This window comes from Leucobacter sp. 1207-22, assembly GCF_052850455.1.
Map to the genome: position 1 here is coordinate 285,231 of NZ_VXCR01000004.1, position 115,343 is coordinate 400,573.

The window sequence follows — 115,343 nt, forward strand, 5'->3', positions numbered from 1 at the left end:
GCATGCCGACCGTGACCTCGGTCTTCACACCGACATGTTGAGTCTGCTTCCCCACACGGAACGCGCCGAAAGCCTCATCGGGGCCGGGTACGATCCGCAGACTGGGAGCTAACTCTCAGCTGGCGCTTTTCAGCGGGGCGACATGCGCAAGCGTGTCGCCCCGCTGTCGTTTTGTTGTCTTACGGATCTGAGGTTCTACGCCAAGCTTGCACTAAGTTGCACATTAATGTGCACTTTAGGGGTAAGCTATTCACGTGAAACAGAGCTGGAGCGTCTTTACACGCGATGTTAAACGAATCCTGCGCACAAGAAAAGCGTGGGTCATCGTCGTCGGTGTACTCGTCACGCCTGCCCTCTATGCGTGGTTCAACATCAACGCATTCTGGGATCCGTACGAGAACACCTCAAACATCACCGTCGCAGTGGTCAACCTTGACAAGGGGGCAGAGAACGACCTCACCGGCAAGGTGAACATTGGCGACGAAGTCGTCAAGGAACTGAAGGCCAACCATCAACTTGGCTGGCAGTTCATGGATGAGGCAGACGCACACGACGCGGTTGAAAGCGGCGATGCCTACGCAGCAATCGTCATTCCTGCAGAGTTCAGCTCTGACCTCCTGAGTCTCACGACCGGCAGTTTCACGCAGCCAGCCCTCGAGTACTTCGTCAACGAGAAAAACGGCATGATCGGGCCGAAAATCACTGACGTTGGCGCATCAACACTCGACGCTCAAATCACCAGCTCGTTCAAGGAACAGGTTGCAGACGCCGCGACCCAGGCCATTAAAGACACTGGCGACTCGATCGAACTCAAGCTGTTCAACGCGCAAGACAAGACGGTGAACGCGTTTGATCAGACCACCAAGACCCTCGAGAATGCCAGGACGAGCCTGGCAAACATGCAGTCAGGCATCGAGGACTCGCGCGGCACAATCTCTTCTGCACGCAAAACACTCACCGATGTGCGAAGCACACTCGACGATGTCAAGGAGTCAATGACTGCGGCTCAGTCGGCACTCGTTGAGACGCAGCGCGAACTCGTCGCATTCACCGATGCGGCGTCGAATGCGTACCTCACCGGTGCGACGCTCCTGGCCGATTCTGCTGCCTCAGCGCAGACCTCAATCACGCACCTCACGCAAGAACTTGATCAGGCTGGCGTTCGCCTCGATGCGTCCATTACCGAGATTCAGAAGTCGATTGAGGCAAACAAAGAGTCAATCGAGAATCTTGAGGCATTGATCAATGACGCTTCAGTTCCCGATGATACGAAGGCTGCGCTGCAGTCTGCGCTCGACCAGCTCAAAGCGCAGAACGCGGCGAACGACGAAGTACTCACCAAGCTCAAGAATCTGAGTAGCAGCACAGCTGGGGCCGCGACTTCAGTGAACGAAGCCGTATCCGCACTGTCCGCCGCGATGGACAACACGAAGAATGCCGCTGGCGACATGCGGAAGATTCTGACCGAAACTGTTCCCGCAGTGAATTCCGCTGTCTCACAGCTCTCAGCGAGCGCGTCAGCGTTCACCGCTGCAATCTCCGCGCAGCAGGAAGTTCTCACGCAGGCAGACGGACTCCTCGCGGGCATCGATACACAGCTGGTCGCGACAGGATCCGCGCTCACCAGCTTTGATGAGGACGTTAAGGGTCTCATCACCGGCGTGAAAACCGCACGTGCAGACGTGCTGGCGATGTCTGCAGCGTCTGAGTGGGGCATGCTCACCACGATCACGACGCTCGACCCAGACCAGATCGCGAGCTTTGTGTCGTCACCGGTCACGGTGAACGAGATCCAGGTGTTCCCCATCAAGACCTACGGCTCAGCGATGGCAGCACTCTTCACGAATCTGTCATTGTGGATCGGCGCGTTCGTGCTCATGGTGATCTTCAAGGTCGAGGTCGATACCGAAGGCCTCCGCCGTATTACCGTCCGCCAGGCCTACATGGGGCGGTTCTTCCTATTCGCGCTTCTCGGTATGCTGCAGGCACTCATCGTGAGCGTTGGCAACCTCGTTATCGGCGTGCAAACCACAAGCGCAGTCGCATACGTCGGCACAAGCATGCTCATCTCGATCGTGTACACGAGCATTATTTACGCACTGTCGTCCGCCTTCGGCCACGTCGGTCGCGGCCTCTGCGTGCTGTTTATCATCATGCAGATTCCGGGTGCTTCTGGCCTCTACCCGATTGAGCTCATGCCAGGGTTCTTCCGCACGCTCTACCCGCTCCTGCCCTTCTCATACGGCATCGATGCGCTGCGTGAGACCATCGGCGGCTTCTACGGTGGTCACTACTGGAAGTTCATGGGCGTCCTCGCGCTCATGTCGGTGATCGCATTCATCATCGGCATTACGCTGCGCACGCGCTTCGGCAACTTCAACCGTTTGTTCAACCGACAGATCGCTGAGACCGATCTCATGATTGGCGAGAAGGTCGCCGTTGTCGGCCCTGGCTACCGCCTCATTGATGTCATTCACGCGCTGAAGAACCGCGACGAGTATCGCGAAGACCTCGCGGTGCGCGAACGCGCGTTCACTCACCACTACCCCAAGCTGCTGAAGAGCACGCTCATCATCGGCGCGATCGGCATGGTCGTACTCGGAATCATCGCGTGGGCGTTGCCGGGCGGTAAGGCACTCATGCTCGGCCTCTGGGTGGCATGGTCACTACTTGTCATCGTCTCGCTTATCGTGCTCGAGTACATCAAGCAGAGCTTCATCCAGGCGGCCAAGGTCGCAGACATGCCGGAGGAAGAGCTCCGCGAAGCAGTCATGGCGAGCGCCATCACTGAGCAGGGCGAAGAGGAGTCGCGCGCATGAGAAACATCATTGATCTGATCCGCCGCGATCTGCGTCACGCGACCCGCAATGTCATGGCTGGCATTGTGCTGTTCGGCCTCGTCGTCATTCCATCACTGTTCACCTGGTTCAACGTCATCGCGAGCTGGGACCCGTTCGAGAACGCGAGCAACCTCAAGGTTGCCGTCGCCAGCACCGACGCCGGGTACCAGAGTGACCTCATGCCGGTTCGCATCAACGTGGGTGAACAGGTGTTGTCACAGCTGCGCGCGAACGACGCACTCAACTGGGTGATCACCAGTGAAGAAGACGCGATCGACGGTACACGCTCTGGCGAGTACTATGCAGCGGTCGTGCTTCCTGCATCATTCAGTACCGACATGATGACCTTCTACACCAACGGTTCCGAGCGCACGAGCCTCGACTTCTACACGAACGAGAAGAAGAACGCGCTCGCCCCGAAGCTCACCGAGCAGGGCGCAGAGGGCATCTCGGCACAGATCAGTGAAACGTTTACCGAAACCCTCGGTGATGTCGCGGTCGGGATGATTTCCTCACTCAGTGATTACCTCACTGATGAGAACACTCAAGCGATGCTCACGCGCGTAGAATCCCGCGTCGGTAACATCTCACTGCAGCTTCGCTCAAGCGCCCGCACGACCGAGATGCTCACGTCACTCGTCGACGCAAGTATCCCGCTCGTTGACAGCGCGGAATCCCTCGTGAGCGCGGCAGGTGGCGCCTTCGGCGATACCAAGAACGCGCTCGGCGGCGGTGCCGCTGCTGTCGAGGATTTGAAGGGCACGCTGCAGGGTGCGTCAAGCGCGCTCTCGACAGCACTCGATGCCTCGACTCAGGGATATGACGCGGTCGCAGCAAAGATTGATGCTGTCTATGCGAGCAGTCAAGACCTGAGCGCCGCCCAGGCAGACGAACTCGACGCTCTGGCCGGACGCGTCCAGGCGCAGATCGATGCCACGCAGCAGCTCCGCGATGACATCGCAAACGCCACTGCAAGCCTGCCGCAGCAAGACGAAGCAACCAAGCTGCTCGCGCGTCTCGATGATTCAATCGCTCGCCAGACCGTCGTGCGGGATCGTCTCACCGAATCGGCGCAATCGATCCGCGACGGCAACGCCAAGGCGCAAGAGTCACACGACAAGAACATCGCAGCGATCAACGATGCAAAGGCTGCACTCGAGGCAGCTCGCACCTCGTATGAGTCCGGCCTCAAACCGCAGCTCGACAAGCTCGGAGCTGCGGTCGAGGCTGTGAGTGGCGACGTGAGCGCGATCCGCCAGGATCTTGCAGCGGCATCAGACGGTCTCTCAGGCGCAGGCGGATCAGTGCGCGACGTACTCGATCACTCGCGCGATGCAACGTCGAAGCTTTCGAAGTCGCTCACCGACGCGGCCGACAAGTTCGACAAGATTCAAAAGACCATCAAGGATGCCACCAATACCGGAGATCTCTCGAAGCTTTCAGAGGTCATCGGTTCCGACCCCGGTACGCTCGCCACATCGCTCGCGAACCCCGTGCGCGTGGATCGCACAGCGGTCTTCCCTGTCGCAGGGTTCGGCGTGGGTGTTGCTCCGCTCTACATGGTGCTTGCGCTGTGGGTCGGCGCACTGCTCATGACGGTCACGATCCGCACCGACGTCAACAGCGAGACGCTCCCCGACCGCGATGAACTCAGCCCCACTGAGCAGTATCTTGGTCGCTACGGCATCTTCGCGCTCGTTGGACTCGCGCAGAGCACCCTGCTCTCGCTTGGACTCATCTTGTTCGTGCAGATCGAACCCGCGCACCCGTTCCTGCTCGTGTTCGCGTCATGGATGATCTCGCTGGTCTTCACCCTCATCATCTACACAGCAGTCGTCGCCTTCGGCAACGCTGGTAAGGCACTTGCCGTCTTGCTGCTGGTCATCCAGGTGTCTGGCGCTGGCGGCGCCTATCCGCTGCCACTGTTGCCTGCTTGGTTCCAGAATGTGAGCCCGTTCCTGCCAGCCACCTACGCAGTGGATGCGCTCAGAGCGGCCGTCGCTGGCGTGTACAACGGTGACTTCTGGGTTGCAATCGGCATGCTTCTGCTGTTCACCATTCCCGCGTTGCTGCTCGGCCTTGTGCTGCGTCGCCCGCTCATGTCGTTCAACCGCGGTCTCATCGAGGCCGTCGAGTCAACGAAGCTCATGTAGAGGTGATATCGATGCCAACCCCATCTTCAGTACGCAACGTCGTACGCCGAGGCCCGCGCAGCGATGCCACCGCAAACCGGGAAGCACTTATCCAAGCTGCGCAATCGGTGCTGGCACAGCAGCCCAACGCTTCCCTCGTCACGATTGCACAGGCGGCGGGCCTCTCCCGGCGCGCGTTGTATGGACATTTCCCCGAACGAGAAGCACTCATTCGTGCCGTCGTCGAGAGCGGTGCCCGGAAGTTCAACGACATTGCTGAATCAACGAACCACGCGGATCCACGAGTCGCTCTCGCGCTGCTCGCCGCACGGCTGTGGCGCGAAGCATCAGCTGTGCGTGCCTCTGCAAACATCGCTTTGGATGACGCGCACGTTGCAGACACAGCGCGGGCACTCGCACCGCTGCGTCAGCGTCTGCGTGCGCTGACCGAGACCGGTGTGGCCGATGGGTCCTTCCGACAAGACCTTTCGCCAGCCGTGCTCGCGTACCTTGTCGAGGAGGCCGCTCGCACCACCCTGCGCGGGCGATCATCTGACTCGGCGCTTCCGCCGTCTGAGATCGCGAACGCTGCCGATACCGTCGTACGGGTCGTGCTCAGCATCGTCGGGCTCGGATGGCAGGAACAGGTTGCACTGATTGAGGCGCATCCGGAGGTGCTTGCGTAGGCACTTCGGGTGGGCAGATGAGTGGCAGGTAGTTGATTGAGTAACAAACTCCAGTAGTCTGTACACATGTCATCTTGAGTTTTTCCTTCCTGCGTCCGAGGCATGTGCCCGGCGGGAACCGTTGAAAACTTCGAGGTTGCTCATGTCTTTCTCTTTCGTCTCTCCTACGACAACAGCCTCAGCTCACTTGCGGATCGATGACATATCGATCTCGTTCCGTGATCGTCGCGTACTCACTGATGTCTCTCTCCTGGTTTCTACTGGCCAACGTGTCGGGTTGATCGGAGAGAACGGTTCAGGAAAATCAACGCTTTTGCGTATTGCTGCTGGCATCACACCTCCTGATACCGGTTCGGTCTCAGCGATTGGGACGAGAGGGGTCCCTCCGCGCGTAGGTTTGCTGCACCAAGCACACGCCTTCGAAACCGGTGCCACCGTCACGCGCGTGCTGGACACCTTTGTTGAACCCGTGAGAAGCGCAATCACGAATGTCGACAACAGCGCAACGAAGCTTGCCGCAAGGCCTGAGGATAGAGAAGCCGCAGATGCCTACGCAGAAGCATTGGATCTTGCGGAGCGATTGCGTGCGTGGGATCTTGACGCACGAATATCTGCGATGCTTGCGGGTCTCGGGTTAGGCGATCTTCCACTCGATCGCGCAGTGCAGGACCTGTCAGGAGGGCAACGCGCACGTTTGGCGTTGGCAGGGCTGCTTCTCAGCGAACCTGACGTGCTCTTACTTGATGAGCCCACCAACCATCTTGATGATGCAGCCACCGAATACCTGCACCGCATGCTCGTTGATTGGCGGGGACCGGTACTTATGGCGAGTCATGACCGTGCCTTTCTCGATGAAACGGCGACGGGACTGGTAGATCTTGACCCCGCGCCGCTCCCGCAGGCCATGACTGAATCCTTGGAAGAAGACAGTCCTGGGTCCGGGGTCGGTGCCGTCTATTTCACCGGCGCATACAGTGACTACCTCGCTCGTCGAGCTGCCTCTCGGTCACGTTGGGAGCACCAGTACCGAGCTGAGCAGGATGAGCTGAAGCGTCTTCGCGCCTCCGTACACGGCAACCAGATCGTTGGTCATCACGACTGGAATCCCAGAAGCGAGGTGCGGGCGGCACAGAAGTACTATGCCGACCGAAACGCGAAGGTCGTCTCACGTCGAGTGAACGATGCAAGGTCACGACTGGATGAACTCGAGGCGCGACAGGTTCGTCAACCACCAACTCAGCTTCGGTTTGCTGGCCTTGGCACGCCATCAGAGGCAGCTGCCGCGGAAACGCCAACGGCAGCCGACACGGATGAAACGCAGATCAGGCTCGTTGACGTTGCGCTCACAGGTCGCCTTGCACCGGTATCGATCAGTATTCATGCGGGCGAAAAGCTCCTGATCACCGGAGCGAATGGCGCAGGAAAATCCACTCTTCTCCATCTCATCGCCGGAGGCCTGACACCATCGAGCGGTCATGTTGAAATTGATCGCTCCGCGCGAGTTGGGCTGTTGACACAGGATGTAGTACTCCCCGACCCGTACGACCGTGGCCCCAGTCGCACGGTAGATCAAACGTATGTCGACCTCGTCGGGCGGGAACGCGCCGAACGCATTCCACTGTCGACCTTTGGGCTCGTAGCAAGCCGAGACGAGCGCAGGCAACTTACAGTGCTCAGCCTGGGGCAACAACGACGACTTGCGCTAGCCGTTCTCCTTGCAGACCCACCTGAGGTGCTGCTCCTTGATGAGCCAACGAACCATCTCTCGTTACTTCTTTCGACAGAGTTAGAAAACGCCATCGCGGAGTACCAAGGAACGGTCATCGTTGCCTCACACGATCGGTGGCTGAGGAAGCGTTGGACCGGGCAGCAACTCCAGCTCACTGGCGCCTAACGCTGCCCACACACTTCTAAGCAGCCACCGCCGCAGCCCGCCCAACCGGATCCTGCTTCGCGATCAGCCGCAGGTGCCATGCTCGCAGCACCTCTACGAGCACGACGCCGATGCCAACGACGATAAGCACGAGCACGCCAAGATCGTTTGGCAGCCATGTCACCTGGAAGAAGTCACGCGTGAACGGGATCACCCAGACCAGGCCCAGCCCGGCGTACATCGCGAGCACAATGAGCACGCGGAACGGATGAATCGGGCGTGCCATGACGGCCAGCACCCACAGGGCGACACCGGCAAGCGTGAGCGTTGAGGCAGACTGCAGTTCGATCGTTTGGAATTCACCCATGTTGTATGCGCCGATGCGTACGGCAATCAGCGCGGCCGTGACGATAAGACCGGCGGGTATCGAGAAGGCAAGGGAGCGTTTCAAGAAGCCTGACCGGTAGCGTGCGGCGTTCGGCATGAGCGCGAGGAAGAACGCGGGGATGCCGATTGTGAGGCCATCGGTGATCGAGAGCTGACGCGGCAGGAACGGGAATGCCCAGGCGAACAGACCGAAGATCACACCAATCGCGAATGCATACATCGTCTTCGTCAGGAACAGCATCGATACGCGTTCGATGTTTGCGATGACACGACGTCCCTCGGCGACAACGCCGGGCATGCGGTCGAAGCGGCCGTCAAGCAGCACCAGGCGGGCAACGGCCTTCGTGGCTTGCGCGGCGGTGTCCATGGCGATGCCGAGGTCCGCTTCCTTGATCGCGAGGGCATCGTTCACGCCGTCGCCCGTCATCGCAACGACGTGACCGCGGCGCTGCAGGGCGCGCACCATCTCAAGCTTCTGACGCGGAGTCACCCGGCCAAACACGTGCTCACGTTCGAGCACTTCACCCAGCTCGTCGAGATCTTCTGGCAGTTCACGCGCGTCAAACCCGGCTTCGCAGTTGAGACCAACCGCTCGCGCAACGGCTGCGACGGTGCGCGGATCATCGCCAGAGATGACTCGGACGTCGACGTCTTGTTCCGCAAAGTAGCCGAGCGTCTGGGCCGCGTCCTCGCGCACCTGTTCCTTGAACGTCAAGATCGCGACGGGAAAGAGACCTGCCGGAAGTTCCGGCTGCTCACCGACGGGTGTGAGATCGTCGCTGTACGCGAGCACGAGGGTTCGGGATCCCTGTTCAGCAAGCCGTCCTGCCTCGGCAAGCGCCGCGCGGTTCGCGTCGTTCTCTGCGCGCATCACAAACTCTGGTGCGCCAAGGATCCAGGTGCCTTCTGCGGGTGCGGATCCGCGCCCCACCAACAGCCCACTCCACTTGCGCGCGGAATCAAACGGAATCGGTGTCGGATCGATCGGCTGTTCGGCGTCGGCAAACGGTACAGCGAGGGATGCGGCCGTTCCGTTCGCATCTGGCGCCGAGCCAAGGTAGCTCAGCACGCCTTCCCAGCCCTGCACCGGCTGCAACTCGATCGCCCGGTCAAACGCCATCTCACCGGTCGTGAGTGTGCCCGTCTTATCGAGGCAGAGCGCGTCGACTCGTGCGAGACCTTCGACTGCTGGCAGCTCCTGAATGAGCACCTGCTGCTTCGCGAGCGAGACGCCACTGACCGCGAACGCAATGCTTGTGACGAGCACGAGCCCCAGCGGCACCATCGCGATGACCGCTGCAATCGCACCGACCGCTGCTTCTTGCCAGCCGCCGTTTGCAATTGCGACTGTCCAGCCGCCCTCCGATTGCATCTGTCCGTTGACAACGATGACAATCATGACCGGCAGCAGCCACATGATCCACTTGAGCAAGCGGTCGATGCTGCCACGCAGTTCCGACTTGACGAGCGAGAACTTTCGAGCATCTGACGTGAGCTTTGCCGCGTACGATTCTGCGCCGACGCGAATCACCTCGGCGGTTCCGCTGCCGGTCACGACGTTTGAGCCCGAAAGCACCTCGTCACCGGATCGCTTGCGTACTGCATCCGATTCGCCGGTGAGCAAGGACTCATCGAGTTCGAGTCCTGTCGGGCCCGCATGATCCGTGTCAATGATGCGGGCATCTGCTGTGATCTGATCACCAACGTGCAGCACGAAGACGTCGCCGAGCACGACCTGCTCCTGCGGGATCTCCATGACTTCACCATCACGGATCACACGAGCCGTCGGAGCATTCAGCACTGCAAGTCGGTCAAGCGTGCGCTTTGCGTTGAACTCCTGCACCACTCCAATGACGGTGTTGAAGATCGCTGGCAGGCCGAACAGCGCATCCTGCCAGCGCCCGAGCACAAGCAGAATGCCGAAGCCCGCGAAGACAATGGCATTGAACAGCGTGAATACATTAGCCGCGAGGATCGCCCACAGGGACCGGCTCGATGCGTCTGGGGCTGCGTTCCCTCGTCCGTCGGCGAGCCGTTTGGCTGCCTCCGCGCTGGAGAGACCTGTTGTCGTCACGCTCATGTCGTCCAGCCTATGAGACAGAAGTGGTGTAACTCACCTCCCCTCACGATTTTTATGGATCACCATAAGTGACGTGCTGGATTACCCGCGTTGTGACGGAAAAACTGTCTGCTTGCGACCGAGGAACGGTGCACAGCACACCGCGATGAGCGCCAAGCTGCCTCCCACCACGAACGCGAGATGGATGCCTGCGGTATCGGCGGCGGATCCGCCCCCACGACTCATTTCTGCGCCAAGCGCCATACCGCCGATCATCGCAGCAATGCCAATCGCGCCGCCGAGCTGCTGCAGCGCATTCACGATCGCGCTGCCGTGCCCGTACAGGCGGACGGGCAGGCTGCTCAAGGCGTGCGTGAGCATCGGAGTGAGCACGAATGCCATTCCCGTTGCAAAGACGAGGTGCATGCCGATGAGCTGCGGAACCGTGGTGTTCGCGGTCATGGTAGACATCCACCATTCCGCTCCAGCGAGCACGATGGTGCCAGGAATCACCAGCGGCAGCGCGCCAAACATGTCGTAGAGGCGGCCGACGAATGGCGAGAGCAGGCCTTGCAGCACTCCACCGGGGAGCAGCATGAGTCCGGTGCCGAGCACGGTCAGCCCCATTGCGGTCTGAGCAAACATCGGGAGCACGAGCACTGTGCCGAGCATCGTGCCCATCGCGACCATGACCACCACGACGGAGAGCGCAAAGCGACGCTCACGGAACGGAGTGAGATCGAGCAGTGCACGGCCGGGACCCTGGACGAGAAGCCTGCGTTGGCGGATCACGAAGCTCACCAGCGCGATGAGGCCGATTGGCCCGGCGACGACCGGCACGGGGGAACCAGCAGACAGGTCGGCGATCGTCGAAATCGCGGTCACCACGCCACCAAACCCGAGCAGGCTGAGAATGACGGATGGGATATCGAGTGATGCGGATCCACCGCCACCGATACGGGGCATCAACAAGGCACCGACGACCATCGCAATGACCGCAACGGGAATCATCAGGCCGAACACCCAGCGCCAGTTGAACGCGTCGATCACCAGGCCCGAGAGCGTCGGTCCGATCGCGGGACCGACCGAGATGACGACCGAGTTGAGCCCCATCACCGAGCCACGGAACTGCGGCGGTACAAGGGTCAAGGTCGTTGTCATGAGCAGCGGCATGATGATCGCCGTGCCAGCTGCCTGGAGCACGCGTCCGGTCAACACAATGCTGAACACCGGTGCCACTGACGCAACAATCGTGCCGAAGAGGAAGAGGGAGATCGCGGTGATAAACAGTCGTCGAATCGAATACCTCTGCAGCAGGAATCCGGTCATGGGGATGACAATCGCCATGGTGAGGAGGAAGCCAGTCGTGAGCCACTGCACTGTCGTCGCACTCACATTGAAGTCAGCCATGAGTTGCGGAAGTGCGACGCCCAAGACTGTCTCGTTAAGAATCATCACAAACGCTGAAAGCGCGAGAATCGCGATGGCTGCGGTAATCGTGCGGCGGTCAAGGGGTGGTGTTGTGGTGGGTTCAGGCGTCACGACGCAGGAGCTCTTCTCTCGTGAGGAAATTGTTCGAAGTGTAAATTATGGCACACTGTGCCATCTTCTGAATGCCTGTGCGTGAATCCGATAGATTCAAGGGGCACCGATCTGCCCACCGCAAGGAGCGAAGTGTCTACACCGCAATCAACCGCATCAGAAAGTGCAGTCAACGATGACCGTGCTGGAACTGGTGCTGCCCCAAGCGTCGATGCGCCAGCTTCGGCAACGCCGAACACCGCTGCATCTGGCACCGCAGCACCCGAGGGGCTCCGGCAGCGCAACTACCGAGAAACGCAGGAACGTATCCAGCGCGCAGCCATCGATCTGGCCGAGCGCAAGGGACTCTGCAACGTCACCACCGCACAGATCGCCGAGGCCGCTGGCATCTCGCGGCGCACCTTTTTCCGCTACTTCTCGTGCAAGGAACAGGCGATCATGCCTGGCCCCAGGCGCTACCTCGATGCCATCGACGACTTGCTCCCCGTCGACGAGGCGGTCGCTAGCTCCGGCGGCATTCTTGCGGCCATTGAGGCAATTGGGGACAAGATCCTCATCATTGAAAGCGATCTCGAGCTCGCGGTGCACCGTCGCATCTCCGCGCTCATCGCTGCCGAACCAGAACTACGCGCATACGAAGCGTCGCAAGATGTTGAGATCGCCGAGAAGTTGGCGGATCGTTTCAGCGATGTCTTCCCAGACATGACTACCCCCCAGCTCGCACTGCTCGCCGAAATCGGCATCACCGTGTGGCGTCACGGCTGGATGCGATGGTCTGCTCAAGCAGAGCAGCCAAACCCCGAATCGCCAACGGAAAGCCACCGCGCAGTGCGCGAGACGATGCGGGTCGCGTTCAGAAACCTCACGCAGGCGTAACCGTTACTGCGGTGTCGCTCTCGCTACCGCGTGCCCTCTCCCCGCAGCCCCATAGCCGCGGGCACCACAAAAAGCCCATCACCGGGGCGGTAATGGGCTGATGCGTGAAGACTTGTTAGTCGGCCTTCTGCGTGGGGGCTGCGTCTGAGGCAGTCGTGTCTGTTGCAGACTTCTCGACAGTCTCGGAGGCGGGGCCATCTCCCTGGGTCTCCTTGCGGAGCACACGGATCGACTCCCCCAGGCCCTTCGCCAGCGCCGGAAGCTTCGTCGAGCCAAACAGCAGCAGCGCAATGAAGACAATGATGACGAGATGCCAACCTGACAGCGCGTTTCCAAGCATGGGGTTCCTCTTCTCAGCTGGCTAGAGCGGCACCTGTGGGCGCCAGTTTCAGTAGCCGACAGGAAATCTTACGCCCGGCTGGCAAGATTTACCGCATCGATTTGCCGAAAATTTGCTGAGCAAAATGGTTTGGGCAGCCCTGCCAGCCCCGGCCCTGGCCCTAGCCCGCCCGGCCCCGGCCAACCTTGCCAACCCCGTCAAAACGGCCCTTCTTCTCGAAACAGGGGGTTTCAGACGGTTGAAAGGGTCTGTTTCGGCGGGAACACCCCGTTTCGCGGGCTAGCAGCGGAAACGGCGGGAACGGCGCGGGCCGACGGCAGGCGCGGCGGGAGCGGCGGGAGCGGCGGGAGCGGCGCGGGTCGGGGAACACACACCCGTAAGCCACCCGTGAGGATCCACGAAAACCCCGTATGGATTCCGTTAGGACTTCGTTTACACCGACAAAACGGGTGTTTGATCAGGTCATAGCCCGTTTCGGGCGCCAGTTTCCGCGAGAGCGGCGCTGACTTTCTGCGAAAGGACCTGTTGTGTTTGACCTCATCTACGTGCTCGGCAGTATTGCCGTGTTCGTTGTGATCGGGCTGCTGGCGAAGGCGGTGGAGAAACTGTGATCGTTTTTGAGTTCATTGCCGCCGCGCTCGCGATTGCCGCCGTCGTGTACCTGGTGGTCGCACTGTTGAAGCCGGAGAAGTTCTAATGACCTGGCTATATGCGCTTCTCGCTCTCGCGACCGTTGCCCTCGTCTTGGTCATCGCGTATCGTCCATTCGGCGATTACATGGCGTGGGTCTACACCTCACGCGCCGATTGGAAGATCGAGCGCGTGATCTACCGTGTCATTGGCGCGGATCCACACACCGAACAGACGTGGCAGGCGTACCTGCGCAGCGTGCTGTCATTCTCAGCCGTTGGCCTGCTGTTCGTCTACACGCTACAGCGGCTCCAGCCGGTACTCCCGTACTCGCTTGGTCTTGATGCACCATCACCAGACCTCGCATTCAACACCGCAGCCTCGTTCGTCGGAAACACCAACTGGCAGTCGTACTCACCAGAGCTGACCGTCGGCTACACGGTGCAGTTCGCTGGACTTGCCGTGCAGAACTTCGTTTCTGCTGCAGTCGGTATCGCCGTGGCGATCGCGCTGGTGCGCGGTTTTGCCTACCGCCGTTCAGGGACGATTGGGAATTTCTGGGTAGATCTCACCCGCGGCACCCTCCGTATTCTGCTGCCGATTGCAGTGCTTGCTGCGGTCGTCTTGATGATCGGTGGCGTCATCCAGAACTTCAACGGATTCACGGCCGTTTCGACGGTGACTGGCACGACCCAGACGATTCCGGGTGGCCCGACAGCCTCGCAGGAAGCGATCAAGCTGCTCGGCACCAACGGCGGCGGGTTCTTCAACGCGAATTCTGCGCACCCGTTCGAGAATCCATCAGCCCTGACCAATCTGTTCCAGGTGCTGCTGATGCTCATCATTCCGTTCTCACTTCCACGCACCTTCGGGCGCATGGTGGGAGACAACCGCCAGGGCTACGCAATCGTGTCGGTCATGGCAATCCTCTACATTGCGTCGTTCAAGATCCTCACGCTCCTGGAAACGGCAGGCCCTGGCACAGCGCCAGAGCTCGCTGGCGCTGCGATGGAGGGCAAGGAACAACGGCTCGGCATCATCGGTTCGACCCTGTTCACCACGACGAGCACGGGCACTTCGACGGGTGCCGTCGCAGCGATGCACGATTCGTACACCTCGCTCGGTGGAATGATGCCGATGCTCAACATGATGCTCGGCGAGGTCTCCCCTGGCGGAGTCGGTTCGGGGCTCTACGCGATCCTCGTCCTCGCCGTCATCGCCGTCTTCATCTCGGGTCTGCTCATTGGCCGCACTCCCGAGTACCTCGGTAAGAAGATCGGCCCGCGCGAGATCAAGCTCGCGGCCATGTACATTCTCGTCAGCCCGATGCTTGTGCTCGCAGGAACCGCACTGAGCTTCGCACTTCCTGGTGTCAAAGACGAGGTCGCAAACGTCTCGATTGCGAACCCCGGTGTGCACGGCATGTCTGAAGTGCTCTATGCGTTCACGTCGGCAGCAAACAACAATGGTTCGGCATTCGCCGGTCTCACCGCAGATACCCCGTGGCTGAACACCGCGCTCGGTCTCGCGATCTTGCTCGGCCGTTTTATCCCGATCATGCTCGTGCTCGCGCTCGCGGGTTCACTCGCTGCGCAGGAGAAGGTGCCGCCGACTGTTGGCACGCTTCCCACCCATCGCCCCATGTTTATCGGATTGCTGACCGCGGTCACGATCCTCATGTCGGCACTCACCTACTTCCCAGTGCTCACGCTGGGTCCGCTCGCTGAAGGGCTGAAGTAACTCATGTCTACGCTCATTTCTCCGTCCCAGACGGCTGCATCAGAGCCGCACGATCCAGAACCATCACCCCAACCACGTTCTGGCTTCTCACTGAAACAGGTCAAGGCCGCGCTCCCTGGCGCCTTCCGCAAGCTCAATCCGCGCGAGCAGTGGCGCAACCCGGTCATGTTCTTGGTGTGGATCGGAGCCGCACTCACCACGGTGCTTACGGTTGCCGAACCCTTCCTCGGTGGCCCGGCCAAGTCGGGTGGTTCGCCGGTCCCAGGCTCATTCACCTGGGCAATCGCTGCCTGGCTGTGGCTGACCGTGCTCTTTGCGAATCTCGCCGAGTCCATCGCAGAGGGCCGCGGTAAGGCGCAGGCCGAGACGCTGCGCAATACCCGTACGAGTACGGTCGCGAACCGCATCGACAATTACGACGCCGATGCTGACCCCGCTGCACACGATGCCGAGACCACTGCGCTCGCTTCATCCGAACTCACGATTGATGATGTTGTGGTCGTCACCGCTGGCGAACTCATTCCCGGCGATGGCGACGTCATCTGGGGCATCGCCTCGGTCGACGAGTCTGCGATCACGGGTGAGTCAGCGCCGGTCGTTCGTGAGTCTGGTGGCGATCGTTCCGCTGTCACAGGCGGCACGCGCGTGCTGTCTGACCGCATTGTGGTGCGGATCACCTCACGTCCAGGTGAGACCTTCGTCGACCGTATGATCTCGCTCGTTGAGGGTGCCGCACGGCAGAAAACCCCCAATGAGATTGCGTTGAATATCCTGCTGTCGGCGCTCTCCATTATTTTTGTGACTGTCGCGCTCACTCTCAACCCAATCGCTTCGTACGCGGCCGCTCCCGTGAGCATCCCCGTGCTTGTCGCTTTGCTCGTCTGCCTCATCCCGACCACGATCGGTGCGCTCCTCAGCGCAATTGGCATCGCGGGTATGGATCGTCTGGTGCAGCGCAACGTGCTCGCCATGTCGGGTCGTGCGGTTGAAGCTGCTGGCGATGTGACGACCTTGCTCCTCGACAAGACCGGCACCATCACCTACGGCAACCGGCGCGCGAGCGAGTTCGTGCGGATGACCGCTGTTTCTGAGCAAGAACTTGGCGAGGCCGCAGCGCTTTCGTCGCTCGCAGACCCCACTCCTGAGGGCGTTTCGATTGTCGAACTCGCGGAGAAGCTCGGCATCGCGTTCGAACGCAACACCGCCGGTGAGATCGTTCCGTTCACCGCGCAAACTCGCATGTCTGGGCTTGACCTTCCTGACGGATCCCAGATTCGAAAAGGTGCCGGTTCAGCGGTCAAGGCCTGGCTCGCTGAAGCGAATGCTCCGCTCACCGATGCGGCGAGCGCTGAGCTCGATTCGCACATTGAGCGAGTGTCATCAAGCGGTGGCACGCCACTCGTTGTTGCGACTCGTGATGCAGCAGGTGTTGCCCGTTTGCTCGGTGTTGTCCATCTGAAGGATGTCGTGAAGGAGGGGCTGCCCGAGAAGTTCACCGAGTTGCGAGCTATGGGGATCCGCACCGTGATGATCACGGGTGACAACGCGCTGACGGCTGCCGCGATTGCGCGGGAGGCTGGCGTTGATGACTTCCTCGCGGAGGCGACTCCCGAAGACAAGCTCGCTTACATTCGCAAGGAGCAAGAGGGCGGCAACCTGGTTGCGATGACCGGTGACGGCACGAATGATGCTCCTGCGCTGGCCCAGGCCGACGTTGGCGTCGCCATGAATTCTGGTACCTCGGCTGCGAAGGAAGCCGGCAATATGGTCGATCTCGATTCTGACCCGTCGAAACTCATCGACATTGTGCGGATCGGTAAGCAGCTGCTCATCACCCGTGGTGCGCTGACGACCTTCTCGATCTCGAACGACATCGCTAAGTACTTCGCGATCATCCCTGCGTTCTTCATTGGGGTGTTCCCGCAACTCTCGGCGTTGAACATCATGGGTCTGCATTCACCTGCCTCGGCGGTACTGTCGGCCATCATCTTCAACGCGATCGTGATCGTGTTCCTCATTCCGCTCGCCCTGCGCGGAGTGAAGTTCCGCCCTGGCAACGCTTCGACGGTGCTCGGCAGAAACCTCGGTATCTATGGGCTCGGCGGCATCGTCACCCCGTTCATCGGTATCTGGGTCATCGACCTCCTCGTCCGGCTCATCCCAGGGTTCTAGCCCTCACCGTTCTCTCTGAAAGAAGCACAACATGCAAACCTCACTTCGTAGCGCGGGTCGTTCGACCTGGGCGGCGGTGCGTGCAATGGCACTGTTCACGCTGCTCCTTGGCGTGGGCTACACACTCGTGATCACTGGCATCGGTCAGCTGGCACTCCCCTGGCAAGCGAATGGCTCGCTTCGCACCGATACTCACGGTGCAGCTGTCGGTTCTTCGCTCATCGGTCAGTCGTTTACCGATGCGAAGGGCGATCCGCTTGCCGAGTATTTCCAGCCACGACCCTCTGCCGCTGGCGATGGGTATGACGGAGGCGCATCAGGCGCTTCGAATCTCGGCCCAGAGAACCCAGATTTGATTGCTGCCATTACTGACCGGAAGTCGCAGATCGCAGCCTTCAACGGGGTGCCCGAGAGTGCGGTACCTGCCGATGCAGTCACGGCTTCGGCCTCTGGGCTTGATCCACACATCAGCCCGGCATACGCCGCTATTCAGGTAGCGCGCATTGCAGAGGCGCGTCACCTCGACCCTGCAGTTGTACAGCAGGTGCTTGATGAACATACCCGTGGCCGTGCACTCGGCTATTTGGGAGAATCAACCGTAAACGTGCTCGATGTCAACATCGCGCTCAACCAGCTGAAGGAGTAAGCATGTCGAAGCGAGGGCGGCTCAGTGTGCTGCTCGGCGCCGCCCCAGGCGTCGGCAAGACATTCGCGATGCTTGAAGAGGGGCGCAGGCTGTTTGCCGAGGGAAAAGATGTCATTATCGGCATCGTTGAGACGCACGGTCGGGAGGCAACCGCAGCCATGACCGTTGGCCTCCCTGTGATCCCCCGTGCGCTCGTCGAGCATCGCGGAGTCGCCCTCGAAGAACTCGACCTCGCCGCCGTCCTCGCCCATCACCCTGAGATCGCTCTCATCGATGAACTCGCGCACACGAACGCACCTGGCTCCGCTCACGCGAAGCGATGGGAAGACGTCGAAGCGCTGCTCGCCGCAGGAATTGATGTCATTTCGACCCTGAATATCCAACACATTGAATCGCTCAATGATGTGGTTGAGCAAATTACAGGAATCCCGCAGCGCGAGACCGTGCCAGATAGCTTTCTGCGCGAGGCCGACTCCATTGAGGTTGTCGACCTCGCGCCGCAAGCGCTCCGTGACCGGTTAAGCAGTGGGTTCGTCTACCCCGCAGAGCGCATCGACGCTGCCCTGTCGAACTACTTCCGACTCGGCAATCTGACCGCGCTTCGCGAACTCGCGCTCATCTGGCTCGCAGACGAGGTCGATCAGGCGCTTCGCGGCTACCGCGACGCTCACGGCATCAACCGCACCTGGGAGGCACGCGAGCGCGTGGTCGTCGCGCTCACTGGTGGATCCGAGGGCGAGACCCTGCTGCGACGCGGGGCGCGGATCGCTTCACGTTCTGCCGGCGGCGAGCTGCTCGCAGTGCACGTCACGACGCAAGACGGTCTTCGCGCAAGCAATCCTGCAGCGCTCTCACAACAGCGTCGCCTCGTCGAGAAGCTCAACGGCTCGTACCACCAGGTGATCGGTGACGACGTGCCACACTCACTCGTCGAGTTCGCGCGCTCGGTCAATGCCACGCAGCTCGTGCTTGGTGCGAGTCGCCGCGGACGCCTTGCCGCAATGTTTACTGGTTCGGGCATCGGAGCGACCGTCGTTCGCGAGTCAGGTGACATCGACGTACACATGGTCAACCACGCGGCAGCTGGCAAGCGCTTCTCACTTCCCCCGCGAACCGGCGCGCTCACGATGAAACGCCGCCTTCTCGGCCTCGCCACGGCGCTCATCGGCGGCCCACTGCTCACGCTGCTTCTTTCTTCGACCCGCAATGCTGAGTCGATCACCACCGATGTATTGAGCTTTCAGCTGCTCGTCGTTGTCGTCGCGATTGTTGGCGGGTTCTGGCCAGCAATTCTCGCCGCGGTGTTGTCTGGCCTCACACTCGACTTCCTCTTCATCGAGCCGCTCTATACCGTGCATATCAATCGCACCCACCATCTCCTCGCCTTAGTGCTCTACGTGGTCATCGCGAGCCTCGTCAGTTTTATCGTTGACCGCTCGGCGCGGTTCACTCGCGCGGCCAAGCGTGCCGCTGCAGAATCCGAACTCATTCAGACGATCGCAGGCAGCGTCCTGCGTGGAGAAAGCTCCATTCAGGCGATTCTTGATCGGGCTCGGGAGGCATTCCAGCTCTCGAGCGTGGCACTGCGCCAAGACGAACGGGTGATTGCGAGCGCTGGCGATCCGCCGACCGACGAGACACCGACGTCGATGGCGCTGACGCGCAATGCCACACTTGATCTCTACGGCCCCGACATCAACGCGACCGAGCAGCGTCTGCTCGGCGTTGTAGTCGTGCAGCTCACCACCGCGCTTGAACACGAACAGCTCACCGAAACGGCGAAGCAGATCGAGCCAATTGCGGCATCAGACCGTGTGCGTGGCGCGCTCCTCTCTGCGCTCAGTCACGATTTGCGTCGCCCGCTCGCTGCTGCAACGGCAGCAATTGGCGGGCTGAGGACCGCAACCCCTGAGCTCAGCCTTGCAGACAAGCAAGAACTCCTCGATACCGCAGATGAGAGCCTCACCTCGCTCGCGACCCTCGTCACTGATCTGCTCGACGTCAGTCGGTTGCAGGCCGATGCGATGAATGTCAGAACGTTCCCGATCGATCCGGCAGACGCGATTGCGCCCGCCCTCGAGGAGCTGCGGCTCGGACCAAGTGAGGTCACCCTCGCTCTCGATCACGGTGACGCCTACGTCGATGCTGATCCGGTCCTGCTGCAGCGCGTTGTCGTGAATCTCCTGTCGAACGCGCAGCGGTACAGCCCGGTCGGGGTACCCGTGCTTGTTAGTACGAGCGTCTTCGGTGACCGGCTCGAGATTCGGGTCGCGGATCGCGGTCGCGGCATCCCGCCGGAGAAGTTCGATGACGTGTTCTTGCCATTCCAGCGACTCGGTGACACCGACAACTCGACGGGCCTCGGACTCGGGCTTGCGCTGTCTCGCGGTTTTGTTGAGGCAATGCGCGGTACGCTCACGCCAGAAGATACACCAGGCGGTGGCCTCACCATGGTGGTGTCATTGCCCGTCGAAGCCGCAACCAGCGGACCGACCGGCGCAACCAGCCCGACCAGCGCAGACGACACAGCAGAAACGGAACAGACGCGATGAAGATCTTGATTGCCGACGACGATCCGCAGATCCTCCGTGCACTACGCATCACCCTCACCGCGAAGGGGTACACCGTCATCGTTGCGAATGATGGCGCGCAAGCAATTGCCGCTGCCATCGACCATCATCCCGACTTATACCTGCTCGATCTCGGTATGCCCCAACTCGACGGTATCGAAGTGATTCAGGGGATTCGGGGCTGGACGCAAGCGCCGATTCTTGTTGTTTCGGGGCGTTCTGGCGCAGCTGACAAAGTCGAGGCGCTCGATGCAGGCGCCGATGACTACATCACCAAGCCATTCGCGGTCGAGGAACTGCTCGCGCGTATCCGTGCGCTTTCTCGCAGGGTCGTACAAGATGACACGTCACCTGTCGTACGGTTGGGTGACACCGTGATCGATCTCGCTTCCCACAGCGTGACGCGCACGACTGCGGAGGGCACACGTCAGATCCGCCTCACGCCGACCGAGTGGCAATTCATCGAGATCCTCATTCGCAATGCTGGCAAGCTCGTCACGCGGAAGACCATACTCACGAGTATCTGGGGGTCGGAGCACGTCGAAGACACCGGGTACCTCAGGCTCTACGTTTCGCAACTGCGCCGCAAGCTGGAGAATGATCCAGCCAACCCCGTGCACGTGCTTACTGAGCCAGGGATGGGGTACCGGCTTGCCGGTGTGACGCAGGCCTAGCCTGCGAGTGCCGCAGTACGGAGACGGGAGAGCGCAACCACCTGGCTCACCGCAAACAGCGCAACATCAATTGCAATGGTTATCACTGCAACGGCAGCGATCAGATTTCCCGCGGTGAATACACACAACGCAATGAGTGAAGCAGCCAGGACGTTGACGCCAAGCACGAGGCGGAGCGCGTTCCGGAGGCGGAGTTTCAAGACCATCCACAGCACCAACAGTGCCCAAACGACGACCACGACACCGCTTAACCGCAGCACGAGTGCTGGCAATGCAATCGAAGCGGCCAACTGATCTGCGGCGAGCGCGACTGCCGTTCCGAGCACCGCGCAATAGATAGCGTCAAGCCGTAGGGTCCACTGCCCGAATCGTTGCCCATTCATGCGCTGCATATTCCCAGTATGTCAGCAGGTCTCTACATGACGGTGTGCCCCCGCGTCGCGACTGGCTCTTGGGCCAACGTGACACAGGGGCACACCTGTTGTATCTGCAAAAGCGTGAGATTACTGTCCCTGCAGCTTGCGCTTTCGAGAGCCGACGAGCGCGACACCGGCGGCTGCAAGCGCAACTCCTGCAGCGATCATGACCGCGATCAGGCTTGCTTCCTCGCCAGTGTTTGCCAGGGCGCCGGGTGATCCGCCGCCCGCAGCTCCACCGGCGTTGCCAGCGGTGTTACCGGAACCGCCTGGGGTCGTCGGCTTTACAGGGTCTACCGGATCAACTGGGTCAATTGGTGACTCGGCATTCAGCCAGCCTGCCCGCAGCGCTTCAACGCTGTACCCATCTGCGAACCACCATGCAGGCCGTTTGCCATCAACGATGAGTTCAGCCGGCGCAGTCGCAAACCCTTCATTGTTCAGGTTTGGCAGCCCCGCGGGGCGCAGCACATGATTGACTTTCGGGGTCTCTGTGCCGTTGAGCGAGATCTGTGCACCGGTGCCATCGCAGCCATCGTCACACACCGCCCACAGGACTCCGAGGGTGGTGTCGTAGTCGAGGGCCATAACTCCTGGCAGGCCTGGCTTCACCTCTCCGACGATCTCTGCCTGACCACCGGGCAGCAGTGCAACCGCGAACACTTGGCCTTGATCTTCAACGCCGACGAAGAACAGGCCGTCTCCGTGTCCCGCATAATCGCTGCTCTTGTATGGTGCCTTGGTGTTGCGATCCCACAGCACGCCTTCAAGATCGCTGTCAGAAACCCACTCGATTGCTTCAAGTCCCAGGTTCGCGCTCACCTGCGGCAGCAGGCTCGTGAGGTCCCACTGCTGTGATGCCACAACATCAGGTCCCGGTGCATTGGGATCGATCTGCAGCACGGTGTTGTAATTCACACCTTTCGCGCTGTTGTCCCGCTCAGAAGCCAGGTAGAGGAAGCCATCGCCAGCAACGGTGATGCCCTCAGTATCAGGTCCCGCCGCACCGGGGTTCGTTGCGTCGTGCTGGAACCGGGCTCGCTTGCCTGATTCCCAACCGTCGGCAAACTTCACGCTGCCATCTGCCTGCGCCGCAAGCTTCCAGAATGTGCCTGCGCCGTTGTCGACTGCCCAGAGGAACACGCCCTCGTCAGTGACCTGAGTATCCAGGCCTGAGCTGTCCGACAAGAACATGGGTGCTGTGTCAAGCACGCGAGTCTCCGCGGCTCCTGGCCAAGGGTCGGCCGAGATTTCCCCGACGCAGGTGTTGGCAGCTCCCTTGGTCGCCCCCGAGGTCACGGCAAACGGGCCAGCGACGTCAGGGCACCGACCCCAGCTTGGCTCCGCGTGTTCTGGACCCCAGGTTGTCTCGTTGATCAGGGTGCCATTCTCAAAGAGACGGACGCTGTCTGCTTTGCCGAGACCAAAACCAAGTGCATCACCTTCAATGACCAGGTAGCCACCCGCGGGAATCGAAGTACCAGCCGGGATCGTGTACTCGTGCGCATCATCGTTGTCTCGAACCACAATGCCCGAAATGTCGATCGCATGTGCCGATGGGTTCACCAGCTCGACCCAGTCGCTTGGGTTCGAGACGACCTCATTGATACGCACTGGGTTGCCGCAGGCGTTCTGCAGCCCCTTGGTCGAAATCTCGAGGTCACGGAACTCACCGGTGCCGTCTACGCACCGCCCGTACACCCCAGCCGCGTGGTCGCTCCAGCTGTACTCGGCGGCAACGAGGCCAGCGGCGGTACGCACGGATACGGTGTCCGCCTTACCGAGCCCGAAGGTGAAGTGTGACGGCTGATCGAACACGTAGAAGCCGCCAGGCGCAAGCATCGTGCCTGCGGGAACCGGGATCACGTCAGCGGCATGGCCTGCGGGATCGTTGTCGAGCATGGTCCACCCCGAAATGTCGATCGGAGTTGCGCCAGTGTTGGTGATCTCAACCCAGTCAGTTGCATCACCGTTCGACTCGACTTCATTGATCGCGATGCTCGGCGGAACACAACGGTTCTTCTCCCCAGGTGTCGCGAACGCAAGCGCAAAGTCGCCCTCGCCATCGACGCATCGAGCGAGCGTCGCCGCAGCTGCATCGCCATCGATCGCGGCGTGCGCGGTCCATGCGCCGGTACGATCTGCGAGGTCACCATTACTTGCAAAGAGGCGGATCTCATCGGCGCCGCCAATGCCAATCGCTTCTGGGAATCGTCCCTCTTGCCAGGCTCCGGTGGTGTCGTTGAACACTGATCCGCTGCTATTCTCATCGACCACAAGCAACGCACCCGGTTCGATCACTGTGCCAGCCGGAAAACGCCAGCGGTGGTCGTCAGAATTGTCGCGAAGCTCGAAGCCGTCAAGAGAGACCGCATCATCGCCCGGGTTCACAAGTTCAACCCAGTCTGCAGGTTGTGAGTCAACTTCGTTCAGTTTGACGCTGCCCTGCACCGGGGCGACCGTGCACATGTTTGCAGCGCCCGGTGTCGCCTGCGTTGCAGGAGCCCACTCCCCCAGCCCATCACCGCAGCGTGCCCAAGTCATCAGCGGAGCATCATTCGTGTAGGCGTATCCGTCTACCTCGACGCCGGCCAGATCTGACAGGGTGAACGAGTCGCCCTTGCCCAGTCCGAACGTAAAGTGAGTTCCGTTGACGAGCATGAAATACTCGCCTGGTTGCACAACCGTGCCGGCAGGCAGGGTTTCTTTGTTCTTGTCATCAGCGACGCCCCAACCACTCACATCTACGGCTGCGGTGCCAGTGTTGAGAATCTCAACCTGGTCAATGTCGTAACCCGACGCGTTGCCGTAAATGATCTCGTTCACCACAATACCGCTGGGATGCACGGCAGCGGGTGCGGTGGAAGCGCTGGCAGGCAGTGCTGGCAGTGGCAGCGCTGAAGCAGCCGCTCCCGTGAAAGTCATGGTGATCGGAGCAACACATACGGTTGCGCCGACCACTCCAAGGATCACCCTGGTGAGCGTCGAACGAAAACAGGACAAGTCTGAGCTCCTCTGGTCTGAAACGGCCAGATTTCAATCAACCACTCGCGTATTTCTTATGAGTGACGACAAGGTAAAGCCCGGGTGACCACTGCACCACGAAGCGGAGGGCGCGAAAAGCACCGCATACCCCGTCATCAGTACAGAGTTGTGAACGTAGCAGTGAAGTCTGACGTGCAATGATGATTACCGACTTGAGGAGTAGACATGAAGCGACTCGCACTAGCGACCACTGGCTCAGCACTCGTCGCAATCGCTGGCCTCACAGTTGCACTGGTATTCGTGAGAATATCGCTCGACTGGTCTGACGCTCTTCCCTACGAAGGAGCCGTCACTGAACGCCGGTACATCATCTTCATCCTGATAGCGCTCGGTATCTTCGCTGCAGGTCTTCTCTGCGCTGTTCTCACCTTTCTTCGGTTACGAAAGCGACGGTGAAGAAACACGCAAACGGGTGTGGCCCGGGAATTCTCCCAGGCCACACCCGTTTGCGTAAGATCGCAGCTGAACTCGCGGTTACAGCACGCTCTGCAAGAAACCCTGCGTACGCGCGTGCTGCGGGTTGTCGATGAGCTCGCTTGGCGCGCCCGCTTCCACGACGACACCGCCGTCCATGAAGACAACCTGATCGGCCACCTCGCGGGCGAAGCCGATCTCGTGTGTGACCACGATCATGGTCATGCCTTCATTCGCGAGCTCCTTCATTACGTCGAGTACCTCGCCGACGAGTTCGGGATCGAGTGCTGAAGTCGGCTCATCAAAGAGCATGAGCTTCGGCTTCATCGCGAGCGCACGAGCAATCGCAACGCGCTGCTGCTGACCGCCAGAGAGTTGTGACGGGTAGTGATCCGCCCACGCATCGAGACCAACACGTGCGAGCAAGCGACGTGCCTCAGCGACCGCTTCTGCCTTGTTGCGACGCGAAACAATCATCGGAGCCTCGATGATGTTTTCAAGCGCAGTCTTGTGCGGGAAGAGGTTGAAGCGCTGGAACACCATGCCGATTGAACGGCGCTGCTTCGCCACCTCACGCGGGTGCATTTCACGCAGGCGCTTGTCGCCCTGCTCACGGTAGCCAACGATCTCGCCGTCAACGGTGATGCGTCCGCCATCAATGGTTTCAAGATGGTTGATGCAGCGCAGCAGGGTTGACTTGCCAGAGCCTGAGGGGCCGAGCAGTACGGACACCTGGCCCTCTTGCACGTCCATCGAAATGCCTTTGAGAACCTCAAGATCACCGAAGTGCTTGCGCACTCCGCGCATCTGGACGAGTGCCGAGTCATCGAGTTCAGCCACGACGGCCTCCCTTCTTCTTGCCCTGCAGCTGTACCGCAATGGCGCCGGTCATTTCGCGCGCCTTCTGCAGCGTTGACGTCGGTGCGTTGCGCTCAACGCCACGGCCGAAGTATCGCTCAAGGTAGTGCTGCGGAATCGACAGGATCGAAACAATAATGAGGTACCAGATGCTGACGACGATGAGCAGCTCAACCTGCTTGAGGTTCTGCGCCGAGATCTGCGTTGCCCGAGTATAGACCTCCATCACTGCGATGAGCGAGAGCAGTGAGGTGTTCTTGATCATCGAGATGAGTTCATTGCCGAGCGGCGGAATGATCACGCGCATCGCCTGCGGAAGGAGGATCCGCACAAAGGTGTGGAACGGGCTCATACCGAGTGAAGCAGCTGCTTCCTTCTGACCGGCATCGACCGAGAGCATGCCCGAGCGAACAATCTCTGCCGAGTATGCAGCCTCGTTCAGCGTCAGTGCGATGATGCCTGCGACGAATGCTGTGAGCAGTACGTTGGTGTCGACTTCCCAGAACACGATGTCAGTGAACGGGATACCCAGCGTGATCTTCTCAAAGATCAGGCCGAAGTAGCCCCAGATGACAATCTGGACGAGCAGTGGAGTACCACGGAACAGCCAGACGTAGAACGACGAGAATGCGATTGCGACGGGGTTCCCCGACAGGCGCATGGCAGCCAGCACGACCGCGAGCACGGTCGAGATGATCATTGAGATCGCGGTGATGATGAGCGTCGTGCCGACACCCGAGACGATCTCGGGGTTAAACATGTACTGCCCAACGACCGAGTAGTCGATGTTCTTGTTGGTCCAGAGAGCCTGGACAAACCATGCGGCGAAGAGTAGGAGAACGATGGCCCAAATCCATCGCCCTGGCCGCCGGAGCGGGAGAGCCTCAATATCGAAGGCCCGGTCCTGCCCCGGCGTTGACAGAGTTTGCGAAGTCATGGCGCGGATCAGCCAGCCAGTGCAGCGCCGTTGACGATCGCCTCTTCAGTGGCGAAGGTCTGAAGGTTGTGCTTCTCAAGGATGTCCTGGTAGACGCCCTCTTCAATGAGTGCCTGGAGCGCGAGACGCAGCGCCTCAGTGAGCTCGGTGTTCTCCTTGAGCGTGCCGATACCGGTGTACACGGGGTTGACGCCCGCGGGGTGCTCGGGATCGGTGATCATCTCGAAGTCGTTGCCATCACCCGCGGTCTGCACGGTGTACGCCGCAACTGGCGAATCAACGGGGAACGCAACCACGCGCCCTGCCTTCAGCGCGGTCTGCGGATCCTGTGCGGTAGGCAGCTGCTGAATGACGAGTTCACCCTTGCCTTCTGCCTTGCAGGTCTCAGCCTGTTCCTTGAGCAGATCGAGCTGTGCGCTCGCCTTCTGTACCGCGACCTCATGGCCACACAGGTCACCGAGACCCGTGATGCCCTCGGGGTTTCCCTTCTTCACTACGATCGAGAAACCTGCGTAGATTTCCTCAACGAAGTTCAGCGTCTTCTCGCGCTCAACGGTGTCGTTCATGCCCGACATGATGATGTCGAACTTCTTGGCCTGCAGCGATGGAATGACCGTCTCGAATGCCTGGTGCGAGATCTGCACCTCAACGCCGAGCTTCTCGCCAAGCGCCTGTGCGAGGTCGGGGTCGAGACCAACCTGCTTCTCGCCCTCAAGAAGGATGAACGGCGGGTACGGAATGCCAGCAGCTGCCTTGATGACGCCAGCGTCGCGGATCGAGTCGGGAAGCGCGGCAGCTGCTTCTTCGTTCACGCCCGAGGTGAGCTGCGGTGCAGCTTCTTCCTTTGCGGGAGCAGCATCGGTGCTCGAGCACGCGGTGAGGCCGAATACTGCGGCGAGCGCGGCAGCAGTTGAAATCTGTACGAGCTTCTTGTTCATTGTGGGTTCCTCTTCTTTGGGGAGTTGTGTGGCGGCAGTGGCCGCCGGTTCTGAAACTGGGCTATTCGGCCCAGGAGACCTCGCTCGGGCCAACGTGTGGGCCCAAGAATTCTGCGTAGGTTTGGCGTCGTACCGCGAGCCGGCTTTCGCCGTTTCGGCAGAACACCACTGCGGGCTTGAGTGCACCGTTGTAGTTGTTGGACAGGGTGTAGCCGTAGGCGCCGGTCGCCGCAAGCACGATCGTGTCGCCGGTCTTCGGTGACGCGAGTTGTGCCTGATCGACCAGGAGATCACCTGATTCGCACTGTCGGCCAACGAGCTGTGCGACTGTGTCAGGAGTTTGGTTGGCACGATCCGCGACGATCGGCGTGAACTCCATGTTCATGAGCGCGACGTTCATCTGGTCAGCGAGGCCACCATCGACGGCGACGAAGGTCGCGCCGGTCTCCTTCACGTTGTTCACGCGGTAGGCAGTCATGCCGCTGCGCGCAACGAGCGAGCGCCCTGGCTCGATGATGAGCTGGCTTGATGCCGGGAGCACGCGCTCAGCTGCCGCCGTAATCGCATCAAGGTACTCGTCGAGGGTGGGAGCATCGTGCTTGACGTTGTAGTTCACACCGAGTCCGCCGCCAATGTTGTACACGTCAAACTCACCGAGCTCACGTACCGCGGCGACCGCGCGCTCAAAGGGTTCGACCTCGAGTACCTGCGAACCGATGTGCAGGTGAAGACCCTTGACGTTGATGAACGGGTGAGCTTCGAGCTTTTCGATCAGTGCTTTCGCCTGCGGAATCGGCAGCCCGAACTTCGATTTCTTCCCACCGGTAGAAACAGCCTTCGGAACGTTCGGGTCAACGCCGGGAATGATGCGCACCAGCACATCCTGGGGGCGAGTCAACAGCGCATCGAGACGCTCAACGTCGGCTTCGCCGTCGATCACGATTGCACCGATGCCTGAGTCAACCGCGAGTACGAGCTCTTCCTGGCTCTTCGCGTTGCCGTGCAAGTGGATGAGCTCGGGATCGGCGCCCGACTCAAGCGCGAGGAGCAGCTCACCAGCGCCAGCAACGTCAAGCGCCAAGCCCTCTGATGCAGCCACCGCGTATGCAGCAAGCACGGGGAACGACTTCGAAGCGAATGCCACCTGGCTGTTCGGGCGGCGTGCGGTGAGCCCCTGCTTGTAGGCGCGCATCCGTTCGCGCAGGCCCTGCTCGTCGACGACGTACAGCGGGGTTCCATACTCAGCGGTGAGTGCGGGCAGTTCGCATCCGCCAACGCTCAAAACTCCGTTCGCACCCACTGAGGCGTGCGTCGGAAAGATCCGCTCAAATCTCGGATCGTAGAAACCGCTTGCTGCCACTTCGAAACTCCTTTGTGTTCGTATGTAAAGACTCTAGAAAGCGGGAGTGGCATTATTTTTGTCGGATTCGATAATATTTGAACGTGAACTTATCGAAGTCGAGCAATGTAGCTCAGCCGCCGTTTGCGAGCGGTCTCCCACTTTCGACGCTGCTCTCGCAGCTCGGCGACGAAGTTGTCGTCTCGCTGAACACGTCGCTGTCAGCTGTGGCCCTCGTCGGCGTGACGTACTACGACTCAGATATCACGCAGCAGCACCTGGCTGGCCAGCTCCTCTTGCTCACCGCGCATGCCGAGCTCACGGTCGAACGAATTCATGAGCTGTGCGCAGACCTCAAGCAGCATCAGGTGAGCGGCGTGGTCGCCAGGGATTCGGGTGCTGGCATTTCACCAGCACTCATTGCTGCATGCCAGGCGCACGATCTCCACTTGCTCTCACTGACCGCCAGCGTCGGGTGGCGCGAGTTTGATGCGCTTATCAGCCGACTACTTGGCGAGCACGGCGCAGGTTTGCAGCTCGGTTCGAACTCTGGTGACCGACTCTTTGCCCTCGCAAATTCGGTTGCCCAGGCGTTTCAGGGGTCGGTTGCGATCGAGGATCACCGACGCAATATCCTGGCCTACTCCGCGCTGCCTGGCCAGGCCATCGACCAGCTCCGCGCGAGCGGCATCTTGACTCGAAAGACCCCCGACGGCCCGCTCAACGAAGTGCGATACCGACAGGTGTTCAGCACAGAAGAGGTCTCACGGTTTCCCACTGAGTATGAGTTTGCTCCCCGAGCTGCGATGCCGATCCGCGCAGGCAACATCCCACTCGGCTCAATCTGGGTCATCGACCCCAGTGGTGACGACCTGGACACCCCGCTCGCGCCAGAGAAAGAAGATGCACTGCGCAGCGCCGCCAATATCGCCGCGAGCTACATTGTCGATGCTTGGCGATTTGATCACAGCGATGAACGATCAAAAGAAGCCGCCCTGCGACGCGTGCTTTCTGGCACACAACACGTCAACGATTTCACAGTGCTCGGGATCCGCGCAGACCGCCAGTACCTGGTCGCAGCGATTGATGGCACCTCAGCGACCGAGGGCGATGTCAGCGAGATTCGCGCGGCCGCAGCACGGCATCTTTCTGTCTACTTCCCCGGAAGTACGTGCGCTGTCGTTGATGGCCGCGTGCTCGCGATCGTTCCGGCACTCTCACGAGCGAACGTCGGTCGTTCACTTGAACGCTTACTACCAGAACTGCAACGACTCACCGGGGTCGCGTGCCACTGTGGCCTCAGCGATCCCAGTCATCCCGGCTCGTTCACCGAGGGTGCCGAACGGGCGATCCGCATCGCCGATTGCGCACGTGATCTCGGACTCTCGGTCGCAGGGTCAGATGCAGTGCAGGCGCAGCTCGTACTTCGCGCCTGCAACGATGCGCTGCAGGGCGCGGATCTTCGACTGCCCGAGACCGAGCAGCTGCTGGCCGAGAGCGAGGCCGAGACCCGCACCACGCTGCTCGCATGGCTCGAAGAGCGTGGCAACGCCCCTCGCATCGCAGAGCGCCTGAACCTCCACGAGCAGACCGTGCGATACCGAGTGCGCAAGGCTACGTCACGGCTCGGGATCGATCTTGATGACCCGGATCGCACCCTCGCCCTGTGGCTGCAGTTGCGGCTCGCAGAGCTGGGCTGATGCGAAACTAGAGCGGCTTCGAAGCACGCAGCGTATAGGTGAGCGGCATGACACCTGAGCGCTCGGCGAGCGCCCACTCGCTTTCGGTGCGCTCGACCATCTGCCCTGGCAACGCCTCCCACGGCACGCTGTCATGTTCAACCAGCAGATCGATGCGCAGCCCAGCAGTGATGAGTGCGGTCACGATCTCGCCGAGCGAGTGGTTCCACTCGTAGGTCTTGGTCGACTGCAACGGTGCGGAGGTCTCGACGTAACTCTCATCATCGTCCCACTCAAGTGGCTCATCGTGCTCGAAGTAGTTGAACCGCAGATGCAAGTCATCGTTCAAGGTCTCGTCCATCGCCCACAGGATCGGGTGGCCCTCACGAATGAAGAGCGATCCGCCTGGCGCAAGCAGGGCGGCGACGACCTCAGCCCATTCACCAATCTTTGGCAGCCAGCAGAGGGCTCCGATGCCGGTATACACGAGATCGAACGCGCCGTTTGGCAGCACCTCGTGCGCTAGACGAACATCGGACTGCACAAACTCAACGGCGTCACCCGTCTCAGACACTAACTGGCGAGCTTCAGCAACTGCGTGCGGCGAGAAGTCGAGACCCGTCACGTGCGCGCCGAGCCGCGCAAGTGAGAGAGTGTCGGTGCCGATGTGGCACTGCAGGTGCACTGCGCGCTTCCCGGTGATATCACCGAGGAGCGGCAGATCGAACTTCACCACCTCAGAGAGCGCGGATCGGTCTGCAATGAACTGCTGCACCTCGTACCCAGAGCCGTCTCTCGCAGCATGCAACGTCGCGCGCTCATTCCAATTGGCTTGGTTGGCCGCAATGTGCTCGGCAGTCATCAGGGTTCCGTTTCTCTCTGGTCACTTCAGATACTCAGCGGAGCAGGACAGTGCACCGCTCTGTGTGAGGTGAGGTTACTGGAATATTGCCTCGCCGGTCTACGAAAAGAGGACGTCGTCCGCTGGCAGCGCAACGCTCACCTGTACCTGCGCTTCTTCGGGGGCAGGGTATGCGGGTCGCAGCAGTGCAACATCTCCGCGGATCTCAGTCACCACGCAGCGTCGATCATTCCATTCTGCGGCAGGGTCACGCACGTCAATTTCTCCCGCAAGTACAGCTGGAAGCCGCACGTTCCATGCCCTCGCCACCTCAGCGAGACCCTGTGCTGCAAGCCTGTCTTCCGCGTCTGCAACATCGCTCCCCTCGTACAGAGCGTGCCCGAGCAACGTGCGCGCGGTCACCCGCCCATCAGCATGTTGCTCGAGCCATCCCACGTGCTCACCATCCTCCTGACGGTGGACGTGAGTCCAATCGTGTTTCTTAGATACGTTCATGTCGGTTTATGGTAGTTTATGTACAGATGGAGGTCAACCATGTCTGAGCTACTCAGCGTTGAAGACGTCGCGCTTCGACTGCAACTCAAGCCGCGCACCATACGCGAATACATCCGTACCGGAAAGCTCTCTGCCACGCGCATTGGCAAGCAATATCGCTTGACCGAGGCGGAGGTGCAACGTCTTGCAGGCAGTGCAGCGCAGGTGCCAACGGCGGCTCCCCCGACAGCAGCCAAGTCCGTTCCGAGCACGCTCGCAGTACACGCAGACACGACAACGGTGATTGACATCGAGTGTCCGTCTGCCAACGCCCGAACACGCCTCGCTGCAATACTCAACACTGTTGGGCTTGGCACGGGAACAACGGTGCATGTGAGCGAGCAGCTGGAGACACCGCGCCTCAAGGTGATCATCTCAGGGCCGTTACACGCAACGGTCGATACACTTGCCGCTATCAACAGCGTGGTCGACTTCGAGCACGACTGACGGTGCCGTGCACTCGGCGCCCACTCTCCGTAGACCCGAGATAGCGAAACGCACGATGACTCCTTCCTCCACCGGCCGAGATGATGCAGGGATGACTCAGCCGACCCCGCTTGCGAAGCGGGTCGCGGCGCCAACGTCAGCTCCCCTTCCTACCCCGAGCGGCGGAGTCACCTGGCGCCGAATGACACGAGCGGATCTGCCCGCTGTCGCGGCACTCGATCGGCTCTGTGGCGTTCTCGACCATCCACGCATCATCACACCAGACGACGCATTCGAAGTGTGGTTTCTGTCAGACGAGTTTGATGCGGAGAATGACACCGCATTGGCATTCGATGAGACAGGCTCACTCATCGCTTACGGCGTTGTACTTGCAATGGCAGAGGCGCGCACGGCCGTGCGCGTGCGTCTCATTGCGAAGGTGCATCCCAGCTTCCGACGTCAGGGCATTGGCTCGGCGTTGCTGCAGTGGCAGGAGGCGCGCGGACTCCAACACCTTGCCGCTTCAGACTCCACGATTCCGGGCTGGCTCAACGCCGGTGTCGAGGCTGAAGCACACAGCCAACGCGAACTGCTTGATACCCACGGCTACACCCCAGCACGGTGGTGGCTGACGATGTCGCGAGATCTTGCGGTTGCCATACCCGAGGTGCCGTTGCCCAGCGACCTCCACCTCGAACCCTACGACCTCTCGCGCTCAGAAGAAGTTCGTGCGGTCATCAACGAGGCCTTTGAAGATCACTGGGGAACTCAGCCCATCTCAGGTTCGGATTGGCGAGGGCTCGAACAGAGCACGACGTTCGTTCCCGAGCTTGGCGCACTCGCGATTCGTACGCTCCCAGATGGCAACACCGAGGTGGTCGGCGCACTCGGCACGATCGTCAACTCCGCCGAGTGGGACCCAATCGGGTACCGCTTCGGCATGATCGAATTTCTCGGAGTCGCGAAGCACGCTCGCGGCCAGCGAATCGCGCAGGCACTGCTTGCCCACACCCTACGCCTCATGCAGCAGCGCGGATATGAGCGAGCTCTGCTCGATGTTGACGTAGAGAGCCCCACCGGCGCCGTAGGGTTGTACTCTCGGCTGGGCTTTACCGAGCTTGACCGCTCGGTCACCATGCTCAAGGAGTTCTAATCCTGCAAACGTGAATCAGATCGGCGATCAGCTGGTTGTGTATGAGCACGCACATGCATCATCTCGCCTTGCGTGCCAAACAGGGTCAGCAGTTCAACCGGACCTCGACCAGTTGAGCCAAACCAGTGTGGTTGTTCGGTCGGAAACTCAGCGACCTCGCCAGGGCCTAATTCAATGTCGTGCGGCAGTCGTACCCGCGGATCACTGACGGTCGGGGCAGCGACCAATTCAGCAAGCGGCACTTCGAGAGCCATCGCAATACGCATGACGAGCTCGATCGTCGGCTTGCGCCCAACATGGTGCCGCGCGACGACGTGCTCAGTGCACTTACTGTCGGGCGCATCCCCGATCTGCCATGGATATCACCGCGCACCTCCTTGCGCGTGACCTCGCACGCGCCACCGCTGGTGACCCAGTGCGCTGGTACAGCTCGAACTATCGATGTACAAGTGGCGTGCCGCGGGCGACTCGCAGGAGCTCGCGCGCTGGCTTGGTTTCAGGTTCCGATCCGCTGCGCCACACAGCCCGCAATTCGCGGTGGAAGGTCACGTCTCCAACGCTCACGCGAACGAGTCGACCGTCATCAACGTACCCAGCCGCGGGTCGAGTGCTAATCACCGCAGGTGCGAGGTCGGCTGCGGCTGCCTCGAGCACTCCTGTGTTGCTGGGGAGTTCGAGCGCTGGCTCGGCGAATTGCTCGGCGGTCACACCATGCGCCTGCAGTGTCGCAAGCATCACTTGTCGACAACCGGATCCAGCTTCACGTGTCACGAGCGGGGTCGCCGCGAGCGTCCACGGGCTGACTCGGCGACGCGTCGCCCACTCATGCCCCGGGGCGACATAGACCGCCAGCTCATCTGCTGCGAGGAACGTGTGGTGCAGACCCTGCGGCGGTGCGTTGCCCTCGACAAACCCGAGATCAGCGTCGCCGTCTGATACGAGTCGCACCACCTCACGCGTATTCGTTGCTCGCGAGTGCACGAGTCGCGGATCGTTCCCGGCACGCGCGAACGCCGTGATCCACTGCGGCAAGAAGTGTTCGGCAATGGTGAGACTGGCGGCAACAGTGACCGACTCCCCCGCATGCAACAACCGCTGCAGTCCAACGTCCATGCTGAACGCTGCGCTCAGTACGGGCGCAGCGAGTTCAAGCACTGCCCGCCCATCTTCAGTGAGTCGTGAAGATCGTGACTCCCGGAGCACGAGCGCACGCCCTACCCGCTGTTCAAGACGGCGCAGCCGCAGCGAGACGGCCTGCTGGCTAATGCCGAGTTCACCAGCGGCAAGCGTCAGTGAACCGGTGCGAGCGATCGCATCAAGCAATTCGAGCGCCCGCAAGTCGGGCAACTGGTGGCTGAACACGCTCTCACTCTACTGAAACAATCAAAGGTTGTGGAAGGGCAACCTGTGGTTCGTTGTGACACTTTCCTCACGTTTCTAGCCTGGATATACGGGGCGCAAACCGAAGCGTCCACGAGGTGAACAGGAGACACCGTGGCTAAAATTCTGATCGTTCTCTACCCGGACCCGATCACCGGATACCCGCCAACCTACGCACGAACCTCCATTCCCCAGATTGATACGTACCCCACGGGAGCGACCCTCCCTTCGCCGAAGGATCTCGGATTCACCCCGGGCGACCTTGTCGGCTGTGTGTCGGGCAACCTCGGTCTGAAGGACTGGCTCGAGTCGGCAGGTCACACCGTTGTGATCACCGACGACAAAGAGGGCGCCGACTCGGTATTCGAACGTGAACTGCACGACGCTGATGTCGTCATTTCGCAGCCGTTCTGGCCCGCGTACCTCACGGCTGAGCGCATCGCGAAGGCAAAGAACCTGCAGCTCGTCATCACCGCAGGAATCGGGTCAGATCACACTGACTTGAACGCGGCCAATGAGCGCGGCATCACCGTCGCAGAGGTGACCTACAGCAACAGCATCAGCGTTGCGGAGCACACCGTCATGCAGGTGCTCGTGCTGGTGCGTGACTTCGTGAACCAGCACCAGATCGCTGCATCTGGCGGCTGGAACATTGCTGACGCAGTCGAGCGTTCGTACGATCTTGAGGGCATGCGCGTCGGCATCTTCGCAGCCGGTCGCATTGGCCGCGCCGTGATCGAACGTCTCGCACCGTTCGGGGTTCGTCTGAGCTACACCGACCGCTTCCGTCTTCCCGCAGAATACGAGGAGAAGTACAACCTCACGTTCCACGAAAGCATTGAGTCGCTCGTCACAGAGGTCGACGTCCTCACGATCCACGCCCCGCTCACCGAGCAGACGCGCGGACTCCTCAACGACGAACTGCTCGCAACGATGCCTCACGGTGCATACATCGTGAACCCTGCACGTGGCGCAATCGCGGATCGTGACGCTATCGTGCGCGCGCTCGAATCGGGCCAGTTGGCGGGCTACGCGGGTGACGTCTGGGATCCGCAGCCCGCACCGGCTGACCACCCGTGGCGCACCATGCCGCACAACGCGATGACCACTCATACCTCGGGCACCTCGCTCTCGGGTCAGGCTCGCTACGCGGCAGGTACGCGCGAGATTCTCGAGAACTGGTTCGACGGTTCGCCGATTCGTCCCGAGTACATCATCGTCGAAGGCGGCGGATACAAGGGCACCGGCGCACACTCGTACGCCGAGAAGCCAACGAAGGACAACCAGGGCGTCTAACCGTTCAATTCCCAGGGGAGCCGTGCCACGTGGTGCGGCTCCCCTGCCGTTTCTTGCATTCACACACAACCGAAAGCACCAGCATGACCGCCACTTCTTCGTCTCCTACTTCCTCTCATCAGTCGTGGTGGAGGTCGCTTCGTCTCGCGCAGCCGAGCATGCCCTGGCACACCATTCTGGCGGCGTCGATTGGGGGCGCACTGACGATTGCCGTACTCGGCGCAGCGGGTGAATTCACTGGCACCCCGCTCTTGATTGCCGCGTTTGGCTCTTCGTGTGTGCTCGTCTTTCTGCTGCCACAGGCCCCGCTCTCACAACCCCTCAACGTCGTCGGCGGGCACTGCGTTGCTGCGCTCTGCGGACTTCTTGCGCATGTGGTCCTTCCGACCGCGTGGTGGAGTCTTGGTCTCGCTGTTGGCGTCGCCATGGCTGCGATGGCCGCGCTGCGAGTGATCCACCCACCAGCTGGCGGTACCCCGATTGCGATCATGCTCACCCACGAGGGGTGGGAGTACCTGTTCACACCGGTGCTTCTGGGCGCACTCGTGCTGACGACGTGTGCGCTCACGTATCGGTGGATCTTGAAGCGCCTCTCACTCCGCGCCGCCGCAAAGCGCGCGTTCTAAGACGCAGAGACTCGACGTGAGTTTCCTGTGTGCAGACGAGACGTGAACGGACAGCGCCACCACGGAAGTCTGACTCACAATCTGGGAGGGAATGCTCCCAGAATACGCAGCCTTCACCCACCTATTCGCGTTGCATGACCTTTCGTTACGTCGCCTTACGTTTCATGTCAGATAGCGATAATCCGCCAGAAGATTCTCAGTAGCGTGTGTTCCACATTTGCCGCCGGCCACCAGCCGCGCGCACTGAAAGGAACCCCGCACCCATGGCTTCTCGAAGGCTTCTCCCCGCAAGCGCGATCTCAGCGCTGCTTGTCGGTGGACTCTCACTCACCGCGCTGACCCCCGCGGCAGCAACACCCGCTCCTGACACCGATGCACCGCTGCTCATCACGGTCGACGCAGCGCAGGCAGATGCCGTGGCAGATCTCGACGTGGTCGACGCGTCTGCAGACCAGGTAGTGATCTTGGGCGATGACGCCACCGAGCAACTTCTCGAAGATCGCGGTGTAGCAATCGACGGCATCGAATCGTATGCGGCCGCAATCAGCACCGATGCAGCTCCCACCGCGCGTTCGGCCGCGACCGCAGACGCCGTGGCGACGGCAAGCTTCCCGGTGCCTGAGAAGCTTGATGCCAACGACTATGAGACCTACTACGGCGGTTATCGCACGGTTGCCGCGTTCGATCAGTACGCCCGCGATATCGCTGCGGCATACCCCGACATCGCCGAGCTCGTAGATTTCGGTGACTCCTGGCAGAAGACCCAGGGCACGGGCGGTCACGATCTGCTTGCGGTTCGTCTCACCGGAAACGTTGCCGACCAGCCCACAGCGACGAACGGGCAGGAGGGCCGCCCCCGGTTCGTGCTCGTGGCACAGGCGCACGCCCGCGAGCTCATTACGAGCGAAATTGCCTGGCGCTACGCAGCAGAGCTGCTTGATGGGTACGGCACCGATCCACAAATCACGGCGTTGCTCGACAGCACCGAGGTGTGGATCAACTTCCAGAACAACCCAGACAGCATCGAAGCTGTCGAAGCTGCTGTCGCGACTGCGCCGCTGAATCAGGCGGGCGACGCTGTGCCACCCGCAACGTCGAAGGCGTGGCAGCGCAAGAACGCAAACACCACCGAGTTTGCGCCAACAAGCCAGAACTGGAACAGCCAGCAGCACGGCGTTGATTTGAACCGCAACTGGGCCTTCCACTGGGGCGAGGCAAGTTCAAGCACCAACCCGAACTCGGCCTCATACCGTGGCACCGCGCCAGCATCCGAGCCTGAAATCGAAGCGCTCTCAGGGCTCCTCACCGATCTCTTCGGCGAATACCGCACCGAAAATGACACGGCGGCTCCCGCAGAGCGCACCGGCACCTATGTGAACCTGCACTCCTACGCCAACTACGTGATCTACCCCTATGCCTACGACAAGCAGGCAGATGTACCGAACCTGGAACCGATCAAGGCGAGCGCATTCCGGCAGTCGTTTGCCAACGACTTCGCAACCGGCAAAGCGGGTGAGATTCTGTACGACAACTCCGGCAACGATATCGACTGGATCTATTCGCAGCTCGGGGTACCCGCGTACACGTACGAGATTGGTACCGCGCAGAGCGGCGGCTTCTTCCCGAGCTATGCACGCGTCGACGACTTCTACACCCGTGTTGCACCTGGCATTCGATTCGCTGCTGAGGCGGCCTATGCCCCCTACACCGCGACACTGGGTGGCATCGTTTCTGACGTGACTGCAACGCGCAGCGAAAACGGTGCGATCGCGGTCAGCGGCACCGCGACCGATGACGCATACGGTGCTGACCCGAGTTCGGTCGAGCGTCGGCCAGAGGTTACCGAAATCACCGCGGTCGAGGCTGCCCTTGCGACTAATCGAAACGCAATCGACAAGACCGTGCCACTGACCATTGAGGGTTCAGGCCACACCGTCTCATTTGCTGGCGAGATTCCCGTCACTCGCGATACCGCGAGCGCGCACCAGGTCTTTGTGCGTGCGCAGAACGGCTCCGGCGAGTGGGGTCCTTGGCAGGCAGCGGCAGCAGATGCGCTTGCGGCCCCGACGCAGTCAGGATCCACTGACTTCACCGTGGTTGCGGGAAGCACGCAGTCACTCGACCTTGGCATCGTGTCATCGGTCACCCCCGCCTACGAGGTGCTCGCTGGCAAGCTCCCGAAGGGCCTCGCGTTCGATGCTGAGCTCGGCGCGATCACTGGATCGGCACAGACTGCGACAACGGCCTCACTCCGTGTACGAATCGACAATGGCGCAGGCGAAATTGACGTGCCCATCACGCTCACCGTCACTCCGGCCCAGCTTGATGAGTTTGTTCTTGCGCTCTCAGATCAACATCCCACGCAGGGCGACACCATTACGGTGACCGCCACCGGTATTGACGAGTTCGGCAACGAGATCGCCGACTACAGCGACCGTGTGAAACTGACAAGCGATGTCGATACCGATGTCATCGACGGTAACCGGGTCACCTTCCCAACCGCGAGCCCACACACCATTACCGCGACCGCTGAGGGGGTCTCAACTTCGATCCTCGTGCAGGTTCGCGCAGCCAACGGCGAGAGCAGCACTGACGCAGAAGGCACCGGCACCACTGCTGGCACTGGAACTGGCACGGTGAATACTGACAATCTCGCTCGTACCGGCGGCCCTGGCCTCGGCCTACTCCTCGCAGCTGCGGGTGCACTGGGGCTCACAGGCGCACTGGTACTTGCGCGACGAAAGATCGGAGCGCGCACCCACTAGCGCTTCGTAGGTGACGTGTCTTCTGGCTTGCATCGGCACGTCACCGCCACATATGGCCGCTGTGGCGGTGATGAACTCCCTTCCATCACCGCCACAGCGGCCATTCAATATGGTGGGCGGCTCCAGACAAGATCACGCTGGCCGCTCACCACACGAATGAGTGGCTACTCAGCGCCCTTCTGTGAGGTGCGACGTGCAAGCAGCAGCACCCCAGCGCCGAAGAGCAGGACGAGACCAGCTGCACCAAGGATGCCGCCCATGCTCACCGAGCCGGTGTTCGCAAGACCGGCTGCGGTCGCGGGGTTCGCAGCGTTCGCTCCGTTCGCCGAGTTCGCTCCGTTCGCGCCAGTGCCTGCTCCGTTCGCGCCAGCTTCTGGTGCGCCAGTGCCCTGCGCATCCGATCCGCCATTCGCACCGGCGTCAGATCCGCCATTCGAACCACTGTCTGAGCCGCCTTCGGTCGCGGGTGCGGTGACCGTCAGCTCTTCCCACCCAACCAGCACACCGGCAGCGGTGTAGACCGCGAGCTTATGCGCGCCTGGAGCTGCGTTCGCTGGAACGGTCGCCCGGAACGATCCCGTTGCAGAGACCGTAGGTGTACCGAGTGAGACCGGTTCAGAGAAGATGAACACCTGTACGGTCTCATCAGCGTGTGCTTCGCTGATGGCAACCTCAATCTCGTCGCCCGCACGCGCAGACTTCGGAACCGTCACTGCGCCGCGATTCTCTGCGGTGAGGTCAGTCTCTGCTGGGGTGAACTCTTCGGGCTCCTGACCAACCAGCGTGATGGGCGTCCATGCATCGCCGGCACGATTGCTCCACGTGTTCGTCCCCGAGACCACGTCGTTTGCGCGCAGGTATGCACCGAACCCGTACTTGGTGTTCGCATCGAGCGTGCCAGCAGGTACCGTTGCAGTGAGCACGAACGTGCCCATCTGACGCGTCATGTTCGCTTCGCTCAGGCCTGTGCCAGTCGCAGAAGCGTTTGGTGAGAACGTGACACCGGGAACCGCCGTGAGTCCGCCCGATCCTGGTGTCCACTCGTCTGCTGCGTAGAGCGACAGGTCAAGGTAGCTCACGATGTTTGGGTCAGCTTCATTCCATTTCGGCACGGTAAACCCCGCACCCACAAGGGTGACAGTAGTATCGACCGCTGGGTCAAGCGACTCGTGCATGATTGCTGCGAGCTGCGGTCCATCGCCCACAGCGGGCAAGACCGTCACACGTGTCGGCTCTGAAAATGCCGTCTGGCCGGGCGACCCCGCTTCGCGTCCCTCGAGGCTGCCAGAAACGGCACGAATGAGCATTCCGTCGTGCTTCATCTCAAGTGACGGAATCACGAACGCGCTGAGCCCGTTGCTCGCGCCCTCACTGCCAGGCACGGCTGCCCACGTCTTGCCGTCATCGGCACTCATCTCGATGCGGTTGCGCTCTTGCACCAGCTGCGGGAACGCCTTTGCTGCCAACGTAATTCGCAACGGATGCTCGGCAAACCCGGTCACCGGTTTCGGCTGTTCGCTAAACGCAGCTTCGATGTAGTCGGTGGTGAGCACGAGGACAGCCTCAGAGCGTACGGTTCCACTCGCATTCTTTGCGACCATGCGTACGTACTTACTGTTCCACTCATCCGTAGCGGTGAAGGTGAGCTTCTCAGCGTGAGCGCCAGAAATCTCTTCGTATGCACCAAGCTTGCGGTTTGTCACCGAGCGTTCCCAAGAGATCTCGGTCGCACCCTGCGCGGCAGCGGTAACGTCGACGCTACGACCGTTCACGATCACCGCGGCGTTGCTGTGGATCTTGGTCTGCGTGGAGATCGTTGGTGGGGCGGCAGCTTCACGAACCTCGGGCGCACCCGAGAACTGCACGGTGAACGCACTTGCTGCCTTGGTGTGGTCAGCAGCGCCGCCGCTGCTGTACCAATACGATGACAGGCCCGACTTAATATGGAAGTCGACGACCGACTGCGGCCACGAACCCCAGCCCTGCACGTCACGATTCTGCGGCGTGCCAACATCATCTGGCACCTCAATCTCAACGCCTGCGTAATCGGGAAGTACTTCAATACCGGTGTCGGTCACGGTGACACCATCAAACGTCGCAAGGGTGACCGGTGTCGGTTCAAGCGGGATCATCTCGTCAGGATTCTCCATCGACGAGCCGTAGCCACCGAGCGTTGCGGTCAGCGTGCCGCTCCCCTCACCGTCGACGTGCAGCGCGAGTTCGCTCACGCTCCAGGGCACCAGTCCACCGTAGGCATTCGCAACGAGCGCGCCATCCCAAGCGATCTCTGCTTCGCCTGTGGCGGGATCCGCCGTTCCCGTGCCATTGCTCAACAGCATGAGCTGTCGGTAGGCGTTTCCAGTCGAACCCGTGCACTTCGTCGTGGCAGAGCTCAGTGCCAGATCTCCGGCTGTATCGTGCACGATACGAACGTTGCCGACTTCTGCAGCGTACTCAGACTGCGTTCCCGCAGAGAAATAGTTGCAGGTACTGTTTCCCGGGTTGCCGCCCTGATACTGCTGACTCATTCCCCAGAGGAACGATGCATCTGTCACCTCGGTGACCCCGTCAGCGGCCATGGCGCCTGTCGCCACGGTTGCAAGCCCGCCTGTACTCAATAGCATCGCAGCTGCCGCCGCGATCACCCCCACGCGCGTTGCGCGCCTTCGTCCGTTCACCAGATTTTCCCCTCACTGTGTACGGCCACAGTGGATCGCCCCACTCACGCCGAGTTCTCAAAGGCCACGCAAAACCTGTGCGCGACCACAGACCAGTGTGAAGAAGTTCATCTGATGATGCAATGGTTTGCCTAATAAATGTCCGTTTGGCGATACGATTCGCGCTGAACCGAGGCGCGACGCTCCCCAAACACCGAACTTCGGCTCCTATACTGACAGGCAGACCGGCACCGCCGCCGGACCCCGTTCAGGGCCACGCACGACACAGCAATGAAGCAGCTGTCGAGAGGAAATGACATGTCATATCGAGTTCAGGGTGTTGTAGTTCGCGAGAAGTTTGCACCGGCCACAATCGAGACGATCATTGTTCCCGAACCGGGCCCAGGCGAGGTCGTTGTTGATGTGCTGACGTGCGGCGTCTGTCACACCGATTACCACTATCAGCAGGGTGGAATCAGCGACGACTTCCCGTTCCTCCTCGGCCACGAATCGACCGCTCGCGTCGCAGTCGTCGGCGAAGGTGTCACCGAGGTCGCCGTCGGTGATCGTGTCATTCTCAACTGGCGCGCAGTCTGCGGACAGTGCCGCGCCTGCCAGAAGGGTCAGCCCCAGTACTGCTTCGCTACGCACAATGCCAAGCAGAAGATGACCCTGGAAGACGGCACCGAGCTCTCCCCCGCGCTCGGGATTGGCTCGTTTGCCGAGAAGACCCTCGTTGCTGCCGGGCAGTGCACGAAGATCGATGAAGATTCCGACGCGGCCGCGGTCGGCCTGCTGGGTTGCGGAATCATGGCTGGCATCGGCGCCGCCATCAATACTGGTGAAATCAAGCGCGGCGAATCCACGGCTGTCATCGGCTGCGGTGGAGTCGGCACCGCAGCAATCGCGGGCGCCCAGCTCGCCGGAGCCACCACGATCATCGCGGTCGACATCGACGATGCGAAGCTCGCACAGGCCAAGCATTTCGGGGCGACGCACACCATCAACTCGCGGCAGGAGGATCCTGTGGAGGCGATCCGCGCCCTCACCGGTGGTCATGGCGCCGACGTCGTGATCGATGCGGTCGGTCGCCCCGAAACCTACAAACAGGCGTTCTACGCGCGCGATCTAGCGGGCCGGGTGGTGCTCGTTGGTGTTCCAACGCCCGAGATGATGCTTGAGCTCCCGTTGCTCGACGTCTTTGGTCGAGGCGGATCGCTGAAGTCGTCTTGGTATGGAGACTGCCTGCCGAGCCGCGACTTCCAGATGCTCATCGATCAGTACAAGCTTGGCCGCCTCGATCTCGGGGGATTTGTCACCGAACGCATCGCACTCAGCGAGGTCGAGGCCGCGTTTGGCAAGATGGCCGGTGGAACCGTGCTGCGCTCGGTCGTCGAACTGTAACGCCCACCCAATTCCTTCGTTCGCCCTCTCATTTCAAAGGACATCATGAGCAACGTACGCATTGAACGCCTCATCACGAACGGCACATTCTCGCTCGACGGCGGAACCTGGGACGTCGACAACAACGTCTGGATCGTCGGCAACGATAGCGAGGTCATCGTCATTGATCCCGCGCACGATGCCGCAGCCGTGACGGAGGCCGTAGCTGGCAGGAAGGTCATCGGCATCCTCCTCACGCACGGCCACGACGACCACATTCGCGCCGCAGTCGACACCGCCGCCGCGCTCGATGCTGCGCTGTACCTGCACCCGGCAGATCACATGCTCTGGGAGTCGGTGCACAAGCAGCTTCCGCAGTTCGAGATTGCGCACGGCGACGCCTTCCCCGTCGCAGGCATCTCGATTGAGGCACTGCACACCCCAGGTCATTCCCCCGGTTCGGTGAGCTTCTATGCACCAGGGCTCGAGGCCGTCTTCACGGGTGACACCCTGTTCAACGGCGGCCCGGGCGCAACCGGACGCTCCTACAGCGACTTCCCGACCATCATCGAATCGATCTCGCAGCGCCTGCTCACGCTGCCCGAAGAGACTGTCGTCTACACCGGCCACGGTGACACCACGACGATCGGCGACGAGAAACCACACCTGCAGGAGTGGATCAAGCGCGGACACTGATCCGCGCGCCAGGCGCGTCATCTCCATAGATGAAGGTTTCTTCATGTAAGCCTCATCTTCGTCTCACATGCATCCGCCACGATAGAGACATGACATTCGCACGGCGCTTCGTCCTCCCAGGGGCTCTCATCGCTGTTCCGGCGGCAATCGCGCTGGGGAGCCTCACGCTGATTCAGCTTCCAGGCCCCCCAGCGATTCCCGCGGCCCCCCTGGAAGCGCCAGCGCCACCGCCAGTGGTTGCTCCAGCGCCAAAGCCCGCCGCGCCTGCCCCCACCCCGGTACCGGCCCCAGCACCTGCTCCGGCACCAACTCCGGCTCCGGCTCCAGTTCCGGTGGCACCCGACGACGGATCCGCCCCCGCATGGACCGCCGATGACGACGGCGATGACTGGGGAGACGACGACTTCGGTGACGACGGTGGCGACGATGACTGAGACGCGACCATTCCCAGCTGATGAACTCCCCACTGTAGAGCTGCCCCGGGTCGACCTTCCAATACAGGAACGGGTTGCCCCGCTGCGCACACTGCGCGCACACTCACTTCCTGCCCGGTGGCGGATCACCGCATGGATCATTCTCAGCACCATCTTCACGCTTGCTGCAATTGGCGTGGCCGGCCGAAATCTCTCACTCGCCGCCGTTGAAGTGGACGCGAACGCGGCTATCGAACAGGAAGCCGCAGAGTTCACACAGTTTGTGAGCACTGGTGTCGATCCAGAAACCACGAAGCCATTTGCTTCCGCAGAGCGGCTGCTTGAGGTGTACCTCGCACGTCAGTCGGCGAGCGTTGGCGAATCGATCATCGGTGTGACTGGTACCGGTGCTCAGGCAACACCTGTTGGTGCTCTGTTCTCTGCGTCTGGCGGTGTTTCGACGGCTGCGTCCTCCGGTGAGCGCGATCCCGCCCTGCTCAAGGAGATGACTCAGACAACCGCGACATCCGGCACGATCCAAGACTCGTCAGCTGGGCCAGTGCGCTGGGGCCGCGTGGAGTTTACGCTCGGTGACGAAACTGGCGCGCTCCTGGTATCGCTGCACACCGCTGAAGCACGAGCCGGGGTCGACCGCGCGCTCGGCACACTCGCTTGGGTTGCCGCGATTGGCGTGCTGCTCTGTTCGGGTGTTGCTTGGCTTGTTGCCGGTCAGATTCTCGCTCCGGTTCGCGAACTGTATCGGGTCGCGAGCGGCATCGGTGAGCATGATCTTACGGCGCGCGTTCCGGTCACAGGGAGTGACGATGTCGCCGCAGTGGCAGCGACCTTCAACGAGATGCTCGACAGAATCGAAGCCGTGCACCGCACGCAGCAGCGGTTCGTCGATGATGCCGGGCATGAGCTGCGCACCCCCATTACTGTCGTTCGCGGCCATCTGGAACTCCTGAGCGAGGATCCGATCGAACGCGCCGCAACGCTGCGCCTCGTCACCGACGAGCTTGGCCGTATGAGCCGCATCGTCTCTGATCTGCTCGTGCTCGCCCGCGCACAGCAACCAGACTTTGTCACGACTACGTCCCAGGACGTTGCGCTCCTCACCCTCGACATCGAGGCAAAGGCGCAAACGCTCGGCGATCGCCGTTGGGAGCTCATGGAGGTTGCTGAGGGCAATGTCGCACTTGATACGCAGCGGGTGACTCAGGCGCTCCTGCAATTGGCGGCGAACGCTGTGCAGGTCACGGATGCTGGTGACCGGATCCGCATCGGGTCAATCTTCATCGGTACCGGCGCTGACCGTCATCTGCGATTGTGGGTCAGCGATACCGGACCAGGCGTCGCGCAAGAGGATGCAGAGCGGATCTTCGAACGGTTCTTCCACGGCGGGCATGCAGCTGCGCGCGGCGACACGAACGGCCCAGCTCCCCGACACGGTTCCGGGCTCGGTCTCGCCATTGTCCGCGCGATTGCCGATGGCCATCAGGGTTCAGCCTGGGTCGAAAGCACACCGGGTGAGGGCGCAACGTTCGGCCTTGACATCCCTGCCCCGACCTCGGGTACCGACACAAACACTGACACTGATCCCGCACGACACGATGAAGGAACCTCATGCGCCACATCTTGATCGCAGAAGACGATCCGCACATCACCTCGTTCGTCACCCGCGGGCTCCGTGCCGCCGGATACGAGACCACCGAAGCCACCGACGGTGAAACTGCCCTGTTGCTTGCCCGCAGCGGCGCGTTCGACCTCGTGCTCCTCGACATTGGGTTACCGCGGATCGACGGCTTCGCCGTGCTCAGCCATCTGCGCGGTGAGGGCGTGACCGTGCCCGTCATCGTACTTACCGCACGTGACTCGGTCATCGACACCGTGCGCGGGCTTGAGGGCGGCGCGAACGATTACGTGACCAAGCCGTTCCAGTTCGCTGAGCTGCTGGCTCGCGTGCGACTGCGCATCGGCGACGGTGAACAGCGCACTCCGGGTGCTGTGCTCTCCCACGGTGATCTTTCGGTCGACGTGCGCGGGCGTCGAGTCACGGTCGCTGGCGAAGCGAAAGACCTCACCTCGCGCGAGTTCGCGCTCCTTGAAGTATTTCTTCAGCACCCAGATCAGGTGCTGTCGCGCGACCAACTCATCGGACATGTGTGGGGGTACGACTTTGATCCAGCCTCAAACGTGGTCGACGTCTACGTGCGATCACTGCGGTCGAAAATCGGCGCAGACCGTATCGAGACGGTGCGCGGGGCGGGATACCGGTTGCTATGAGTACCGTCAGATACGCCACTTCACCGCCCACCCGCGCCGGGAGTAAGCGCACGCCGGCACCGGGGTCGTCTGGCAGCCCTCGGCGTCCAAAGCGCCGTGACCTGCCTGAACGCCTGGCGATGCAACGACCACGCACGCGCGCGCTCGTTGCGGCCGCAATCACCCTCGCCATCGGTGTCGCCCTCGTCGTGCCTGCGGCCGTGCGCGCGCACGGTGGATCCGCCACCGACATCTCCCCAACCGGCGTCGTGCTCTCGGTTCCAGGCGCACTCACCCTCGCGATATTCCTCTGCGCAATCTGGGCGTGGATCTTCACCTCGCTCGATGACACCCTCGTCGCGCTGCTCGCCGCGGCGGCCCTCATCCTCACCGGCGCACTCCCAGCGGACGGCTTCTTTGCAACGCTCGGGGATCCGACCATCTGGCTGCTCATTTGCGCATCAATTATCGCGTCTGGTGTTGCAGGCTCTGGGCTCGCGCTGCGCGGTGCTGCACACCTCGTGGCGGTTGCGCGCTCGCCCCGCGCGCTCGCCCACCTCGTGACGGCTGGCCTCGTTGTCACTGCCTTCGCGATCCCTGCAACGAGCGGTCGTGCCGTGCTCGCGCTCCCCATCTATGCCGCGATTGTCGCCGCGCTGCCTGAGCGTGCCGCGCTGCACCGCGCGCTCGGACTGCTCTTTCCCACGGTCATCCTGCTGTCGGCTGTCGGGTCATTGCTCGGCGCAGGCGCACACCTCATCACGAGCCAACTCCTCGCCGAAGCCACCGGTGAAGGGTTCAGCTTCGTCACCTGGCTGGTGCTTGGCCTGCCCCTGGCCGTGGTGTCCTCTCACCTCGCGTGCGAGCTCATCCTGTTCCGCTTTACCGATCGCGCCGAGCGCCGCGCCCCGCTGAGCGTCACGCTCGCTGCGTTCACGGGAGCTGCAACGCCGGTCACCGGCAAGCTTTCCCGGGGAGAGTGGCGTGCCCTTGCTCTCCTCGGTGCCGTCATTGCGCTGTGGAGCACCGAGCCTCTCCACGGCATCTCACCGGAGGTCGTTGCTCTGCTCGGTGCGTTGGCAGCAGCGGCACCGAAGATCGGCATCACCCAACTGGGAACCGCCGTCAAACAGATCCCCTGGAACCTGCTGCTCTTCCTCGCAGCCACCCTCGCCCTCGGGATGGCACTCACCATGACCGGTGCCGTCGCGTGGATCGGCGACGTCTTGCTCAGCCCAGTGCAGCAGTGGGGTGCAGCAGCTGGGCCAGCATTCCTGCTGCTCGTCATTGCAGTGTCGCTCAGCGCGCACCTGGTGGTGCAGTCACGCTCTGCCCGATCCGCCGTCCTCATTCCCATCATCATCGCGTTTGCTCCCGGGCTCGGTGTCGACCCGGCCGCGGCTGCATTCGCCTCAACGGCAGCTGCCGGATTCTGTCATACGCTGCCGAGTTCGGCTAAACCGGTTGCACTGTTTGCTCGCACTGAGACCGGTCCGGGAATTGATCCGCGTGATCTGTTCTCGCTATCTGCCTGGCTTGCGCCGTTGATGTTCGTCTGTATCGCACTCTGCAGCTTCCTGCTGTGGCCTGCGCTCGGACTCCCCGCTTTCTTGTAGTTCGTTTCTGCCTGTGACCGGTCACGTACCGGTGCTCGGCGTACCCGATTTCACCGTCTGATCAAGGAGATCACCATGTCTATTCGTATTCCCCAGCGCATCCTCGTTGCACCCAGCGGCTTTAAGGAGAGCCTGAGCGCCGAGGCGGTTGCCGCCGCGATTGCCGCCGGGATCCGCCGGGTCATTCCTGGGATTCATGTCGACGAGTACCCTGTTCCAGACGGCGGTGAAGGCACCGCGCGCGTGCTCGCGGCGACCACCGGCGGTCGTCTCGAACCCCTCACCGTCACTGGCCCAGTCGGGGCGCCGGTCGACGCGCACTGGGCACGCCTGGGTGGGGCGGCTGCAGGCACAGCCGTTGTTGAGATGGCCGCGGCAGCCGGGCTGAGCCTGGTGCCCCGCGACCAACGTGACCCCGGGCGCACCACGACCTACGGCGTCGGCGAACTCATCGCCGCGGCCCTCGATTCTGGCGCAACTCGCATCATTGTTGGCTGCGGTGATTCAGGCACGAGCGATGGCGGAGCCGGGGCGTTGCAGGCGCTCGGCGTGCGCATTCTCGATGCCGAGGGCGCGGATCTGCCCCACGGCGGCGCCGAACTCTCTCGCGCAACCCGCCTCGACTTCGATGGTGTACACCTTCGCCTGAGTGAGGTCGAGATCGTGCTCGCGTGCAATATCCACAATGTGCTGTGCGGTGAGCGCGGGGTCGCTCGCGTCTTCGGGCCGCAGAAGGGGGCAAGTCCCGCTGATGTTGAGGAGCTCTCTGCCGCGCTCGACCGCTGGGCAGCGTTGCTCACCCGCGATGCGCCGCACGGCAGCAGTATCGACCTGCGACTGGGAGCTGGCACCGGTGCCTCTGGTGGCCTCGGGGCGGGACTCGCCGCGGCTTTCGGTGCGCGACTGGCACCCCGTTTTGAGGTACTGCTTGATCCGAGTCTCGCACGCGGTGACCTCACCGCACTCATGTCTGAGGCGGATCTTGTCATCACCGCGGAGGGGGCGATCGACGTGCAGACGCCGCGGGGCAAGGTTCCCGCCGAAATCGCGCTTCGTGCGCAGACGCTCGGGGTTCCCGTGCTGGGCATCGCAGGAACGCTTGGCGCTGGCGCCCCTGACGTGCACGACATCGGTATCGGCGCGATTGCTTCCATACTCACTTCACCGATGCCACTTGAGCAGGCGGTCGCCGAAGGCGAAGCGTTGCTGCGCGATGCAGCCGAGCGCAGCATGCGGCTGATCTTGCTGGGTTCGGCGCTGTCTGCGCGCCACACGCTACCCCTCGCGGCGTAGGGAATGCACATTATTCTACGCAAACTCTTGAAAGCGCAGAATAATGTGCGTATCATCATTCGCACACGATACTGTGCATGCCAGGAGGCCCCGTGTTTGTCCAATCACCAAAAGCATTCGCGGAATTCGTGCGCTCACAACGCGTCAACGCTGGAATGACCCAAGAAGATCTCAGCACCCAGACAGGCATGAGCCGCAGGTGGGTGCAAGAACTTGAGTCAGGGAAACTCGTGCCATCTCTGGAAGCCGTGCTGCACGTGGCGGCTGCGTTCGGCTACGAGCTACATCTCGACCCCATGCAGAATACGTCGCACCTAGACGCAATGTTTGAGGAGCTGACATGAGCAGACATCCAGATGTTCTCGATCTCTGGCTCGACGGCAAGCACGCGGGATCACTTATGCGGGGCACCACTGATGAAGTGGAGTTCTCCTACGAAGATGCTTACTTCAGTACGCATGGAGCGACTCCGCTCTCGGTGAGTATGCCGCTGGTTCAGCAACATCACGGCCCGCGTGAGGTGATGCCTTGGTTGTCCAATCTGCTCCCGGACGCGGTGGAGGTACGAGACCGGTGGGCGGCTAAGTTCGGAGAGACGCGCAATGATCCCTTCACGCTGCTGAGGCATATGGGGCAGGACGCTCCCGGGTCAGTGCAAGTTGTGCCGCAGGGTGCCGAGCCTTCTCAACTCGGCAGCAAGTCGCAGATCACCGATGCGCGGATCGCCGAACGGATCCAAGAGATCATCGAAGACCCCGACCATTGGGTCGACGACAGCGACGAAGATCAAAGCCGTTTTTCCCTTGGCGGCAATCAGGGCAAGTTCGCGCTCGCACAAGTCGACGGACAGTGGTTCGAGCCGAACGGCCGCATGGCCAGCACGCATATTGTCAAACCCGGCATGGTCACTGTCCAAGGCCACACCAATGCCGAGGTCCAGGCAGTCGAGTTCGTCACGATGCGCGCGTCGCGGCAGCTAGGGCTCACCACCGCATCAGTCGAGATCGAAGATTTCAACGGCCTGCCGGCATTCGTCACGCAACGCTACGATCGCCTCACCAGCCCGGAAGGAGCGGTCACTCGCCTACACCAAGAGGACTTCTGTCAGGCCTTGTCGTTTCTGCCCTCTCGGAAGTACGAGGAGCATGGCGGCCCGACGATGGCCGACATGCTCGCCGTCGTCGATGGACACAGCTCTCCACGATGGCGGGACAACGATCGCATAGCCCTCGCACGATTGCTCTCGTTCAACCTGCTCGCTGCAGGAGTCGATGCGCATGCAAAGAATCACAGCCTCATCCTCAGCGGCAACCTGGTGCGCCTCGCGCCAGCCTACGACCTCATCTCAGCACATGGAATGTGGAATGCGGACCGCGTGCGGTTCAAGAGTTCCGCCGCCGTGCGGTACGGCAAAGAACGGCCCTATCGTCAGATTACCGGTCGAAATCTGGCTCGTACTGCCGACACCTTGCACATGGACCGAAGAGAGTTCCACGATCAGCTTGTCGAGATGCAGCGCCGACTCCCCAGCGCCCTCGATGCTGCGGTCGACGAGCTTCCCGTGGAGATGCTGACGGACCGGGTGAAGCGCATGGCAGAACGCGAGACGGAGTTTGGTATGGAGATCTCGTCACGGATGACCTCGGCCGATATTGCTGATACCCCTGTGTTCAATCCACCGTCCAATCGAACGAGCGACAGGCACAACCGCGTGTGGGTGCCCGGACAGCTGAAGAATGGCCTTTGGGAGACCGGCAGCTACCGAAACCGCGGACAGTCACGCTAGGAAGCGACTCCCGCACAGCGCACGCCTGGAAATAGGATCTGCAGAGACGCTCGTGTCAGCACGAGTATGACGAGGAGGTAGAAGTGTCGGGGTATCCCTGGGCGATGCTGCTCGCTGACCGTGGTGGTGAAGCTCTCGAGTCGCTCATTGCCACGCTCCTCATCGCACGGCATCCGAATGCGCGACAAGTGAATCCCTCGCAAGGGGATGGTGGCATCGATATCTTGCTGGAGACCCCAGATAGGCTCGTCATCTGGCAGGTGAAGTGTTTCGCGGCTCCGCTTTCACCGAGCCAGTGGGGGCAGGTTAAGAGATCGTGGAAGCGATTCTGCACGAAGTATGTCGAGAAGAGCCTGGCTGTCGCCGAATACAATCTCGTCACTCCCTGGACACCAACCGAGGAGAGGTATATCGAGTTCGGACTACTCACGGCGGGGGCGGCATTCCCGACGCATTGGCGCGGGGAAGCCTGGCTAAATCTTGCCGCCGATGAGTCACCGGCAACGATGCAGCGTTTCCAGTACGGCCCGAATGCTCTCGAACAGTACGTGAACGCGAAGGCACAACTCGCTGGAAACCCCGTGGAACTGTCTGACTCGATTTCGACGCTGGAGGCGATCGAGCGCAGGGAAGCTGCGCTCGATGATCTCCGAGATCTTGTCAGCGACCACTATTCGATCCGCCGCTCGGTCATCGCCGCACCGACGCCGGGCGAACTTCCTCCGATTCCGGAGGGTCCCGCCGCAATGCACCAGTTTCGTGAGGGCAAGAACGGTGACTGGATCGTCGACACTGTCGTCCCGAAATCGGCATCTGCACACGAACTCGATCCAATTAACATCAGCGCACGGTTCTCCTTGCAGGAAGGTTCCGAGGATCAGAAGCAGCTGGAGGCTTGGCTGGACTGGGGTACCCCATTCACGAACATTGCGGTGCAAACACGGCAAACCGGTGGCCCGTTTGGTTCACCCGAGTTCGCAAACACGTTGCTGTCGATCGTGCACCCCGATGAACGCCCTGACGCGGTTCCTCCGTTGACGCTGGTCATCACTGACCAGCATTCACGCACCAAGGTTCGGACACCACTCACCGTCGAATCACGCACCGAAGGCGCCCGCACGGGGTGGCGACACATAGTTGCAGTATCGAAGGAGCGCACGTTCAAGCTCGACCTCCGATTCAAACCAGGCGAAGTTTCAATGAACATCACAACCCTGCCGCTGACTGGGCTCGACCCAAATCGCTGTACGGGACGAGCTCTGGCCGCTCACTCAGCTCGACGATGGGGATCTCGCGGCCGTACTGATCCCTGATGGTCAACCTCTCATCAAACCATTCCCGAACTTCGTGCTTCCAGAATTCATGATCGAATATGGGCTCCCCATCGCGAACTCTCTCAGCATTCTGCAGGGCTACACTCTTGAGACTCTTCGTTTCCCAGATATTGAGGACGCGACGCTTGCAGAGATCAACGCGCTGCATCGTGTGGCTTCGATCTACGCAGGAGAACCTCTCAACGCAACGTGGTCCAGAATCGGCATGAGAGTTCCCGAAGACGAAGCAGAGCGTGCCTCCATAATGGGAGTCCTTTCGCCACTCGAAGATGGGAACGGGCTCATCGTCGCGGTCATTCATCCCGAGGTCAAACTCGCTGGGCTCGTGTTCACGATTCCTCATCCGCTGGCTGAAGCTCGTGAAGGCGCACGGTTGGAACCCGGTGTCACCGTAGATTCGCTCACACCAGGACAGGAGTTCGAACTACTGCCGGATGGAGTCGGAATGACCACGACCGCTAAAGTCGCTGATTGGACACCTGATTCCGCTCTCTAGTCAGCTGCGCGGTACGCCGCGCCGCGCCTCGCGAATCCAAACCGCAACTAGCTTGAGGAGCGTGATCGGGTGGATCCCGAGAACCGCAACTAGTAGAAGCGCAGCTTAAGCCACGCTGATTCCAGCGTTGTGCGCGCGATGGAACGCTTGATCGCTGCCCTGTCAATGACCCTTTTCTTTATCTTCGTCGCATCACTCACTCTCTAGCTGCTCCAATTTGCCACTCAATTCTGTCAGCGGAGTTGCGTTGTGCAGCCGGCGCGGGCCTGGGACTCAACGGCGCCGCCTAGGTTGCGAAGGTCGTTCAATCGGCGAGCCCCAGCCAACCACATGCCACCACCCGCAGTAGGGGCACTGCTCAGCAGATGCTCCTTTTTGCACCCGACTTGCAATCGCAGCCGCTTGCGCGCGCGATTCAATAGGATCTCGCTTCGTTCGACAACGAACCCCTTTAATACTCATGACCCTTCCTCCTTATCCGTTCATTTGGAGCCAGTAACAACAGGCTAGATGTAGCCTCCGACATCAAGCGCTCGGAGTTCCAATTGCAGGACTAGAGCCATCACTTTGTTAAGCGTCGGAGTTCATTCGACATGCTCGTTGGAATGAACATTCAGCATTCCTTCCCTCCGTTCGGAACCCGGTTTGGCGCTGATGTCAGCCCTCGTGGTTCCCGATTTCGTGCACGAGTGCGTTGGACGGATCCCGCCACACATCAGCGCAGAAGTCGTTCCATCACCGTCGAAAGTGAGTCCGAGGCGGAGAAAAGTTCTTTGAGCTCATGCGTTCGTCGTTCAACCCGACCTTGGATCCGCTGATCACGCTGAGTGACTATGCAAGTCTGATCGGGGATCGCTTCCTGCGTGGCGTCGATATGACTTCTACGGCGAGCGGCTACAGGGCGGGTCTAAGGCTTTGCGTGCTACCCACGCTCGGCCATGTCCGCATTCGTGAGATCTCTGTCGGCGCCGTTGATCGGTGTATCGATGTGTGGGAGGTCGAGCATTCTCCATCGACGCTGAAGAACACGATTGCGGCGCTCACCCGAGTGCTTGATGAGGCAGCCCGCGACGAGCTCATTACTCGCAACCCTGCGCGAGACCGTTCAAATCGGAGGCACCGGATGCAAGTAACACCCAAGCAGATTCAGCAGATGCCTTCGCCTACAGACTTGGAGCGGATTGCTGTGGCATGCGCCGAGGCACATCAGAGTTACTCCGACCATGTGATGCTGAGTGCGTTCCTTGCTGCACGGACTTCAGAAGTTGCCGGCCTGTTGGTCCGGGATGTGGATTGGGAGAACGGAGTCGTCGCAATCGAGCGCCAGTGTTTCCCCGGAACCGGCGGGCTGAGCGTCAAAGCACCGAAAGGGCGCCGTGCGCGGCTTGTGCCCATTATCGAGCCGGTTGCACCGGTGTTGCGACGGCTCACAACGCAACGTCGTCGCAATGCGCCCCTGTTGCGGGGTCCGCGCGGAGATGTCATCACGACGGCAGCTTTGCGGACTGCAACCGGCTGGGATGAACTGGTTACATCGCTGGGGTTGCAGGGGTTGCGCCTTCATGATCTGCGGCATTCGGGTGCAACCTGGTTCGCGAACGCGGGGGTCCCGATTCATGTGGTGAGCGACATTCTCGGGCATGCTTCCGTCGAGACGACGCGTGCGTACCTGCATCCTGACAATTCCGTTTTGCGCGCGGCAGCGCGATCGATGAACCAGCACTTCCTCAGGCAGTGACGACGCCGTAGAAACGACTGAACCCCTTGACCATGTCTGGTCAAGGGGTTCAGTCGTTGCAAAATTGGGTACACCAAAGTCCTTCAGCGCTGGTATACCACCCAGGTGAACGACCGAGAAAATCCTTCTGGTCAGTAACTTTTCTCTTAGTCGGGCTGACAGGATTTGAACCTGCGACCCCTTGACCCCCAGTCAAGTGCGCTACCAAACTGCGCCACAGCCCGTTGCCGAGGCAACTCCCCCATCTTAGTACATTCTCACGCCCTCGCTGAAACCTGCGCCGCACTGGCTCACCAACGACCTCACCAACGACCGCACACCCCTCCGCGTGCCCGGTCTCACATAAAGAGTCACGCCCAGAAAAACCGTCACCCCCGACCACCGCGTGACATCTGCCACAACCGCGCAAACGCCCCGCCCTCGCGCTCGCGAAGTTCCGCGGGCGCACCAGATTCCACGATCCGGCCATCCGCGCACACAACAACAGTCTCGGCTCCAGCAACCTGCTCCATGTGGTGCGCGATGACGACGGCGGTGCGATCACGCGTCACCTCCACAATGGCGCGCGTGAGCACACCATCGGCACCCGCCTGCGACCCGGCTTCGTCGAGCACGACGACGGGCGGATCAGCGAGCAGCACCCGGGCCAGCGCAATCTGCTGCGCGTCCCGGTGGCTGACCGATGCACTAAGCGTCGCGTCGAGTCCACCATCGAAACGCGCGACGTCACAGCCCACGCGGGCAAGCGCTGCAACAAGTTCTGCATCTGTTGCGTGGGGCGCAGCGATCCGCACATTGTCAGCAATCGTGCCCGAGAACAGGTAGGTCTCTTGCGCGACAAGCATCACTGCGGGACGTCCCGCGTGCATCGCCTCGCCTGCCAGGGCGCCGCCGATGCTCACGGATCCGCGCAACGGATCATCAAAGCCAGCAATGAGCCGCGCAATCGTGCTCTTGCCAGAGCCAGAGCTGCCAATGAGCGCGACAGTGTCGCCAGCGGGGATCGTGAGCGTCACCTCTTGTAAGGCGTCGCGCACGGCTTCTCCGCCGTAGCGGTAGCCAACGGCGCGAAGTTCGACCGAAGCATCGGTGACATTCGTGAAGTCAGGATCACGCGTGCCGTCGGCCGCCCCTGGTTCCGGCTCGGGTACGGCCTGCACCACCCCAGCGAGGCGTTGCAGACCTGCGAGTGCGCGCTGCAGATCGTCCATGCTGCCGAGCAGATCGCCGATGGGTCCGAACAGCCGGTGGAAGTACAGTGCGGCCGCAGTCACCGCGCCAACCGATAGCCCCGTCGTGGTCGCGAGCACGAAGCCGACGGCGAGCACGGCTGCGAGACCGACAAACTCCGCGGCATTCAGGCCGCCGATGAAGATGTTGCGCGCACGCGCGGTCTCCAGGTGCGTGTGCACCGCCGTCTCACTTGCGTGAGCAATGCGGTCAAGATGCGAATCACGCGTTCCGTACGCCCGCACGGTGTCTGCCCCTGAGACAGCTTCGACGAAGACGCGTCCGCGCTCTGCCTCTTCACGCCGCAGTCGTGCGTAAAGTGGGCGCGACCGACGCATGAACACGAACGTGCTCACGACCTGAATCGGCACAGCCGCAAGCGCAGCAAGCGCGAGCCAGGGGTTCAGCAGCGCGAGACCAAACACCGTGAGTGCGATGGTGAAGAGCGACCGCACGCAGAGCGGAATGACGCCAGATATCGCCTCGGTGATCGCTTCGACATCGTTTGTCACGCGCGAGATGAGGTCGGCATCGCCAGCGTCTTCAACCCGGCGAAGCGGTAGCCCGAGCGCAGCAGCGAAGACCAGCTCACGCAGTTCTGCGAGCGCTGATTGGAGGCAGCGTACGAGCAAGACTCCGCCAATGCCTTCGAGCATCGCCGCCGCGATACCCGCGCCCGCAAGCGCACCACCGAGCCAGAGCACCTGCGAGAACGGCTCCCCCGCAACCACCGCGTCGACAATCGCACCGAGTAATCGCGGGATCAACAGCATCGACGCCGTGCCAGCGAGCAAGAGCACGACCGCTGGAATGAGTATCGTGCGCCTCCGCCACAGGAGCTGAAGTCCGAGTCGCGCAGCCGCACGGGTGCTCGCGGTTGGCATGAGGTTCGGGGCCGGAGGCAACCCGCGTCCGTGTCCCGCGCCAGACGACTGGTCGGGGGCGCTCGCTGCGGGCGTCATGACGGATCCTTTGCATGTGGTTCGTGTGAGGCTGGGGCTGGGGCCGGGTCTGCGCTGGCACCCGCGCGCCCGTTCGCTGCGCGCCCATCCACGACGCGCGCGCACGCTGCGAGCAGAATGGGGCTCGAGGTGACAACCACGATCGGACGTCCGAGCCCGCGCAGGCCGTCGGCCACGCGCTGTTCGGTGATGGGATCCAGCGCGCTCGTCGGCTCGTCAAGCACCACGACGTCGGCATCTGAGTGCAGTGCGCGAGCGAGCAAGACGCGCTGACGCTGCCCGCCCGAGAGTCGTCGCCCACCAGCACCAATTGGTGCGTCGGCATGGCCCAGATGATCAAGCACTTCGTAAAGTTCGGCCGCGGCGAGCGCGCGGTCTGAGAGGTCGGCGGATCCGCTTCGCACCACGTTCTCCCGCAGTGTTCCGGTGAAGAGCGCTGCGTCGTGCGGGGGCGCGAGCGCGCAGGCCGCCATGCGTTCTGGGCCGAGTGCGCATGCGTCGGTGCCGCAGAATTGTAATTCGCCGGGGCCGAGCGGCGTGCGGAAGCCGAGGGCGGCAGAGATCGCTCGCGCTTCTGCCGGAGTATCAACACGCACCCCCAGCAGGCTGTCACTCGGGTGCACCTCTAGCGGTGCGCCCTGTGGCGGCGTCCAGCTGAGCAGCACTGGCGATGCATCGAAGCCGCCCGAGCCTTGACCTTCACCGAGATTCGTATCTCCCGCTGGCAGCGCGTACTCTGTTTCGAGCAGCTCTCGCAGGCGTTTGCTTGAGGCCCGCTTGTGCGCCCAGTTGGCTCCGAAGGTGCCGACGTGGGCGAGTGAACCCTGCAAGAACTGTGCGAGGCCGACGACGGTGACGAGTTGCCCTGGCGTGATCCGCCCTTGCAATGCGAGCCAGCCTGCGGCGAGCGCGAGCACCGCGAGGTACACAATGGAAATGAGGGTACTCACCGATTGATACGTCACCAACAGGCGCGAGGCGCTGATTGCGCGGTCGCGTGATTCGGTGCTCACACGACCGTATCTGCGCTGCATTTCGGCCTGCGCGCCAAGGCCGTGGATGACTCGCAACCCTGCGAGCGCGTCGGTGGCGATCTCGCTTGCGTGGCCGACTGCGGCTTGCTCGGCGGATCCTGCGCGTTCCAACGGCCTTGCCAGCCACTGCATGAGCAGCAGCACAAGTACTGCGCCGAGTCCGACCCCGACGCCGAGGGGCACCGAAATGACGAGCAGGGCGATGGTTGCTGACAGCACGGCAGTCACGGTCGCCGCCTGTTGCGCGATGCTCCAGGCGATCCCCGCGACGCGACCGGTGTCACTCGTCGCGATGGACAACAGTTCACCTGGGTGGCGTCTGCCGAGCACTCCACGCGGATGCAGCACCCGCGACGCCGCAAGCTGCCTGAGGTCGTGTTCACCGAACCCAAACACGCTCACCATGGCGCGCGCGGATCGTTGATAACTCAGCGACAGCACCAAGAACGTCGCACCGAGCACGCCGATCCACAGCAACAACTGTGTGAGGCTGCCCGGCTCGATTGCCCGGTCGATGATGATTCCGATGAGGATCGGTACGGCGGCTTCCGAGGCCTGATGCAGCATGAGGCCGAATGTTGCGGCTGCGAGCCGCCTGTCGCGTTTGTCGTTTGCGAGGGCGATCCGCAGGAGGTTCGGTACGCGCGGCGTGGTTGAGTTCCGGTTTCCTTGCCCTCGCGTAGACAAATAGCCCATGCTCACCCGATGTCTGCTGGGCGATCTCCTGAGAGATTCTGTGTCCAGTAGCCGATTGCGTGATGCCGGTTCCGAGCGAGCCCAAGACGTGCACGAAGGTCTGAACGAATGGCGCGACTCGTTGCGGCTTCACATGCGATCCAGGCGTACCAAGGGCCGTTGGGTTGTTCGAATTGCGCAACGGTCTTAGCGAGATCACTCGGTGCGAATCCGTTTCCGCTGCCAACGAGCCAGGTGATTTCGACTGTAGCTGCGGTGGTCAATGGGAGCACGTCGGCCTCGGTTGCTACCTCGATAATCGCCCTGGCATGAGCGTCTGCGGGAAGTTGCTCAAGAATTCGCCCGAGACCAGGGAGGCCAGTTGCGTCAGCTACGAGCAACTGAAACTCGGTGTCGTCAGCTGGCCCGTAATAAGAGGACGGCTCATCACTACTCGTGAATACCCCAATAACATGGCCAGGCTCGGCTCGCGAAGCCCAGTCAGACGCGACTCCTCCTTCGTGAATCACGAAGTCTATGTCGAAACGCTTTCCACCGTCACGCACCGCACGCATCGTGTAGTGCCGCCAGGGCGGTTCTTCGCCTTCCCAGCCGTGCCCATACTCGGGTGAATTGAACGTTTCAAGCTCGGCAACCGTCTCACCAGGGCGTGGGATCGCGATGTCGACGCGCTCATCCCCGATGCCGTCAAGGAACCAACGCCACGCTCCAACTGCTTCAAATTCGATGCGTCGCATGTGCGGCGAGAGCTGGGTGATGCTCACCACACGGGCTGGGGAACAGGGAATAGCCATGTCAAATGTCCTGCGTAACTCTTGCAGCGCTTCATGTGCCGCCGCGTGCGAATCCACGGGGTGTGTGCGTCAGGCAGTCGCTACTGTCGCTACGTTACCGCCGTGGATAGATACCCTCCCACCGTACGCAGAGACGGTATCGCGCTCAGGACAAGGTGTTCCGACTTTATGCCACCAGAACGTGAGGGTCACTCACCGGCGTTCCACAGTGCGCGGTAGTAGGCAATCCGCTCAGCATCCGGTGCAACACCGTAAGCGTCCCAGAACACCCGTTCGTCGTAGTTCTTGTAGTTCCATTCGAACGAGAGTGTCATGACGGCGAGATCCGCCCATCGATCCGCGGCCCCGACTCGCGCGGTATCAACGTGCGCGAGGAAGGCGCCAGATGTGTCGAGCAGGGTGTTCGGCGCACACGGATCACCGTGGCACACGACAAGTTTGTCGATCGGCGGCGCCTCAGGCACGGCTCCGTCGGGGATTCCGTCAGTGATCATGCGATGCCGGACGCCCCAGTCAAACGGGCAGTCATCAACCGGCAGCTCGTGCAGCTTTCGGAGCCCCTCACCGAGCCCGCGAAGTGCCGTATTGGGATCGGCCTGCCAACGCGGATCAACAGCAGAAACCCCGGGGAGTGCGTGTGTGATGAGCGCCTCATCCCCGTGCGTTGCGGCGAGCGCGACGATCTGTGGCACCGGGTGGATCCCGGCAAGCCAGCCAAGCCGGTCGGCCTCGGCTGCGAGCGATTCGCCCGAGGAGAGTGGGTTCCATTTCACGAACAGGTGGGGCTCGCCTGCGCCACGTTCCGGGCGCACGGCGAACGTCAGCCCGCCCACCGAGTTCTGCCAGACCGCAGTCAGCTCGGGATTCACAACGCCTTCGTCTGCAAGCGCGGCGAGTACGGTTTCGGGTACGTCAACGGGCCCTGTGGGCGCGCCTGCAAGTTCGAGCATTCCCGCAGTGTATCTTCCGCGGCTGATGCAGTGAGTAGCATGGTGCCCAGCTGTGCCAATGCTTGTCGTGGTGATGACCGTGACACAGGCACACAGAAGGAGCTCCACATGTTGCACGTATTTGATCTCGACGGAACACTTCTGCGCGGTACGACCGCAAGCATTGAGATCGCGCGCACCAACGGGACACTGAGCGATCTTCACGCGCTCGAAGCCGACTTTGCTGCGGGCGCGCTCGACACCAAGGGATTTGCGCAGGCGATCGGTGCACTGTGGCGTGGACTTGATGACGCAACCGTCGAAGCAGCTTTCTGCACCGCTCCATTCATGTCGGGCATTGAGCGCGTGATCACCGATATTTCGGAGCGCGGCGAACGCTCGGCGCTCATCACGATGACGCCGACATTCTTTGCCAACAAACTCACCCGATTTGGGTTCGACCACATTGCGGGTTCGGTGTTCCCTGCGCTTCCCCTCACCCAGGCGCCAAACCCCGACCGCATTCTTGTTCCAGAGTCGAAGGTGCTCATCACTGACGAACTCCTCACACGCTATGGCTTCAACCGCTCAGACTGCGTGGCCTACGGCGACTCACTGTCAGATATGCCGCTTTTTGCAACCCTCACTCACACGGTTGCCATCAACGCGAGCGAAGCGCTGAGCGCACGAAGCAGCATGCACTATCGCGGTGACGATCTCTGGGCGGCGTACTCGGAGGCGCGTAGTCTGGTCGCTTGCTCAAGTTAGTACCAGAACCACCAGCGGCGACGACACTTCCATTTCGCACACCCTCGACACCCATTTGGAGCTGTTCAGAAAATGACGACACGCACTTGGCACGGACGCGCATTTCTCGGCATGAGCCTCGACGGCTACATCGCAGGCCCCGGAGGCGACCTGTCGTTTCTGGAGTCAGCACCCGGCGCGGGCCAACACGTCACGATCGAGAGCGCGCACCCGGCACTCACCTGGGAGACTTTCTTCCCCGCCATCGACACACTCGTACTTGGCCGCACGACCTATGAAAAGGTACTGACGTTCGGCGACTGGCCGTACGGGATACTGCGGGTGTTCGTGCTCAGCACCACGCTCGCAGCCACCGACGACCGAGTAACCGTCGTGCGCTCGATGGACGAACTGCGCCAAGCACTCGACACCGCAGGCGCACGTGAGGTGTACTTCGACGGCGGACGCACGGTGCAGGCCTGCCTCGCGCTCGGCTTGCTCGACGAACTCACCGTCTCGATCCTGCCGATCGTCATCGGCGGCGGATCAAGACTCTTTGGTGACGGCGATCAGGCAGAACTTGCGGTCGCGGGCACCCACGTCGAGTCCGATGGCCTGGTGCGGATCACGTATCGCGTGCTGCACTCCGCGCACGCTTAAGCGCCAGGCGACCCCGCTCAAGCGCCCAAGCGCCACCGCCACAGGCGCCGAGCGCGAGCACAGATGGCAGCCATGGCACAAGCACCGGCAGCGGATCACTGAGCAACACCAGCACGAGCAAACCCCCGGCGGTGCACATCGCTGGCACAAGCATCGCATTGCGCGCCACAACGAACTCGCGCGCAGTCGGCGTTCCGAGCGCATAGAGTTCGCGCAGGTACCGCATTCCAACCACCGCGAGCACAGCGAGACCGGCAATGAGCGCCCAGGTTCCGCTTGCCATTAGCGAGCACCACCGCTCAGCACAAACTGTTCCATGTCGTCATCATCGCGCCCCTCGTGAGTCCACCCAATTGCGGCAAAGAACCGTTTCGCTGGTTCGTTTTCAAGATCGACAAACGCCACCCATTGCCGCGCGGGTGGGTGTGCCTCCCACGCAAGCGCGGACGCAAGCGCGCGCCGCCCGATGCCTTCGCCGCGTCTGCGTGGATTCACCGCAAGATCGGTAATTCCGTGTTCTTCGCCCTCCGGATCCCACACGCACCCAATCAGCGCAACCGGCTCACCAGCGTGGTCAAGGCAGACCAACTGCGCGCCCTGAGTCTCTGCGAGCACGTATGCAAGCCACTCAGCGTCTAGCGGGCCAAGCTCACGGTCGAGCGTCTCGTCAGTGAACCAGTCACTGATCCACTGCCAGTCTGTGCGCTCAATCGGACGCACTGAGATCGATTGCTGAAGAGGCATGGGCCGATCGTACCGGCTCCCCGGCAGCTGGGCCGATCCGCGCCTATTTTGGGGTGCGGATCGTCGCCGCAGTCACCATGCCCACCATCGCGGCGACGGTGGCAACCGTGAACAGCAACAGACTTGTATCGTGCGTCACGCCGCTCGCAAGAATGAGCATCGTAATCGGGGTGCCAAATGCCGATCCAACCGTGCGGAGCACGCCGTTCACCCCAACTGCTGCCGCGATTTCGTCACGCGGCACGAGGCGCGATACCAGGTCTGCGGCGAGCGCAAAGCCCAAACCATTTCCGAGACCGACCAACGCGAAGAATCCGATGAGCGCAGGCAGTGAACTCACGCACACCGCGGCCCCCACGCTGCCGACGCCCATTGCGGCGAGCGCGATCATTCCTACGACGCCTGGGCGCAGCTTGGTGAGGAGTTTTGGCGTCATGCGCCCACCGAGAAACACCAGAATTGCGCCTGGCAGCATCGCGAATCCGGTCTGCGCAACATCCATGCCGAAGCCGTGTGGCTGTAGCGCCTGGAAGATTGCGGGCAGGCCAACATAGAACAGATATGGAATGAAGCCGAGCAGCAGCGTGAGCAGGTTCACACTGATCAGCGCTGGCTTTGACAACACCCGCACGTCAACGAGCGGGTGTTGCACTCGTTGCTCGACCACCCACAGCAAGACCGCCGCCAACACCGCAAATGCCGCGAGCCCAAGCACTACTGGGCTCGCCCAACCCCAGCTACTCCCCTGCGAGACCGCGAGCAACAACGCTGACAACGTGAGCGCAAGCAAGCTCGCGCCAACCCAGTCGAGGCGAGTGCGTGCCGATCCGCTGCGGGGCGAACGTGGCACCCAGCAGGCAACAAGCACCATACTCAGCGCACCGAGCACGACCCCGACAACGAAGAGCCACTCCCAGGTCAGTGCCTCAGCGATAAACCCGCCAATAACCAACGCCGCACCTGCCCCAAGGCCGAGCGTGCCACTCAGCCACCCGACCGCCGCGGGCTGTCGGTCACTCGGTAGGTGACGACGCACGATTGCGAGCGCGAGCGGGAATGACGCGGTCGAGGCACCCTGCAACACTCGCCCAGCGAGGAAGAGCGGGAAGGCGCCGCCAACCACGCAGAGCGCGCTGCCCACCACAAACGCCCCCATTGACCAGAGCAAAAGTCGACGGTGACCGTAGGCATCGCCGAGCGCACCGAGAATCGGAGCTGCGATCGCCCCGCTCAAAAGGTATGCGGTGAGCACCCAGCCGCCACCCGCGGCATCGAGCCCGAGACTCGCAACGATTTCTGGCAGCGCAGGCACCAGCAGCGTTTGCATGAGCGAGTACGACAGCACTGCGCACAGCAGTGCAGGCAAGAGCCCGGTGCTGCTGTGCGCGGCATCGAGTTGGCGGGTGTGGGGTGTGGTCATGTCACAGCTTTCTTAATCGGAGCGGATCATTCCGTTCCGATCAATCTACGCGTTTTGCCCGCGCCCCGCTACCCTGGAGTCATGAGTTCCAGCGAACCCACTGTCGATCGCGGTCGCGCCAAAGAAGCCCGCGCCAACGATCGAGCAGTGCTCGAAGCAGCGCGCGATGTATTTGCAGAGCAGGGCTTCCAGGCATCAACTGCGACCATTGCGCAGCGCGCTGGCGTCGGCGTCGCTTCGATCTATCGGCGCTACGGCTCGAAAGACGATCTCGTGCATGCGCTGCGCCTCCTCGCACTCGAAGACGTCATTCGTATCGCCGAAGAGGTCATCGCAGAAGCCCCGCAGTCAACGATCGCTCGATTCCTCACGCGTCACCTCGAAGAGGCCGCGAACCCGCTCGCGACGACCTTTGGTCAGCGGCTACCAACGACCCCTGAGATCGACGCGGCAGCCGCACGGCTCGGTGAGGCGCTTGAGACCCTCGTTGCGGCGGATCGCAACCGCGGCAACGCACCCGCCGACTACACGGCCGGTGAACTCATGCTCGCAATCGCGCACCTTCGCCCCCACCTCGCGGTCCCCCAGGCGAATGCCACCCCACTACACCTCAGGCAGCTCGACCTCTATTTGGCTGGTCTCCAGCAGATCGCCCGCGGCGCGGCACCACAACGTGGTACCGCGCTGAGCTGGGATGACTGGGTGAGCTTCAACAGCGATCCGCAGCGGTAATTCGCCGCGCGCTGCCGCGACTGCTACCACTGCTATCGCCGCTACCGCTTCGACTGTGCGGAACGGCCACCAGTCGAGAGCGAGACGAGCACAAGCAAGAACACAATCAGCACGCCAGACAAGCTCACCAACGCGGTCGTTGCTGGCAAGAACTGCACCGCAATTCCCATCGCCAGGACCGGCACGATGAGTCCAAGGTATGAGATGAGGAACATGCTTGCGAGCGCTGAGCCACGCTGATCCGCTGGCGCAATCGCGAGCACCGTACCCACGCCAGCCTTGAACAACAGGCCCGCGGCCGCACCTGCGATCGCACCACCAAGCACAAACATGGGCAGCTGCTGGCTCAGCATCGCAACGACCGTCACGCCGAGACCGAGTACCTCACCAACGACTCCCGCAGTCAAACGCACGCCGAGCGGGAGCTTCGACGTCGTGCTCTGCGCGAGCGCAGCCGCAGCGAAGACCACGAACGCTACCCCGCCAGCAACAAATCGACTGGGCTCTCCCATCGTGCCAGCAACGAATCCAGGCGCAACCGAGGTAAATACGCCGAAGACAGAGAAAGCGACAAACCCAGCGATCGCTGCCTGCCAGAACCCTCGACCAAGCCCCGCAGCACCGGGACGCTGCGGCCTGTACGGTGGCCTCGGACCAGAAAGATCCACGGTTTCTGGCGTTGCGAGCACCGCGCCAACTGACAGCACCAGCAACACGATAAACACCACGTACGGGACCGTGAGCGGCCCTGACACGTACTCAGCCAACGCACCGGCAACAAGCGGACCAACGCCAAGTCCACCGATGTTTGCCGCAGTCGACACAATTTCAGACCTCGCGCTGCCATGCCCTGGCCGGTAACGTCCGTGCAGTTCGTGCAAATAGGCGGTTGCCGTTGCAGACAGCATGCCCACGCCAATGCCAGTCACAAACCGTGCGATAAGCAGGCCGGGCAGCTCCTGCGCGAGCAAGAAGATCGCAGCTGCAACAATCTCAAGCACCAGCGCGATGAGCATCATCTTTCGCCGACCGACCCAGTCTGAAATGTGGCCGGCCAGCAGCAGGCTCACAATGACACCCACTGCGTACACCGCGAACACCACGGTCACCACAAACATCGAGAAGTTGTCACGCTCTGCATACAGCGGATAGAGCGGCGTTGGGAGCGTCGAGAACGCCATTCCGACAAGGAACGCGAAGGCAATGTTCCAGAAGCTGACGGCGCGAACCTGCACCGCCGGTCGATCCTGCGTACGGATCAATTCAGTCATAGTTTTCCCTTTCACTACCTATCGACTGTGCCAGTGCGGATTGCATCGCGTCCAACGAATAATTTTGAACAGATTTATCGAAATGATCGATAATAGCGAGATGGATCTTCGCCAGCTTGAATACTTCATCGCAGTCGCCGAGTTGCGCAGTTTCACCCGAGCTGCAGAGGCATTGCACGTCGTGCAATCGACGGTCTCAGCCGGGGTTAAAGCACTCGAGCACGACCTTGGCACGACGCTCGTCGTGCGATCCACCCGCCAATTTCACCTCACCGCCGCGGGTGAGGAGCTTGTGCGCCGAGGGCAAGATCTCCTCACCGCAGCCCGCGCAACTCGTGACGCCGTGAAATCGGCAGAGGGCCGCGTCACCGGTCGGCTTCGCGTCGGTGCACCAGCGTCTGAGCTGCCGTTCAATATGCCCGAGGTCATTGGCGCGTTTCGCCAGCGGTATCCGGCGGTCGACCTGCAACTACTCACCTCGCCCGAGGGTTCCATCGGCCTGCAACAAGATGTGGTGAACAACCGGCTGGATGCCTCGTTCTGCTCGGGTGACATTTTCTTCACCGAGCTCCAGCAGATGGAACTCGCCTGTTCGCCAGTCGTGCTTGCCGTTGCCGAACATCACCCACTCGCAAAGAAACGTCAGGTGACACTCGCTGAAATCGCTGGCGAATCATTTATCGATTTTCCCGAGGGGTTCGGACAGCGGAGCGTGACCGACGCCATGTTTCGTGACGCTGGTCTCATGCGCAGCATCAGAACCGAAACCACAACAACCGCGCTCGTCACAGCGTTCGTTCGCGAGAACATCGGCATCGCGCTCTTGCCAGAATCAGCAACCGTTGGGCAGCCAGGAATCACCACCCTGCAATTCCCGGCACCCGTGCCGCAGTGGCGGATCTCGCTGATCCATCACGAGCACCGCTGGCATACGCCTGCACTAGACGCCCTCCTTGCGCTCGTGACCGAACGGATCACCGGCGGCACGGAGTAGGTGGGCGACGCCGTGACATCACCGCACGCACCTGGTAGAATCTTCTGTCATGGAGATGATTGAGATAGATATCCGGGCCTAGTCACTGGCTTACAGTGGCTGCCTCGCGTAGCGCATTGCCCTACGCAGTACCCCCCATATCTCTGACGCACTCGCCTAGGTTCGTTCTATTGAACGTTGACCGGCGAGACCGCCACCTCGAATACCGCCCCTTTCGCATACGCGGGGCGAGGTTTCGTGTTTGGCGTCGCAGTCTGCGTCACCCATCCCTCTGCCACTGATCACGCGACTGTGCGTTCACGGCAGGGAAGAAAGCAGGATTCATGTCCCAGCACTCAGCGATCACACTGCAGAACCTCACCTTCGAATGGCCAGATGGCTCAGTCGCACTCAACGCAGTCTCGGGCACTCTCCCCGAGGGCAAAACCGGTCTCATCGGACATAACGGTGCAGGCAAGTCAACGCTGCTCAAGCTCATCGCCGGCGAACTCACGCCGTCTTCCGGCAGTATCAGCACCGCTGGTGAGGTCGGGTATCTTCCACAAAACCTCACCCTTCGACACGACGCCACCGTTGCCGAGTTGCTTGGCATCAATGCTGTGCTCGATGCGATCCGCGCCATCGAGAGCGGTGATGTTGACCAGGCACATTTCGACACCATTGGCGACGATTGGGATATTGAGTCGCGCGCAGACGAGTCCCTGCACCAGATTGGATTTTCTGCCGCGGATCTTGACCGCCCGGTATCGGCGTTGTCAGGTGGCGAAAGCATGCTCATTGCGATCACGGGGCTGCGCATTCGACGCACGCCGATCACGTTGCTCGATGAGCCGACAAACAATCTTGACCGGGAAACGCGCGCACAGCTCGCAAGCTTCATCGACTCGTGGCCCGGCACGCTCGTTGTCGTCAGCCACGATCTCGAACTCCTCGAACACATGGAACACACCACTGAACTCTTCGGTGGAACCCTCTCAACCTTCGGTGGGCCCTACAGCGAATGGAAGGCGCATCAAGAACAGGCCCAAGCCGCAGCGGTGCAGGCAGCGCGAGCCGCACAACAAACGCTGAAGGTCGAAAAACGTCAGCGAGTTGAAGCCGAGACGAAGCTTGCGAGGCGTGAACGCACCGCGAAGAAGACTCAGAAGGACGGTGGAATCCCCAAAATCATCGCGGGAAAGCGGGCGAACAACGCCCAGGTATCAGCCGGTGCACTCCGCAACACCCTCGACGACAAGGTGCTTGCAGCCCAGGCAGCGGTCGATGCCGCAGACGCTCGGGTACGCGAGCAAGCGCACATCTCACTCGTGTTGCCCGATCCGGATGTTCCGCGCGGACGCCGCATCGCAGAATTCACCGACGAGCATCGCACGTACATCATGCAGGGCCCAGAACGCGTCGCTCTCGTCGGGCCGAACGGATCGGGCAAGTCAACGCTCATCACCGGCTTATTGAGCGGCAACGACCCAGTCGAGGGGCGCCCCCACGGCAAGCTGGTGACTGAGCTCGTTGGCTACCTGCCGCAACGACTCGATAATCTCGATGATTCGTTGAGTGCGCTCGCAAACGTGCAGGAGGTTGCGCCCGATACGCCCGTGGGCACGATCCGCAATCATCTCGCGCGACTGTTGCTTCGCGGAGACAGTGTCGACCGCCCCGTCAGCACCCTCTCGGGTGGTGAACGCTTTCGAGTTGCGCTTGCGAGGTTGCTCTTCGCTGATCCGCCAGCCCAATTACTCGTGCTTGACGAGCCGACGAACAATCTCGACATCGCGAGCGTTGAGCAGCTTGCCGAGGCACTTGACGCATACCGCGGGGCATTGCTCGTCGTGAGTCACGACTTCGATTTCTTGACGCGGATCGGCGTTGACGTCGTCCTCGAACTCGACGCGGCGGGACGCATGCATCAGCGGGCAACTCTCCCCAGATAACCCGTCAGACGCGTCGCTTTCTGTCACCAAAAGGCACCCTGGTCAGGGAGTTAGGCTTGTCTAACCTTGCTTGCGCATCGCGAAAATCGGAGTATCGTACTTTTTAACAGTTCAAATCAACCGTGAGACGAAAGGTAAGACACATCATGGTCGCTACTCAGAAAACTTCAGTCGTAGTCTCGCAGGGAGACCTCGATCGCCCCGCAGGCGTAGCTCGCTACCTTGCACCGGTCGTGAACGATCTCGTTGCACTCGCAGTCAACGGCAAGCAGGCCCACTGGCACGTGCGCGGTGCAAACTTCATCGGCGTACACGAGTTCCTCGATGACGTCGTTGCTCACGCACAGGACGGCGCAGACGAGGTCGCAGAGCGCATCGTCGCACTCGGCCTCCCCCTCGATGCTCGCATCGGCTCGGTTGCCGCGGGCAACAGCCTGCCTGAGCTGAGCGCTGGCTTCCAGAACTCCGAGACCACGGTCACCGAGATGGTCGCTTCGCTCGATGCAGCAATCGCAACGGTCTACACCGCGATCGACGGCCTCGCAGACATCGATGCACCGAGCCAGGACATCGTCATCGCGCTCGCACAGCAGCTCGATAAGGATCGCTGGTTCTTGAACTCGCACATTGCGAACTAACCTCGCCTGACTGACGAGTCAGATAACCCCAGGTGGGTGACGCGGATCCTTCGCGTCACCCACCTGCGCGTTTCAATGCACTGTATGTTCATTGGGGCACTTCGGCGGCGGGGCGGGCTGGGCGATTCCGCAAGATTTTGCCGGGTTTGGATCCGCGCTTGATGCCAGACTCCGCTAGCTTTCAAGCATCAAGAACGCTAGGCCCCGAGCCCACCACGAAACTCGGTGGCTGCGGCAAACGTCTCAGCAAGCTCGTCAGCGATGCGGCGCAGTTCACCTGAGGCCCAAGTGTTGTCGCTCAGCCCAGGCCACAGCTGCACATAGCGACCACTCATCGGGTCGCCTCGGAGCCATTCATCAAGCCACCCATCCGCAGCACGAATCGCTGTAGCCCCAGGCCTGTCTGCGTTCTTGGTTCGAATTGCCCAGGTTACGCCGACGCCAGCAGGGAGCAGTCCGCGTTCGAAGGACTCGATCTGGACTGGTGATTCAACCTCAACGACGACTCTGCCGTAGGTCTTCCGCGGGAGCGCGGCGGCCCACTCGCGCAAAGCTGGGATGTCTTCGGCATCGCCGACGGCAAGCACACACTCCAGGTTCGTTGGGCACACAAAAATGAAGTCGCTCGACTCGTCGCCAGACCCGACCCCATTTTCTGGCTCACCAGGAAAAACACCCCAACTCACGCTTCCAGTGTACGCCACATTTCAGAATCATCAGATGTTGGTTTGCTGGGAGGGTGGGGATGAGGCTACGCCTTGCGAGTGAGAGCACGGGGCGGCGCGCGCACTCCTGGCGCCGCTGGTAGCTGCAGTGCCCCGGGCCGTCCCCTGCCTGGAGCTGGGCTGGGCTACTCTGTCCCTCCTTGCCTTGCCTTGCCTTGCCTTGCCTTGCCTTACGCTCGCTCTGCCCCGCTCAGCCCTGCTCTGCCCTGCCCGGCTCTGCCCTGCTCTGCCCTGCTCTGCTCTGCATATTTGCCTTCATCAGCACGATTTCACCTGAATTCATGCTGACGAAGGCCGTTTTCCAGACGAAGGGCGACAAAGCCCGGCACCCCACGTCCAGCGCCCGAATAGAAACATCAACGCCCGGCACCTCGCACATCTGCGAGGTGCCGGGCGCTACCGCTCCGCGACTAAAGCGTCACGAATATAACCACTGAGTTCAGAGCCCTTGTCCCGTCGGCGAGACCAGAATCTTCACAGCAGTTTCGTTGTGGTTGATCAACGTATCGAAGCCCTTGTCAACGAGGTCTTCGAGCGCAATCTTGCCGGTGATGAATGGCTTGAGATCGATCTTGCCTGACTCAACCAGCGCGATGGTGTCAGGGTGCGAGTTTACGTAACCGATGGTGCCGCGCACATCGATTTCCTTCATGACCAGCTTGTGCATGTCGAACGATGCAGGCTTGCCCCAGATCGATACAACAACGATGACGCCAGTCGGGCGTACGGCGTCCATGAGGGTGTCAAAGACCACCTGCACCGAGGTGCACTCGAAGGCAACATCAGCGCCCTTGCCGTCGGTGAGCTTCTTCACTTCGTCAACGACGTTGACCTCTGCCGGATTGAGCGCAACATCCGCAACTCCAGCATCGAGCGCCTTCTGACGGCGCAGCGGTGAGAGCTCAGAGATGATCACCTTCACACCGAGTGCGGTGAGCACTGCTGCAGTGAGCTGACCGATAGGACCAGCGCCGCCAACAACGGCGGTCTGGCCAGCGACAACGCCTGAACGCTTCACCGCGTGGTACGCGACCGAGAGCGGCTCAATGAGTGCTGCTTCGTCGAGCGCAACAGACTTATCGACCTTGTGCACCCAACGCTCACGTACAACGATGTTCTCGGCGAGACCGCCACCGCGGCCACCGAGACCAATGAAGTTCATGTCTGGTGACAGGTGGTAGTCGTTTGACTCGGGGCCAGTGTTGACGTCGTCGCGGATGATGTAAGGCTCAACCACAACATGATCGCCGATGGCGAGGTCTGTAACACCCTCACCAATTTCAGAAATGACACCCGAGAATTCATGGCCGAGCGTGACAGGTGCGTCTTCGCCCGAGATCGGATGTGGATGTCCATGAGCCGGAACAAAAATCGGCCCATCGAGGTATTCATGCAAATCGGTGCCGCAGATTCCAGTCCACGCGGCATCGATACGAACCGTTCCCGGCTCAAGTTTCTGCTGCTCAATCTCTTCGATGCGAATATCGCCGCGATCGTAGAAACGTGCTGCCTTCATTATGAACACCCTCTTCAGTACAAGGTGCAACTGAGCGGAGGTAGCCAGGTCTTGTGAACCCGGCACCAGCTTGTCAGTTGCTGGTTATTGGCTCTCAATTTTCAACCGGCGCGGCGGTACCGCATCGATTGATGATTATCACGTTACGCCCGCTAGCATTGATGCGTCAACCACACAGGAGGTTCGGTGAGTCCGACAGCAGAAGACCGAAATCCAGACCTGCGAGAGCTGCAGATCTGGGCCAATTATCTCGAGTCTGCGCACTTCCTTCGAAACATGCTCGAGCGTCGAATGCTTGAGCGCGCGTCGCTGTCACTTGGCGATTACCAGGTGCTGCTTGCGCTGTCGGAGGCTGAGAAACATACGCTGCGATCCGCTGCCCTCGCAGACCTCGTGGATTGGGAGCGCAGCCGACTTTCGCACCATCTCGGCCGCATGGAGAAGCGCGGTTTGCTGAAGCGCAGCCAGAGCAAAGAGGCAGCGCGCGGTGTTGACGTGACGATCACGGCTGACGGGCTTGCGTCGTTCCGTATTGCGAACGCGGATCATTTGCACGCCATCAAAGAACTCTTCGTCAATGCGTTCAGTGCGGAGCAGATCCAGCAGGCGGGCGAAGTCTCTGAAACGTTAATCGGCCATCTCGAAGAGGCCGAAGAAGCAGAGATCGCCGCAGCTGAGGCAGCGGCAGCAGCCAAGCCATCGCGCGTTGCAGAGGCGGCACAGGCCGCAGCCGCCATCGCGGCGATGCCGGTCATCTTTGAACCGCTCGAGGACCTCTCGACGGCAGCTACACCGAGCAGCTAGCAGTCGCCTGCGGTGCCACGACTGTTGCGGCGCAGCCCTTGCGGCACGGCTGTTGCGGCACAGCTGTTGGGGTGCGGATCCGCCCGACAAAGCAGTTTCCCGCCGAAAACGCCCCTTTCATGCGCATGAAAGGGGCGTTTTCGGCAATAACCCGCGATCTCAGCAGCGTCACTCGCCACGATGTCAGGAACGAGTAATGCGAGCCGCCGGACTCGGGCAGCGGTCACCGGATAGGGCCGGTGACCAGGAGCGGGCTCTGCAGGCCCGCCCGGTCTTGGCGATCAGGCCTCACGCCGCGGAGGCCTCCCGCCGCGAAGGCGGCACGAGGCGAACACGGCACGAGGCGAAGTCCGCACACCTCCCGAGCAGCACGCGCTACTCAAGCAGCGCAAATCCAGTCTCGTTGCTCGTGCGCCCGAGCGCCGCGAGCATGATCTGCAAGAAGCCCATCGACTCGAGTTCGCGAGACCTCGTGAGCGGGCCAGCATCGACTGCGCGCATGCCTGAGGCACGAATGAAATCGGCGACTGCGATCTTTGCTTCTGCGTAGTCTCCCGCGTAGAGCACGGTCGTGGCGGTCGTCCCATTTGTGCCAGCGGTCAGGGTGTCACCGAGGTTGACGTTGAACGCCTTGACGACGGCAGCCGATGCGGGAACCATAGCCGCAAGCTCAAGCGCGGTTGACGACCCAGCGGGAACCTTCAGCTCGTCGTAGGTTGTGAAGTCGATCGCGTTCGCGATATCAACGATGACTTTGCCGTCAAGGCGCGACGCATAGGTTTCAAGCACGCTTGGGTAGGCGACGAACGGCAACGCGAAGATGACGATGTCACCCGTAATGTCATCTCCGAGTGCCCCGTAGGTAACTTCGGGTCGATCTCCAGAGGAACTGAGTGTGCTGCGGCGGAGGATCTGCGTCGGGTATCCGGCGCGCTTGGCGACCTCGGCGAGTGCGGCACTCATTTTGCCGCTGCCAATAATCGTGATGCCGCGCCTCGCCGTACCACGGCTCTCACCGGAGTTGCCTGCAGCCACTACTGCGTTCGAAGTCATACGTTCCCGTTCCTCTCAAAGCGGGCGAGCGCCTGCTCTGCCACTTTCTTTGCGTCGTAATCGAAGACCGCGCTGCGGCGGAAATCGCGGCCAACACGAATGTCTGCATCGCGCTTCGCGAGATCCGCAAATTCGCGCTGTGCATCGAACATCCAGCCCGATCGACGCGATCCGTGCTGCAGAATCGCGGTGCGCTGCATCCGCACCGCTGTGTACCGGCGAAACGCCTCAGGAATCTCGGCCACGCTGTTTGCCGCCCGCAAGAAGGTGGCGAGTGCCATGCTGTCCTCGATGGCCTGGTTCACACCTTGTCCTTGATGCGGGAGCATCGTGTGAGCGGCATCGCCGAGCAGTGCTACTGGGCCGTGAGACCAGTTGGTCAGTGGTTCGTGGTCGAACAATCCCCACCAGAATGTCTTCTCGATCGAATTGATGAATCGATGCAGGCGCGGATCCCAGTCGTCGCCAGCGAACTCAGCCGCGAGTTCGCTCACCTCCGCCGGCCCAGACCATGGACCGTGTAGCGGCCGGTCGCTCGGCACACCCGCCACGAAGTTATACAGCGTTCGATTCTTCAGCGGGTAACACATGAAGTGACGCGAGTTTCCCATCCACACTTGGCTGATCGCTGGCCAGTCTTCTGGAAGCCGGCTTGCATCGACGACCCCGCGGTACACGATGTATCCCGAGTAGACGGGTTCAGGAAATTGCCCGACCGTCTTTCGCGCCACCGAATGAATGCCGTCTGCGCCGACGACCGCGTCAAAGTCCTCGACCACACCGTTCTCGAACGAGAGCCGCACGCCCTCGTCCAAGATTTCGATGTCGCTCAAGCGGTGGCCGAGGCGGATCACCTCAGGATCCACCTCAGCCGCCAGCACATTGATCAGGTCAGGACGGTACATGCCGATGTTGCGGTACTGCTTGTGCGAGTCTTCCCATGCCGCATCGGTCACGAGGCGACCCATGGAATCGAGGTACACCCCGTGCCCGTCAGGAACAGCACCGGCGTCGCGCACTTTTTCAAGGAATCCGAGTTCGTCGAGAACGCGTTGCGCGTTCGGTGCGACAGTTACCCCCGCCCCGACCTCGCCGAGCTTACTGGCCTGCTCGAAGATGGTGACTCGAACGCCTGCGATCCGCGTCAGTGCAATTGCAGCGGTCAACCCGCCCATTCCACCGCCGATAATCGCGATTTTGGTTGCTGGACTCAACATGCTTTCTCCTTGACTGAGAGGTGTGGTGCGCGGATCACTCTAAGCGTCTGCGTGGACCCTGACGACCGGCGTTGGTGAGGTAAACATGGTGGCACCGGCCGCCTGTTCTGCTTCGTGGTCTGGGCCGAGCGGAATGCCGCTGCGGTCACGGAGCGCGAGCGTCGCAAGGCCACCGATGAGTGAAGCCACGAGCAGGTAGGTCGATACCGCGAGCGTGGATCCCGTTACCTCGAGGAGCATCTGCGCAATCATTGGGGCAAACGCGCCACCGATGATTGCACCGAGTGCATAGGTGATCGAGACGCCAGAGAAGCGAATCGACGCGGGGAAAATCTCGGAGTACCAGGCCGCGAGCGGCCCGTAGGTGAAACCGAGTGCGAGCGAGATGAGGATGAGCGCAAGGTACAGGCCTGCGAGCCCCCACTGGTTCACAAACCAGAACGCAGGGAATACGATGAGCGCCTGCATGCTGAAGCCGATGAGGAACGTGTTTCGACGGCCAATTTTGTCTGCAAGGATTCCGGAGAACAGCGTCGAGAAGAACCAGACCGCGGCACCGGTCGATGCGGCAAGGAGTACTGCTGTCGTGTCTAGGCCCTGGGTGTTAATGGCGTAGGCGTTCATGAATCCGCCTGTGGTCATGTAGCCGAGGGCACCGTTTCCTGCGAAGACGAGGGCGGCAAGGAGCACGAGGTACCAGTGACGCTTAAACACCTCAACGATAGGAATGCCCTTCTTCTTTCCCTTTGCCGCGATCTCCTGGAATACCGGGCTTTCATCGACCGCTCGGCGGATCACAATGCCAACGACGATGAGCACGATGCTCAGCAGGAACGGCACGCGCCAGCCCCACTCCAGGTACGCCTCACCCGGCGAGATCACGCCGGTCATGAGCGCGGTCGTTCCCGAGGCAAGCAGGAACCCAAGGGGTACACCCAGCTGCGGCCATGATCCAGCGCGACCGCGGTGGCTTGCGGGAGCGTGTTCTACTGCCATGAGTGCGGCGCCGCCCCACTCTCCACCGGCCGAAAGCCCCTGGAGGATTCGGAGGAAGAGAAGGAGGATCGGCGCGGCAATTCCAATTGCTGCATAGGTCGGTAGCAAGCCGATAAGCGTCGTCGAAGCGCCCATGAGCACAAGCGTGACGACAAGCATTGCGCGTCGCCCAATGATGTCGCCGAAGTGGCCCGCGAGGAACGCACCCAATGGCCGGAAGAGGAACGAGATTCCGACGGTCGCGAACGACAGCATGAGGCCGATTTGCTCACCGGCTGGCTGGAAGAAGAGCTGCGCGAAGACGAGCCCTGCGCTTGTGGCATAGATGAAGAAGTCGTACCACTCGATAGTGGTTCCGATGATGGTCGCGAAGGCGACCCTGCGCAGCGAGGTCGGCCTGACTGCGGAAGCTGTTGCGGACATGGTCATTCCCTAACGTCGTTGTTAGCCGCTCAGAAGTGAGCGAATCGGAGGTGGAGCACGCACATCTCGATCAGTCAGCGGCGCCCCGGGGTCTTCCCTAATATGGCGTGGATTCGTCTGCGTGTAAATCGCACTATTGTGGAAAACAAGTTCGATTTTCCTTAAGAATCTGCGAAGGGGCAGGTATCCCAATGGTCGACGTGAGTCTGCGGCAGCTAGAGCTCTTCTCTGCGCTGCCAAACTTTGACACGCTCAGTGCAGCTGCAGCCCACCTGCACATCTCTGAATCTGCGCTATCGCAGGCAATCACCGGGCTCGAGCGCACCGTGGGCGAGCCGCTCTGCGTCCGCCGGAAGGCGCGCGGACTCACCCTCACCCCCACCGGAGTGGAATTCGCCAGGCAGGCGCGGCAGATCATCTCAGCGACGCAAGAACTCGTGCTCGGCGTCGGTGAAGACCACGGCCTGCGCGGTCCGGTCAAGCTGGGGTGCTATTCGACCTTCGCGGCGTATGTCGTTCCAGAACTCCTTGAGGGATTTCCCCGTATGCACCCCGGTGTGGATGTCTCAATCATGATCGGCACGAACGAAGAACTGCTCGCTGCCCTCCAGGGCGGCCGACTCGACGTCGCGCTCGTCTACGATGTTTCGCTTCCGGCGGGATACCGCAAGCGGCGGATCTATCAGACCGAACTCGAAGTACACCTCCACCCCGATCACCCGCTCGCAAGCGTCCCCTCTCTCGACCTCACCGACCTCGCGAACGAGCCATACATTCAGTTCGACGCCACCCCGGGCACGGCAAACGTCTTGGACGCGTTCTCAGCGCGTGGGCTCGTCCCAACGATTGAGGCGCGGATCAGCGACATCGGACTCGTGCAAGCCCTCGTGGGCCGCGGGCTCGGCTATAGCTTGCTCATGTCCCGTCCGAGCGCTGCCCGCACGAGCTTGGAGGGGCGACCACTGCTCATTCGCCCGCTTGAACCGCCGGTGACGCAGTCCCATGTTGTCGGCATTTGGCCTGAAGATATGGACCTTACCCCCAGGGCTTCAGCGCTTCTCGACTTTGCTGAGGAGAGCTACGGGAGCTGATGCTTGAGGAGCCGTGTGCGACGCAGCGCTCACGCGCCGGTGTTGCCCGCGTCTTTCCGCACGCGCAACTCGCCGGAGCTCTCTTTCCGCCCGCCCACCCCGCCGAAACATCTTCTTCCTACCCGGGCCCCGCCGAAACAACCCCTTCCTACCCGCGCACCCCGCCGAAACAGCCCCTTTCCGCCGAAACCGCCCTTTTCATGCGCATGAACGGGTCGTTCTCGGCGGAAACCCTACTTTTCGAGGGGTTCGGCGGCTTCCGAAGCCTCGGAAGCCTCAGCGGCACCAGCAGCTACTTGGCCTCGGAAGCTTCAGCAGCCCCAGCAGCAGACGCGTGCCCGGTGCGCTCCATCACGCCCCACTCACTCGACCGGCCCAGGCGACCACGCATAATGCCGACGAGCTGCCATACAAAGGTGAACGGTCGGTAGAAGATCGGCTCAAGCAGTGTGGTCACAATGAGCAACCCCAACTGCCGGTTCGCCGCGTAGTTCTTGAACCACAACAAATCGACGACGAGCGCCGCAATTCCCACCACGGCTGACAGCCCGATGCCGCAGACGAGCACGAGTATGACTGGCGCGATATTGCCGCCAGTTCCGATCAGGATGCATATCGACGTGACAACCCCCACCGCGGCAACGAGCGGTGCAAGATATTCGTACAAGAACAGCCACGGCAGCGCGAGGTTGCCGAGCACACCGTATCGCGGACGGAACACGAGCTTGCGAAACTTCACCAGAATCTCGTCAAGGCCCTGTGCCCACCTGATCCGCTGCGATTTGAGCTGATCGAGTCGCGACGGTACCTCGGTCCAGCACACCGCGCGCGCATCGAAGACGACGCTATACGGGCGCTTCGCCTCAACGGCTTCAGAGTGAACAGAGAGGAGCAGATCCGCGTCTTCTGCAAGCGATTCTGCGGTGAGGCCACCCACCGAGATCATCGCTTCGCGGCGGTAGAGCCCGAATGCACCCGAAATGATCGTCAGGCCATTGCGGCCAGACCAACCCGAGCGACCGAGCAAGAACGCGCGCAGGTATTCGATGACCTGAAAACGCTCGATCCACTTCCTCGGCAGCGCGTATCCGACTGGGTTGCCGCCCTGGAAGGTCATGCCATTCGCTGGCAGAATCGTGCCACCGGCGGCAACAACCCGCGGGTCATCGATGAACGGAAGCGCGAGACGCAGCAGCGCATCTGGCGCCAACATCGAGTCAGCGTCGATCATGCACACCAGCTCACCAGTCGCGACTCGCAGCGCAGCATTTACTGCGTCAGCGCGGCGACCGATGCTCTCCTTCGAGACGACGTGGATCCGCGCCCCACTCGTCGACTGGTACTCAGCGAGGGTTGCACCCTCCTGCAGAATGCTCTCGTCGCCAGATGAGATTGGCATGGGCACCAGGTCGAACGCCTCGATCAGCACGTCAAGCGTGCGGTCTGTTGAGCCGTCATCGGCAATGACGATGTCGAGTGCGGGATACCGGAGATTACGCAACGAGTCGACCGCCGCGACAATGCCTGCTTCTTCGTTGTGCGCGGGCACCAGCACCGTCACGGTCGGCGTCATCGGGTTCGAGAACACCTCGATACTCGAGAATCCCACCGGCCAGCGGGTTTCCTTCGAGATGCGTCTCGCGGCGATGATGACGAGCGTCAACGTACCGATGTTGTAAATGAGGTAGTACACGCTCAGCACGAGCAGCGTGATGAAGAGGAAGATTTCCCAGCCGTTCATCGTCCAAGCTCCTCTTCGATCGTGGGGGCGTCGGTGGGCGCGGATCCGCTGCGCGATGAGCAGGCGAAAATAGCGTTCGTGAGTTCGGTGGTGAGCAACGTTCCCTCAGCATCATCGAGAGCGTCCCTCAGATACGGGATGCTTTCGGGAAGGCCCAGCTGGCCGAGGCTCTTCGCGGCGCTACGGCGGACTTCTTCATCAACATCGCTCAGGGCAACGTGTAATTTGGGCGCAGATTCCTCGCGACCCAGCGCGCCAATCAGCATCGCGGCAACGCGGCGTGCGGCCGAGCTCGGCGCTCGCAAGTTTGCTTCGAGTAGTGCGGTGTCCTGCGGCAGAATTCGCAGGATCGACATTGCGCCAACGCTCGGTGGCAGTCGATTTTCCCGGATGGCGGCGAACACATCGCCCGCATTTTCGGCGGTGCCGAAATAGCCAAGCAGTCGCGCTGCGCCTGAACGTACGCGCGGGTGCGGATCATTGAGAAATTCAGTGAGAAGCGCACGCGCACCGGGTTGCTCAGTCAGCACCAGAAGTGTCAGGCCTCGCAATCGCAGCGCTGGTTTGCGCGCGGTCGTCCACCGGTCAGCAACCTTGAGAAACCGCGAACGTTCAAGCCACTCTGCCAGCACGCGCCGGTCCGTGACGGTCATGTTCGTGAGCAGGCCGATCGCAATGTCTGCGACTTCTTCCCAGCTCGCCGCCCCTCGATCGAGTGGTGGACCGTCACCTTCAGCGCCGTCGATGAGCTGATCAAGGATCCGCTCGCGACGTGTGCGCCGCATGTTGGTCGAGATCTTGGACCCGATCGCGATTGAAATGAGCACGATGACGACAATCACCAGCAGCGACCAATAGAACCACTGCACTGAGGTTCCAAGCCAGTCGACAAACTCAATCATCTGCGTGCTTGCCCGCACTCGTTCGTGGGCCCGCGGTGGCCGGGTCAAGTGCGTTCACTTTATCGATGAGATCTGCAGCAGCGAATGGCTTGACGAGGTAGTCGTCTGCACCTGCGGCGAGCGCGCGCTCTTTGTCGCTGCCCTGTGAACGAGCGGTGAGCATGAGGAATCGTGTGGGGATCGCTGGATCAAGTTCAATCAACCGCTGGATCATTTCGAGGCCGCCCATGCGCGGCATCATCCAGTCGACGATTGCGATGTCAGGCGTGCTTGTGCGTATGAGGTCGAGACCTGCAAGTCCGTCAGACGCGCCAAGCACCTCGTGTCCGAGGCGTGTCAGCCTTCGCACGAGCAGACGGTTGAGATCTACCTCGTCTTCCACCACCACAATTCGCATATATCTCCCTGGTACTAGCGAAGTTACGGATAAGCTTCTCACAGAAATTCTGACCGAGGAGTTACCTTGCGTAGAGACAGCCTGACGACGCTTTTACGTGGCGCCGATCTTCGTGTGCGAACGAGCTGGATCGCTGTGTTCCTCGGCCTCATGTTTGGCCTGAGCATGCTCATGGTCTACCTCCGTTTCCCTGGCTCTTCCACCGCGCCTTGGTGGCCCGCGGTCGGCGTCGCAGTGCTCGCGGCGCTCATCGCACGCAGGCGACTTGATGTGGTGGTGATACTTGTCGCAGTGCTCACCGCGATCGCAAACATGGTGACCGGCACGGTGTGGTGGGTCGCAATTTTCTATGGCATCGCGAACGCCGGTGAGGTGTGGATCATCACCCGCATCATGCGGGGCAAGCCGGGCAAGGTGACGCTCCCCTTCCGTGCAGTCGACCTGCTTCGGTTTGTTATTGCAATCCTGCTCGGGGGCTTGTTCGCCGGTCTGTTCGTCGGTCTCGCAGTATGGCTCAACGGCGGCGACTACCTCGCAGTGGGCGGCTCAGTTACCGCGTCCCATGCAAGTGCAACGCTGTTGATCGCAGGTTTCGGTGTGATTCCGTTGGACTCGATGCGGTTCCACCGTCCGATTGAGTTTGTCGGTCAGATCGCGCTCCTCGTCGCCTGTGTGCTTGCTGCCTTTGGCCCCGGACAAGAACTCCCCGTCACCTTCCTGCCCTTCCCCGCACTTGCATGGGCCGCTTTCAGGTTCGGTGCAGGTGTCGCTCTCATCGAGATTGCGGCCACCAGCATGCTCATCGTGTTGCTCGGCATTAATGGTGGTGGCCCGTTCGCCGCGGCAGCTGCTGGCGAGACAATGATGTTCTCCTGGCTCAACCAAATATTCACGCTCTCGATCGGCATTCCGCTGCTGCTGCTTGCGGTCTTGCAAGATCAGCGCACCGCGCTCCTCAAGCGCCTACAGTTGCGCCAGGCACTCCTGCACAAGTCGCTTGCGAACGCGAATAGCGGCTTCATCGTGCTTGAGCGAGAATCCGACGGCTTCTACACGCTCATCGAAGCAAATCCCGCTGCGACCCAGCTCATGCCTGGCTGGCGCGGACTCAAACAAGATGACGGCACGATCACCATTGCTCCCGCCCTTGAGGCGTTGCCGGGTGTCGCCGTCGTGCATGACCGGCTCTGGCACGACACCCGCAAGTGGGGAGGCAAGGAGCTCGACATCCGCATCGCGCAAGTGGGCGCGGATCATTCCACCGTCATGATCCAGGCCGTTGACATCACGCAGGAACAAGAGAAGCGCCGCGCACTCAAGAGCGCACTCGAACAGGAGCGTGCGGCGAACCTCGAGATGCGTGCGCTCAATGAGCAGAAGGACGACTTCGTGTCGTCTGTCAGCCATGAACTTCGTACTCCAGTGACGAGCATTCTGAGTTACTCAGAGGAGCTCGAGGACATCGTCGAGAGCGACGAAAAACGAGAGATCGTCGCAGTCATCTCACGCAACGCAAAACGGCTCGCTGACTTGGTCAATGACATTCTCACGCTGTCGCGCATGGGTGTCGACACCAACCCTCGGGCGCGCACCTGTCAGCTCGCCTCGATGTTGAGTGATGCCCAGTGTGATCTTGATCCGCAGGCCCGCGCGAGGGACATCGACCTCAAGGTTGAGCTGCCCGACGACACTGCCGTCCTTGCAGACGAACTCTGGCTGCAGCGAATCCTCAATAACCTCCTCACCAACGCGATTAAGTTCTCACCAGCAGGCGCGAAGATTCGGGTTTCTGCCGAACCTGCCGACTCAACGATGGTCCTGCGCATTGCCGACGAAGGGCCTGGACTTTCCGAGCGTGATCTCGAGCGAGTGTTTGAGAAGTTCTATCGCGTGCACCGCGCAGAGCTCGGACACGTGCCAGGTACCGGCCTTGGCCTCCCCATTGTGCGTGAACTTCTCACACGCATGGGCGGCACCATCACGCTCGAATCAGACGGTCATTCGGGAACCACTGCAGTCGTCACACTCCCCCGACCTGACGCTGCGTCGCCACCATCGTCCACGCAGTAAAACATCGCTTACCGTTTTCATGCAACAGGGAGGGCCTGTGACAACTCTGCACGAGTTGTCACAGGCCCTCCCTGGATCTATCCGCGTGTACAGATCCGCTTACCTACGTGCTGATCGCCGCGAGTAGGCAAATGCGCCTGCTGCACCGAGCAACAGTATCGCGCCAGCGACGCCTGCCCACAGCACGATGTCGCCACTGCCGCCAGTGTTACTCAGACGACCGGTGTTCACCGTATTTCCGGTCTTACCTCCAGGCTTGACAGGGTTGTTGCCGTCGGCATCAGCACCGTCGCTGCCATCGCTACCATCACTGCCGTCAGACTGTGCAAGCGTCGACGCTGTGGCGGTCTGGGCGGCACCGACACGATCGCCCTTTCCGAATGCCGTCAGCTGCACTGTATATTTCGTGTTCGGCGTGAGGCCCGTGAACCGGTAGCTCGTGGGGAGCGGCGAGTCCGTCAGCTGGCTCGCCTCGATCTCGTTTCCTGACGCCGCCTCGCCCTCAAACAGCGCGATCACATAATGGTCGACAGGAACACTTGATCCGCGCGCTGTCTCGTCGGCGACGTTCGCGACCGGTGCGTCCCACACAAATGTGATGGAGTCAGTGGTCTGCTGTGATGATTTAAGGCCGCTCGGTGCTGCGGGAACCTGTGCCGGCAACGCGGTGTCAATTGTTTCCAACAGGCCAACCGCATCTACTAGCCCCGCGCCGAAGACGTGCTCGCTCGCAAACCTTGATGCGTAGGGGTTGATCAAAGGATCACCATCGATGTTGTCTCGTGCGGTATCAATGGTGAACTGCGTCAGCTCTGAGCCGGTGAGCTCTGGCCGGTACGAGAGTGCCAGCGCTGCAACAGCCGCGGCGTTCGGGGAGGCAGCAGAGGTACCAGAGAATCGGTACACCGTCTGATCGTCTTCAATGTCGTCCTCACCAAAGAAGGTGGTCTGGGTGCCGTCGACAGCGACCACGTGTGGCGTACCGACAATTTCTGGGGCTGCCAGTCGCGCCGACGGATCCCTGGTTGCCACGCGCTCAAAGAGCAGGGTGCCCGGGCCAAGTGACGAATACCCCCGCATCTCAGTGGGTGCTTCCCAATCGGTCGTGCCGACACTGACCGCAGAGCCGTCGGCTGCGTGCCCAAAGACGGACTCGCCAACCCAGTCGTGAGTGTTGTCGCCCATGAACTGTCGCTCGGCGATGGCGTCTCCCCCGCGGATGAACTGTGTGTACAGCGCAGGAAGCGCCGCGGCCGGGTCGTGGGCCGCACGCACGATAACCATACGCACCTTCGCGTTCAACGGAATGGCCACGTTGCCGCTCAACGAGGCGTATGGGCCACCCACCATCCCGAGTTCGTCAATAAACTCGGGATCCGCTGTGGGGTCAAGCTCATTGTAAAACTGAACCTGCAGCATTGTGGAGACACCAAACATTGGTTCGCCCACTGCGCCATACACCTGGAGCGGGTACTCCGAGGCGTTCTGCGAGGCCCTTGTGGTCAAGGTGTCATATGCAATTTGAGCGCCGTCAGTTGGATCGAAGTCCATGCAATCCATCCCCGCTTCCGAAGCGGGCACCTTCTCAACAGTGCTTCCGTTCAGGACGTTCACGGTGACCCACGTCGGGCACTCCATTGGACGGTATGCATTGGTCTGCCACGAACTGTGCGGAAGCCCCTCGTTCGGGCCTGTGCTCGATGTTGCCGTCGAGTTTCCCGCTGAGGTGAAGTATGCGACGTCGTGTTCTTGTTTCACCGACTCAATAGTCGCCGAGACAATACCCTGCTGGTAGTACGCCTCAGAGGTCCAAGAAATATCGTCAACAATGATGTCTGCACCTGCCTCAGCAAGCGCTTCGATGTTCTCTGCCATTCCGAGTTCACTGAGACCAGAATCGGCAAAGAGCAGCTTCGCGCCCGGGGCGATGCCATGCACGAGCTGCGTCATCGCTCTGCCCTCGTCGCTGCCATCAGTACGTTGGTCTGACAGCACCGTCACTTCTTGTGTTCTGCCACAGGGGTTTTCTGCGCCAGGTAGGGCCCCACTCTTGACATCATCCTCAAACGCAACAGGCGTCGTCGTCTGAGCGAACGAGTCCGAAATGATGCCAATCGTTACCCCGGTGCCGTCGACGCTGAAGTCTCGACGGGCCTGGTCAGCCCGAAGCGGACCATCTGCTTCGATGGGAATCGGGCCACAGTGGTCGGTCGCGGCTGATACTGCCGCCGCCTGAGCTGTGCGGTGCATCTGCAGGCTGTGGCGCAGTCCATCAAGGGTGTCTGAGGAACGCGCGCTCCCGACGAAGGGCGCAAGCGTCGGGGTCACACTCGCAATGCCGTCAGTCTCAGCAAGTACCGCAAGAAGCTCGGGGGCGACACGAATCTCAGCCGCATCGAATCGGTCAAAGACCTTGTCGACCTGCGCCTGCTCCGAGAGTACAGCAAGCGTTGTTTCGCTCGGAGCTCCCTCGAAGAAGACCGTTGCGCTCACTCGACTCGCGTCGTCAAAGCTCAAACTTCCAGCGCCATCGAGCGGCAATGACGCTGATTCGCTGATCTCGTCTGGCGCAGCACCTGCATCGGCAGCCGCTGCTATCTTCTCCGCGAGGGTATCCAAGCTTTCCTCCGATACCGGCTCTTCAGCAGAGGCCGGTACTGAAAGCGAGATGCTGCATAAGCTCACCAGTGAAACGACGGCTGCGGCCGCCAGCAAAGACGAGGATCTGAGTCGCATGTTTACTCCTTGACTGCGCAGGGAGCCCATTCTCCCGAATTCCAGACGCACGTCCGAAGCTAGCCCGTTGAAACCAAGTTCTTTGGGCGTCAGTGCAAGTTGTTCGCAAACTGGACGAAGTGTGCGCGAACTCGCGCTCGTGCCTCCAATTCAGCGCAAGATCCGGTCAGTCCGCCGCAAGTCAAACATCAGGGTCAACGGGGCTGCTACACAGTTACGTGACACGTCGCATGCGTGTCGAGAAGAAACAGACGGATCTAGGGGTCAAGCCTTCAACAACGGCGATGAATCGGTTAGCCGATATGAGCATCCTATTTTCAGTGAGCAGACAAAAACTACTGGAACTTACACACCAAGACCCGACATAAGATCTCGCCGTCTCTGCGCAAAGTCGCAGTAATGTATCCAGTCTTTTCCAAATCTCGGAAGGGCTAGCATGACAAAAACATATCTGAACTACGAATGGCTACGCTAATGCGGCTTTTAGCATTGGACATCGCTCTGGGTGCCTTTTGGCATTCTGGTGCATCGCTGACGCGGGGAGCATGTACGCGATGGAAGTTCCAGTGGGGTTCAACCAAGCTCTGATGCTTCCTCATGAGGTCTTGATGTGGGTTTCAGCCCACGCTTCACTGCTTCTGATAATTGCTGTGGATGTCTGTCTCATCTTCGGTTGGCGACGTGTATCCAAACCTCAGATCTAGTGCGTCTGCAGGGCGCAGGTTGTCCGGGCCATAAACGGTACGAAGCCGGGTCAAGCAGATCGCACAGGGAGGTGAGATCCTGAATCGCGAGTTCCACCGGGCAAGCACCCTCACTGCTCAAGAGACAAGGACCACATTCGGCAAAAGGTCCAGGAAGCCAAAACTGGTGACGAAGCGGGGCCTTTCGATTTTAAATTGATCGGGTATTTTTTGCACCGCGAATACTGTTGGACTGGCGGAATCACACGGTTCGGATGTGTGAGTGTCAGTTGATTTCCGTTGCTTCTCGCCGGATATATGGCACGGAACTCAGCTATTCATTTGCGAGCGAGAGTGTTGAGAAGTCCAATGCTTCAGTTTCTACGTATGTCTCGTACGAGAATTCGCTCATAGAGATAATTTCCAGTTCGATTGAGGACACTTGGTCATCGGAGTGACTTAGCCACCCTTTCGATAACGCCTCGCCCCACCAGCGCCATAGCTCGACAAGAGCAATGTCATTGTCAGCAACCGCATTTTGAAGAATAAGGTCAGATAGCGTCTCAAGATCAAGATCCTGCGGCCTCATACCACCTCTGCTACCTGTCACGTTCTGTGTCGACCATACCCAGTCGTCAGGCTTCATGTCGGCAGGCGGGAGGAAGTCCGAGGGAACCAGTACGTAGATAACAAGGTTTCTGCCTGGACGATTCCAGTCCGAGCAAGCAACTCTAAACTCCTCAACCCGGCCCAGGATGGTGGCAAACTTCGTACGCTTGGAGTATCCATCGGCGACCTTACGTTGCAACTTCCGAAGAGCTTCATGTACTGCGTCTGGAAACGCAAACCGCGAGAACCCTCTGCCGATTCGCGCAGCAAGTTGCGCCGCCTCTTTTCCGCTTTGCTCATCACTGGTGCGGTCCAGAACTCTCAGACCGGCTAGAGCACCCCTCGAAACCGATGTAACTCTTTCAAGGTCGGCCACGCGATTAAGTGAACTACCAACGAGAATACGAAGAGGTCGCTGACCCTTTTTAATTTGGGAAATCTCAGCCGGTAAACATGCCACAATTGGTGCTACCAAGACACGATTCTTGGTAGAGGTTTGGACCAGGTCGCATGTCTGACTTACTAAAACAACCCCGTCCGGCGTATCAAGATACTCGACCTTTCCATCTTCTACCTCTGACCAGTAACCCAAGCGGGGCAGCTCGACGATGTCTCCTTGCGCTGCAGCACTCCATTCGAGCAACGAGCCAGAGTCACGACCTTCTACGCTCACAGCCCGAATCGCTCCTCCACCGGCACCATATACTGAATCCGTTCACTTCTTGAATCTTCTTCAACGAACTGCCGAAAGAGGCTCGGACCCGCAGAGGAGTCAAGGAGACGTGCCCTCCGCGCCTCCGGTGTCTTCGAGGGCAAACTAAATATGAGGTTGCTTAGGGCCCGCACACGCTCCTCTCTGGCAGGCGCAATGGTTGCGCCTGCAGCCCAGTTATGAACCGAACGTCTCGAAACACCCAGAAGACGACCGAGTTGGTCGGCAGTAAGACCAGAGTCTGTTTTGAGCTCTGCAACGAGTACAGATACGTCTCGGACCTTGGCAGGAACCTCAGGTTTGACCGTTTCTACAACAAGTCCCTCGGTGAAAGTTGAGGAGGTCTCACTCCTAAGAATCGTAATGATCCAATCAAATGGCGAACGTCTGGCTGAGCCAGTGCCACGATGCCCCCAAGGCGCACACATCGCACCTTCCCATGAGGTAATTCCGCTTCCCGTAGTTGGCAAGGTAATAGTCATGATGCACCGTCCAACTGATCCTCTGTCCCCTCCTTCAAGACAAGCTTGAAGAAATCATAAACAACATCAGCTAATCTACCCACGTACTCACCGGTCGCAGAAGGGTCATAGGGCAATCGCTGCTCCACAAATGCATCGAGGTCAAGCACCCAGGTCTTCCCTGTTACCTGCGGGATCGCGGGGTCAGGAGTCTCTCCCGGCGCAAGAAGCCCAGAACGCACATGCAGGGTGACTTCTTCTGCCTGGTAAACCGCTTGATTGAAGCTCGAATGCAGTTCGATGTCGCCAGCAAACCCATCAAGCTGGTTGTACCCGAGAACAGCGGGGATAAATACATCACCGAGACGGGGTATAAGCTGTTCATCCGCAATGCGGTTCACATAGCGGATGCCGGTTCTCTCTATAGTTCGAACCTGAAGCTGGCTGCTCAGCAGTTCGGTCACCACGCCAAGATGTTTCTGGAGTTCAGCGAACTCATATGCCTCATGACGGACACAAAAAAGACTAATAAAGCGCTTAGTCAAATGGATTCCCCACACATCATCAGTTGAGCGCCACTGGTAAGCCGTTTCTCCGGGGATAGACGTAACGCCCTCTGGAGTGATCTGAACTCCTGTTTCAGTCACCTCGTTGAACAAAGGGAAGTCATTCAGTTGGTCGCCGAAATCGAGCGCGAGGGATCGGAAGTCTCGCATGAATCGCCCATGTTCAGGCCAGCGAATCTGCACAAGTACCAGTTCAAGCGGAGGGTTGTGAATGGCTATCTTGCGTTCAGAATCGCCTGTGAAGGGTCGGAAACGTGTTCTCTCTGCCATACTTCACACCCTACTTCACACCCCTGACAATCACCATAGATCCGCATAGAAGTTTATGGCGGAGGGTTGTCCTGGAGGAAGATTCACTTCGACCCCCGACCATCACTAGAACCCACCGAAACCTCGTGGGGATTCAGAAGATGTAATCATCCCTCGTGGCTCCGACCGGTATCGATCCGGTGACCTTTCGATTTTCAGGCGAGCCCCACACGAACAATTAGACGAAGAAGCGCAAGATCAACGGCGACGCGACTTACTCAAAGCTTTGGAGCTGATCGGCGCAGAGTTGCCCTGTCAGCGGCCAATTTCAGCGACTCGAACGAACGTGAGAACGGGAGAAATTGAGACGTTCGATATGCGGTGCAACACCCGGAAAGGCCGTATCTGCCCTTCGTGCGCTGCGCTCTATCGAGGTGACGTAAATGCAATCGCTCGCGAGGGTATCCACTCGGCAATGGATCAAGGCGACCAGATCGTGTTTCTAACGGTGACGCTGCCTAGCTTCGGCAAAACGCACTGGGTACCAGAAGCTTCCGACGTGTTGGTGACTGCCAAGCAGCGGGCGAGCTGGGTAGCAAAGAAGCGTAAAAAGTGCTCGTGCGGTGTAACTCACAAACAAGGCGATAGTCGCTACAAGGGGCTACCGCTGCCGGGGTACGATTACGACAAGCAAGCTCGCTGGAATTCTGGCGTTGGGCGGCTTTGGTCGCGTACCGCTGATGAACTGACTCGGATTCTAAATGTTCGTGAACCTCGGTGGTTCAATGCCAAGACGGGGCGCTGGAATCGAGGGAAGCTAATTCGGCTCCCTGCTATCGGGATCGCTGAGTTTCAGGCACGGGGAGCGGTGCACCTCCATGTGATTATGCGTGTGCCTCACGCCCAGGCTGAAGCCATGGAGCCATACAAGGATGATTCGCTAGGCAAGGGCACGGTTCGCCTTGGCAAGATTGAGGAAGTATCGCGAGCAATTAGGGCGACTATTGACGGCGAGAAAATGTACTGGGGCACCCAATGTGTCGCTAAGATCGTGAACTCTGAACGTTCGATGGTGCGTACCGCTGGGTACCTCTCGAAGCTAGTAAATTACGCTTGCAAGGATCTCGAAAAGGACTTGGGTCAAGAGGTGGCCCACTCCCCCGAAGTTGCCAAGCATCACAAGCAGCTCAACGCGGCTGCATGGCGGCAACACTGAGGCATTGAACCACCAGAGGACGCAGAAGACCTTACCGATGCCAACGTGCGCTGGCTATTGTGTGAAGCTGCGCACCAAAAGCGGGATGACTTTCAACGAGGCTGCAAGGGGAGGCGGCATCGTGAGTGGGGGCACCGCGGCTATACCGTGCGGCGCTCGCGTACCTGGTCGCTGCTGAATCTGGGCCGGTGCCGCAAGGCGCGCCGCAAGTTTCACGACCCCGAAACCGAACCCAGCTCGCGTGGAACCGAGGCCTCGGAAGAACCGTTGGAATCGCCGTGGGTATGGTCGATCGCCGGGGTTGCTGAACGGCAGGAGTTCGCACGGGAAATCGCGCGCCTGTTGTAGCTGTTTCACGGCAACCGTAGCGAAGCGGAGGGCGGCAGCCTGACTTCTAACGAGGTCGGGCGCTTTGGCATGTCTACACGTCGGTAACTTGCGGTGCGGGCACCGCGCGACCCCCGAGAAACCGACGACGCGGGCGCGAGTGCCGATCGATCACGCGCGAGCACGCGCCGCAGGCGCGCGCGCAGGGCGTGGAGGAGGCCGAAGCAGCCAAGCGGAGGAGCTTTCGCGGGGGTCGCCTTGAACTTGCATAGAAAGTTACCGGAACATTCCAGCAAGACGGCGTTGACGCGTCTTGTGTACGTCTAAATGCCTGACCAGTCTAAGACTGAGGACTTTCGATTGGGTTTTCGTCGATAAGTGCCACCCATCCACGCATCACGTCCAGGCCATCAACAAAGAACGTCAAACCGTCTCGGAGCGTGCGCAATGGCTTTCGCAATTCTCTCGACATTTTTTCCAAAGGCTCGATCTGTGCAATCATCTGCGCAACGGCCCCCAGCCCCTGCTCTGCTTCAGGCAGAAGAGCTTTAATGCTTGCAAAGAAGGAGTTGAAGTGATCAAAGGTGCTGGAATCTTCAGCAATCTCTTGTGGCGCTTTCGCGATCATCAATCGCACACCCTGATCCACTTCGTTCAACGAACTAGCGAAACCATTGCCGAGGTCACGAATTTCTTCCGAGGGGTTCCTTAGCGTGTTTGCAAGGTCTCTCGTCACCCGGAGCCTCGTTGCCAGCGCCGCATTCGGGTTACTGTTTGCATTTACATCATTGGTCGCTGCCTGCATCGACTCCCCAATTTCTTGGATCGCCTGACCAACCTGTTCCATGATCTGCATCATCTCCGGCAATGCAGATTCCATGGACGCAAATGTTTCCAAATCCCCGGGAGATTCGTCCTCATCGTCTTCCGTATCCATCGACACCGGGTCTTTAAGAGCTTCTTCTGCGATTTCGTTTGCCTCGACAAGGCGCTGAGCCAGGTCGTCTACCGCCCGTCGATATTCGCCAGTCCCCACGTCTTCGTACTTCAAGTCCAACCAGACAGACCACTGGAACTTCTTGGCCAGCTCCATTAGCTCATCATTCGACTCATCTTCGTCGAGCTGCGCAACGCGTGTCCAGATAATAGGCAACACCAGATCTTTGATCCCAAGCCGTTCCGCCCGGCGAGCGAAAAAGTTGAGTTCTCGACGACACTCTTCACTTCTGAAGTACCTAGGCGTGATCACCGGAACAAAGAATGCAACCGAAGCCAGGCTGTCATCAATCTCGTTCCGCCAGTCGTCCCCCCATTTCAGTTTTTCACGGTCAACGAAGAGGTTGATGGACTCGCCCGTGAGCATTTCAAATTTGCTGCGTACGTCGCTTGCAAGCTTTGTGATTCGCCCACTCTCAGCATCATCATCCGCATGCACATAAGACCAGAATCCGCTAATTTGAGCCATATCCGTGAACCTACCTTTTCAGTGATGTAACAACTCGATTGTCGCAACCCGTCCCCAACGGGCAAAGTGCTAGAAAGAATTCACTCTGGCTTTGGCAACGACATTGGACGTGAACGCCAGCGAGAGATTGTGGCAGAACTTGAATCGATGCGTCGTGACGTCTCAAGCAGAGTAAATGCCGAAAGCCTGCCCGAATATTCCGCAATGATGCGAGTGCAGACGTCGAGTTCGCTGCGAAGTCGGCCCAACTGAGTCAGCATCGCGTCGATACGTTGCGTTTCGTCACTGTCAGGATTGTCGGCAACCTTTAGCGTCTGAATAATTCCGGGGTTGGCGTCTCCGAGAATTGCGAGGAGGTCATCTAGGTCTCGTGCATCTCGCGATGGGTAGAAATCTTCAGGCGTGTCATACGTCGGGGGCGTGGGGGTGCGTACCATGCCGCCAGCCTACCTCTCGGTTTGAAAATATGCAGACTTCATGCAATAGGCCGTACTTGCAGCGTGGAAGTTAATAGTCCGGTTGTAAGTCAATGACGGTTCGTGCAACCTCATGCTTGCACGCTGAAAGTTTCAGTAGCTTTTGAGAGATTGGATCACCGATGGCCTACATGTTGCGCGAAGACGAAGACTTCAAGATCATTGGAGTTTTCCCGAAGAATGACGAAAACGGCGTTCAGAAGAAGGAAAAGGACACTAGCCAGAATCTATGGTCACTCCAGGCTCTGCACACACCTCGCAACGGCGGCCGTGCAGCCCTGGCAATGATTACGTTTGCGACGAATCAGGACATCACAGCACTACCGCCCATGGCGTACAAGCCTGTTGATGTTGAGGTGGATCACTACTCCGTCGGCACCAGCAATGGCCTCTGGTTCAAGTGTGCGGGTATCGCCGAGGTATCCGCTGCCGCTACTAGCCGTAAGGATGCGTAGCGCTCATGGAGACGGTTCGGAGGACGACTGAGCGTCGCGGCCTCGGTATGAATGTTGCTCTTTGGCTCATTCGCGGCGTATTTGTCGGTGCTGCTACGTGGGCACTGCCTGGCATTCTTACGGCGACTTGGATTCAGCCGCTGCTGGATAACGCCTGGATTTACTCGACGGTGTTCGCTGTGTCCGTGTTTGGGCTGCTTGCTTCGTTTGCGCGGCGGGGGTAATTAGCTGCCGCTTGTTGGTCGCTGTGTCCGGTAAGGCCGGCTACGGGTTCGATGCCCCGGCACAGTACGAAATGTATTCGAGATTTAAAGAAAGGCCGGCTAATGGCTTATGAGAATGGCTCGCTTACAGAGCGGGCGTTAGGTGCCTCGATTAAGGGGCTGGGTGTGGGGCTTTGGTGGTTACTTCGGACTTGGGCGGTGTCGCTCGTTTGGGTCGTGTTGCTGCTGTTTGTGTTGCAGATGCCTCGCCCTGTTGGTGCGGTGTTCGCGCTGCTGCTTGTTGTTGTGGCTGCTGCGCTCTGGTTCATCCCAGGCGGTCGCACTCGTGGTTTGGCGCCGTTCGTCAGTGATTGGAAGCGTTACCGTACCCGGCTTGCTGCGCGCAAGAACCGGAAGAATGGCTATCTCGTTGGCCGTGATTTGGGCGTACTCGTTGGGTATCCTGCCGAAGAGGAAGCTGCGCGTTTGAAGCGTGGCGGTAAATGGCTTCCGAATGCCTCGTTCATCGTTGTTGAGGGTGTCGGCTATTTCCGTGGTCGGCAGCAAGTCGCTAGGACTGACGAGCAGATTGTAAAAGCTGCTGAGGCGCTGGCTCCTACTCTCGGTTATCCGGCTGAGCATGTTTCGCTTGAGCGTCCGGATGCTTCGTCGGTGCTAGTGACGTGGCGGGCTGGTGCTGGTCGCGATTTGTTGGCTGAGTCGGTGCCGTTCCATGCAGATGCGTCGGCGGTGGCCGGTGACCCGGTGCTGATTGGTCAGACCTCGACGGGTGAGCCGTTCCGTCTAAACATTTGGGATAGGCAAGGGCTAGTTTTGGGCGCATCGGGTTCGGGCAAGGGATCGATTGTCTGGTCAACAATGTTGGGGCTTGCACCTCAGATTCAGGCGGGCACGGTCAAGGTAATCGGCGTTGACCTCAAGGGCGGCGTTGAGCTTATGACGGGTCGCGGGTTGTTCGACTCAGTGGCGATCACGTTTGAACAGGCCGCGGCTGCGATCCGCTCGCTGGCCGAAGAGGTAGACCGACGTCTGGAATACATGCGGTCGGTTGGGAGTCGTAAGCACGTGCCTACGGTCGAACAGCCTGCACTGCTACTGCTTGTGGATGAATATGCGTCGCTTGTTTACACTGCGCCGGACACGAAGAGTCGTAACGCGGTCGAGGCTGATTTGAAGCGCATTCTGTCGACGGGTCGTGCTGCTCGCATTAATGTTCTGGCACTCGCCCAAGACCCTCGCAGCGATTCCGTCCTTGCGAGGGCGCTTTTCACAAACGTCGTGGCGCTGCGGTTTCGCACTAAGGATGATGCGGCGCTTGCACTGGGTGCGGCGGTGGTTGATGCGGGCGCTGAGTGCCACAAGATCAGCCAGTCGATGCCGGGTACGGGCTATGTAGTTGATTCGGACGGTTCGGGTGAACCGATCCGGTTCCGGGCGTTCTGGTGCGACGATGCGCTAATCACGAGCATGGCTGAGAAGTATGGCAAGGCGGTGGATCATGTCGATGCATAAATATGCGTGCGATTGCGAGTGTGAAGAATTCAACCCACCCAAGTTGCGGATCGATCACCACTTGCCGGGGTGTAAAGAGCGCTCTACGTCAACGAACTATGAGTATCGGAGCGACTTCTACGGGACATGTACCTGTTTCACCGAGCGCTTCAGCGAGATGCAAAAAGAGCGCCGAGCGCAATTCATGGGGTTCTGGCTCTCGTTGCGTGCAGATGAGCGTGAGTGGTTCCAAGAAGAAATGGCGCGGGTAGCGCAAATTCGCTCGATGATGATGGGGAAAAAATGAAAAAGCTCAGCAAAACGGCTGTTGCTCAAATCGAAGCTGCGGGGCTAACCGTTGCTCAGTACACCGCCCATTGTGGCTTCGAACCTGACGAGTGGGGCGGCGACGAGCTTTGCGCCTGCGTGGACGACCGGTGTACGGGGCACCACCACGGGGACTTCGAAGAGTGCGGGTGCACCGCGTATTTCATCGAAGAGATTCAGCTAGCCATGGAAGATAAGGCAGCGCTTGAAGAGTTCCGGGTGTATGTCGGGTTCTTGAATGCCCGTGAACAGAAGCTATTGGCAGGAGTTCTAAATGAGTGTGCGGCAGGAGGTAGCACCGGTGGGCAAGCAGCAAACAACGTTGAATGACGTTTGGGAAGAATACGCATCTGTGGTGCTCGATGGCTGCACCGCGCGCACAGCCTACGTCTATAGGAATGCGTTCAAGAAGCGCGTAGCGCATACTCTCGGCGTGCTGCCAGTTGCTGACATTGGGCCGCTCGATGTACGCAAAGCCTGGGCTATGTGGTCGGGGTCGCAGTCCTCCAAGGTTGACGCACTCTCGGTGACCTCCAAAACGCTGCAAGTTGCGCTAGAAGCAGGGCTAGTGCAATCGAACGTAGCTCGCGGCCTGCGGCTGAAGCGTCAGCCTGAGAAGTCGCCCGCATCTCGTGCGTTGACTCCTGCTGAGTTGTCGGCGTTCATCGCTCGGGTGCCTGCTGGCCCATACCGGCGAATAGTTCAGGCGCTCGCATACTCGGGTTGTCGCCTCGGGGAAATCTGCGGCCTAACTCCTGCGGATATTGATATGGGCAACAGGTTAATTCGGGTGGCTCGCTCACTTTCGCCTGATCCCTCAGGCAAGCTCACGATGGGCGATACGAAGTCACATAAGGTGCGAATGGTGCCGGTCTTGCCCCAACTTGTTCCGGTGCTCGAAGAGGCAATGGCTGGGCGCGGCGCACACGACCTAATTTTTGTTGGGCCGCGTGGTGGTGCGCTTGATGCTTCAAACCTCGCTCGGGCGATTGGGTTGCATAAGTGGCGTGACGAAGTACGCCTATATCCGCTCGGTGAACGCGCGTTGAGGCTCAACGATCTACGGCACACGGCCTGCGTGCTGATGCTTCGCGCCGGGATACCCGCAAACGATGTTCAAGCCCTCATGGGCCACTCGTCCTTGGCAACTACGCAGATTTATGCGCGGGCCGATTCGGCTGCTGCTATGCGTGCCGGTGAGCGGTTCGGAGCTTGGTTGGCAACCACCACAACGGGCGATAATTCGGTGCCCGGTTTTCCTAAGGCTCACGAAATTAATCGTCATAACAGCGGGGTCGCCGCGTAACTATGTGCGGCTTGTGTGAAAGGTCTAGCGTCTTACGCGAAAACGGGGCTGACCAGGAAAAACAAATGAACCCCCGCGATGTAGAAGCTACGCGGGGGTTCGATGAAGGTGTAATACTCCTTCGTGGCTCCGACCGGCATCGATCCGGTGACCTTTCGATTTTCAGCCGAAGTATCGTGATCCATTCAGCTCGGCTACACCTAGCTATCAGTACGCTCGAGGTTCGTGCCGTCAGCATTCACGCGGAAGTTTGCTGAGCGGTACGCGTCAGACAGCGTGAAGTTCACGACCACTGGGCCGGTGCGCTCGTGGGTCCAAGGATCTTCTGGATCATCCGAGAGCATGCGCGAGACGTTATACATGAGCGAATCGCGCGCCGCATCAGTGTCGATTTCATCTGCAACAAGCTCTGCGGCTTCGTCAATGGCGCGAGCCACTGCTGCTCCGTCGAGCTCTGTCATGTCAAAGAATTCCCCCGCCGACTCTGGCTGAATCGAGCCAGCGCCCGTGTAGGTCACGCTTCCTCGACGCACGTACCAGGAATCCACATTCAGACTTCCGGGCTTTGCGGGAGCTTCGATCCGCACCAAGTCGTCTGAGACAGTGATGCTCGTGACGCGCTCCTCGCCAGTTTCAGCGGCGAGAATTTCGAGCGCACGCTCCAACGGGAGCGGCTCACGCAGGTCAGCATGCAAGTGACCCTCTGGGATCGCCGCCAGCGTCTCGGCGAGACCAGCGCGGTATGGCAGTACGACCGCGGCTCCGGCGAGCAGACCCGCAATCACAAAGACCGCGATACGGAGTGGGCGACCGCGTCGACCGGTGCCAATAAGTGGGGCACGTCGCGTGCCGTTTGCGCGGAGTCCGCCCGGAGCAGGGCGCAGCACCGGACCGGCCGCACCAGCAGGGGGCAGCTCGGTGTCAGCCCAAATCTCAGCACCAGCATCATGTTCTGTGAACGCAACGTCTGGTTGGCCTGCAGCCAGCACCGCGACAACATGCCGCGAACCCGGCTGGAAGCGCGGGATCTCCGTCAGCAGCACCACCCGGCGCGCGACCGTGCGGTACGCGCTTTCGTTCACGGGCCGCACGGTGAGCTCAATCTCGCAGAGCGGCTGCTCATTGATAAACGTGCCCGTCTGCGTGAGTGAATCTACGCGCGCAAGTGCGATCCGCCCCTCATCAACCGCCGCAGCAACAAGCTTCGGGTCACCCAGCTGTACGCCCCGCATCGACCGGCCGATACCGAGCAAGACCGCCGAGAAGACGAGCACGATGATGCCGACGGGAAATGCCCAGGAGGCAGCACCAGGCGGCCCAACAATCGCTGAAACGATCCCCCCGAGAATGATCCCGGAGCCGATAAAGCAGAGCAGGCGAAGCATCTCTTTAGCCTAACGAAGCAATTGGGAGTCATGTTGCTGGGTCTGGTCATTCTGCTTGTCGGCGCACTGGCGATCCCGTTCGAACGTCGCTTCCCACGCACTTCTGTCTGTCGCAGCCGCAAGAGGCTCTCATGCAGGCACGATTCGACACTGCCATAATGAGTGCATGCAGTCCTCATCGCGCCTCCCCCATGTGGTGCGCGGATCAAGCGCGGCTGCGATTGCAACGTTTGCAGCACTGTTCTCACATGTGCTCGGCGGCGGCGCAATGCCTGGGCCCCTCGGAATCCTGGTTCCACTGCTGTTGTCACTCATGGTCAGCGTGCTGCTCGCGGGGCGAAAGCTCTCACTCGTCCGGCTGTCTGTATCAGTGGTGACGAGTCAGATCCTGTTCCACTCGTTGTTCGTGCTCGGCACGCCAACCACGGGCGCTGCCACGCAAGATGCGCCTGTCAGCCCGCATCTCGCACACGGGATGATGCCGTCACCGATGCCGATGCCTGTCGTTTCTGAGCACACGATGTCACAGATGCACGGTGGCGCTGCGATGTGGCTTGCGCACCTTGCAGGAGCCCTGGTGACCATCGCCTTCCTCTATCGGGGCGAACAAGCGATCCATCACCTGCTTCGGGTCACCGAACAGTTCGTTGCGTGGGTGCGACACAGTTTCACCCCCACGATTCAGATTCCCGTGCTGTCGGCTCCTGCGCGGGTGCAACCGGCCGAGGCAAAGGGCTGGACAGTATTGTCGCAGATTCATGCCTCGACGCTAAGCCGTCGTGGGCCTCCGGCCTTTTTCCGGATCGCTCGATAGTTCTCTCCGCGGCAGGCACGTCGCTTGCCTGGAGAGTCAGTGCTGCCTGCCTGTCTGCCTGCCTACCTACCTGCCCGCTTACCCGTGTGCAGTGCCGCTACTAGGCAGACAGCGAAGTGGGCATGCCTTCCGCGCTCGGTTGCGCCTCAATAGGCGTACCCGTTCAAGCGTTCGGTACGCACGAACGTGCGCCTGAACTGACATTCAGCGATCCGCACCCCAGATTTCCCACGTCATATCTTCTGACGCGTGCCAGCCCGAATGAGCTGAAGACGCCTGTATTGGCGACCCTATTTCGCTCAGACGGCTCGTGCACGACACATCTTTACTCGGTGCATACGATGCGCCGAATCATACGAAAGACATACGAGAACCAATAATGAATCTCACTGAATCATCACGCCGCCCGTTCATGCTTACCGGCGCTGTAGCGCTTGGCACGATTGCACTTGCGTTTGGTGGTGCGACCGCCGCAAACGCCCATGTCGGTGCGAAGCCAGACACCAACGAGGCAGGCTCGTACGCAGTCGTAGCGGTCAGCGTTCCTCACGGCTGTGACGTCTCGCCAACGACGAAGGTGGCGCTCAAGATTCCTGAAGGAATCAACGCAGTGACTCCGACCCGAAACGCCTTCTACACGGTGGAGAAGGTCATGGAGAAACTGGACACCCCGATTAAAGACAGCCACGGCAACGACGTCACCGAGCGAGTTGCCGAGGTCGTCTACACGGCAACCACGCCGCTGCCTGCTGATCAGCGTGACGTGTTCGAACTGTCGTTGCAGATCCCTGAGGACGCCGCCGGCGAAATGCTGTTCTTCCCGACCATTCAGACCTGCGAAGTCGGCGAGACCGCGTGGGTGCAGATGCCCGCAGACGGGCAGGATCCGCACGAGCTTGAGCTGCCTGCCCCGAGCTTCGAGGTGGTTCCAGCAAGTGGTGAAGGTCACGGTAGCCACGCTTCCGAATCAGCTGAAGCGCACGGCACGAATGAAACAGCGGCGAGCGCTCAGTCGCCGCTCGTGATCACCTCGCTCCTGGTCGGCGCTGCAGGACTCGTCGCTGGCGTGATCGCTCTGATCCGGGGACGTAAGCAGGCATGAATCTGACCGTCTCCGGGGAACGATCCGCGCGCAGGAGGTGGATCAGCATCTTCGTGCTGCTCACCGCCTTACTTGGGCTGCAACTCGCCTGGAGTGTTGGCAGCTCACCGGCGTTTGCCCATGCTGAACTGCTCGAAACCACACCAGGCGACGATGCGGTGCTCGATACCGCGCCGGAAGCGGTCGAGTTGCGATTCAACGAGCCGGTACAGGTCGTTGACGACGCGATGCGATTGTTCCCCGGAGACGGCACCCCGGTGCCCCTCACGGCCCGGTCCAGCGATTCCGCTGTCATCATCGCGCTTCCAGACGAGCTTGGAAACGGCGCATATACGCTCGCCTATCGCGTGGTGTCTGCTGACGGACATCCGATCGGGGGTGCGCTCACTTTCCAAATCGGGAAGGGCGAGTATGCCGCCCCGGATTCGGGGGCTGCCGCAGCCGATCCCGTCGTCACCGAAACGATTGTCTCTGTCTTGACGTTCGTGCAGTATCTCGGGTTGCTGTCGCTTGCGGGGCTGGTGTTCTTCAGCCGTTTCGTGATCCGCGCCCAAGGCGGTGCCGATCTGCGCATTCGTAGGCTGAGCCGCATCGCCTACGGCACAGCAGTAGTGGCATCGCTGGTACTGATTCCGGCGTCTGGTGCGCGAGTTGCTGGGGAGGAGTTTGTCACCTATCTCTCCGAATCTGGTGATCTCGTCTTCCTCCCCTCAAGGTCCTGGATGTCAGGCATCTCTTGGCGACTTGTCATCGCTGCGGTGCTGGTGGTCGGGTTGGGCCTTGCGGCGCTGCTCATGCACACTCGTGCTCGTCTGCCACGCTTGCAGCTCTTTGGGGTGCTCTGCGCGGTGGGTGCGCTTTCCGCGCCCATGCTGATCGGACACACGCAGACCGTGCAGCCCACGTGGGTCATGCTCCTCGCAGATCTTGGGCACTTGGTCACCGGCGCGTTCTGGGTCGGCGGGATCATTGGGTTGCTCTGCGTGCTTTCCGCGGTGCGCCCAGAAACCTCTGACGCGGAACCGGGCGTTCATGTACACGCGGTCATCGAGGTCGTGGCTCGGTTCTCGCGCTACGCGTTGATAAGCGTCATCGTGCTCGCGATCAGTGGTGTCGTTATGGCGTTTCTCATCGTCGGCTCGTGGGGAGCACTCTTCGGTAGTGATTACGGGCGCATTTTGCTCATCAAGCTCGGCGTCGTCGCAGCGGTGATTGTGCTCGCTGCGTGGAACAGACTCTATGTGCTGCCCCGCATCAGCAACCAGCCCGGCGAAAAACAGCAATGGGCCAGTTTGCGCCGCACCCTCATTGGTGAAGCCGTCCTGCTCAGTGTTGTCATTGTGGTCACGGGGTTCCTCACCAACACCAGCCCAGGCGCAGCGCATGCACACCACCACGGTGGAAGTGTCGCAAGATCCGTTGCCACGGAAGCTCGCCTCGATGCAAGCTCTCAGGGCATGACGGTTGACGGTGCTGTCGCCCCGGCGACAGTGGGTGAAAACACGCTGACGTTCCGCCTCGAATACGACGGTGAACCGGTAACGAGCGACGAGGTGACCCTCGAAGCGAGGCTTCCTGAACAGCAGCTCGGGCCGTTCACCGCGACCCCGCAGTTCAACCCGGAAACCGGCGAGTACGAGGCCCGGATGACCCTGCCCGTTGCCGGTGAGTGGCAGGTCCAAATCGCGGTGCGGATCGACACCTATTCACAGCCCATCGCCGTGATTCCTGTCACGGTCGAGTGAACCAGGCCCCAACAACGAAAAAGTCCCGGAATCCGATGGATTCCGGGACTTTCTTGTCGGGCTGACAGGATTTGAACCTGCGACCCCTTGACCCCCAGTCAAGTGCGCTACCAAACTGCGCCACAGCCCGATGTTATTTGGCTCTCACCAAGCAACCACTCAATACTAGCGAGTAATTCTTGTTTCACCGATTCGAGCGCACGTTATGGGCATGTTCTCGCGTAAATCCGCGGAAAATGCTGAGCCGCCTGCGTGCAGCGCCGCGCGTTTCGTGACGTACATCCGCTGGCCGAGTGCTGGTCGCGCGTTGGTCGAGCGAGCCAGGTAAAGCTAGCCGAGCTGCACAGCTTCGCGGTCGGGCTCGTCGCCGAAGACAAAGGCTCGCCCAGTGAGTGATGCAACCGTGATCCGCACAAACTCCATCTTCACCGTCGCGACCATGGGGCGAAGTGGGAGTTCTTCGGCCCGCTCAATCTCACTGAGTTTCTGAATGCGGTGCGCATTCCCGCGGATCACGACGCTCCACCCGCGCTGGTCATCGTACGAGTCGACCTCAAACAGCACCTCGTGGTTCACCACCAAACTGGAGAGCTTCGTTCCTTCAGCGGTACGAAACACGATGCTTCGGTCATCCACAACATAGTTGACCGGGACGATGTCAACGAGGCCTGCAACGTTGGTGACGATACGGCCGACGCGCTGCGTTGCGAGTCGTTCCCAGCTGGCGTCTTCGCTCAGCGCGGTGATGGGGACTTCACTATTCATTCCTCCATCCTTGCGCATCTGGGCCCGCTTTTGTGGTAATTCGTAATCTCCGTTCGAATGTCAGAACCCTCCGATACGCTAGAAAAATGAGCGATACTCGGAACACCGGAGATGTCTGGGTCGAAGCCCCCGACGGGGCTCGATACTGGGGCAAATTCGGTGCTGCCGGGCTCCTCGCCTATGACCGGGCGCGTGATGCGATACTCATGCAGCACCGCGCGAGCTGGAGCGATCATGGTGGCACCTGGGGTATTCCTGGCGGCGCACTGAATGCAGACGAGTCAGCCATCGCTGGTGCGATCCGTGAATCGCAGGAGGAGGCCGGAGTTCCCGACGACGCTGTGCAGGCCCGCTACACGCACGTCCTTGATCGAGGTGTCTGGTCGTACACGACTGTCGTCGCTGAAGCGGTTTTCCCGTTCGAACCCGAAATCACCGACGCAGAGAGCGATGCGCTTGCATGGGTGCCCGTCGACGAAGTGGCTGCGCTCCCCCTGCACCCGGGGTTTGCGCAGAGCTGGCCGTTCCTCAGCACGCTCGTACGCGCGACCCCAACGGTCGTTGTCGACGCAGCAAATGTCATGCTCACGATGTCTGGCACCTGGTGGCGCGACCGAAAAGGCGCAACAGAGCGCCTGCGTGACCGCATCAACGAGGCTGCACCGAAGGGCATTCGCCCTGGATTCATCGGCCTACCGCCAACCGAAGCACCCGGTCTCAGTCAGGTCTTCCCAGAGTGGATCTTTGTGACCGAGAGCACCGCCCGCGGCATTTCGTCATCAGAACACGTGATTGCTGTCGATGCTGTTCACTCGGGTGACGACACGATCGTCGACCAGGTCCGTGCTGCGGCGCTGAACGGCAACACCATCACTGTCGTGACAAACGATGATGAGCTGCGTGTCAGGTGTTCAGTGTCTGGCGCTGGGAATTTCCGTGGCGGATCACAGCTGCTCCTGCTGCTTCCAGAAGAACAGACAGCGGCGTAGCGCCCCTCCCTCGTACCGCGCGTCGGCTGTGTGCCGCGCGTCCGAGGTGTGCTGCCCTTCGGCAACTTTCGGATGGTCGGCAGCGCGCTGAAGGAATCAATACGCTGCCGACCACAACTCGCTAATCTCGCAACGCGTCGACTGGTTCGATACGTGCAGCCTTGAGTGCCGGGTACGTTCCAGCGGCGAGACCAACAAGTGCTCCAACCAACACCCCGACGGGCGCTGCCCAGAAGGCGATGATGGGGGTCCACTGCTGTGCGATACAGACGCCGATGAGGGCAAATAGCCCGACGACCACACCCATGAGTCCGCCAAGCACACCCGTTGTCAGCGACTCCAACATGAACTGCGCCGCGATGTCGCGCGTGCGCGCGCCTAGGGCACGGCGCAAACCGATCTCTCCCCGTCGCTCTGCGACCGACAACAACGTCACATTCGCGATGCCGATGCCGCCACCGATCAACGCGACAATGCCAATGGCGAGGAACAAGACGTTGACATCTGCCTGCACGCCTTCTTGCAACGCATTCGAGTTCGATGGCGCTTTCACCTTGAACCCGTCGGGGGAATTCGGGTTCAACGCAATCGGTGCCTGATGCGCCACCACCGGACCAGCACCAACCGCAATACGCATATCAAGGTTTTCGGCTGCGGCAACGTCAAGTTGCGCCCGTGCCGTATTGAGCGGCACGATCACCGCATCTAGCAATGGGCTTCGTGTCCCAACCGAATCAAGAATGCCAATCACGGTGTACGCGCGATCATCGATAAAGACAGCGGGCTGGCCAGTGACGCGGTTGACACCAAGTGCCTCAGCAGCCCCTTTGCCCAGCACGACCACACGATCACCACGCTCATCGTGCCCGCGGTCAAAGAAACGGCCGGTGCTGATCTTGCCGTCGACGGTTTCAAGCAGCTCTGGAGATGCCGCAAATACACTCGGTGACGCGGTTTGCGGCGCAGACGGATCCTGCACCTGCACCGCGGCAACCTTCGGCGCAGTTTTCGGCTTTGCAAGGAGCGCGGCATGCTCGACCCCGGCAAGGTCACTCACCCTGTCGACGGCGTCCCACGGGAGCGAGGCTGTCGCGCGTTCTTTCCCGTTCGCAGCTTTCGTCGATCCAGGTTCAACCGTCACGCGCGTGGCGGCGAGCGCATCAAACTGCTGCGCGATCTGCCCCGAGGCGGTCTGCGCGAAGCCGATCGTCGCGACAAGCGAAGCGATGCCGAGCACCGTTCCGATGAGCGTGATGATGAGTCGTGACGGGCGCGCGCCAACGCCCTCAAAGGTCTCCCGGAGGAGGTCCTTCGTCGAAACACCTGGAGGAAGCGCAGCACGGTTCGCCTTCCGGGATCCGCGCCACTCAGTGAATTTCTGCTTGAGGCCCCGCATCACGCAACCTCCGTCAGTGAGCCGTCGTGCATGCGCACGCGACGCTTGGCCGCCTGCGCGACCTCGTTATCGTGCGTAATCATCACGATCGTGAGCCCGTCGGCGCCAAGCTCGTCGAACAGGCGCATAATTCCTTGCGAGTTCTCTCGATCAAGGTTGCCCGTCGGCTCATCGGCGAGAAGCAGCCTCGGCGACGTACTTACGGCACGCGCAATTGCAACGCGCTGACGTTCACCGCCTGAGAGCGTGCGTGGGAAGAAGTCAACTCGGTGTGAGAGTCCGACGCGATCGAGCGCGGATCGGGCCAGCTGCTCGCGCTCCTCACGCGGAAGACCCGCATACGTTCCCGCAAGCATCGTGTTCTCAAGAACGGTGCGAGTTGGCATGAGATGGAAAGATTGAAAGACGAATCCGATCGCGCTCGCTCGCATCGCCGCGCGAGCGTTGTCTTCGAGCGTGCCAACGTCGATGCCTTCGAACAGGAACTGTCCCGTGCTGGGTCGGTCAAGCAGCCCAAGCGTATTGAGCATCGTGGATTTACCGGATCCCGAGGGGCCAATGATCGCGAGGTATTCCCCACGGTCGACAGTAAGATCGACGCCGCGCAGGGCGTTCACAGGAGGTGGGCCTGGGAAGAAACGCGTCACGTCATTCAGTGAAATGAGCGGTCCAGCATATTCTGGGTCGCCGACGCGCATGTTCTCAGCTGCATCGGCAACTGCGGCATCGTACGCGTGCTGTTTCGCCCGACGTCGTGCAGCACGAACGATATCTCGATCGGCTTTGCGACGTTCACGAGTGAGCGAGCGAGCAGAGCGCGGCTCTTGCTCGCGCTCTGCTGACGCTTCACTCGCTTCTTCAAAAAGTTCGTCGACCTCACTCACCGGCCGACCACGACCTTTGCCCCGGCCTTGAAGCGCGGATCAGCGCTTTCGAGCTCGACGAAGCCGTCTGCCGCGAGCCCCGCGGTCACGTCTACCATCTCGGTGACAGCATCTGGGCCGTTCTTGATATCGATGAGCAGTTCGACGCGGTCCTGCCCTGCTGAACCAGCAGAGAGTGCAGCAATGGGCACCGCAAGCACTTCACCGTCGGTGCTTGCAACGGGAACCCGTACACGTACGTTCGTTCCTCGCAAGACATCGATCTGTTCGGAGCTCAGTTTCGCTGGCGTAAAACTCACCGTGTAGCGTGACCCATTGCCAGCATTGGTGTTTCCGCCAGAGTTACCGCCGCTGTTGTCGTCGCCACCCTCAGGTTTGCCGCCACTCTTTGGCGCTTCCACCTTCGCGACCGTCGCCTCAATGTCGGTGCCGTCTGGCCCAGGGAACGTTGCCTTTGCACCTGCAGCGAGCAGCTCTGCGTCCTGCTTCGAGACTGTTCCAACGATCGTGAGCTCAGCGCCCGAAACGTTCATTGGTGATCCCTGTAGCACATCGCCACGCTTCACCGACACGTCGTCCACACGCCGTGGCAAATTACTGAGGAACAGGACTTCCGAGGAGGGAAGCGTCGGAAGCACGCGTTCCTGTGCCAGACCGAGTGCATCCTGTGCATCAGACAGCTGATCGTTCGCCGCGGTGAGCGCTGCTTCTTCAGCGGAAGTATTGTGCGAACCTGCGGCACGAGCCTGGTCGAGCGCACTCTGAGCTTGAGCAACGGCAACGTTCGCATCGCGCACGCTTCGTTCTGCCGTTTGGAGTGCTTCCTGTGCATCCTCTCCACCGCTCGCCGCCGAATATCCCGTCTGCTCATAGAGCGCACCGAGTGCCGTGGCAGTGTCCCAGGTGAAGGTGTCGTCACCCGAATCGCCGGCGCCGTATCCCATGGCGTTCAGCGCAGTCTTCAGCTGCACCACGTCGGGACCACGCATACCGATGCTCAGTGTGCGGTATGACGGCAGTTCACCAGGCAAAACAATGACTGGACGACCTGCGACTTCAAGGGCGATGTTGCCGGCGTTGAAGACGGTGCCGACTTCAGGGACATGCCCAGTGACAACAGGGCGTTCAGCTGCAGCCCCAGCATCGATACTCACTTCAACCGCATCCGCGTACGTCACTTCACCGCGAGTAATGATGGTGTTCTCAATTCGCCGCTGCTCAACCGGGGCGGTAATTGGACCTGCCTCCGGCGGCTCGGTGCGCGAAGCAAGCTCCGCTGGCGAAACGATAAATTGCATCACCGCAATGCCGATGAGCAACGAGACAACAGCTACGCCCGCAATGAGTGCGACGAGGCGTCGCCCTGTCCAGCTCTTTCGCTCAGCTTTCTCAGGAGCATCAGTGGCCTCGCCTGATTCCTGGTCTGCAGCATCAACGGCTTCGGCATGTGCTTCGTGCTCAGTCGTCCCGTTCGCTTCTGTCGTTCGTGCCCGTCGCCCTCGTACGCGCATCAATTACTTCTTCTTGGCGCCGTACTTGGCGACCAGTGCGTCAAGCTGAGGCTTATTCGCGTCGATGAATTCCTGCTCAGCGGCATTCGTCAGCTTCTGAATTTCAGCGTCGTACTTCACCTGCTCCTTGCACGTGATATCAGCAACGGCCGTCTCAATTTCACGAGCCTGGAACTTGTCTACCTCGCCCTTGTCAGCCTTTGACATGTCGCCGTCTTCCGGCATGAGTGCGTAGTACTCGTTATTCAGTACTTCAAAGACAGAATTGGGTGACGCGAACTCGCTGATTCCAGCCTTCGTCATGCACGCGTTCCACGAGGTGTTCAGTGCTTGCACCTCTGGGCTCGCCTGCGTGTCGTCGTAGAACGGCATGTGCACTTCGTTCATCTCGGTGAAGAGCTCAGCAAATTCTGGGTCCTCAAATGCGGCATTGACTCCGCCATTCGACTCATTGATCTCGTTCTGGGCCCAGCCTTGGCAACCTGAGTCTTGCCAGCGGTACTCATACGAGCCGTCCTCGTTGATTTCGCTTTCGTCAGGGCCAGCGCCGTACAACGTTTCGTAGTACGCAGCCTGTTCTGATTCGCTCAACGAGTTCACGTAGTCCTCGTTCGGATCTTCATACGCAGAGGGGTCTTCTGGCTCTTCAGGGGCATCGTCCATGCCAGGCCAGTTCACTATGCCGTAACCGTACTCTTTCGCGAACTCCAATGAGCCCCACTCGGGCCCTTCAGACTCGCCTTCATCTTCCGAGTTCATGATGACCATGCCGCCACCGGACTTACTCGGGGTGTACTCGAAGCCCTCCTTCGTCATGCATTCCGCGACGAGTTCTTCGGTCTTTGCCATCTCGGCATCGAGCTTCTCTTGCGTGAACTGATCCTCGTCATACAGCACCGAGAGGTACTTCTGCAGGGGGCTTTCTTCTGCCTCTTTCACTTTGCCGTCGTTGCCAGAGCAGCCGGTCAGTAGGAGCGCCGCAGCGATGGTCACAGCGGGCAGCGCAAAGCGGCGGCCAATCGTGAAACGGTTGGTCTGGGGGGTCATTCTGGTCCTCAACTTCAGGCGAATCGTATGAAATCTAGTGAGCTATAACCCGAAAGCCTAGTGGGCGAATACCGCAAACTCTCCAGAATGAGTCCATATCGTCACCTGCCACAAGAATTTGGTTACCGCTCCACAAGAACCCCATCTGCATCGCACCAGACGTGCGCACCCGGCCTGAATGTCACTCCCCCGATGATGAGTTCGACATCGGCCGCCCCGGCGCCCGTCTTCGTCGACTTCGCAGGATTCGAGCCAAGTGCCTTGACCCCAAGCGGCAGAGTTCCGATCGCGACACGGTCGCGAATTGCACCGTTCACGATGATGCCAGCCCAACCATTGTCGACTGCCATCCCCGCGATGACATCACCGACGAGCGCTGTCTCCAGGGATCCGCCCCCATCGACGACCAGCACGGCACCTTCGCCGGGCGTAGCAAGCACGCTTTTCAACAAGGCATTGTCTTGGAAGCAACGGACCGTACGCACCGGTCCGTCAAAGCAGGTCATCGCTCCGATGTCCTGCATCTGGAGGGCGAGCGACTGCAGCGCATCGCCATGGGTGTCGTACAGGTCTGCTGTGTTGATGAGGTCCACGAGACCCCTCCTTCCGCGCACGTTCGACTACGAACGCATCGTCCTCCACGCTACCTGCCACCCCGGTATCGCGCGACCCCCGATTGACGGTACCCGGGTATGAGCACCCCGGTACTGGGGCAGGATGGCAGGCCCGCGAGAGGCCCGTAATTTGGTTACTACCAGGCACACAAGCCCCCGTCCGAGAAAGGCAACATCATGCAGGACACCATGACCATGAACTCCACCGTCGCTCTCGAGGGCGGCACCACCGCTCCCAGCACCGATGGAGCACCGCAGCCGACATTTACGCCAGCTCCAAAGCCGCAGAGCGACGGACGTTCGTTCGCAATCGCGAGCTTCGTCATCGGCCTCGCCTCAATCGTCTCAGGCTGGACCTTGGTCGCACCAGTCGTCGGTCTGATCCTCGGTGTGCTCGCGCTTCGTCGCGAAACCCCAGAACGTACCCTTGCGCTGTGGGGCGTGTGGATGAACGCAGCAATCCTCGCGCTCGTCGCAATCATGCTCGTCTTCGGCATCGGCCTGCTGATCTTCGGCCTCATGGCCGGCACGATCTACTAACGCGCTTAACCGGGTGAAGCAGGGGTGCGGATCACCACCTTGATCGTTCCCCTCTCGCGGGTGTGCTGGCATCAACTCCACCGTTGGTGCCAGCACACCCGCGCTCGTTTGCCGGCGTCGGCGCTCACACGTCGTCTCGTACCCCTAAGATGAACACGTCCTACTTCCACAATGACGAGGAACCCCGACGTGACAAAGTACACACTCGACAACGCGACCGACGCTGGCCATATTCATACGGGCAAAGGATTGAACCAAGGCACACTCGGCGTCGTTGGCTCAACGATTATCGGCCTCTCGTCGACAGCCCCGCTGTATTCGCTCGCAGCGACGCTCGGCTACGTCATTGTTGCGGTTGGCGCACAAGCTCCGCTCGTCTTCGTCGTGGCATGTATCCCCATGGTGTTTGCGGCGTTCGCGTACCAAGAGCTCAACCGCGAGGCTCCTGACTGCGGCACCACCTTCGTTTGGGGCACCAAGGCCTTCGGACCGGTGACCGGGTGGATCGGTGGCTGGGCGGTCGCCGTTGCAGGCGTCATGGTGATGGCCAATGTTGGTGAAATCACCGGCCGCTACTTCTGGTACCTCGTCGGCAATAATGAGTTCGCAAATGACCAAACCATTGTCGTCATTACCTCAGTCGTGTTCATCGCGCTCATGTCAGGCATCAGCATGCTCGGTGTGCAGATCGGTGACCGCATGCAGATGGTCCTCATGGTCATCCAGATGGGTGCACTCCTGCTCTTTGGCGTGCTCGCACTTGTGAACGCACTCAACGGCAGTAACCCCGACTCAGTTGCATTCGACTGGAACTGGTTCAACCCTGCAGAGCTCGGCAGCTGGAGCGGATTCATGCAGGCCGTTCTACTCGCGCTCTTCATTTACTGGGGCTGGGATACCTGCCTGGCGCTGAACGAAGAGACGAAGAATCCGCGCAAGACTCCCGGCCGTGCGGCATTGTCGAGCATCGTCGTGCTCATCGTTGTATATGTTGGCGTCTCGATCGCTGTCATGATGTTTGCCGGCTTTGGCGACACTGGTTATGGCCTCACCAACGCCGCGAATCTCGACGATGTCTTCACGGTTCTCCGTGATGTGCTCTTTGGCCCGTGGGGCTGGTTCTTGATTCTCGCGGTGATGGTTTCTGCTGCGTCGTCGACGCAGACCACGATTTTGCCGACCGCGCGCGGCACCCTCTCAATGGCGGTCTATCGCGCGCTCCCTGCAAAGTTTGCCTCGGTGCACCCGAAGTTCAAGACGCCCTGGTTCTCCACGCTCGTCATGGGCATCGCTTCAATCGTCTATTACGTCGTCATGTCGCTCGTCTCGACAGACATGCTCGCCGATTCGCTCACGTCAATGGGCCTCGCGGTTGCGCTCTACTACGCGCTGACCTCGTTCGCCTGTGTCTGGTACTTCCGATCAACGCTGCGCAGCAGTGCTCGCAACCTGTGGATGCGCGGCATTCTGCCGTTGCTTGGTGGCATCATGTTGACCTACGCGTTCATCCAATCGGCAATCGACATGTGGGCAACCGACTATGGCAACACCGTGCTGTTTGGCATTGGCGGCGCGTTCGTCATTGGCGTCGGAGCGATCGTGCTCGGCTTCGTGCTCATGGGAATCTGGGCATTCCAGCCGAACTCGCGGCCGTTCTTCCGCGGTGAAAGCCTCAACCGCGATACGCCAGTACTCGTTCCCGACGAGTAGACCGCAGCACGGTTCCCGCACTTTTCACTTTCCTACTTGGAGCAGTTCATGACGCACTTTGACACCCTCATCATCGGTGCAGGTATCTCTGGTCTCACCACCGCCCGGTTACTTGCTCGCGACGGTCAACGCGTCGCGGTTCTTGAGGCACGAGATCGTATCGGCGGGCGTGTGCATACCGATCGCGAAGGCGGACGGGCAACTGACCTCGGCGCCTCGTGGATCCACGGCATCACCGATAGCCCAGTCTTCGAGGCAGCCACGGCATTTGGCATGCCGATGGTTGAGTTCACCGTCGGCGGGTACCAGCCCGACAGCCGCCCCATGGCTTACTACGGACCAGACAACGAGCGCCTGTCGTCGACCGCAGCCGCGCAGTTCACCGCCGATATTCATGCGGTTGATGCGGCGCTTGTCCAGACGATCGCAGCATCGCAGGAGGGCGACTCGTATGCAGACGTCGTAGAGCGTACGCTCGGCTCGCTCCGCTGGGATGACGCGCGAGCCGAGCGAGCACGCGAATACTTCCGGCACCGTGCAGAAGAACAGTATGGGGTGTGGATCGAAGATCTCGACGCGCACGGGCTCGACGATGATGCGATCGACGGCGATGAGGTCGTCTTCCCACAGGGCTACGATGCGCTCGCCACACATCTCGCGCAGGGGCTTGACGTGCGGCTCACACACGAGGTCACGGCTGTGCGCTGGAGCGAATCCGGAGTCGAAGTAACGAGCAACCGTGGCACCTTCACCGCAGCACGCGCAGTTGTGACGGTTCCCGTTGGTGTCCTGCAGTCGACGGAGTTCGTCATTGATCCGCCATTGCCAGCGCGTAATGCCAGCGCACTCGCTGGACTCCGCATGAACGCGTTCGAGAAGGTATTCATCAGGTTCACCGAGAAGTTCTGGGACGACGGGGTGTATGCGATCCGCCGCCAAGGCCCAGAAAGCCGCTGGTGGCACTCGTGGTACGACCTCACTGCCTTGCATGGTGAGCCTACGCTCCTCACGTTCGCAGCAGGACCTTGCGCGCGTGACACTCGTGACTGGTCAGACGCAGAGATCGTTGAGGATGTGCTCACAGAGCTGCGTGCGCTGTACGGAGACCGGGTGAGCGACCCCGCGCAGATCCACGTCACCCGCTGGCAAGACGATCTATGGTCACGCGGTTCGTACGCATACATGACCGTCGGTTCAACCCCTGAAGACCATGACCTGCTCGCGACCCCGGTCGGTGATGTGCTGCACATCGCTGGCGAAGCGACCTGGACAGATGACCCAGCCACGGTCACCGCGGCACTCATGTCAGGCCACCGTGCGGCCGAACGTATTCTCGGCCGCGACGTCGCATTCCCTGAGATTTGGAGCTGATGCCGAGTAAGTGTTGCACGTTCTCCCGTTTCGGATCCAAGCTCTTCGGTAGCGACATGTTCCGGCGTTGAGCACGGTTCACGTGGCAGCAGCTCATTCCGGATGAGGCTCACGGCGGCTGAGCTGTCTGTTCTGCGCATCACCATGTCCACACGTGACGTATAGCCGCTGCTAAGGTGACTCCTCGTGAGTAGTAACGAGAGCTTCGAAAGTCAACCACGCAAATTCGGAGCGATTCGTCACCGCAAAACTGGCCCCTACATTATTGGCGGCGCCATGTCGATGATGGCTGACAACATCGAACATGTGCTCGCCTACTGGGTGCTCTGGCAGACCTTCCATTCGCCGTGGCTTGTGGGGTTCCAGATCATCAGTCATTGGCTCCCCTACTTGCTCTTCTCGGTCGCGGCAGGAGCGCTCGCAGAACGCTTCGACTGCCGTCGCGTCATTCAGATCGCGCAGCTGCTCTTCATGAGTGTTTCACTCGCTTGGGGCGTCCTGTTTCTCACAGGAACGCTTGAGCTCTGGCACGCGTGCGTCCTCCTCGTGCTGCACGGCATTGCCGGCTGCATCTGGATGCCAGCTGAACAACTCATGCTCTACCGGTTCGCTGGCCCAGCGCAGCTCACCGGCGCGATTCGCATGAATTCTACGTTCCGCTCACTTGGCTTCCTTGCTGGCCCGGTCATCGGCTCGGCACTGCTCCTCAGCATCGGTCCCGCGTACGGCATGTTTGTGAACATTCTGTTCTACCTGCCGCTCACGGTCTTCTTGATGTTCGTGAAGATCCCGAAGGCCGCGCCAGATGCCCAAGCTCCGAAGAAATCCGCAGATGCGCCAAAGAATTTCTTCTCTGCGTTCAAGGTCTTGGGGACGATCCGCCGCGACAAGCAGCTTCTCGGTATGGTGATGCTGTCTGCCCTCAGCGCTGCCACGCTCGGAGCGGTCATTCAGAACGCCATGCCTGAGTTTGCCGATGAGCTAGGTGCCGGATCTGCCGGCCTCGCCTACGGCGCCTTGCTCTTTGCCAACGGAGCTGGCGGCGTGCTCGGCGGCTTCCTTCTCGAAGCGACAGGCAAAGTTCCGATCACGCCTCGCACCGCAGTTATCAGCGCCATCGTGCTTGGCATCACCACGATCGTATTTGCACTCAGCCCGTTCTACGCGCTCGCACTCGTCGCTCTCGTCATCGGCGGTATCGCACGCATCACGGCTGATTCGACTGAGATGAGCATTGTGCAATTGCGTGCGCCCAATGAAGAACGTGGGCGGATCATCGGCGCATACACGATGTTCGGGCCGGGAATGATGACCTTTAGCGGGCTGACAGTCGCGGTGCTCGGCAGTCTCTTCGGATTGCGTGGCACCGTGTTGTTTGGCGGTATCGTACTCACTATTGGCGCATTCCTCATTGGCTTGTTCGTGCTGCGCCCTGCGCGCGACAACCCTTACCCATCAGAAAGGCCCGCAGCATGATCACTAATGCCCAGCTCGCTGAATACCCATTCCTGGAAGACATGTATGGGGATGACTATTACCCAGACCATCTCGTGGATCAGTGCAAGGCGATCCTCACGACGCTCTGCACCCAGATTGAGGCCGCGCCTCCGGCAGACCTTGACGGACTCTATGTGCTCACGCATGCAGCAACAGAATCGTTCAACGGCCTCCAAGCAGCCTTCAGTGCCGCCGACAGCGACATCGAGACCGTTGCACGGGAAACCATCGCTGAGGACTTTGCGGTGATTGCTGAGGCCTATGGCTTCGAGGACGCCGATATCGAAGAGCTCATCAGCCCGCGGGACTGGTAAGCACGGTATCCAGTTCCCGGCGTTCGGGTCAAAATACAACGGAGGGGCGGATCTCAGTAAGCACTGGGATCCGCCCCTCCGTTGTCGTATACGTCCGGATTACGGACGCGGGCGCTTCTCGCGAATACGCATGTTCAGCACAATTGGGCTGCCTTCGAAGTTGAAGGTCTCGCGCAGACGACGCTGGATGAAGCGGCGGTAGCCGGGATCCAGGAAGCCGGTCGTGAAGAGCACGAACGTGGGCGGACGGTTCTGCACCTGAGTACCGAAGAGAATACGGGGCTGCTTGCCACCGCGCACGGGGTGCGGGTTCTCCTGGGTGAGCTCTGCAACGAAAGCGTTGAACTTCGCTGTGGGGATACGTGAATCCCACGAGTCCAAAGCAGTTTCGAGCGCAGGAACGAGCTTCTCAAGGTGACGGCCGGTACGTGCCGAAATATTGACGCGCGGAGCCCAATCCACGTGAGCGAGGTCAGCCTCGATCTCACGCTCGAGGTAACGGCGTCGTTCATCGTCAAGCAGGTCCCACTTGTTGAACGCAAGTACCAGGGCACGGCCCGACTCAAGGACGAGGTCGATGATGCGCAGATCCTGATCGGAGATCTCCTGAGTCACATCAATCAGGACAACGGCGACCTCAGCCTTTTCAAGTGCGGCCTGAGTACGAAGGGTCGCGTAGAAGTCCGCGCCCTTCTGCTGGCGTACACGACGGCGGATACCTGCGGTATCAACGAAGGTCCAGACACGTCCCGCGATCTCGACCTGCTCGTCAACGGGGTCACGCGTGGTGCCTGCAAGCTCGTTGACGACAACACGCTCTTCACCTGCAGCTTTGTTGAGCAGGCTCGACTTACCCACGTTCGGGCGGCCAAGCAGCGCGACGCGACGGGGCCCTGCAAGCTTCGGAGCAGCAACAGCCGACTCCTTGGGCAGCGACTTCACGACGTCGTCGAGCAGGTCAGCTGCGCCACGACCGTGCAGCGCTGAGACGGCACGGGGCTCGCCAAGGCCGAGCGACCACAGCTGCGCAGCTTCGGGTTCGAGCACTGCATCATCAACCTTGTTTGCAACGAGGAAGACAGGCTTATTGGTACGGCGAAGCAGCTGTACCACGTGCTCATCGGTCG

The 115,343-nt window shown here is 60.6% G+C and carries 99 protein-coding genes and 2 tRNA genes (2 of these 101 cut by a window edge); 56 read left to right on the forward strand and 45 right to left on the reverse strand.

The genetic code is table 11. The annotated features are described in order from the left end of the window. From FW756_RS09575 to FW756_RS09595, 5 genes are all read left to right on the forward strand, one after another. Positions 1–112, forward strand: partial view of a FadR/GntR family transcriptional regulator gene (locus tag FW756_RS09575; protein WP_446429917.1) — the end only. The gene continues 677 nt to the left of window position 1, outside the view; 112 of the gene's 789 nt are visible here — the last part of the coding sequence; its start codon lies off the left edge, out of view; its stop codon occupies positions 110–112. 142 nt (positions 113–254) lie between these two features. Then, positions 255–2,819, forward strand: a complete 2,565-nt coding sequence (locus FW756_RS09580; protein WP_446429918.1) for a YhgE/Pip family protein — start codon at positions 255–257, stop codon at positions 2,817–2,819. Continuing rightward, on the forward strand, positions 2,816–4,993 hold the full coding sequence (locus tag FW756_RS09585; RefSeq protein WP_446429919.1) for a YhgE/Pip family protein: 2,178 nt from the start codon (positions 2,816–2,818) through the stop codon (positions 4,991–4,993). Before FW756_RS09580 ends, FW756_RS09585 begins: the two co-directional genes overlap by 4 nt. A gap of 11 nt (positions 4,994–5,004) precedes the next feature. Continuing rightward, positions 5,005–5,658, forward strand: a complete 654-nt coding sequence (locus FW756_RS09590) for a TetR/AcrR family transcriptional regulator (protein WP_446429920.1) — start codon at positions 5,005–5,007, stop codon at positions 5,656–5,658. A 142-nt stretch (positions 5,659–5,800) separates the two neighbouring features. Next, a complete protein-coding gene (locus tag FW756_RS09595) occupies positions 5,801–7,552 on the forward strand; it encodes an ABC-F family ATP-binding cassette domain-containing protein (RefSeq protein WP_446429921.1) in 1,752 nt (583 codons plus the stop codon). 16 nt (positions 7,553–7,568) lie between these two features. On the opposite strand, the gene FW756_RS09600 is transcribed toward FW756_RS09595, so the two are convergent. Both FW756_RS09600 and FW756_RS09605 read right to left on the reverse strand, forming a co-directional pair. Beyond that, positions 7,569–9,998 carry an HAD-IC family P-type ATPase gene (locus FW756_RS09600; protein ID WP_446429922.1) on the reverse strand — a complete coding sequence of 810 codons (2,430 nt, stop codon included), beginning with the start codon at positions 9,996–9,998 and terminating at the stop codon, positions 7,569–7,571. An 81-nt stretch (positions 9,999–10,079) separates the two neighbouring features. After that, positions 10,080–11,519: a DHA2 family efflux MFS transporter permease subunit gene (locus FW756_RS09605; protein WP_446429923.1), complete on the reverse strand. Its 1,440-nt coding sequence runs from the start codon at positions 11,517–11,519 to the stop codon at positions 10,080–10,082. A 132-nt stretch (positions 11,520–11,651) separates the two neighbouring features. Between FW756_RS09605 and FW756_RS09610 the strand changes: the two genes are divergently transcribed. Beyond that, a complete protein-coding gene (locus FW756_RS09610; protein WP_446429924.1) occupies positions 11,652–12,395 on the forward strand; it encodes a TetR family transcriptional regulator in 744 nt (247 codons plus the stop codon). Positions 12,396–12,510: 115 nt separating this feature from the next. Here FW756_RS09610 and FW756_RS09615 read toward each other — a convergent pair whose 3' ends face one another. After that, entirely contained in the window at positions 12,511–12,735 is a 225-nt protein-coding gene (locus tag FW756_RS09615) for a twin-arginine translocase TatA/TatE family subunit (protein ID WP_446429925.1), read from the reverse strand. A 607-nt stretch (positions 12,736–13,342) separates the two neighbouring features. Between FW756_RS09615 and kdpF the strand changes: the two genes are divergently transcribed. The 6 genes from kdpF to FW756_RS09645 are packed head-to-tail and all read left to right on the forward strand — an operon-like array spanning position 13,343 to position 21,167. Then, a complete protein-coding gene (gene kdpF / locus FW756_RS09620; RefSeq protein WP_446429926.1) occupies positions 13,343–13,432 on the forward strand; it encodes a K(+)-transporting ATPase subunit F in 90 nt (29 codons plus the stop codon). Continuing rightward, positions 13,432–15,105: a potassium-transporting ATPase subunit KdpA gene (kdpA, locus tag FW756_RS09625; RefSeq protein ID WP_446429927.1), complete on the forward strand. Its 1,674-nt coding sequence runs from the start codon at positions 13,432–13,434 to the stop codon at positions 15,103–15,105. The genes kdpF and kdpA overlap by 1 nt, the downstream gene beginning before the upstream one ends. Before the next feature lie 3 nt (positions 15,106–15,108). Beyond that, positions 15,109–17,277, forward strand: coding sequence for a potassium-transporting ATPase subunit KdpB (kdpB, locus tag FW756_RS09630; protein ID WP_446429928.1), 2,169 nt, complete (start codon positions 15,109–15,111; stop codon positions 17,275–17,277). Between the two features lie 31 nt (positions 17,278–17,308). Beyond that, positions 17,309–17,923, forward strand: a complete 615-nt coding sequence (gene kdpC, locus FW756_RS09635) for a potassium-transporting ATPase subunit KdpC (RefSeq protein ID WP_446429929.1) — start codon at positions 17,309–17,311, stop codon at positions 17,921–17,923. Between the two features lie 2 nt (positions 17,924–17,925). Then, the gene (locus FW756_RS09640; RefSeq protein WP_446429930.1) at positions 17,926–20,475 is read left to right on the forward strand and encodes an ATP-binding protein; all 2,550 of its coding nucleotides are present in this window, start codon (positions 17,926–17,928) and stop codon (positions 20,473–20,475) included. Continuing rightward, entirely contained in the window at positions 20,472–21,167 is a 696-nt protein-coding gene (locus FW756_RS09645; RefSeq protein WP_446429931.1) for a response regulator transcription factor, read from the forward strand. Before FW756_RS09640 ends, FW756_RS09645 begins: the two co-directional genes overlap by 4 nt. Here the strand turns inward: FW756_RS09645 and FW756_RS09650 are convergent. Together FW756_RS09650 and FW756_RS09655 are read right to left on the reverse strand one after the other, a co-directional pair. Further along, a complete protein-coding gene (locus tag FW756_RS09650) occupies positions 21,164–21,559 on the reverse strand; it encodes a hypothetical protein (protein ID WP_446429932.1) in 396 nt (131 codons plus the stop codon). The genes FW756_RS09645 and FW756_RS09650 overlap by 4 nt on opposite strands. A gap of 111 nt (positions 21,560–21,670) precedes the next feature. Continuing rightward, entirely contained in the window at positions 21,671–24,586 is a 2,916-nt protein-coding gene (locus FW756_RS09655; RefSeq protein WP_446429933.1) for a lamin tail domain-containing protein, read from the reverse strand. Positions 24,587–24,793: 207 nt separating this feature from the next. Between FW756_RS09655 and FW756_RS09660 the strand changes: the two genes are divergently transcribed. Further along, a complete protein-coding gene (locus tag FW756_RS09660) occupies positions 24,794–25,024 on the forward strand; it encodes a hypothetical protein (RefSeq protein WP_446429934.1) in 231 nt (76 codons plus the stop codon). Positions 25,025–25,102: 78 nt separating this feature from the next. Here FW756_RS09660 and FW756_RS09665 read toward each other — a convergent pair whose 3' ends face one another. The 4 genes from FW756_RS09665 to lysA all read right to left on the reverse strand — a co-directional run bounded on the left by FW756_RS09665 (position 25,103) and on the right by lysA (position 29,135). Further along, a complete protein-coding gene (locus FW756_RS09665) occupies positions 25,103–25,849 on the reverse strand; it encodes an amino acid ABC transporter ATP-binding protein (protein WP_446430039.1) in 747 nt (248 codons plus the stop codon). A 25-nt stretch (positions 25,850–25,874) separates the two neighbouring features. Beyond that, on the reverse strand, positions 25,875–26,837 hold the full coding sequence (locus tag FW756_RS09670) for an amino acid ABC transporter permease (RefSeq protein ID WP_446429935.1): 963 nt from the start codon (positions 26,835–26,837) through the stop codon (positions 25,875–25,877). An 8-nt stretch (positions 26,838–26,845) separates the two neighbouring features. Beyond that, the gene (locus tag FW756_RS09675; RefSeq protein WP_446429936.1) at positions 26,846–27,775 is read right to left on the reverse strand and encodes an ABC transporter substrate-binding protein; all 930 of its coding nucleotides are present in this window, start codon (positions 27,773–27,775) and stop codon (positions 26,846–26,848) included. 61 nt (positions 27,776–27,836) lie between these two features. Further along, a complete protein-coding gene (lysA, locus tag FW756_RS09680) occupies positions 27,837–29,135 on the reverse strand; it encodes a diaminopimelate decarboxylase (protein WP_446429937.1) in 1,299 nt (432 codons plus the stop codon). An 83-nt stretch (positions 29,136–29,218) separates the two neighbouring features. Here lysA and FW756_RS09685 point away from each other — a divergent pair, with 83 nt between their 5' ends. Then, on the forward strand, positions 29,219–30,814 hold the full coding sequence (locus FW756_RS09685) for a PucR family transcriptional regulator (protein WP_446429938.1): 1,596 nt from the start codon (positions 29,219–29,221) through the stop codon (positions 30,812–30,814). A gap of 7 nt (positions 30,815–30,821) precedes the next feature. Here the strand turns inward: FW756_RS09685 and FW756_RS09690 are convergent, their stop codons facing one another. Together FW756_RS09690 and FW756_RS09695 are read right to left on the reverse strand one after the other, a co-directional pair. Continuing rightward, complete coding sequence (locus tag FW756_RS09690) at positions 30,822–31,655, reverse strand: class I SAM-dependent methyltransferase (RefSeq protein ID WP_446429939.1); 834 nt, start codon at positions 31,653–31,655, stop codon at positions 30,822–30,824. Between the two features lie 99 nt (positions 31,656–31,754). After that, a complete protein-coding gene (locus FW756_RS09695; protein ID WP_446429940.1) occupies positions 31,755–32,150 on the reverse strand; it encodes a hypothetical protein in 396 nt (131 codons plus the stop codon). Positions 32,151–32,189: 39 nt separating this feature from the next. Between FW756_RS09695 and FW756_RS09700 the strand changes: the two genes are divergently transcribed. Together FW756_RS09700 and FW756_RS09705 are read left to right on the forward strand one after the other, a co-directional pair. Further along, a complete protein-coding gene (locus FW756_RS09700) occupies positions 32,190–32,636 on the forward strand; it encodes a helix-turn-helix domain-containing protein (RefSeq protein ID WP_446429941.1) in 447 nt (148 codons plus the stop codon). A 91-nt stretch (positions 32,637–32,727) separates the two neighbouring features. Next, the gene (locus tag FW756_RS09705; protein WP_446429942.1) at positions 32,728–33,768 is read left to right on the forward strand and encodes a GNAT family N-acetyltransferase; all 1,041 of its coding nucleotides are present in this window, start codon (positions 32,728–32,730) and stop codon (positions 33,766–33,768) included. On the opposite strand, the gene FW756_RS09710 is transcribed toward FW756_RS09705, so the two are convergent. Continuing rightward, positions 33,765–34,034 (reverse strand): hypothetical protein, encoded by a 270-nt coding sequence (locus tag FW756_RS09710; protein ID WP_446429943.1) that lies wholly within the window; start codon positions 34,032–34,034, stop codon positions 33,765–33,767. The two genes, FW756_RS09705 and FW756_RS09710, sit on opposite strands and share 4 nt — an antisense overlap. A gap of 169 nt (positions 34,035–34,203) precedes the next feature. Then, the gene (locus tag FW756_RS09715; RefSeq protein WP_446429944.1) at positions 34,204–35,130 is read right to left on the reverse strand and encodes a LysR family transcriptional regulator; all 927 of its coding nucleotides are present in this window, start codon (positions 35,128–35,130) and stop codon (positions 34,204–34,206) included. Positions 35,131–35,262: 132 nt separating this feature from the next. On the opposite strand from FW756_RS09715, the gene FW756_RS09720 reads away from it, so the two are divergent. The 3 genes from FW756_RS09720 (at position 35,263) to FW756_RS09730 (ending at position 39,835) form a co-directional block, all read left to right on the forward strand. Beyond that, the gene (locus FW756_RS09720; protein WP_446429945.1) at positions 35,263–36,444 is read left to right on the forward strand and encodes an NAD-dependent formate dehydrogenase; all 1,182 of its coding nucleotides are present in this window, start codon (positions 35,263–35,265) and stop codon (positions 36,442–36,444) included. A 158-nt stretch (positions 36,445–36,602) separates the two neighbouring features. After that, positions 36,603–37,070 (forward strand): HPP family protein, encoded by a 468-nt coding sequence (locus FW756_RS09725; RefSeq protein ID WP_446429946.1) that lies wholly within the window; start codon positions 36,603–36,605, stop codon positions 37,068–37,070. 263 nt (positions 37,071–37,333) lie between these two features. Then, complete coding sequence (locus tag FW756_RS09730; protein ID WP_446429947.1) at positions 37,334–39,835, forward strand: M14 family zinc carboxypeptidase; 2,502 nt, start codon at positions 37,334–37,336, stop codon at positions 39,833–39,835. A 164-nt stretch (positions 39,836–39,999) separates the two neighbouring features. On the opposite strand, the gene FW756_RS09735 is transcribed toward FW756_RS09730, so the two are convergent. Further along, on the reverse strand, positions 40,000–42,486 hold the full coding sequence (locus tag FW756_RS09735; RefSeq protein WP_446429948.1) for a hypothetical protein: 2,487 nt from the start codon (positions 42,484–42,486) through the stop codon (positions 40,000–40,002). A gap of 324 nt (positions 42,487–42,810) precedes the next feature. Between FW756_RS09735 and FW756_RS09740 the strand changes: the two genes are divergently transcribed. The 12 genes from FW756_RS09740 (at position 42,811) to FW756_RS09795 (ending at position 55,512) form a co-directional block, all read left to right on the forward strand. Further along, a complete protein-coding gene (locus FW756_RS09740) occupies positions 42,811–43,896 on the forward strand; it encodes an S-(hydroxymethyl)mycothiol dehydrogenase (protein WP_446429949.1) in 1,086 nt (361 codons plus the stop codon). Between the two features lie 45 nt (positions 43,897–43,941). Further along, positions 43,942–44,571: an MBL fold metallo-hydrolase gene (locus FW756_RS09745; protein ID WP_446429950.1), complete on the forward strand. Its 630-nt coding sequence runs from the start codon at positions 43,942–43,944 to the stop codon at positions 44,569–44,571. An 89-nt stretch (positions 44,572–44,660) separates the two neighbouring features. Next, positions 44,661–45,005 (forward strand): hypothetical protein, encoded by a 345-nt coding sequence (locus FW756_RS09750; protein ID WP_446429951.1) that lies wholly within the window; start codon positions 44,661–44,663, stop codon positions 45,003–45,005. Further along, positions 44,998–46,626 (forward strand): sensor histidine kinase, encoded by a 1,629-nt coding sequence (locus FW756_RS09755; RefSeq protein WP_446429952.1) that lies wholly within the window; start codon positions 44,998–45,000, stop codon positions 46,624–46,626. Before FW756_RS09750 ends, FW756_RS09755 begins: the two co-directional genes overlap by 8 nt. Further along, the gene (locus tag FW756_RS09760; protein WP_446429953.1) at positions 46,611–47,270 is read left to right on the forward strand and encodes a response regulator transcription factor; all 660 of its coding nucleotides are present in this window, start codon (positions 46,611–46,613) and stop codon (positions 47,268–47,270) included. Before FW756_RS09755 ends, FW756_RS09760 begins: the two co-directional genes overlap by 16 nt. A 119-nt stretch (positions 47,271–47,389) precedes the next feature. Continuing rightward, on the forward strand, positions 47,390–48,865 hold the full coding sequence (locus FW756_RS09765; protein ID WP_446429954.1) for an SLC13 family permease: 1,476 nt from the start codon (positions 47,390–47,392) through the stop codon (positions 48,863–48,865). Between the two features lie 75 nt (positions 48,866–48,940). Beyond that, the gene (locus FW756_RS09770) at positions 48,941–50,158 is read left to right on the forward strand and encodes a glycerate kinase family protein (RefSeq protein WP_446429955.1); all 1,218 of its coding nucleotides are present in this window, start codon (positions 48,941–48,943) and stop codon (positions 50,156–50,158) included. Positions 50,159–50,250: 92 nt separating this feature from the next. Continuing rightward, positions 50,251–50,502 (forward strand): helix-turn-helix domain-containing protein, encoded by a 252-nt coding sequence (locus tag FW756_RS09775; RefSeq protein ID WP_446429956.1) that lies wholly within the window; start codon positions 50,251–50,253, stop codon positions 50,500–50,502. Further along, on the forward strand, positions 50,499–51,944 hold the full coding sequence (locus FW756_RS09780; protein ID WP_446429957.1) for a HipA domain-containing protein: 1,446 nt from the start codon (positions 50,499–50,501) through the stop codon (positions 51,942–51,944). Before FW756_RS09775 ends, FW756_RS09780 begins: the two co-directional genes overlap by 4 nt. An 83-nt stretch (positions 51,945–52,027) precedes the next feature. After that, complete coding sequence (locus tag FW756_RS09785) at positions 52,028–53,257, forward strand: hypothetical protein (protein ID WP_446429958.1); 1,230 nt, start codon at positions 52,028–52,030, stop codon at positions 53,255–53,257. A 34-nt stretch (positions 53,258–53,291) separates the two neighbouring features. Further along, complete coding sequence (locus FW756_RS09790) at positions 53,292–53,774, forward strand: hypothetical protein (RefSeq protein WP_446429959.1); 483 nt, start codon at positions 53,292–53,294, stop codon at positions 53,772–53,774. 781 nt (positions 53,775–54,555) lie between these two features. Next, on the forward strand, positions 54,556–55,512 hold the full coding sequence (locus FW756_RS09795; RefSeq protein ID WP_446429960.1) for a tyrosine-type recombinase/integrase: 957 nt from the start codon (positions 54,556–54,558) through the stop codon (positions 55,510–55,512). Between the two features lie 150 nt (positions 55,513–55,662). Here the strand turns inward: FW756_RS09795 and FW756_RS09800 are convergent. The 5 genes from FW756_RS09800 to FW756_RS09820 form a co-directional block, all read right to left on the reverse strand. Further along, positions 55,663–55,736 (reverse strand) — tRNA-Pro (locus tag FW756_RS09800). Between the two features lie 144 nt (positions 55,737–55,880). Then, positions 55,881–57,704, reverse strand: coding sequence for an ABC transporter ATP-binding protein (locus FW756_RS09805; protein WP_446429961.1), 1,824 nt, complete (start codon positions 57,702–57,704; stop codon positions 55,881–55,883). Then, a complete protein-coding gene (locus FW756_RS09810) occupies positions 57,701–59,425 on the reverse strand; it encodes an ABC transporter transmembrane domain-containing protein (protein WP_446429962.1) in 1,725 nt (574 codons plus the stop codon). The genes FW756_RS09805 and FW756_RS09810 overlap by 4 nt, the downstream gene beginning before the upstream one ends. Before the next feature lie 11 nt (positions 59,426–59,436). Further along, positions 59,437–60,228, reverse strand: a complete 792-nt coding sequence (locus tag FW756_RS09815) for a siderophore-interacting protein (protein ID WP_446429963.1) — start codon at positions 60,226–60,228, stop codon at positions 59,437–59,439. Positions 60,229–60,416: 188 nt separating this feature from the next. Beyond that, the gene (locus FW756_RS09820; protein WP_446429964.1) at positions 60,417–61,178 is read right to left on the reverse strand and encodes a phosphotransferase; all 762 of its coding nucleotides are present in this window, start codon (positions 61,176–61,178) and stop codon (positions 60,417–60,419) included. A 108-nt stretch (positions 61,179–61,286) separates the two neighbouring features. On the opposite strand from FW756_RS09820, the gene FW756_RS09825 reads away from it, so the two are divergent. Further along, positions 61,287–61,925 (forward strand): HAD family hydrolase, encoded by a 639-nt coding sequence (locus FW756_RS09825; RefSeq protein WP_446429965.1) that lies wholly within the window; start codon positions 61,287–61,289, stop codon positions 61,923–61,925. A 72-nt stretch (positions 61,926–61,997) separates the two neighbouring features. After that, positions 61,998–62,564, forward strand: coding sequence for a dihydrofolate reductase family protein (locus FW756_RS09830; protein WP_446429966.1), 567 nt, complete (start codon positions 61,998–62,000; stop codon positions 62,562–62,564). On the opposite strand, the gene FW756_RS09835 is transcribed toward FW756_RS09830, so the two are convergent. From FW756_RS09835 to FW756_RS09845, 3 genes are read right to left on the reverse strand one after another with little or no spacing between them, the layout of a single operon-like run. Beyond that, a complete protein-coding gene (locus FW756_RS09835) occupies positions 62,530–62,847 on the reverse strand; it encodes a hypothetical protein (RefSeq protein ID WP_446429967.1) in 318 nt (105 codons plus the stop codon). The two genes, FW756_RS09830 and FW756_RS09835, sit on opposite strands and share 35 nt — an antisense overlap. Next, positions 62,847–63,308: a GNAT family N-acetyltransferase gene (locus tag FW756_RS09840; RefSeq protein ID WP_446429968.1), complete on the reverse strand. Its 462-nt coding sequence runs from the start codon at positions 63,306–63,308 to the stop codon at positions 62,847–62,849. The genes FW756_RS09835 and FW756_RS09840 overlap by 1 nt, the downstream gene beginning before the upstream one ends. 43 nt (positions 63,309–63,351) lie before the next feature. Further along, the gene (locus FW756_RS09845) at positions 63,352–64,728 is read right to left on the reverse strand and encodes an MFS transporter (protein ID WP_446429969.1); all 1,377 of its coding nucleotides are present in this window, start codon (positions 64,726–64,728) and stop codon (positions 63,352–63,354) included. 81 nt (positions 64,729–64,809) lie between these two features. On the opposite strand from FW756_RS09845, the gene FW756_RS09850 reads away from it, so the two are divergent. Beyond that, complete coding sequence (locus FW756_RS09850; RefSeq protein ID WP_446429970.1) at positions 64,810–65,460, forward strand: TetR/AcrR family transcriptional regulator; 651 nt, start codon at positions 64,810–64,812, stop codon at positions 65,458–65,460. A gap of 41 nt (positions 65,461–65,501) precedes the next feature. On the opposite strand, the gene FW756_RS09855 is transcribed toward FW756_RS09850, so the two are convergent. After that, on the reverse strand, positions 65,502–66,731 hold the full coding sequence (locus tag FW756_RS09855; protein ID WP_446429971.1) for an MFS transporter: 1,230 nt from the start codon (positions 66,729–66,731) through the stop codon (positions 65,502–65,504). Positions 66,732–66,813: 82 nt separating this feature from the next. Between FW756_RS09855 and FW756_RS09860 the strand changes: the two genes are divergently transcribed. From FW756_RS09860 to FW756_RS09870, 3 genes are all read left to right on the forward strand, one after another. Then, the gene (locus tag FW756_RS09860) at positions 66,814–67,725 is read left to right on the forward strand and encodes a LysR family transcriptional regulator (RefSeq protein WP_446429972.1); all 912 of its coding nucleotides are present in this window, start codon (positions 66,814–66,816) and stop codon (positions 67,723–67,725) included. A gap of 323 nt (positions 67,726–68,048) precedes the next feature. Beyond that, positions 68,049–69,656 (forward strand): ABC-F family ATP-binding cassette domain-containing protein, encoded by a 1,608-nt coding sequence (locus tag FW756_RS09865; RefSeq protein WP_446429973.1) that lies wholly within the window; start codon positions 68,049–68,051, stop codon positions 69,654–69,656. A 146-nt stretch (positions 69,657–69,802) separates the two neighbouring features. Next, entirely contained in the window at positions 69,803–70,294 is a 492-nt protein-coding gene (locus FW756_RS09870) for a Dps family protein (RefSeq protein ID WP_446429974.1), read from the forward strand. 197 nt (positions 70,295–70,491) lie between these two features. Here FW756_RS09870 and FW756_RS09875 read toward each other — a convergent pair whose 3' ends face one another. Next, positions 70,492–70,980: an SIP domain-containing protein gene (locus FW756_RS09875; protein ID WP_446429975.1), complete on the reverse strand. Its 489-nt coding sequence runs from the start codon at positions 70,978–70,980 to the stop codon at positions 70,492–70,494. 478 nt (positions 70,981–71,458) lie between these two features. After that, positions 71,459–72,535: a 2,3-butanediol dehydrogenase gene (locus FW756_RS09880; protein ID WP_446429976.1), complete on the reverse strand. Its 1,077-nt coding sequence runs from the start codon at positions 72,533–72,535 to the stop codon at positions 71,459–71,461. A gap of 186 nt (positions 72,536–72,721) precedes the next feature. On the opposite strand from FW756_RS09880, the gene FW756_RS09885 reads away from it, so the two are divergent. Continuing rightward, on the forward strand, positions 72,722–73,339 hold the full coding sequence (locus FW756_RS09885; protein WP_446429977.1) for a MarR family winged helix-turn-helix transcriptional regulator: 618 nt from the start codon (positions 72,722–72,724) through the stop codon (positions 73,337–73,339). A gap of 375 nt (positions 73,340–73,714) precedes the next feature. On the opposite strand, the gene FW756_RS09890 is transcribed toward FW756_RS09885, so the two are convergent. From FW756_RS09890 to FW756_RS09900, 3 genes are read right to left on the reverse strand one after another with little or no spacing between them, the layout of a single operon-like run. Next, positions 73,715–74,392, reverse strand: coding sequence for an NADPH-dependent F420 reductase (locus tag FW756_RS09890; RefSeq protein WP_446429978.1), 678 nt, complete (start codon positions 74,390–74,392; stop codon positions 73,715–73,717). Beyond that, a complete protein-coding gene (locus tag FW756_RS09895) occupies positions 74,389–75,609 on the reverse strand; it encodes an FAD-dependent monooxygenase (protein WP_446429979.1) in 1,221 nt (406 codons plus the stop codon). Before FW756_RS09895 ends, FW756_RS09890 begins: the two co-directional genes overlap by 4 nt. Positions 75,610–75,648: 39 nt before the next feature. Further along, complete coding sequence (locus FW756_RS09900; protein ID WP_446429980.1) at positions 75,649–77,034, reverse strand: MFS transporter; 1,386 nt, start codon at positions 77,032–77,034, stop codon at positions 75,649–75,651. Between the two features lie 185 nt (positions 77,035–77,219). Here FW756_RS09900 and FW756_RS09905 point away from each other — a divergent pair, with 185 nt between their 5' ends. Next, positions 77,220–78,119 (forward strand): LysR substrate-binding domain-containing protein, encoded by a 900-nt coding sequence (locus FW756_RS09905; protein WP_446429981.1) that lies wholly within the window; start codon positions 77,220–77,222, stop codon positions 78,117–78,119. A gap of 292 nt (positions 78,120–78,411) precedes the next feature. Here the strand turns inward: FW756_RS09905 and FW756_RS09910 are convergent, their stop codons facing one another. Genes FW756_RS09910 through FW756_RS09920 form a run of 3 tightly spaced genes read right to left on the reverse strand, consistent with a single transcriptional unit; the run spans position 78,412 to position 81,159 of the window. Continuing rightward, entirely contained in the window at positions 78,412–79,860 is a 1,449-nt protein-coding gene (locus FW756_RS09910) for a glycosyltransferase (RefSeq protein WP_446429982.1), read from the reverse strand. Then, positions 79,857–80,762 carry a HEAT repeat domain-containing protein gene (locus tag FW756_RS09915; RefSeq protein ID WP_446429983.1) on the reverse strand — a complete coding sequence of 302 codons (906 nt, stop codon included), beginning with the start codon at positions 80,760–80,762 and terminating at the stop codon, positions 79,857–79,859. Before FW756_RS09915 ends, FW756_RS09910 begins: the two co-directional genes overlap by 4 nt. Continuing rightward, positions 80,755–81,159: a response regulator transcription factor gene (locus FW756_RS09920; RefSeq protein ID WP_446429984.1), complete on the reverse strand. Its 405-nt coding sequence runs from the start codon at positions 81,157–81,159 to the stop codon at positions 80,755–80,757. Before FW756_RS09920 ends, FW756_RS09915 begins: the two co-directional genes overlap by 8 nt. 66 nt (positions 81,160–81,225) lie before the next feature. On the opposite strand from FW756_RS09920, the gene FW756_RS09925 reads away from it, so the two are divergent. After that, positions 81,226–83,229: an ATP-binding protein gene (locus FW756_RS09925; protein ID WP_446429985.1), complete on the forward strand. Its 2,004-nt coding sequence runs from the start codon at positions 81,226–81,228 to the stop codon at positions 83,227–83,229. Between the two features lie 99 nt (positions 83,230–83,328). Here FW756_RS09925 and FW756_RS09930 read toward each other — a convergent pair whose 3' ends face one another. The 3 genes from FW756_RS09930 to FW756_RS09940 all read right to left on the reverse strand — a co-directional run bounded on the left by FW756_RS09930 (position 83,329) and on the right by FW756_RS09940 (position 89,266). Next, on the reverse strand, positions 83,329–85,965 hold the full coding sequence (locus FW756_RS09930; RefSeq protein WP_446429986.1) for a S8 family serine peptidase: 2,637 nt from the start codon (positions 85,963–85,965) through the stop codon (positions 83,329–83,331). 1,017 nt (positions 85,966–86,982) lie between these two features. Then, positions 86,983–87,930 carry a hypothetical protein gene (locus FW756_RS09935; protein ID WP_446429987.1) on the reverse strand — a complete coding sequence of 316 codons (948 nt, stop codon included), beginning with the start codon at positions 87,928–87,930 and terminating at the stop codon, positions 86,983–86,985. 517 nt (positions 87,931–88,447) lie between these two features. Further along, positions 88,448–89,266, reverse strand: coding sequence for a TIGR04255 family protein (locus tag FW756_RS09940; protein ID WP_446429988.1), 819 nt, complete (start codon positions 89,264–89,266; stop codon positions 88,448–88,450). A 286-nt stretch (positions 89,267–89,552) separates the two neighbouring features. Between FW756_RS09940 and FW756_RS09945 the strand changes: the two genes are divergently transcribed. Further along, positions 89,553–90,461, forward strand: coding sequence for a replication initiator (locus FW756_RS09945; protein WP_446430040.1), 909 nt, complete (start codon positions 89,553–89,555; stop codon positions 90,459–90,461). A 667-nt stretch (positions 90,462–91,128) separates the two neighbouring features. Here FW756_RS09945 and FW756_RS09950 read toward each other — a convergent pair. Continuing rightward, on the reverse strand, positions 91,129–92,253 hold the full coding sequence (locus FW756_RS09950; RefSeq protein WP_446429989.1) for a TIR domain-containing protein: 1,125 nt from the start codon (positions 92,251–92,253) through the stop codon (positions 91,129–91,131). 80 nt (positions 92,254–92,333) lie between these two features. Continuing rightward, positions 92,334–92,690 carry a hypothetical protein gene (locus tag FW756_RS09955; RefSeq protein WP_446429990.1) on the reverse strand — a complete coding sequence of 119 codons (357 nt, stop codon included), beginning with the start codon at positions 92,688–92,690 and terminating at the stop codon, positions 92,334–92,336. 161 nt (positions 92,691–92,851) lie between these two features. Between FW756_RS09955 and FW756_RS09960 the strand changes: the two genes are divergently transcribed. The 6 genes from FW756_RS09960 to FW756_RS09985 all read left to right on the forward strand — a co-directional run bounded on the left by FW756_RS09960 (position 92,852) and on the right by FW756_RS09985 (position 96,532). After that, a complete protein-coding gene (locus FW756_RS09960) occupies positions 92,852–93,184 on the forward strand; it encodes a hypothetical protein (RefSeq protein WP_446429991.1) in 333 nt (110 codons plus the stop codon). A 5-nt stretch (positions 93,185–93,189) separates the two neighbouring features. Beyond that, positions 93,190–93,408: a hypothetical protein gene (locus FW756_RS09965; protein ID WP_446429992.1), complete on the forward strand. Its 219-nt coding sequence runs from the start codon at positions 93,190–93,192 to the stop codon at positions 93,406–93,408. Positions 93,409–93,606: 198 nt separating this feature from the next. Next, a complete protein-coding gene (locus tag FW756_RS09970; protein WP_446429993.1) occupies positions 93,607–94,920 on the forward strand; it encodes an FtsK/SpoIIIE domain-containing protein in 1,314 nt (437 codons plus the stop codon). Next, positions 94,907–95,206, forward strand: coding sequence for a hypothetical protein (locus FW756_RS09975; protein ID WP_446429994.1), 300 nt, complete (start codon positions 94,907–94,909; stop codon positions 95,204–95,206). The genes FW756_RS09970 and FW756_RS09975 overlap by 14 nt, the downstream gene beginning before the upstream one ends. Then, a complete protein-coding gene (locus FW756_RS09980; protein WP_446429995.1) occupies positions 95,203–95,556 on the forward strand; it encodes a hypothetical protein in 354 nt (117 codons plus the stop codon). The genes FW756_RS09975 and FW756_RS09980 overlap by 4 nt, the downstream gene beginning before the upstream one ends. Next, complete coding sequence (locus FW756_RS09985) at positions 95,501–96,532, forward strand: tyrosine-type recombinase/integrase (protein ID WP_446429996.1); 1,032 nt, start codon at positions 95,501–95,503, stop codon at positions 96,530–96,532. Before FW756_RS09980 ends, FW756_RS09985 begins: the two co-directional genes overlap by 56 nt. Before the next feature lie 200 nt (positions 96,533–96,732). On the opposite strand, the gene FW756_RS09990 is transcribed toward FW756_RS09985, so the two are convergent. Beyond that, positions 96,733–97,917, reverse strand: a complete 1,185-nt coding sequence (locus FW756_RS09990) for a hypothetical protein (protein ID WP_446429997.1) — start codon at positions 97,915–97,917, stop codon at positions 96,733–96,735. 166 nt (positions 97,918–98,083) lie between these two features. Between FW756_RS09990 and FW756_RS09995 the strand changes: the two genes are divergently transcribed. The 3 genes from FW756_RS09995 to FW756_RS10005 all read left to right on the forward strand — a co-directional run bounded on the left by FW756_RS09995 (position 98,084) and on the right by FW756_RS10005 (position 101,578). Continuing rightward, the gene (locus FW756_RS09995; RefSeq protein WP_446429998.1) at positions 98,084–98,731 is read left to right on the forward strand and encodes a hypothetical protein; all 648 of its coding nucleotides are present in this window, start codon (positions 98,084–98,086) and stop codon (positions 98,729–98,731) included. A gap of 379 nt (positions 98,732–99,110) precedes the next feature. Next, positions 99,111–99,833 (forward strand): YcnI family copper-binding membrane protein, encoded by a 723-nt coding sequence (locus FW756_RS10000; RefSeq protein ID WP_446429999.1) that lies wholly within the window; start codon positions 99,111–99,113, stop codon positions 99,831–99,833. Beyond that, the gene (locus FW756_RS10005; RefSeq protein ID WP_446430000.1) at positions 99,830–101,578 is read left to right on the forward strand and encodes a copper resistance CopC/CopD family protein; all 1,749 of its coding nucleotides are present in this window, start codon (positions 99,830–99,832) and stop codon (positions 101,576–101,578) included. The genes FW756_RS10000 and FW756_RS10005 overlap by 4 nt, the downstream gene beginning before the upstream one ends. A gap of 56 nt (positions 101,579–101,634) precedes the next feature. Here FW756_RS10005 and FW756_RS10010 read toward each other — a convergent pair. Further along, positions 101,635–101,708 (reverse strand) — tRNA-Pro (locus FW756_RS10010). A gap of 200 nt (positions 101,709–101,908) precedes the next feature. After that, positions 101,909–102,343, reverse strand: coding sequence for a pyridoxamine 5'-phosphate oxidase family protein (locus FW756_RS10015; protein WP_446430001.1), 435 nt, complete (start codon positions 102,341–102,343; stop codon positions 101,909–101,911). Positions 102,344–102,429: 86 nt separating this feature from the next. On the opposite strand from FW756_RS10015, the gene FW756_RS10020 reads away from it, so the two are divergent. Then, positions 102,430–103,332: an NUDIX hydrolase gene (locus tag FW756_RS10020; protein WP_446430002.1), complete on the forward strand. Its 903-nt coding sequence runs from the start codon at positions 102,430–102,432 to the stop codon at positions 103,330–103,332. 121 nt (positions 103,333–103,453) lie between these two features. On the opposite strand, the gene FW756_RS10025 is transcribed toward FW756_RS10020, so the two are convergent. The 5 genes from FW756_RS10025 to rraA all read right to left on the reverse strand — a co-directional run bounded on the left by FW756_RS10025 (position 103,454) and on the right by rraA (position 108,763). Then, on the reverse strand, positions 103,454–104,728 hold the full coding sequence (locus tag FW756_RS10025; protein ID WP_446430003.1) for an ABC transporter permease: 1,275 nt from the start codon (positions 104,726–104,728) through the stop codon (positions 103,454–103,456). Then, positions 104,728–105,612 carry an ABC transporter ATP-binding protein gene (locus tag FW756_RS10030; protein ID WP_446430004.1) on the reverse strand — a complete coding sequence of 295 codons (885 nt, stop codon included), beginning with the start codon at positions 105,610–105,612 and terminating at the stop codon, positions 104,728–104,730. Before FW756_RS10030 ends, FW756_RS10025 begins: the two co-directional genes overlap by 1 nt. Next, positions 105,609–107,123 (reverse strand): hypothetical protein, encoded by a 1,515-nt coding sequence (locus FW756_RS10035; protein WP_446430005.1) that lies wholly within the window; start codon positions 107,121–107,123, stop codon positions 105,609–105,611. Before FW756_RS10035 ends, FW756_RS10030 begins: the two co-directional genes overlap by 4 nt. Positions 107,124–107,126: 3 nt before the next feature. After that, positions 107,127–108,170, reverse strand: coding sequence for a hypothetical protein (locus FW756_RS10040; protein ID WP_446430006.1), 1,044 nt, complete (start codon positions 108,168–108,170; stop codon positions 107,127–107,129). A gap of 122 nt (positions 108,171–108,292) precedes the next feature. Further along, entirely contained in the window at positions 108,293–108,763 is a 471-nt protein-coding gene (gene rraA / locus FW756_RS10045; RefSeq protein ID WP_446430007.1) for a ribonuclease E activity regulator RraA, read from the reverse strand. Between the two features lie 210 nt (positions 108,764–108,973). Between rraA and FW756_RS10050 the strand changes: the two genes are divergently transcribed. From FW756_RS10050 to FW756_RS10070, 5 genes are all read left to right on the forward strand, one after another. Further along, entirely contained in the window at positions 108,974–109,324 is a 351-nt protein-coding gene (locus FW756_RS10050) for a DUF4190 domain-containing protein (protein WP_446430008.1), read from the forward strand. Positions 109,325–109,513: 189 nt separating this feature from the next. Next, positions 109,514–111,034, forward strand: coding sequence for an APC family permease (locus tag FW756_RS10055; RefSeq protein WP_446430009.1), 1,521 nt, complete (start codon positions 109,514–109,516; stop codon positions 111,032–111,034). A 48-nt stretch (positions 111,035–111,082) separates the two neighbouring features. Beyond that, a complete protein-coding gene (locus tag FW756_RS10060) occupies positions 111,083–112,405 on the forward strand; it encodes a flavin monoamine oxidase family protein (protein ID WP_446430010.1) in 1,323 nt (440 codons plus the stop codon). A gap of 186 nt (positions 112,406–112,591) precedes the next feature. After that, positions 112,592–113,881, forward strand: coding sequence for an MFS transporter (locus tag FW756_RS10065; RefSeq protein ID WP_446430011.1), 1,290 nt, complete (start codon positions 112,592–112,594; stop codon positions 113,879–113,881). Beyond that, positions 113,878–114,216: a DUF5713 family protein gene (locus FW756_RS10070; RefSeq protein ID WP_446430012.1), complete on the forward strand. Its 339-nt coding sequence runs from the start codon at positions 113,878–113,880 to the stop codon at positions 114,214–114,216. Before FW756_RS10065 ends, FW756_RS10070 begins: the two co-directional genes overlap by 4 nt. A 99-nt stretch (positions 114,217–114,315) precedes the next feature. On the opposite strand, the gene der is transcribed toward FW756_RS10070, so the two are convergent. Further along, on the reverse strand, positions 114,316–115,343 hold the 3' portion of the coding sequence (der, locus tag FW756_RS10075) for a ribosome biogenesis GTPase Der (protein ID WP_446430013.1). It continues 520 nt past the right edge of the window; 1,028 of the gene's 1,548 nt are visible here — the last part of the coding sequence; its start codon lies off the right edge, out of view — the gene reads right to left on this strand; its stop codon occupies positions 114,316–114,318.

Coding starts and splice junctions, on each gene's coding strand:
- FW756_RS09585 (WP_446429919.1), top strand. CDS start 2,816: ATGAGAAACATCATTGATCTGATCCGCCGCGATCTGCGTCACGCGACC.
- FW756_RS09590 (WP_446429920.1), top strand. CDS start 5,005: ATGCCAACCCCATCTTCAGTACGCAACGTCGTACGCCGAGGCCCGCGC.
- FW756_RS09595 (WP_446429921.1), top strand. CDS start 5,801: ATGTCTTTCTCTTTCGTCTCTCCTACGACAACAGCCTCAGCTCACTTG.
- FW756_RS09600 (WP_446429922.1), bottom strand. CDS start 9,998: ATGAGCGTGACGACAACAGGTCTCTCCAGCGCGGAGGCAGCCAAACGG.
- FW756_RS09615 (WP_446429925.1), bottom strand. CDS start 12,735: ATGCTTGGAAACGCGCTGTCAGGTTGGCATCTCGTCATCATTGTCTTC.
- kdpA (WP_446429927.1), top strand. CDS start 13,432: ATGACCTGGCTATATGCGCTTCTCGCTCTCGCGACCGTTGCCCTCGTC.
- kdpB (WP_446429928.1), top strand. CDS start 15,109: ATGTCTACGCTCATTTCTCCGTCCCAGACGGCTGCATCAGAGCCGCAC.
- kdpC (WP_446429929.1), top strand. CDS start 17,309: ATGCAAACCTCACTTCGTAGCGCGGGTCGTTCGACCTGGGCGGCGGTG.
- FW756_RS09640 (WP_446429930.1), top strand. CDS start 17,926: ATGTCGAAGCGAGGGCGGCTCAGTGTGCTGCTCGGCGCCGCCCCAGGC.
- FW756_RS09645 (WP_446429931.1), top strand. CDS start 20,472: ATGAAGATCTTGATTGCCGACGACGATCCGCAGATCCTCCGTGCACTA.
- FW756_RS09650 (WP_446429932.1), bottom strand. CDS start 21,559: ATGCAGCGCATGAATGGGCAACGATTCGGGCAGTGGACCCTACGGCTT.
- FW756_RS09660 (WP_446429934.1), top strand. CDS start 24,794: ATGAAGCGACTCGCACTAGCGACCACTGGCTCAGCACTCGTCGCAATC.
- FW756_RS09665 (WP_446430039.1), bottom strand. CDS start 25,849: ATGCGCGGAGTGCGCAAGCACTTCGGTGATCTTGAGGTTCTCAAAGGC.
- FW756_RS09670 (WP_446429935.1), bottom strand. CDS start 26,837: ATGACTTCGCAAACTCTGTCAACGCCGGGGCAGGACCGGGCCTTCGAT.
- FW756_RS09675 (WP_446429936.1), bottom strand. CDS start 27,775: ATGAACAAGAAGCTCGTACAGATTTCAACTGCTGCCGCGCTCGCCGCA.
- FW756_RS09690 (WP_446429939.1), bottom strand. CDS start 31,655: ATGACTGCCGAGCACATTGCGGCCAACCAAGCCAATTGGAATGAGCGC.
- FW756_RS09695 (WP_446429940.1), bottom strand. CDS start 32,150: ATGAACGTATCTAAGAAACACGATTGGACTCACGTCCACCGTCAGGAG.
- FW756_RS09700 (WP_446429941.1), top strand. CDS start 32,190: ATGTCTGAGCTACTCAGCGTTGAAGACGTCGCGCTTCGACTGCAACTC.
- FW756_RS09705 (WP_446429942.1), top strand. CDS start 32,728: ATGACTCAGCCGACCCCGCTTGCGAAGCGGGTCGCGGCGCCAACGTCA.
- FW756_RS09710 (WP_446429943.1), bottom strand. CDS start 34,034: ATGCGTATTGCGATGGCTCTCGAAGTGCCGCTTGCTGAATTGGTCGCT.
- FW756_RS09725 (WP_446429946.1), top strand. CDS start 36,603: ATGCCCTGGCACACCATTCTGGCGGCGTCGATTGGGGGCGCACTGACG.
- FW756_RS09730 (WP_446429947.1), top strand. CDS start 37,334: ATGGCTTCTCGAAGGCTTCTCCCCGCAAGCGCGATCTCAGCGCTGCTT.
- FW756_RS09740 (WP_446429949.1), top strand. CDS start 42,811: ATGTCATATCGAGTTCAGGGTGTTGTAGTTCGCGAGAAGTTTGCACCG.
- FW756_RS09745 (WP_446429950.1), top strand. CDS start 43,942: ATGAGCAACGTACGCATTGAACGCCTCATCACGAACGGCACATTCTCG.
- FW756_RS09750 (WP_446429951.1), top strand. CDS start 44,661: ATGACATTCGCACGGCGCTTCGTCCTCCCAGGGGCTCTCATCGCTGTT.
- FW756_RS09755 (WP_446429952.1), top strand. CDS start 44,998: ATGACTGAGACGCGACCATTCCCAGCTGATGAACTCCCCACTGTAGAG.
- FW756_RS09760 (WP_446429953.1), top strand. CDS start 46,611: ATGCGCCACATCTTGATCGCAGAAGACGATCCGCACATCACCTCGTTC.
- FW756_RS09765 (WP_446429954.1), top strand. CDS start 47,390: ATGCAACGACCACGCACGCGCGCGCTCGTTGCGGCCGCAATCACCCTC.
- FW756_RS09770 (WP_446429955.1), top strand. CDS start 48,941: ATGTCTATTCGTATTCCCCAGCGCATCCTCGTTGCACCCAGCGGCTTT.
- FW756_RS09780 (WP_446429957.1), top strand. CDS start 50,499: ATGAGCAGACATCCAGATGTTCTCGATCTCTGGCTCGACGGCAAGCAC.
- FW756_RS09795 (WP_446429960.1), top strand. CDS start 54,556: ATGCGTTCGTCGTTCAACCCGACCTTGGATCCGCTGATCACGCTGAGT.
- FW756_RS09805 (WP_446429961.1), bottom strand. CDS start 57,704: ATGACGCCCGCAGCGAGCGCCCCCGACCAGTCGTCTGGCGCGGGACAC.
- FW756_RS09815 (WP_446429963.1), bottom strand. CDS start 60,228: ATGGCTATTCCCTGTTCCCCAGCCCGTGTGGTGAGCATCACCCAGCTC.
- FW756_RS09820 (WP_446429964.1), bottom strand. CDS start 61,178: ATGCTCGAACTTGCAGGCGCGCCCACAGGGCCCGTTGACGTACCCGAA.
- FW756_RS09825 (WP_446429965.1), top strand. CDS start 61,287: ATGTTGCACGTATTTGATCTCGACGGAACACTTCTGCGCGGTACGACC.
- FW756_RS09830 (WP_446429966.1), top strand. CDS start 61,998: ATGACGACACGCACTTGGCACGGACGCGCATTTCTCGGCATGAGCCTC.
- FW756_RS09835 (WP_446429967.1), bottom strand. CDS start 62,847: ATGGCAAGCGGAACCTGGGCGCTCATTGCCGGTCTCGCTGTGCTCGCG.
- FW756_RS09840 (WP_446429968.1), bottom strand. CDS start 63,308: ATGCCTCTTCAGCAATCGATCTCAGTGCGTCCGATTGAGCGCACAGAC.
- FW756_RS09845 (WP_446429969.1), bottom strand. CDS start 64,728: ATGACCACACCCCACACCCGCCAACTCGATGCCGCGCACAGCAGCACC.
- FW756_RS09850 (WP_446429970.1), top strand. CDS start 64,810: ATGAGTTCCAGCGAACCCACTGTCGATCGCGGTCGCGCCAAAGAAGCC.
- FW756_RS09855 (WP_446429971.1), bottom strand. CDS start 66,731: ATGACTGAATTGATCCGTACGCAGGATCGACCGGCGGTGCAGGTTCGC.
- FW756_RS09860 (WP_446429972.1), top strand. CDS start 66,814: ATGATCGATAATAGCGAGATGGATCTTCGCCAGCTTGAATACTTCATC.
- FW756_RS09865 (WP_446429973.1), top strand. CDS start 68,049: ATGTCCCAGCACTCAGCGATCACACTGCAGAACCTCACCTTCGAATGG.
- FW756_RS09870 (WP_446429974.1), top strand. CDS start 69,803: ATGGTCGCTACTCAGAAAACTTCAGTCGTAGTCTCGCAGGGAGACCTC.
- FW756_RS09880 (WP_446429976.1), bottom strand. CDS start 72,535: ATGAAGGCAGCACGTTTCTACGATCGCGGCGATATTCGCATCGAAGAG.
- FW756_RS09890 (WP_446429978.1), bottom strand. CDS start 74,392: ATGACTTCGAACGCAGTAGTGGCTGCAGGCAACTCCGGTGAGAGCCGT.
- FW756_RS09895 (WP_446429979.1), bottom strand. CDS start 75,609: ATGTTGAGTCCAGCAACCAAAATCGCGATTATCGGCGGTGGAATGGGC.
- FW756_RS09900 (WP_446429980.1), bottom strand. CDS start 77,034: ATGACCATGTCCGCAACAGCTTCCGCAGTCAGGCCGACCTCGCTGCGC.
- FW756_RS09905 (WP_446429981.1), top strand. CDS start 77,220: ATGGTCGACGTGAGTCTGCGGCAGCTAGAGCTCTTCTCTGCGCTGCCA.
- FW756_RS09910 (WP_446429982.1), bottom strand. CDS start 79,860: ATGAACGGCTGGGAAATCTTCCTCTTCATCACGCTGCTCGTGCTGAGC.
- FW756_RS09915 (WP_446429983.1), bottom strand. CDS start 80,762: ATGATTGAGTTTGTCGACTGGCTTGGAACCTCAGTGCAGTGGTTCTAT.
- FW756_RS09920 (WP_446429984.1), bottom strand. CDS start 81,159: ATGCGAATTGTGGTGGTGGAAGACGAGGTAGATCTCAACCGTCTGCTC.
- FW756_RS09930 (WP_446429986.1), bottom strand. CDS start 85,965: ATGCGACTCAGATCCTCGTCTTTGCTGGCGGCCGCAGCCGTCGTTTCA.
- FW756_RS09940 (WP_446429988.1), bottom strand. CDS start 89,266: ATGGCAGAGAGAACACGTTTCCGACCCTTCACAGGCGATTCTGAACGC.
- FW756_RS09950 (WP_446429989.1), bottom strand. CDS start 92,253: ATGGCTCAAATTAGCGGATTCTGGTCTTATGTGCATGCGGATGATGAT.
- FW756_RS09955 (WP_446429990.1), bottom strand. CDS start 92,690: ATGGTACGCACCCCCACGCCCCCGACGTATGACACGCCTGAAGATTTC.
- FW756_RS09960 (WP_446429991.1), top strand. CDS start 92,852: ATGGCCTACATGTTGCGCGAAGACGAAGACTTCAAGATCATTGGAGTT.
- FW756_RS09965 (WP_446429992.1), top strand. CDS start 93,190: ATGGAGACGGTTCGGAGGACGACTGAGCGTCGCGGCCTCGGTATGAAT.
- FW756_RS09975 (WP_446429994.1), top strand. CDS start 94,907: ATGTCGATGCATAAATATGCGTGCGATTGCGAGTGTGAAGAATTCAAC.
- FW756_RS09980 (WP_446429995.1), top strand. CDS start 95,203: ATGAAAAAGCTCAGCAAAACGGCTGTTGCTCAAATCGAAGCTGCGGGG.
- FW756_RS09985 (WP_446429996.1), top strand. CDS start 95,501: ATGAGTGTGCGGCAGGAGGTAGCACCGGTGGGCAAGCAGCAAACAACG.
- FW756_RS09990 (WP_446429997.1), bottom strand. CDS start 97,917: ATGCTTCGCCTGCTCTGCTTTATCGGCTCCGGGATCATTCTCGGGGGG.
- FW756_RS09995 (WP_446429998.1), top strand. CDS start 98,084: ATGCAGTCCTCATCGCGCCTCCCCCATGTGGTGCGCGGATCAAGCGCG.
- FW756_RS10000 (WP_446429999.1), top strand. CDS start 99,111: ATGAATCTCACTGAATCATCACGCCGCCCGTTCATGCTTACCGGCGCT.
- FW756_RS10005 (WP_446430000.1), top strand. CDS start 99,830: ATGAATCTGACCGTCTCCGGGGAACGATCCGCGCGCAGGAGGTGGATC.
- FW756_RS10015 (WP_446430001.1), bottom strand. CDS start 102,343: ATGAATAGTGAAGTCCCCATCACCGCGCTGAGCGAAGACGCCAGCTGG.
- FW756_RS10020 (WP_446430002.1), top strand. CDS start 102,430: ATGAGCGATACTCGGAACACCGGAGATGTCTGGGTCGAAGCCCCCGAC.
- FW756_RS10025 (WP_446430003.1), bottom strand. CDS start 104,728: ATGCGGGGCCTCAAGCAGAAATTCACTGAGTGGCGCGGATCCCGGAAG.
- FW756_RS10035 (WP_446430005.1), bottom strand. CDS start 107,123: ATGCGCGTACGAGGGCGACGGGCACGAACGACAGAAGCGAACGGGACG.
- FW756_RS10040 (WP_446430006.1), bottom strand. CDS start 108,170: ATGACCCCCCAGACCAACCGTTTCACGATTGGCCGCCGCTTTGCGCTG.
- FW756_RS10050 (WP_446430008.1), top strand. CDS start 108,974: ATGACCATGAACTCCACCGTCGCTCTCGAGGGCGGCACCACCGCTCCC.
- FW756_RS10060 (WP_446430010.1), top strand. CDS start 111,083: ATGACGCACTTTGACACCCTCATCATCGGTGCAGGTATCTCTGGTCTC.
- FW756_RS10070 (WP_446430012.1), top strand. CDS start 113,878: ATGATCACTAATGCCCAGCTCGCTGAATACCCATTCCTGGAAGACATG.